This window comes from Niastella sp. (assembly GCF_045805085.1).
Classification (GTDB): domain Bacteria; phylum Bacteroidota; class Bacteroidia; order Chitinophagales; family Chitinophagaceae; genus Niastella.
On record NZ_JBJMLX010000387.1, the window covers coordinates 1 to 115,343 of the forward strand.

At 45.4% G+C, this 115,343-nt stretch carries 72 protein-coding genes and 1 pseudogene (1 of these 73 running past the window's edge); 54 read left to right on the forward strand and 19 right to left on the reverse strand.

Features of this window, described 5'->3' with window-relative positions:
• From ACJ751_RS19755 to ACJ751_RS19765, 3 genes are all read left to right on the forward strand, one after another.
• Positions 1 to 2,711: SusC/RagA family TonB-linked outer membrane protein (locus tag ACJ751_RS19755; protein WP_407747243.1), on the forward strand; the 2,711-nt coding region annotated here is incomplete at its 5' end.
• A 29-nt stretch (positions 2,712 to 2,740) separates the two neighbouring features.
• Positions 2,741 to 4,363, forward strand: a complete 1,623-nt coding sequence (locus ACJ751_RS19760) for a SusD/RagB family nutrient-binding outer membrane lipoprotein (protein ID WP_407747244.1) — start codon at positions 2,741 to 2,743, stop codon at positions 4,361 to 4,363.
• Between the two features lie 104 nt (positions 4,364 to 4,467).
• On the forward strand, positions 4,468 to 5,832 hold the full coding sequence (locus ACJ751_RS19765; RefSeq protein ID WP_407747245.1) for a DNA recombination protein RmuC: 1,365 nt from the start codon (positions 4,468 to 4,470) through the stop codon (positions 5,830 to 5,832).
• A gap of 255 nt (positions 5,833 to 6,087) precedes the next feature.
• On the opposite strand, the gene ACJ751_RS19770 is transcribed toward ACJ751_RS19765, so the two are convergent.
• Complete coding sequence (locus ACJ751_RS19770) at positions 6,088 to 6,870, reverse strand: DeoR/GlpR family DNA-binding transcription regulator (protein ID WP_407747246.1); 783 nt, start codon at positions 6,868 to 6,870, stop codon at positions 6,088 to 6,090.
• 433 nt (positions 6,871 to 7,303) lie between these two features.
• Here ACJ751_RS19770 and ACJ751_RS19775 point away from each other — a divergent pair, with 433 nt between their 5' ends.
• The 10 genes from ACJ751_RS19775 (at position 7,304) to ACJ751_RS19820 (ending at position 22,310) form a co-directional block, all read left to right on the forward strand.
• Positions 7,304 to 10,453, forward strand: a complete 3,150-nt coding sequence (locus tag ACJ751_RS19775) for a SusC/RagA family TonB-linked outer membrane protein (RefSeq protein WP_407747247.1) — start codon at positions 7,304 to 7,306, stop codon at positions 10,451 to 10,453.
• Positions 10,454 to 10,473: 20 nt separating this feature from the next.
• Entirely contained in the window at positions 10,474 to 12,006 is a 1,533-nt protein-coding gene (locus ACJ751_RS19780) for a SusD/RagB family nutrient-binding outer membrane lipoprotein (protein WP_407747248.1), read from the forward strand.
• A 98-nt stretch (positions 12,007 to 12,104) separates the two neighbouring features.
• Entirely contained in the window at positions 12,105 to 13,742 is a 1,638-nt protein-coding gene (locus ACJ751_RS19785) for an alpha-L-fucosidase (RefSeq protein WP_407747249.1), read from the forward strand.
• 1 nt (position 13,743) lies between these two features.
• On the forward strand, positions 13,744 to 16,041 hold the full coding sequence (locus ACJ751_RS19790) for a family 20 glycosylhydrolase (protein ID WP_407747250.1): 2,298 nt from the start codon (positions 13,744 to 13,746) through the stop codon (positions 16,039 to 16,041).
• A 16-nt stretch (positions 16,042 to 16,057) separates the two neighbouring features.
• A complete protein-coding gene (locus tag ACJ751_RS19795; RefSeq protein ID WP_407747251.1) occupies positions 16,058 to 17,374 on the forward strand; it encodes a gluconate:H+ symporter in 1,317 nt (438 codons plus the stop codon).
• 23 nt (positions 17,375 to 17,397) lie between these two features.
• Positions 17,398 to 17,862 (forward strand): RidA family protein, encoded by a 465-nt coding sequence (locus tag ACJ751_RS19800; protein ID WP_407747252.1) that lies wholly within the window; start codon positions 17,398 to 17,400, stop codon positions 17,860 to 17,862.
• Positions 17,863 to 18,148: 286 nt separating this feature from the next.
• Entirely contained in the window at positions 18,149 to 19,180 is a 1,032-nt protein-coding gene (locus ACJ751_RS19805) for a PfkB family carbohydrate kinase (protein WP_407747253.1), read from the forward strand.
• Between the two features lie 87 nt (positions 19,181 to 19,267).
• Positions 19,268 to 20,341: a dipeptidase gene (locus ACJ751_RS19810; protein ID WP_407747254.1), complete on the forward strand. Its 1,074-nt coding sequence runs from the start codon at positions 19,268 to 19,270 to the stop codon at positions 20,339 to 20,341.
• A 442-nt stretch (positions 20,342 to 20,783) separates the two neighbouring features.
• Positions 20,784 to 21,872: a glycosyltransferase gene (locus ACJ751_RS19815; RefSeq protein WP_407747255.1), complete on the forward strand. Its 1,089-nt coding sequence runs from the start codon at positions 20,784 to 20,786 to the stop codon at positions 21,870 to 21,872.
• Between the two features lie 33 nt (positions 21,873 to 21,905).
• Positions 21,906 to 22,310: a hypothetical protein gene (locus ACJ751_RS19820; RefSeq protein ID WP_407747256.1), complete on the forward strand. Its 405-nt coding sequence runs from the start codon at positions 21,906 to 21,908 to the stop codon at positions 22,308 to 22,310.
• Here the strand turns inward: ACJ751_RS19820 and ACJ751_RS19825 are convergent, their stop codons facing one another.
• On the reverse strand, positions 22,311 to 22,805 hold the full coding sequence (locus ACJ751_RS19825) for an RNA polymerase sigma factor (protein WP_407747257.1): 495 nt from the start codon (positions 22,803 to 22,805) through the stop codon (positions 22,311 to 22,313).
• Between the two features lie 214 nt (positions 22,806 to 23,019).
• Here ACJ751_RS19825 and ACJ751_RS19830 point away from each other — a divergent pair, with 214 nt between their 5' ends.
• The 13 genes from ACJ751_RS19830 to ACJ751_RS19890 all read left to right on the forward strand — a co-directional run bounded on the left by ACJ751_RS19830 (position 23,020) and on the right by ACJ751_RS19890 (position 51,724).
• Positions 23,020 to 24,012, forward strand: coding sequence for a FecR family protein (locus ACJ751_RS19830; protein ID WP_407747258.1), 993 nt, complete (start codon positions 23,020 to 23,022; stop codon positions 24,010 to 24,012).
• Positions 24,013 to 24,100: 88 nt separating this feature from the next.
• Positions 24,101 to 27,778, forward strand: a complete 3,678-nt coding sequence (locus ACJ751_RS19835; RefSeq protein ID WP_407747259.1) for a SusC/RagA family TonB-linked outer membrane protein — start codon at positions 24,101 to 24,103, stop codon at positions 27,776 to 27,778.
• Positions 27,779 to 29,392: a SusD/RagB family nutrient-binding outer membrane lipoprotein gene (locus tag ACJ751_RS19840; protein ID WP_407747260.1), complete on the forward strand. Its 1,614-nt coding sequence runs from the start codon at positions 27,779 to 27,781 to the stop codon at positions 29,390 to 29,392.
• Between the two features lie 161 nt (positions 29,393 to 29,553).
• Entirely contained in the window at positions 29,554 to 30,990 is a 1,437-nt protein-coding gene (locus ACJ751_RS19845; protein ID WP_407747261.1) for an alpha-L-fucosidase, read from the forward strand.
• A gap of 77 nt (positions 30,991 to 31,067) precedes the next feature.
• Positions 31,068 to 32,531, forward strand: a complete 1,464-nt coding sequence (locus ACJ751_RS19850; RefSeq protein ID WP_407747262.1) for an alpha-L-fucosidase — start codon at positions 31,068 to 31,070, stop codon at positions 32,529 to 32,531.
• A gap of 28 nt (positions 32,532 to 32,559) precedes the next feature.
• Positions 32,560 to 34,428 carry a beta-galactosidase gene (locus tag ACJ751_RS19855; RefSeq protein WP_407747263.1) on the forward strand — a complete coding sequence of 623 codons (1,869 nt, stop codon included), beginning with the start codon at positions 32,560 to 32,562 and terminating at the stop codon, positions 34,426 to 34,428.
• A gap of 40 nt (positions 34,429 to 34,468) precedes the next feature.
• Entirely contained in the window at positions 34,469 to 36,631 is a 2,163-nt protein-coding gene (locus tag ACJ751_RS19860; protein WP_407747264.1) for a glycoside hydrolase family 3 N-terminal domain-containing protein, read from the forward strand.
• 149 nt (positions 36,632 to 36,780) lie between these two features.
• Positions 36,781 to 39,399 carry a glycosyl hydrolase 2 galactose-binding domain-containing protein gene (locus ACJ751_RS19865; protein ID WP_407747265.1) on the forward strand — a complete coding sequence of 873 codons (2,619 nt, stop codon included), beginning with the start codon at positions 36,781 to 36,783 and terminating at the stop codon, positions 39,397 to 39,399.
• 293 nt (positions 39,400 to 39,692) lie between these two features.
• Entirely contained in the window at positions 39,693 to 41,690 is a 1,998-nt protein-coding gene (locus ACJ751_RS19870) for an SUMF1/EgtB/PvdO family nonheme iron enzyme (protein WP_407747266.1), read from the forward strand.
• A gap of 456 nt (positions 41,691 to 42,146) precedes the next feature.
• Entirely contained in the window at positions 42,147 to 45,224 is a 3,078-nt protein-coding gene (locus ACJ751_RS19875) for a SusC/RagA family TonB-linked outer membrane protein (RefSeq protein WP_407747267.1), read from the forward strand.
• Positions 45,225 to 45,235: 11 nt separating this feature from the next.
• Entirely contained in the window at positions 45,236 to 46,852 is a 1,617-nt protein-coding gene (locus ACJ751_RS19880; protein ID WP_407747268.1) for a SusD/RagB family nutrient-binding outer membrane lipoprotein, read from the forward strand.
• A gap of 200 nt (positions 46,853 to 47,052) precedes the next feature.
• Complete coding sequence (locus ACJ751_RS19885) at positions 47,053 to 50,313, forward strand: VCBS repeat-containing protein (protein ID WP_407747269.1); 3,261 nt, start codon at positions 47,053 to 47,055, stop codon at positions 50,311 to 50,313.
• 1 nt (position 50,314) lies between these two features.
• Complete coding sequence (locus ACJ751_RS19890; RefSeq protein ID WP_407747270.1) at positions 50,315 to 51,724, forward strand: vanadium-dependent haloperoxidase; 1,410 nt, start codon at positions 50,315 to 50,317, stop codon at positions 51,722 to 51,724.
• Positions 51,725 to 51,938: 214 nt separating this feature from the next.
• Here ACJ751_RS19890 and ACJ751_RS19895 read toward each other — a convergent pair whose 3' ends face one another.
• From ACJ751_RS19895 to ACJ751_RS19905, 3 genes are all read right to left on the reverse strand, one after another.
• On the reverse strand, positions 51,939 to 52,118 hold the full coding sequence (locus tag ACJ751_RS19895; RefSeq protein WP_407747271.1) for a hypothetical protein: 180 nt from the start codon (positions 52,116 to 52,118) through the stop codon (positions 51,939 to 51,941).
• 15 nt (positions 52,119 to 52,133) lie between these two features.
• Positions 52,134 to 53,795 (reverse strand): sodium:solute symporter family protein, encoded by a 1,662-nt coding sequence (locus ACJ751_RS19900; RefSeq protein ID WP_407747272.1) that lies wholly within the window; start codon positions 53,793 to 53,795, stop codon positions 52,134 to 52,136.
• Positions 53,796 to 53,925: 130 nt separating this feature from the next.
• A complete protein-coding gene (locus ACJ751_RS19905) occupies positions 53,926 to 54,933 on the reverse strand; it encodes a LacI family DNA-binding transcriptional regulator (protein ID WP_407747273.1) in 1,008 nt (335 codons plus the stop codon).
• A gap of 178 nt (positions 54,934 to 55,111) precedes the next feature.
• Here ACJ751_RS19905 and ACJ751_RS19910 point away from each other — a divergent pair, with 178 nt between their 5' ends.
• The 6 genes from ACJ751_RS19910 to ACJ751_RS19935 all read left to right on the forward strand — a co-directional run bounded on the left by ACJ751_RS19910 (position 55,112) and on the right by ACJ751_RS19935 (position 65,911).
• Positions 55,112 to 55,999: an inositol oxygenase family protein gene (locus tag ACJ751_RS19910; RefSeq protein WP_407747274.1), complete on the forward strand. Its 888-nt coding sequence runs from the start codon at positions 55,112 to 55,114 to the stop codon at positions 55,997 to 55,999.
• Between the two features lie 225 nt (positions 56,000 to 56,224).
• Positions 56,225 to 59,248 carry a SusC/RagA family TonB-linked outer membrane protein gene (locus ACJ751_RS19915; protein ID WP_407747275.1) on the forward strand — a complete coding sequence of 1,008 codons (3,024 nt, stop codon included), beginning with the start codon at positions 56,225 to 56,227 and terminating at the stop codon, positions 59,246 to 59,248.
• 23 nt (positions 59,249 to 59,271) lie between these two features.
• Positions 59,272 to 60,921, forward strand: coding sequence for a RagB/SusD family nutrient uptake outer membrane protein (locus ACJ751_RS19920; RefSeq protein WP_407747276.1), 1,650 nt, complete (start codon positions 59,272 to 59,274; stop codon positions 60,919 to 60,921).
• 469 nt (positions 60,922 to 61,390) lie between these two features.
• Positions 61,391 to 63,661: a GH92 family glycosyl hydrolase gene (locus tag ACJ751_RS19925; RefSeq protein ID WP_407747277.1), complete on the forward strand. Its 2,271-nt coding sequence runs from the start codon at positions 61,391 to 61,393 to the stop codon at positions 63,659 to 63,661.
• A 272-nt stretch (positions 63,662 to 63,933) separates the two neighbouring features.
• Positions 63,934 to 64,575, forward strand: a complete 642-nt coding sequence (locus ACJ751_RS19930; RefSeq protein WP_407747278.1) for a hypothetical protein — start codon at positions 63,934 to 63,936, stop codon at positions 64,573 to 64,575.
• A gap of 382 nt (positions 64,576 to 64,957) precedes the next feature.
• On the forward strand, positions 64,958 to 65,911 hold the full coding sequence (locus ACJ751_RS19935; RefSeq protein ID WP_407747279.1) for a CvpA family protein: 954 nt from the start codon (positions 64,958 to 64,960) through the stop codon (positions 65,909 to 65,911).
• Positions 65,912 to 65,995: 84 nt separating this feature from the next.
• Here the strand turns inward: ACJ751_RS19935 and ACJ751_RS19940 are convergent, their stop codons facing one another.
• On the reverse strand, positions 65,996 to 66,166 hold the full coding sequence (locus ACJ751_RS19940; protein ID WP_407747280.1) for a hypothetical protein: 171 nt from the start codon (positions 66,164 to 66,166) through the stop codon (positions 65,996 to 65,998).
• 216 nt (positions 66,167 to 66,382) lie between these two features.
• On the opposite strand from ACJ751_RS19940, the gene proB reads away from it, so the two are divergent.
• Positions 66,383 to 67,417, forward strand: coding sequence for a glutamate 5-kinase (gene proB, locus ACJ751_RS19945; protein ID WP_407747281.1), 1,035 nt, complete (start codon positions 66,383 to 66,385; stop codon positions 67,415 to 67,417).
• Between the two features lie 10 nt (positions 67,418 to 67,427).
• Complete coding sequence (locus ACJ751_RS19950; RefSeq protein WP_407747282.1) at positions 67,428 to 68,672, forward strand: glutamate-5-semialdehyde dehydrogenase; 1,245 nt, start codon at positions 67,428 to 67,430, stop codon at positions 68,670 to 68,672.
• A 12-nt stretch (positions 68,673 to 68,684) separates the two neighbouring features.
• On the opposite strand, the gene ACJ751_RS19955 is transcribed toward ACJ751_RS19950, so the two are convergent.
• Complete coding sequence (locus tag ACJ751_RS19955; RefSeq protein WP_407747283.1) at positions 68,685 to 69,005, reverse strand: hypothetical protein; 321 nt, start codon at positions 69,003 to 69,005, stop codon at positions 68,685 to 68,687.
• 704 nt (positions 69,006 to 69,709) lie between these two features.
• On the opposite strand from ACJ751_RS19955, the gene mgrA reads away from it, so the two are divergent.
• From mgrA to ACJ751_RS19970, 3 genes are all read left to right on the forward strand, one after another.
• The gene (gene mgrA, locus ACJ751_RS19960) at positions 69,710 to 70,705 is read left to right on the forward strand and encodes an L-glyceraldehyde 3-phosphate reductase (RefSeq protein ID WP_407747284.1); all 996 of its coding nucleotides are present in this window, start codon (positions 69,710 to 69,712) and stop codon (positions 70,703 to 70,705) included.
• Positions 70,706 to 70,963: 258 nt separating this feature from the next.
• Positions 70,964 to 73,297: a glycoside hydrolase family 2 TIM barrel-domain containing protein gene (locus ACJ751_RS19965; protein ID WP_407747285.1), complete on the forward strand. Its 2,334-nt coding sequence runs from the start codon at positions 70,964 to 70,966 to the stop codon at positions 73,295 to 73,297.
• 87 nt (positions 73,298 to 73,384) lie between these two features.
• Positions 73,385 to 74,281 (forward strand): aldo/keto reductase, encoded by an 897-nt coding sequence (locus tag ACJ751_RS19970; RefSeq protein ID WP_407747286.1) that lies wholly within the window; start codon positions 73,385 to 73,387, stop codon positions 74,279 to 74,281.
• A 189-nt stretch (positions 74,282 to 74,470) separates the two neighbouring features.
• Here the strand turns inward: ACJ751_RS19970 and ACJ751_RS19975 are convergent, their stop codons facing one another.
• The 4 genes from ACJ751_RS19975 to recG form a co-directional block, all read right to left on the reverse strand.
• Positions 74,471 to 78,100 (reverse strand): PKD domain-containing protein, encoded by a 3,630-nt coding sequence (locus tag ACJ751_RS19975; protein WP_407747287.1) that lies wholly within the window; start codon positions 78,098 to 78,100, stop codon positions 74,471 to 74,473.
• 67 nt (positions 78,101 to 78,167) lie between these two features.
• Complete coding sequence (locus tag ACJ751_RS19980; protein WP_407747288.1) at positions 78,168 to 79,271, reverse strand: PorP/SprF family type IX secretion system membrane protein; 1,104 nt, start codon at positions 79,269 to 79,271, stop codon at positions 78,168 to 78,170.
• A gap of 130 nt (positions 79,272 to 79,401) precedes the next feature.
• Positions 79,402 to 83,085 (reverse strand): PKD domain-containing protein, encoded by a 3,684-nt coding sequence (locus ACJ751_RS19985; RefSeq protein ID WP_407747289.1) that lies wholly within the window; start codon positions 83,083 to 83,085, stop codon positions 79,402 to 79,404.
• Between the two features lie 240 nt (positions 83,086 to 83,325).
• On the reverse strand, positions 83,326 to 85,446 hold the full coding sequence (gene recG / locus ACJ751_RS19990; protein WP_407747313.1) for an ATP-dependent DNA helicase RecG: 2,121 nt from the start codon (positions 85,444 to 85,446) through the stop codon (positions 83,326 to 83,328).
• A 339-nt stretch (positions 85,447 to 85,785) separates the two neighbouring features.
• On the opposite strand from recG, the gene ACJ751_RS19995 reads away from it, so the two are divergent.
• Together ACJ751_RS19995 and ACJ751_RS20000 are read left to right on the forward strand one after the other, a co-directional pair.
• The gene (locus ACJ751_RS19995) at positions 85,786 to 86,424 is read left to right on the forward strand and encodes a DUF4136 domain-containing protein (protein ID WP_407747290.1); all 639 of its coding nucleotides are present in this window, start codon (positions 85,786 to 85,788) and stop codon (positions 86,422 to 86,424) included.
• 36 nt (positions 86,425 to 86,460) lie between these two features.
• On the forward strand, positions 86,461 to 87,099 hold the full coding sequence (locus tag ACJ751_RS20000; protein ID WP_407747291.1) for an outer membrane beta-barrel protein: 639 nt from the start codon (positions 86,461 to 86,463) through the stop codon (positions 87,097 to 87,099).
• Between the two features lie 135 nt (positions 87,100 to 87,234).
• Here the strand turns inward: ACJ751_RS20000 and ACJ751_RS20005 are convergent, their stop codons facing one another.
• Entirely contained in the window at positions 87,235 to 87,786 is a 552-nt protein-coding gene (locus tag ACJ751_RS20005) for a YqgE/AlgH family protein (RefSeq protein WP_014223435.1), read from the reverse strand.
• A gap of 344 nt (positions 87,787 to 88,130) precedes the next feature.
• Between ACJ751_RS20005 and ACJ751_RS20010 the strand changes: the two genes are divergently transcribed.
• The gene (locus ACJ751_RS20010) at positions 88,131 to 89,495 is read left to right on the forward strand and encodes a sensor histidine kinase (RefSeq protein WP_407747292.1); all 1,365 of its coding nucleotides are present in this window, start codon (positions 88,131 to 88,133) and stop codon (positions 89,493 to 89,495) included.
• Here ACJ751_RS20010 and ACJ751_RS20015 read toward each other — a convergent pair.
• Both ACJ751_RS20015 and ACJ751_RS20020 read right to left on the reverse strand, forming a co-directional pair.
• Positions 89,458 to 90,756, reverse strand: a complete 1,299-nt coding sequence (locus tag ACJ751_RS20015; RefSeq protein WP_407747293.1) for an S-adenosylmethionine:tRNA ribosyltransferase-isomerase — start codon at positions 90,754 to 90,756, stop codon at positions 89,458 to 89,460. The genes ACJ751_RS20010 and ACJ751_RS20015 overlap by 38 nt on opposite strands.
• Before the next feature lie 752 nt (positions 90,757 to 91,508).
• On the reverse strand, positions 91,509 to 91,925 hold the full coding sequence (locus ACJ751_RS20020) for a hypothetical protein (RefSeq protein WP_407747294.1): 417 nt from the start codon (positions 91,923 to 91,925) through the stop codon (positions 91,509 to 91,511).
• Positions 91,926 to 92,510: 585 nt separating this feature from the next.
• Here ACJ751_RS20020 and mraZ point away from each other — a divergent pair.
• The 14 genes from mraZ to ACJ751_RS20090 all read left to right on the forward strand — a co-directional run bounded on the left by mraZ (position 92,511) and on the right by ACJ751_RS20090 (position 110,623).
• The gene (gene mraZ, locus ACJ751_RS20025; RefSeq protein ID WP_407747295.1) at positions 92,511 to 92,972 is read left to right on the forward strand and encodes a division/cell wall cluster transcriptional repressor MraZ; all 462 of its coding nucleotides are present in this window, start codon (positions 92,511 to 92,513) and stop codon (positions 92,970 to 92,972) included.
• Between the two features lie 3 nt (positions 92,973 to 92,975).
• On the forward strand, positions 92,976 to 93,902 hold the full coding sequence (gene rsmH / locus ACJ751_RS20030; protein WP_407747296.1) for a 16S rRNA (cytosine(1402)-N(4))-methyltransferase RsmH: 927 nt from the start codon (positions 92,976 to 92,978) through the stop codon (positions 93,900 to 93,902).
• Positions 93,903 to 94,168: 266 nt separating this feature from the next.
• The gene (locus ACJ751_RS20035; protein WP_407747297.1) at positions 94,169 to 94,507 is read left to right on the forward strand and encodes an FtsL-like putative cell division protein; all 339 of its coding nucleotides are present in this window, start codon (positions 94,169 to 94,171) and stop codon (positions 94,505 to 94,507) included.
• 9 nt (positions 94,508 to 94,516) lie between these two features.
• The gene (locus ACJ751_RS20040) at positions 94,517 to 96,640 is read left to right on the forward strand and encodes a penicillin-binding protein (RefSeq protein WP_407747298.1); all 2,124 of its coding nucleotides are present in this window, start codon (positions 94,517 to 94,519) and stop codon (positions 96,638 to 96,640) included.
• Between the two features lie 13 nt (positions 96,641 to 96,653).
• A complete protein-coding gene (locus ACJ751_RS20045; RefSeq protein ID WP_407747299.1) occupies positions 96,654 to 98,117 on the forward strand; it encodes a UDP-N-acetylmuramoyl-L-alanyl-D-glutamate--2,6-diaminopimelate ligase in 1,464 nt (487 codons plus the stop codon).
• 33 nt (positions 98,118 to 98,150) lie between these two features.
• Positions 98,151 to 99,437, forward strand: a complete 1,287-nt coding sequence (gene mraY, locus ACJ751_RS20050; protein WP_407747300.1) for a phospho-N-acetylmuramoyl-pentapeptide-transferase — start codon at positions 98,151 to 98,153, stop codon at positions 99,435 to 99,437.
• 208 nt (positions 99,438 to 99,645) lie between these two features.
• On the forward strand, positions 99,646 to 101,004 hold the full coding sequence (gene murD, locus ACJ751_RS20055) for a UDP-N-acetylmuramoyl-L-alanine--D-glutamate ligase (protein ID WP_407747301.1): 1,359 nt from the start codon (positions 99,646 to 99,648) through the stop codon (positions 101,002 to 101,004).
• A gap of 75 nt (positions 101,005 to 101,079) precedes the next feature.
• A complete protein-coding gene (locus tag ACJ751_RS20060) occupies positions 101,080 to 102,552 on the forward strand; it encodes an FtsW/RodA/SpoVE family cell cycle protein (protein WP_407747302.1) in 1,473 nt (490 codons plus the stop codon).
• Between the two features lie 8 nt (positions 102,553 to 102,560).
• Positions 102,561 to 103,718, forward strand: a complete 1,158-nt coding sequence (gene murG, locus ACJ751_RS20065; protein WP_407747303.1) for an undecaprenyldiphospho-muramoylpentapeptide beta-N-acetylglucosaminyltransferase — start codon at positions 102,561 to 102,563, stop codon at positions 103,716 to 103,718.
• A 146-nt stretch (positions 103,719 to 103,864) separates the two neighbouring features.
• Positions 103,865 to 105,253 (forward strand): UDP-N-acetylmuramate--L-alanine ligase, encoded by a 1,389-nt coding sequence (murC, locus tag ACJ751_RS20070; RefSeq protein WP_407747304.1) that lies wholly within the window; start codon positions 103,865 to 103,867, stop codon positions 105,251 to 105,253.
• A gap of 9 nt (positions 105,254 to 105,262) precedes the next feature.
• Positions 105,263 to 106,036, forward strand: coding sequence for a cell division protein FtsQ/DivIB (locus ACJ751_RS20075; RefSeq protein ID WP_407747305.1), 774 nt, complete (start codon positions 105,263 to 105,265; stop codon positions 106,034 to 106,036).
• 82 nt (positions 106,037 to 106,118) lie between these two features.
• Positions 106,119 to 107,498, forward strand: coding sequence for a cell division protein FtsA (gene ftsA, locus ACJ751_RS20080; protein ID WP_407747306.1), 1,380 nt, complete (start codon positions 106,119 to 106,121; stop codon positions 107,496 to 107,498).
• A 191-nt stretch (positions 107,499 to 107,689) separates the two neighbouring features.
• Positions 107,690 to 109,522, forward strand: coding sequence for a cell division protein FtsZ (ftsZ, locus tag ACJ751_RS20085; RefSeq protein WP_407747307.1), 1,833 nt, complete (start codon positions 107,690 to 107,692; stop codon positions 109,520 to 109,522).
• A 174-nt stretch (positions 109,523 to 109,696) separates the two neighbouring features.
• On the forward strand, positions 109,697 to 110,623 hold the full coding sequence (locus tag ACJ751_RS20090) for a TIGR01777 family oxidoreductase (protein WP_407747308.1): 927 nt from the start codon (positions 109,697 to 109,699) through the stop codon (positions 110,621 to 110,623).
• A 2-nt stretch (positions 110,624 to 110,625) separates the two neighbouring features.
• On the opposite strand, the gene ACJ751_RS20095 is transcribed toward ACJ751_RS20090, so the two are convergent.
• From ACJ751_RS20095 to ACJ751_RS20115, 5 genes and pseudogenes are all read right to left on the reverse strand, one after another.
• The gene (locus ACJ751_RS20095; RefSeq protein WP_407747309.1) at positions 110,626 to 111,429 is read right to left on the reverse strand and encodes an ABC transporter permease; all 804 of its coding nucleotides are present in this window, start codon (positions 111,427 to 111,429) and stop codon (positions 110,626 to 110,628) included.
• A gap of 1 nt (position 111,430) precedes the next feature.
• Positions 111,431 to 112,327: an ABC transporter ATP-binding protein gene (locus ACJ751_RS20100; protein ID WP_407747310.1), complete on the reverse strand. Its 897-nt coding sequence runs from the start codon at positions 112,325 to 112,327 to the stop codon at positions 111,431 to 111,433.
• A gap of 82 nt (positions 112,328 to 112,409) precedes the next feature.
• Entirely contained in the window at positions 112,410 to 113,075 is a 666-nt protein-coding gene (locus tag ACJ751_RS20105) for a peptidase M10 (protein WP_407747311.1), read from the reverse strand.
• Between the two features lie 516 nt (positions 113,076 to 113,591).
• The gene (locus tag ACJ751_RS20110; RefSeq protein ID WP_407747314.1) at positions 113,592 to 113,645 is read right to left on the reverse strand and encodes a tetracycline resistance efflux system leader peptide; all 54 of its coding nucleotides are present in this window, start codon (positions 113,643 to 113,645) and stop codon (positions 113,592 to 113,594) included.
• Positions 113,646 to 113,676: 31 nt separating this feature from the next.
• A pseudogene (locus ACJ751_RS20115) lies at positions 113,677 to 115,343 on the reverse strand (3-hydroxyacyl-CoA dehydrogenase/enoyl-CoA hydratase family protein) (its annotated part continues 187 nt past the right edge of the window); the annotation flags it as partial.

Consider the following 115,343-nt stretch of genomic DNA (forward strand, 5'->3'; position numbering starts at 1 on the left):
ACATTGATAACATCTCCATATTAAAAGGCGCTTCGGCGGCTGCGTTGTATGGTTCAGATGCTGTTAACGGTGTAGTGCTCATTACCACCAAAAGCGGAAAAGGTAAAAAGGGATTCAGAGTTGATTTTGCTGCCAATTACAGTGTGGATAAGGTAGCCTACTTACCCCAATTGCAGGATGTAAGAGGGCCCGGCGCCCCCTGGCATGTAAGTAAAGGAAATCAGGATTCTACTACCGGGTTCGTTTGGTATGATCTGGATGGTGATGGTGTAAAAGAAACCAGGGGTAATACCAGCCATACCATCAACTTCGGACGAAAATTCGACGGCCAGCCTACCATGGGTTGGGATGGTATTATAAGACCCTATGTAGCACAGAAAGATAACTACAAAAATTTGTTCCAAACCGGGCATAATTCAAGTGTGAGTGTTTCTATGTCGCATTCTGATGAAAATTCGAATGTGCGTTTTTCTTTAACCCGTCAAACCAATGAAGGTATTAGTCTTGGTGCAAAAAATGCCAAAAACATAGCGAATTTTAATAGCAGTTTCAGGTTAAACAAGCGGTTCTCTACCGATGTAATGGTGAATTATATCAACCAGAAAACCAATAACCGCCCTTACAGCATCGACCGTTTAATGAACAATTTTACCGGTATGATGAGCCGGTTCGATAATGGCGACTGGTATCTGAACAAATATAAAACAAGCCGGGGATATAAGGCTGTACAAGGTGCTGCTACACAAAGTGTAACGCCTTCGGAAAATATCATTTACCCTGGTTATAAACCTGACATAGCAGATTATCTTTGGCGGGTTAAGGAATTTAATGAAGAAGAATTAAACAACCGCGTAATAGCCAGCCTTACCAATAACTGGCAGATCATCGATGATCTAAAGTTACGTGCAAGAATTGCTACCGACTTTACTTCGCAAAGATCAGAGACAAAAAAAACCACTGAAATACCATTGGTTTACCAGCAACCGATAAATGATGGAACCCAGGGGGGAAGTTTTGGCCTCTCTACTTATTTAAATACCATAGTGTATGGCGATCTGCTGTTGACCTATACCAAAAAAATAACGCACGATGTAGAAGTGAACGTGATGGGCGGTTATACAGCCCAGAAAGAGAACACGACTGCAACGCAGCGGGAAACCAATGGCGGTTTATCTGTTGAAAACTGGTTCGATCTGGCTGCATCTGTTACTAATATGAACTACAGTCCTGATTGGAACTACAGGAGAAGACTTGTAAAGGATGCGTTTATTGGAACCCTTAATGCTAATTACAAAGGTTATCTGTTCCTGGAAGGTACTTTGCGCCGTGACCGCACTTCTACAATGAATCCTAATAACAACAGCTTTGTTTACCCTTCTGTAAACTCAAGTTTTGTAATATCAGAGGCATTTAATTTGCCTTCTTTCATCAGCTTTAGCAAGCTACGTGGTTCGTGGGGCATAGTAGGTAACTATCCGGAAACTTACCTGGCCAATATCGCGTATAACCAAACTTCATTGGGGGTACAGCAAGCGAATGGTACACCGGTTATATACACTTATCTTCCTACAGCCTTTGGTAATGATGCCATCAAACCCGAACAAAAGCATGAAATTGAATTCGGTCTTGAAAGTAAGTTCTTCCATAACCGGTTAGGGCTCGATGTTTCCTATTATAATGGTCAAATCGTAGATCAGATATTACCTATCACAGTTGCCAACAGCACTGGTTACAATTCAGTGCTTACCAATGTGGGTACCTTAAGAAATAAGGGTATTGAAATTGGCCTTACCGGAACACCTGTATCTAAAAAAGATTTCAGATGGGATGCAGGTATCAATTTCTCCTTCAACAAAAACCTGGTTGAAAAACTGACCAATGGATCTAACCAGCTGATCCACCAGGATTACGACGGTAACGCAGCCCAGTTGATTTCGAAAGTAGGGCAGCCAATGGGTGATTTTTATGCGCACCCCGTTGCTACCGATAGCAAAGGCGCAAAGATGGTTGGTCCCGATGGATTGTATTTGCTGAGCGACAGTTTAACAAAAGTGGGAAATGCCATGCCTAAAGTGGTGGGTGGTATTTTCAGCAGCTTTAGCTACAAGTCATTTACTTTGGATGTACTGGCCGATTTCCGGTTTGGCGGTTACGTAATGCCTACCGGTATTAACTGGATGACCAGCCGTGGATTGACGAAAGAAAGTTTGGGGCATATGGATAAAGATCATGGCGGTCTTACCTACTATTACGATGAGTCAAAGCAAATGGGTATTCCAACGAATGCAGCTACAGGACCTAAGGGAGAAAGAGTATACGATGATGGAATGTTGATGGAAGGGGTAACTGCAGATGGCAAACCAAATACCAACATTATATCCCAGGCTTATTACTACTGGAATACATATAACTGGGGTGGCCCTCAATACAGTTCTTCACGGTATGAATTGTATATAAAGAAAAATTCGTACATAAAAATGCGGGAAGTAAGTTTAAGTTATAGCATTCCTGTAAAACTGGCGAATAAAATAGGCGCTAATAAATTGCAGTTATCGGTATTCGGACGCAACCTGTTCTATTTCTACCGCACTTTGAAGAATATGGATGCAGAACAAACGACTGCAGGTTCAAGATGGTTTCAATCGCTTACCAATGTTGGTACCAATCCATCGACAAGAACCTATGGTGTAATGTTAAGAGCAGGTTTCTAAATCGTATTAACAATTATAAAGATCACTAAATGAAAAAGATATTGCTTATTACGGTAGTGGTAGCGATTGGTTTTACCGCCTGTAAAAAGAAAGACTTCGAAGACAGTTATGCGGATCCCGGAAAAATATCAACTTCTACGGTTGATAAACAATTTGCAGGTACCCTGGTTAGCCGTATGTGGACCAATACTGATAAAGGTAACCATGGATATGTTGTTCCTCAATACTGGAATTATTTTGTAGTACTAAGAACAACTTTGTTGCACTATACCCAGGCTGTTGGTTGGGAAAACAGCGATAACCAGTATGTTCCGGGGTCAGCTTCGATTAGCGACAATTGGAAAGATTATTATTATTTCCTTGGGCAGTATCGCGAGTTGGAAAAGATCTATTCAAAATTGTCGGCCTCTGATCAGGCTGATAATCGTATATATATGATCGCAGCCGCTATCTTTCTATACGATCAAACGCAAAAAATGGTAGATCTGCACGGTGATATTCCCTGGTCTGAGGCAGGAAAGTTAAGTATCAATGGTGGCAATTATTCAGCCTCTTCAGCCAAATATGATGATGGAGCAAGTATCTATACCACAATGCTCGATGACCTGAAGGGTTTTGCTGATGAGTTGAATTCTATAAATGTCCCGGCTTATATTCAGAAAAAGTTCAGCACGCAGGACCTGATCAATCTTGGGAATATTACACTTTGGAAAAAGTATTGCAATTCACTGCGCCTGCGAATATTAACAAGGGCATCTGGCTCATCGGCCTTTTCATCACGCGCAAGCAGCGAAATAGCAACCATTCTTTCCTCTCCGGCCAAATACCCGGTTGTTGCTTCAAACAGTGATAACATTAAGGTGGCTGTATTTGACCTGAGTTCGGATATCACTGCTAAAAGTTTCAAGGATGGATTAGAAGGTGATGCAGGAAGGATCAGTAATACTGCCGGTAAAGTGATGATCGATCATATGAAGGCCAATGGTGATCCGCGGTTAAGGGTTATGTTCCAACCCGGCGATAGCGCCAAAGGCGTGTATACGGGTGTAGATGCTGTGGGCGACAGGAGCGCTCAGGATGCAGCAATAAACAGGGACTCCAAAATAGCTCTTTATAACCGGTCTACTGTAAGCCGTAACCCATACTTCCCCGGTATATTGATCAATGCCGCTGAAGTAAGCTTTCTGGCTGCTGAATACTATTTAAAAACAGCTAATCTTTCAGCCGCTAAAACCGCCTATGAAACCGGTATCAGACAGTCTGTTGAATATTATTACTGGATCAGGACATTAAGTAATGACGCCTCATCGGGACCGCTTACCCCAACAAATGCTGCCGAGGTCAATGCATACATTGCTTCTACAGGAGTGAATTGGGATCTGGCGCTCACTACCGCCGATAAATTAACATTGATAGCTACCCAGAAATGGATACACTACAGTGTTGTGCAGCCGCACGAAAGCTGGGCCGAGCTCAGAAGACTGGATGCCCCCGCATTAAGTTTTGAAGTTGACAACGCCAACAATATTATAAAACAACCACCGGTAAGATGGTTTTATCCTACATCTGAAAGCATATACAATAAAACCAATTATGATGTTGTAAGTTCAAAAGATAATCTTACCACCAGAATTTTCTGGGACGTAAAATAAGTTTATTATTAAGTGTTGAGAGTTCCCGCCCCGATATTCTTATCGGGGCTTTTTTATTTATATTAAGTTTCAATTGCTTAAATTGACCCATCAATACCATTAACATGGAGATCATTATTGTAACACTACTGGTTGCCTTGCTGCTGGTAGCCATCATTACCATGGTATTTGCCTGGCGCGCTATGGCTGCCAAAAACAATACCGACTGGATGGCCATAAAATATAAAATGGAAAACCTGTTGGGAGAAATTGCTCGCATTGAAACGGCCGTAAAGCAGGAGATGGTGACCAACCGGCAGGAAACCAGTGATAATACGCAACGGATACGATCAGAATTAGCTGCCTCCTTAAAGAACTTTGGCGAGCTCATTAACCAAACGATGGCCAGCGCCACTACGGTTCAAAAAGATAATTTCTTTGCTTTATTAAGTAAGCAGAGTGAACAAAATAATGCTACCTCCCTTCGGTTAGATCAAATGCGGGAAACGCTGGAAAAGAAAATGGCCGAGCTGCAAACCGGTAATGAGCGCAAACTCGATGAAATGCGTGCAACCGTTGATGAAAAATTGCAAAAGACGTTGGAGACCCGCCTGGGCGAATCGTTTAAACTCGTAAGCGAAAGACTGGAAGCGGTACATAAAGGATTGGGCGATATGCAGCAACTGGCCACCGGGGTGGGCGATTTAAAACGCGTGCTCTCGAACGTAAAAACAAGAGGCGTGTTGGGCGAGTACCAGTTGGAAAGCATCCTGGATCAAATACTTACCATTGACCAATATGGGCGCAACGTAAAAACAAAAGAGGGTTCCAATGCATTGGTGGAATTTGCCATAAAAATGCCCGGCCGTGGTGATAAAGATAAATCCCTGTGGTTACCTATTGATTCAAAATTCCCAAAAGAAGATTTTGAAGCATTGATGGATGCCTATGATAAAGCATTGCCTGAGTTAGTGGAAGAATATAGGAAGAGTTTTATAAAAGGCATCCGAAAATGTGCGCTGGATATCAGCAGCAAATATGTTGATCCGCCCAACACAACCGACTTTGCGATCCTGTTCTTACCATTCGAAAGTTTGTATGCCGAAGTGTTGCGCACACCCGGTTTGTTTGAAAGCATTCAACGGGAATATAAGATCATCATTACTGGCCCTACAACGTTATCGGCATTGCTGAATAGTTTGCAAATGGGTTTCAGAACACTGGCTATTGAAAAACGGTCAGGAGAAGTATGGCAATTGCTGGGCGCCGTAAAAACCGAGTTTGGCAATTTTGGCGGTATTCTGGAGAAAACGCAGAAGAAGTTACAGGAAGCCAGTAATGTAATTGAACAGGCTGGTGTAAGATCGAGAGCGATTGAAAAGAAACTGCGGGCGGTGCAGGAGCTGCCAAAGGAAGACGCTGTTGCCTTAATTGGAAGATCGAACCCATTGGATGTAGAAGACGATCGCGAGTCGGAAAATGAGGAGTAAGAAAAAGTAAAGCCGGATTTTGCGATTTCTCCGGCCTTACGTTTAGAAAATCTTAACAACTGTTGCTCCTCGATGCATGTAGGGTTACTACACTAGATTATTAACAGCTTGCAATATACGCGAAAATGGAGGTGGCCTACTACTTACCGGTAGTAAGGTCAGGTAAATATTTATCCACTCTTACATTTACTAATGTAATGATCGTTATTTTAAGATAGTGCGCTCGTAAAAGCCCTATAGTGTACTTGCCGGTAACTATAAAAGGGTGAGATTTTTGGCTTTATAAGCCTGCAACTCATTGCTATCGGGCGGCAGTTCGGTAATTAAATAATCGATCTCGTTTACATCGGCGATCTTCATTTGCATTACCGAATTCATTTTTTCCGAAATGGTCAGCACGGCAACTTTATCAGCTGCATTGATCATGGCTTTTTTAACCTGGATGGTTTCCCAGTCAGAATCGGTTAAACCGCTGTTGGTGTCAATTGCATTAATGCCCAGTACACACAGATCAGCTTTAATATTACTGAGGTATTGAAATACTTCGCCGCTTACGGTCATTTGGCTATAGGTAGAGATTTGCCCGCCGATCATAATGGTTTTTATCATCGGTTTATCAAGCAGTTCAACGGCTGTGAGCACATTCACCGTAATGAATGTGGCGCGTAAACCAGGAGGGATCTTTTTAATAAACTCTCTGATGGTAGTACCACCGCCGATCAGTACGATCATATCTTCCTTTAATAACTGCAGGGTTTTATCGGCAATGATCTCTTTCTTTTGTTGCGAATAAGTTTGCGATTCATGCCCAATATGGTAGGCCGCAGACATTACCCCGCCTTTTATTCTTATCACCTGGCCTTCCTCGGCCAATTCATTCACATCCCGCCGGATGGTATCCTCCGATACGTCTATCAGTTTTACCAGGTCGGTAAACATTAAACGGGTATGGATGTTCACCTGTTTAATGATCAGTTTTTTCCTTTCCTTTTTTTGCAAGGCTACCGGCGCCGGCGTATTTGGGTTATTGTTTGCCATAATCTATTAACACATTAATGAGATTGGTACGTCTTCAATTGACAAAATTCAAACTTTTAACACGAAATAAGTAAGCTTATTCAAGGGATGCAACATTTATTTTTCAAAAAGTGATTGCAGCCGCCAAAATTAAGATACCCTCTATTCTGCAATCTTTGCAATAATACAAAGATTGCAAATATTTTGCAAAGATAATTCCGCCTTTCCGCAACTTCAAATAATTTACAGAATTGCTCTACTATAAATTGATTATAAACAGTTTATAAAACATTATGTGTTTAATGTCTCGATGTCATTATAAAATGCCTTTATTTAAGTATTTGCAGAAATAATTCTAGTAATTGCAAATTATTTGCAGTTCGTATTCTTTTTGTTATTAAATTGTATCAGAAATCGCAACGTAACCAAACATTTCTACTCAACTCAAATGCTTATGAAACGAGTCAAAACTCTTGCTTCGGGCAGTCTGCTGCTATGTTTTCATCTCTTTTTCTCACTCACCGGCCTGGCGCAATCTGCCCTGTTAAGAGGGGTGGTAAAAAATGAAGCTGATCAAACAGGCATCCCTAATGTCACCGTAACCCTCACATCCGGTAAAAGTTCCTCCTCCACTACCACTGATCTGAAGGGTAATTTCGCTATGAACATACCGGCCAGCCTCCAGTCTTCCACTTTTCAATTATCTGTTAGTTCTGTAGGCTATGAAAAAAAGCTAATTACCATTGACCCGGGTCAGGCGTCAGTCACCATTACTTTAAAAGCAGGCAGTAGCGATATGCTCGATAATGTGGTGGTAACCGCGTTAGGCGTGAAAAAAGATCGCAAAGCGGTTGCCTATGCAGTAACTGAAGTAAAAGGAAGCGAATTCACCCAGGCTCGTGAAAACAATATTGCGAATGCATTGTCTGGTAAAATTGCCGGGGTAAATGCGGCGGGTCTGTCAACGGGTCCGGGCGGTTCAAGCCGGGTTACCATTCGCGGTAATGGCTCCATGATCGGTGACAACCAACCCTTATATGTAATCAATGGTATGCCGCTCGATAATACCGTACCTGGCGGCGCGCCAACGGTAAATGGCATCACCAGCAACGTTGATAAAGGCGATGGCATTGCAGGCATCAATCCAGACGATATTGAATCTATCACGGTGTTGAAAGGCGGTACGGCCGCAGCCCTGTATGGTTCACGCGCCAGTAACGGGGTAATTCTTATCACTACTAAAAAGGGCCGGGCGCAACACGGTATTGGGGTTGAATATAATTCCACCCTCACCATGGAGAATGTAGCCGTAATCCCCGATTATCAATATGAATATGGCCAGGGGCTCGATGGTGTTATGCCCACCACTTTGTCAGATGCACAGGCATCGGGAAGAAAATCATGGGGTGCACCCATCGACGGTTCTACCAATTATATGGGCGTAGATGGAAAGACCCACCCTTATGTAGCCCAGAAAAAGAATTTGCAGAATTTTTATCAAACCGGTACCACTTATACGAATAGCCTGGCATTTGCTGGTGGCAGCGATAATTTCAACTACCGCTTCTCCATGGCAGACCTCAACAGCAGAGGTATTTTACCAAGCACAACCTATAAACGAAAAACCTTCAATGTGGCCCTCAATGGCAAGGTGGGCTCCAAAATAAATATCGAAGCGCTGGCGCAGTACAACCTGGAACAGGGACATAACCGCACCGGTGCGGGCGATGCATTGGGTAATCCTAACTGGACGCCCCTTGAAATTGCCAATACCGCCGATGTACGCTGGATAAAACCCGGTTACGATTCTGCCGGTAATGAAACCATTTGGAACGATGCCGCCATTGCTTCCAACGGTTATTTTGTGATTAATAAATGGAAAGAAGATGATGTGAAGAACCGCTTTATTGGCCAGGCGTCTATTTCTTATGAGCTCATTAAAAACCTGATTGTAAAAGGGACCGTAAGCCGTGATTTTTATAATTACAATTACACAAACGTGCTGCCAAGCGGCGCCCTGTATACCCCGCTGGGCGAATATGTGGGGTTGAAATCAGACCTGTCTGAAACAAACAGCATGTTGAATGTTACTTATAGAACCGAGTTCGCGCAGAATTTTGGCCTGAGCGCCATGGTAGGGGCCAACTCGCGTAAGTTTGAAAATAAGGAACAGAATATTACCGGTAAACAATTTATTATTCCATACTTCTATAGTGTTTCAAACTTAGCTTCTTCTACTATCAGGCCGGTGACGCAGCGCTCCACTACCAATTCGGTGTTTGGTTCAGCCGATCTGGATTTCAAAAACCTGTTTTTTGTAACCTTCACGGCGCGTGAAGACTGGTTCTCTACTTTAAGTCCAAAGAACAATCATATCTTTTATCCCAGCGTAGGTAGCAGCCTTATTCTGTCCGATGCATTTGAAATGCCAACCTGGATCACCCTGGCTAAATTACGCGGTAGCTGGGCGCAGGTAGGTGGTGGCGCACCTGATCCCTATGCCATCAATCTTTCTTATAGCAATGTGGCCAGCGCAGGCCAGCCCCTGCTGAACGTAACGCAGGATGTAAATTCACAAAACTATATCCCTAATCCCAATCTGAAACCTTATACCTCTACTACCTATGAAGGCGGTCTTGAATTGCAAACATTCAACAACCGGTTAGGCCTCGACTTTACTTATTACAACCGTCAAACCACCAACGACATTGTAAAAACAACTATCTCTGGTACTTCGGGCTATAATTCCGTGATCATGAACGTTGGCGAGTTAAGGAACAGGGGTATTGAAATACTGTTGACCGGTAAACCGGTCAGTACCGCCAATTTCAGCTGGAATGTAAGCTACAACTTTGCCTATAACGAAAGCAAGGTAGTGGACCTGGCGCCTGGATTAACTTCTGTACAAATAGCCAACTCCGTTGGTAACTGGGCCTTTTTACAACACATAAAAGGACAGCCGTATGGAACCATAGTGGGCACCACCATGAAAAAAGATGCCCAGGGCAATGTGATCTATAACAGGGGCAATCACCTGCCGGTAATGAGCGACCTGAAGCCACTGGGTAATAGCGTGGCGCCTTATACTATGGGCATTACCAACGAATTCCATTATCATAATTGGGGGTTGAACGTTTTACTCGATGGAAAATTCGGTAACAAGATCTTCTCCGTTTTCGAAGTGTACGCCACCCGTATGGGTAAGTTGAAAAGCACCCTGCCTGGCCGTGATAAAGGCCTGGAGTTGAAAGGTGTTGATCAAAACGGGGCGTCGTATGATACCACCATTACGCAGGCCGGTGGGGTATTGCGCAACTACTATGATAATTACAAGGTGTATTCTGATCTGTTCCTGCATGATGGTAGTTTCATCAAACTGCGTCAGGTAATATTATCTTATAACATCCCGGTAAGCAAAATAAAATTGGCGAAGATCCAGGCAGCCAGCATTTCATTTGTGGCCCGCAACCTGTTCATCCTGTACAGGGATACCAAGAACTTCGATCCTGAGCAAAGCTTTACCAATAGCAATGCACAGGGCTTTGAATCGATCGGATTGCCGCGTACCCGTTCATATGGCATGAACCTTACCATTAAATTATAATTACCCAAACGAAGAACAATATGAAAAATATAATTAAATATGCAGGTGGTTTATTGGGGTTGATGGGCATGGTGTCACTGCAATCGTGCGACAAGAACTTTGAGAGCATCAATACCAATCCCGAAGCTACTGCTAAAGTATATCCCCAATACATGTTTACAAAAGCTGAATATGATGGTACCAGCAATATGTTGAATTTTCTGTTGGGCACTATGCAATATACCACCAGTTATAACGATGTGGCGGGTTTTGGTTCAAAGTATAATGCAGCCCAGATCTCACAAACATACCAGGCATTCAATGATGCCTATCCGAAAGAACTCAACGAATTGGGCATGGTGATCAAGAGCGTTAAAAATGAGCCTTCTCAGGTGAATCTGTATGCAGAAGCCAGGATCTGGCGGGTATATTGTTACAGCCGTCTCACCGATCTGTATGGCGACATCCCATACTTTCAGGCCGCGTTGGGCAATGATTCTTTTGTCTTTAAACCAGCATACGATCCGCAAAGCGCTATTTATGCCGATCTGTTAGCAGAACTGGATGCAGCAGCGAAAAGCCTCGATGCATCTAATAAAACAACTTTTGGCGCATCCGACCTGATCTATAGCGGTGCTCCTGATAAGTGGAGGAAGTTCGCCTACTCCTTAATGTTGCGGCTGGGTATGCGCATGACAAAAGTAGATGCCAATGCCGCCAAAAACTGGGTCACCAGGGCCATTGCCGGTGGCGTGATCACAGATGATGCCGACATTGCCAAAATGAGTTATTTGGCCACTGGTCAGGACATCAATAAAAACCCGTTGGCGTTGAACCTGTGGAACAGCGATTACATTGCCCAGGATGGTAATAAGAATACGGAAGGTGGCAAGTATCAGGATGTATTTATTTCTTATTTGAAAAGCACCAACGATCCCCGGTTACCGATCATGGCTGTTGTATGGAATAACAAGGTACCCGATACCTCGGTAACGCTGGCGAAAGGCATGCCGGCCACCCTGGCCAATGCCAAGCCTGCTAATTTTATTACGTATTCCGAACCTAACCCTAAAACGCTGTTGTTATTGAATTCGCCGCGCCTGTTGTTTACCGCTGCAGAATCATATTACCTGTTAACTGAAGCTGCTTTGAGAGGCTGGTACAGTGGCGCTACTGCCAGCTCCCTGTATCAAAACGGTATTCAGGCTGCTATGCGGCAATGGGCTATTATTGGTGGTAAGGATGGGACTGTTGCTCAAACTTCTATCGACAATTATGTAGCGGCGAATCCGCTTAACACGGGCGGTACGCTCGACGATCAAATGAAACAGATCTATACCCAATTCTGGGTGAGCATTTTTCCTGATGCGCAGGAAGTGTTTGCCAGCTTCCGCCGTACCGGTTACCCCGCACTGGTACCCAATAATTATGCGGGCAATGCAACCGGGGGTAAGTTCTTTAGAAGGATGTTGTATCCGACTACAGAGCAAACCCTCAATGCCGACTCATACCAGGCTGCTATAACCCGGCAGGGAGCAAACGATCTGTTAACCCATATCTGGTGGGATAAATAATTAAAGAGTTCTCGTACATTACAAGTAGGTTTTAAGTGTAACAAAGAGGGCATGTCTATGCCCTCTTTTACTAAGTATTCAAAAAAGAAAGAAGTTGCATGAAAAGATTGATCGTTGTTTTGATCTGTATCGTTCAATATATAATAGCCTGGGCGCAGCATGATGTAGTGAAAGATGGGGAAGCCAGTGATTACAACCTTAATAAACCGGAGCGCGAAGAATGGTTGCGCCATGCAGCAGGCGGTTTGTTTATTCATTTTAGTGTAGATGCGCAGTTGGGTATTGTTATCAGTCATTCGCTGGTAGGCGCTTCAGCTGATTATGTGAATCGTTATTTTAACGAGCTGCCAGCAACATTCAATCCAGCCAGCTTCAATCCCAAAGAGATTGCTACCCTGGCCAAACTGGCCGGCATGAAATACATCATGTTCACTACCAAACACCATTCGGGGTTTTGTATGTGGGATACGAAGACAACCGGTTTCAACATCATGAATACGCCGTACCATAAAGATCTGTTGAAAGAATTTGTAGAAGCTACGCGCAAGGTGGGTTTGCAGGTAGGTTTTTATTTTTCACCGGAGGATTTTCATTTTCTGCATTCTCATAACATGCTTATCAGTCGGGATAATGTGGTAATGAGCAATGCGGTAAAAAAAGAGTTTGACAAATTCACCCGGGCGCAATGCGAGGAGCTGATGACCAACTATGGAAAGATAGATCTGCTGTTTATTGATGGGGAGCCGAAAGAAGTAGTAAAGGCCACTTGCTGGAAATTGCAGCCAGACATCCTGATAACCAGAGGCGCATTAAAAACAACCGAGCAAATGTTGCCGGGTGTAACTATTCAAAAACCCTGGTTGTCGTGCATTACCATTGGTACAGCCTGGCAGTTTCAACCAACCAATGAAAGATACAAGTCAGGCACCACGCTAATTGAATTACTGATTGAAGCGAGAAGCAAAGGCGGCTCATTATTATTGAATACCGGACCCAAACCGAATGGTGAGATGGTTGCCGATCAGGAAGACAGGTTGCGGGAACTGGCAGCCTGGTATTTTATAAACAGGGAAGCGGTTGACAGTGTGCACCCCTGGGTCATTAGCCGCGAAAAGAATATCTGGTTCACTACAACGGCCAACAAGCAAACCCTGTATGCCATTGTTACCGGTTTGCCGGGCTGGGTTGAAGGGGAACAAAAAAACTTTACGCTCCATTCAGTAAAAGCAACGGCGAATTCGAAAATCAGTGTGCTGGGACAAAACGGCATTATCCAGGAATACAAACCTGGTAAAAACGTGAGCCCATCTTTTAAGCAAACAGATACCGGTTTAGTAGTAACAGTGTTCCGTACCCAACGTATTTACGATGATCACAAATGGCCCAACCCGATAGTTATTAAAATAGAAAATATACAACCTGCCATTGAATCCGTACAGGTGGTAACGTTAGACGCCCGTTCATCCTCAACAGGCATGGTATTGTTAGGCAAAGTGCTAAACTTTAAACCCCTGACGCCCATGAAGGCGCTATTTTATTACCGGCCCTACCACGGACAGATCGAAGACCTGTATACGGGACCCTGGATAAGATCGGCAACCGTACTCATTGATAAAAATGGAGATTTCACCGGCACGATCAATGGTTTGAAAAAAGGACAGCAGTATGAGTACAAGGCGGTAGCGGAGTATAGCGGGATTGAATTGGAAGGAGATAAAAAATTATGGCATCCCTAAAATGACAAGCATACGTACATACCTGGTGGTGATAGTATCATTGATCGCCCTGCCCTTATCAATACGGGCACAGGCAGGCAGCCCTGCATTGCCCGCCCTGATCCCTTTACCAGTAACAATAACCCCATCAACCGAAGCTTTCTTCATTACACCTGCAACCAAAATTGTAGTGGGGAATAGTACATTAAACAAAATAGCCGGATTGCTAAAGGGCTATGTGCTGGCTTATGGCGGTAAGTCGTTGGCGAAAACTACTACTGCTCCCGGCAATAACTTTATTTCATTGACCATCGATTCTACCGCCGTCCCGCATAAAGAAGGGTATTTGCTTCATATAGATAAAAAAGCGATCCGTTGTATTGGCCACGATGCCAGCGGGGTGCTGTATGGTTTGCAAACCTTGCGGCAGTTATGGAGCGCCGGCACAAATAAGATAAAAGTGTCCGGTTATACCATCGACGACCATCCACGTTTTGCGTATAGAGGAATGGCGCTGGATGTAAGCCGGCATTTGTTCCCCGTCTCATTTATAAAAAAGTATCTCGACCTGCTGGCGTTGTACAAGTTCAATACTTTTCACTGGCACCTCACTGATGACCAGGGCTGGCGGATAGAAATAAAGAAATATCCCCAGTTGCAATCGGTAGCGGCCTGGCGAAATGAAACCCTGATCGGTCATAAAAAAGAATTACCGCATCGCTTCGATGGCAAACGATATGGGGGATATTATACGCAACAACAAATAAAAGAGGTGGTGCGGTATGCGGCAGACCGGCAAATAACCATCATTCCTGAAATTGAAATGCCGGGCCACGCATCCGCCGCACTGGCGGCATATCCTGCATTGGGTTGCACCGGCGGACCGTATAACACCGCTACTTTCTGGGGCGTGTTTGATGATGTGTATTGCGCGGGCAATGATAGCACCTTTGTGTTTTTGCAAAACGTGCTGGATGAGGTAATGGCGCTGTTCCCATCAACCTATATCCATATTGGCGGTGATGAATGCCCCAAAACAAGATGGAAGGTTTGTACAAAATGTCAGCAGCGGAAACAAACCCTGCACCTGCCCGACGAACATGCGTTGCAGAGTTATTTCATTCAACGCATAGAGCAATACGTGAACAGCAAAGGCCGGCATATCATTGGTTGGGATGAGATACTTGAAGGTGGTTTGGCGCCCAATGCTACTGTTATGAGCTGGCGCGGTGAAGAAGGCGGAAAGGCAGCTATTGCACAACATCACCAGGTAATTATGACCCCCGAAACCAATTGCTATTTTGATTACTACCAATCATTATATGCCGAAGAACCTTTAGCAGCAGGCGGCTTTACGCCTTTGCAAAAAGTATATGGGTATGAACCCCTGGCCGGAAACACAGATGATGCAACAACAACTTATTTGGCAGGCGTAGAAGGACAGGCCTGGAGTGAATATTATACCAGCGAAGCGCAGGCAGCCTATATGATCTTTCCCCGGGCGCTTGCCCTGGCAGAACTGGCATGGACGCCAGCCAAACAGCGCAATTATGATAATTTCCTGAACCGGTTACGCGGCGAAGCGCGGTTATTGAAACAGGAGAAAATTAATTATGATGCGCATTTCGATGACATCACCTGCACCGCGGTACCCGTGCAAAACAATGTTTTGCAAATACATTTGCAATCTGCTGCACCTGGTGGCGAGATCAGGTATACAACGGATAATACGGTGCCTACTATACAAAGTACATTATATACCAGTACAGTAGAAATTAAAAATACTTGTACAGTAAAGGCATTGCTCTTTAACAGGCAACATCTACCTACGGGTAGATTGTTCCAGCAATCATTTCGGGTACATAAAGCAGTGGGCGCTGCCGTAACTTTGCAGAATAAACCCATTGACCGGTTCAACCCCGGTAATACAACCCTCGTAAATGGCTTGTTTGGCAGCAACCGGTATAACGATAATCAATGGCTGGGTTTTAGTGGCAATGATCTGCAGGCTGTGATCGATCTGGGAAAGGAGCAAACCGTGCAGCACCTGGCATTGGAAGTGTTGAATTATCACTGGCAACGAATGTGGGCCCCGGTTACCTTGCAGTTGCTGGCATCAAAAGATGGAGAACATTATACAGAACTATACCGGCAGGATTCATTTCCTGTTAATGGCATTAATAAACTGGAGGTGCCGGTTACACCGGTACGGGCGCAATACATAAAAGTGATCGGCATCAACAAAGGCACGATACCTGCGGGCGAATACGGCGCAGGAGGTAATGCCCTGTTGCTGATCGATGAAATTGTGGTTGAATAAAAAATTATAGAAAGAAATGTCCATACTAATCGTATTGCTTTGCATTGTTATACTGATCCTGCTGATCACCTGGGGAAAGCTGAATGCGTTTCTGGCGTTTTTAATTATCTCCCTGTTGGCAGGTTTGTTATTGAAACTGCCGCCGGAGAAAATTATGTCGGCAGTGCAGCAGGGCATGGGCGATACATTAGGTTCCCTGGTAAGCATCATTTGCTTGGGCGCCATGCTGGGTAAACTGGTAGCAGAAAGCGGCGCGGCACAAAAGATAGCGACTGTGTTGATGGATGCATTTGGCGCCCGTTATCTGCAATGGGCATTAATGATCACAGGATTTATTATTGGCATTCCTTTGTTTTATGGGGTAGGATTTGTGTTGATGGTGCCACTGATCTTTTCCGTTGTATACCAGTATAAAGTACCTGCGGTGTATATTGGTCTGCCGATGCTGGCGGCCTTGTCGGTAACACATGGCTTTCTGCCCCCGCATCCATCACCCACCGCGCTGGTAACACAATTCGGGGCCAGCATGGGCATTACTTTATTATACGGATTGCTCATTGCTATTCCGGCTATTATCATTGCCGGTCCATTGTTTTCAAGAGTTGTCAGGAATATAAAGTCTGAACCTTTAGAGTTATTCAAACCACAGGCCATTGATAAAACCCAAATGCCCGGAAGCGCCAATAGCTTTATCACTTCTTTGTTACCGGTGTTTCTGCTTACGGCTACTACGGTATTGAATTATATCTTAAGTGACAACAGATCGGTAAAGGGGGTATTAACCCTGGTCAGCGAACCCGGACTCATTATGCTGGTATCGGTGTTAGTAGCTGCTTTTACGCTAGGCACCAGTTGTGGCAGGTCTATGAGATCGGTAATGGCCATCTATGGCGAAGCGGTTAAGGATGTTGGTATGATCCTGTTGATCATTGCCGGCTCCGGCGCCCTGAAGCAGGTGTTAACAGAGAGTGGGGTAAGCAAACAAATTGCAGCCGCATTGCAAACCTGGCCCGTACACCCATTAGTACTGGCCTGGTGTATGGCGGGCATCATTCGCATTTGTGTGGGTTCGGCTACCGTGGCGGGGTTAACAACAGCCGGCATCATTGCGCCCTTGTTAGCCAAAACATCGGTGAACGCCAACCTGATGGTATTATCTGTAGGCGCCGGCAGCTTGTTGTTTTCGCATGTGAACGATGCAGGGTTCTGGCTTTTTAAGGAATATTTCAATTTGAGCATAAAAGACACTTTAAAGACCTGGTCGGTAATGGAAACAATTGTGGCTGTAACCGGACTGGTTGGTGTAATGATCCTGAATTCAACAATAGGTTAATATAAATATCAAATTCTGAACACATGAACGCTGAAGAAAGATTCAAAGCACTGGGATTGAGATTACCTCCTGCTCCCTCACCATTGGGAGTGTACAAACCTTATCTTATCGATGGTAAATATCTGTATTTATCTGGCCATGGACCTGTGCGGGAAGATAAGACCCTTATTATCGGGCGTATAGGAAGCGACCTGAATATTGAAGAGGGTAAGCTGGCAGCCAGACAAGTAGGCCTTACTATGTTGTCAACGATCTGCACACATATTGGCAGTCTCAATAAAATAAAACGCGTGATCAAAGTGTTGGGTATGGTGAATTGTACAGCTGATTTTGAGCGCCATCCTTATATCATTAATGGATGCAGTGAATTGTTTGCCGCAATATGGGGCGAAGAAAATGGCATTGGCGTTCGCAGCGCCGTAGGCTTCGGTTCTTTACCTGATAATATCCCGGTGGAGATAGAGGCGATGTTTGAGTTGACGAGTTGACCAGTTGACGAGTTGACCAGTTGACGAGTTGACCAGGAAAAATGGGAGAAAGAAGTGGGGAGGTGGGAAAGTTGATAGGGTTGACAAGGTTGATAGAGTTGACGAGTTAACAAGTTGACAAGTTAACAAGTTGAACAGGTTGAATAAAGGCGCGAGGCGAAATTGCCGATTGCCGATTCACGATTGCCGATAAAAGTCGGAGTTCAGCAATAAGGTCTTTTGCCGTTTCACGTTTGCCGTTTCACGTTCTCACGAAATTGGGTTATACTTGTTGAAAATGCAATGAATGATGATGACACCCAGTCCTGTTCAGGTAACCGCATTTGGCGAATTTATGATGCGGTTGCACAGCGCCGGATCGCAACGTTTTTTACAGACCCAGGAGTACAAAGCATACTATGCAGGAGCAGAAGCCAATGCCTGTGTGTTGTTGTCGCGCCTGGGTGTTACTACCAGGTATGTTACCCGTGTTCCGCAAAATGACATTGCACTGGCTGGCATTCAGCAATTGCAAGGTCATGGCGTAGCTACCGACCATGTTGTATATGGTGGTGAAAAGCTGGGACTTTATTTTACCGAGCCGGGTAATCATATCCGCCCAACAAGGGTGATCTACGACCGGGCTGGTTCTTCTTATGCAGAACTGCAACCCGGGATGATCGATTGGACAAAGTCACTCCATGATTCACAATATTTTCATTGGTCAGGGGTGGCGCCTGCAGTTTCACAAAGTGCAGCCGATGTATGCGCCGAAGCGCTGGCTGTAGCAAAGCAGCAAGGTGTCATCATTTCAGCCGATTTCAATTATCGCAGTACTTTATGGAAATATGGAAAGAAGGCAGCCGACATAATGCCGGCCTTATTGCAATCAAGTGAGATAGTAGTGGCCGATCTGGATTCAGCTGCTGTATATTATGGAATCAACACAGATGCAAATGCTCCTTTGGAAGAACGGTTCAAACAATGCAGTGAAGCATTGAAAAAGCAATTGCCTGATATGAAAACGTTGGGCATGAGTTTTCGAAAAACTGATGGATCGGTGCATATTTATTCAGGCGCTTTTATGCACAAGGGACAGTATTATTTTTCTGCCGGTTATAAGTTGCCCTATATTACTGACCAGATCGGTACGGGCGATGCCTTCACCGCCGGAATGTTATATGGATTGATGAATGGCTTAGAACCACCCGTCATTATTGAATTTGCCACCGCCTGCGGCGCCTTAAAACAAAGCATCCATGGCGATTGGGCCATTATCTCTAAATTAGAAGTAGAACAATTTATTCTAACTGGTTCATCAGGAAGAATAATTAGATAAGTGCTCCGCGCAGTGAACTTACGAACCTGCGAACTGGTAATGACAAACATACTTTTTACCACAAAAAAACTCAGGGACCGAATAGCAATGTTTATAATTGATGCACATCTCGATCTAAGCATGAATGCCATGGAATGGAACCGCGATCTGCGGCAATCGGTTATGGACATTCGCAAACGGGAAACAGGATTGACCGATAAACCTGATAGAGCCAAAGGCACAGTGGCATTACCTGAATTACGTAAGGGGAATATCGGGTTGGTAGTAGCTACGCAAATTGCCCGCTATGTAGCGCCCGATAATCCATTGCCCGGCTGGCATTCGCCCGAACAGGCCTGGGCGCAAACCCAGGCGCAGCTGGCCTGGTACAAAGCCATGGAAGCCGACGGTGAAATGGTGATGATAAAAAACAATACCGATCTCGAAAGCCATCTGGCGTTGTGGCTAAATGGCCAACCCAATGATAACAAACCCATCGGTTATATCCTAAGCCTGGAAGGCGCCGATTCTATTGTTACATTAAAACATCTCGAAATAGCCCATGGATCAGGATTGCGCGCCATTGGTCCGGCCCATTATGGCCCCGGCCGCTATGCCAATGGCACCGATGCAACGGGTGGATTAAATGCCATGGGCAAAGAACTGGTAAGAGAAATGGACCGGTTAAACATGATCCTCGATGCCACGCATTTGTGTGATGATGCCTTTTGGGATGCCCTCAGCATTTTCAAAGGGCCGGTATGGGCCAGTCATAACAATTGCCGGGCGCTGGTTAATCACAACCGCCAGTTCAGTGATGACATGATAAAGGCATTGATAGAAAGAGATGTCGTAATTGGCGGCGCGCTCGATGCCTGGATGATGGTGCCCAACTGGGTAAGGCAGCAATCTACCCCCGAAGGCATGCACTGCAATCTCGAAAAAATGCTCGATCACCTGGATCATATCTGTCAGCTGGCCGGTAATACCCGGCATGTGGGTATTGGTACCGATCTCGATGGGGCCTTTGGTAAAGAACAATCTCCCTATGACCTGGAAACCATTTCCGATCTGCAAAAGATCCCTGCTTTGTTAACCAAACGCGGGTATGCACCAGCAGATATTGAAGCCATCATGCATGGCAACTGGCTGCGGTTCCTGCGAAAGGCATGGAGCAATTAATGTTTAAAGGTTGTTTAGCAGGCCCCCGATTTTGTCAAACAATTATGCATGCCATGCCCCAAACAAACCGGGCAAAAACAGTCATTTTATCAGTAAAATCATAATTTGTATAAATTAATAACTGCCTAATTATAAGGGCCTTATTTAAAGTTTTTCCACTATCTACGCTTTTAAGGGAAGTTTTATGAACAATAGGCACAAAAATGGCTTATAGCAGCATGACTGCCATTGCTGCGGTCATTGCAAGCAACCTCGATACCCTTCCGTCCAACCTTTCGCCCCTGGTCTGTAGCAGATATAATGTTAGCTCAATACATCTAGGCTTTTTAAAAATATTTTAATAACCCAACGGTTGTGTGGAAAGCAGCCGTACTATAAAAAACTTTACACAACCATAGGCAAATTATACTATACAGTAATTTATTGATATATAGATTCAGTTATGAAGATCGTACATGTAGTAGAACCTTTTGCTTCTGGTATAGCAGCGTTTGTTCAGTCGATCGTACAAAACCTACGGGATGATTATCATATTATCATCCATGGTGAGCGGGAATATGTGATGCGTTCAACAGAGATCATAAAATATTTCCCGGAAGACAATGTGCAGTTTATCAGGTGGCGATCGGCGCAACGTAATATAAGTGTGGTAAAAGATACGGTAGCTTTAGTAGAGCTTTGCAAGCTGTTGCAGAAACTGAAAGCGCAAAAAATGGTGGATGCCGTTCACCTGCATTCCTCCAAAAGTGGTTTCCTGGGCCGGCTTGCCTGCAGGCTCATGAATATTACCAATGTGATCTATACGCCCAATGGCGCGCCGTTTTTGTTAAGTAATATAAATGCAGTTAACTTATTTTATAAACTCTTCGAAAAACTGGGGTCCTCATTTGGCGGAAAAGTCGTTTGCAGTTCCCAGTCTGAACAGGATGCCTATCGAAAACTGGGTATCAAAGCGCTGAATATTAATAATGGCATTGCCGTTGATTCCAGCCATTACACGCCGGGCGAAGCGCCGGCAGTCTCTGATAAATTCCGCATTGTTACCTGTGCGCGTATTGTACAGCAAAAGAATCCCCTGTTGTTTAATGCCATTGCCACCCATTTAAGGGATTTTGAGCAGTTTGAATTTATCTGGGTGGGCGATGGGGAATACCGTCATCAGCTTACCTCGCCCAATATTACTATAACCGGCTGGTTACCTCAATCGCAGGCATTGGACCTCATCAACAGCGCTCATTTATATTTATCCACTTCTCAATACGAAGGACTGTCATTTTCCGTTCTCGAAGCCCTGTCGCTCCGTAAAACGGTTTTGTTAAAGAATTGCATCGGCAACCGGGATATTGTGAAGAAGGGCTTGAACGGGGACCTGTTTTCCAATGCGCAGGAGGCCATCATAAAGATCTTTCAATACTACAATAATCCGGCTATGTTACGGGTTATGGGTGAGTATTCCGGCTGGCTTTGCCATAAAGAGTTTAATGTGGATACCACTTGTTCAGGGTATCGGAATTTGTATAAGCGCATTTAAATAATAAAGTCTAATCAGCATAAATAAAAAACTATGGATATTTCTGTAAACGGGTTGAAAGAAAGGAGTGAGGGCGCGAAGAATGGAACTAACGGGCATGCAATAAGCGATCCGGCATATAACAAGATCAATGAAAAACTGGAGCAGATCACCAGGCACCTGCTACAGGAGAATGACTATAAACAACAGGTAATAGAAGAACAACGTCTTGAAATTGAAAAACTGCATAAAGAGATCAACCAGAAAACAGCGGTGATGGCGGGGTTGAGAGAACAGCTGAACCAAAGTGCGCAACATACAGAAGGCCATCGTCAGCTGATTAACAAATTATTGAACGACATTGAACATTTTCAAAATGATATCGAGTGGTATAAACGCACTTATGAACGCAGAAGCATTTGGGGTGTGCTGAAAGATAAATTAACTAAAAAGAAATGATCAAAAGCAAAGTAAAAGCGTTAACGTGGTCAGCAGTTTTTTTAATGATTTAATAGATTGATACAACAGGTTACGGGCAACCTGGTAATTAATGTTCATGATCTCACTCACTTCTTCATAACTCAGCTCCTGATAAAACTTCAGGTAAATAATTTCCTTTTGCCGGTTCGATAACTGGCCAAGCGCCTGCAACACCCGCGCGGTTTTCTCGGCATCGTGTTCCCGCCCAACCAGCAGGGTTTCATGGCTTATTTCAAACAACACATCGCTGTGATTTTCGTTAAAAGGACTGGTCGTCTTTCGTTGATGCGCGCGGAATAGCTTGTATTTAAGCGATTTGAACAAATAGGCTTTTACCGATTGTACCTGTGTCTGGCTCTTGTTCTGCCATAATTCTGTGAATAGCTCCTGGATACAATCTTCCAGTACCTCGTTGTTGCCGGTGAGTTTACTGCCATATTGAACCAGCGGTTCATAATAGCGTCGGAACAACATTGCAAAAGAATGGTGATCGCCTTGTTGATAGGCCTCCCACAATGCTATATCAGGCTGATTAGAAATCAATTTGTTAAGCTACTGCTAGTTTTGAGAATGAAACGGAAACAAATGTGAATTTAAGATATGTTTTAGATGAAAATCACAAAAAGGGATAAAAATATAGTTACAAAAAATGATTTTGCAGTACTAAATTAGAAGTGAAACCTACTATATGGACGCACCGATCAATACTATTGAAGACCTTATACGTGATGATACCTTTTTGGCGTGGTATTTTAAAACCGATCCGCAAGCTGTAGACAATTGGAACAATCGCATGGCTAATGATCCTATGCAAAGGAAATTGGTTGATGAGGCGGTTCAATTACTCCAATATATCACCATTAAAGAGGAACCTGTTGATGCACAGCGGTTAAGAATCGCTCAGGAAAAATTAGCAAAAGCTATAAACCTTACCAATGATTCCCCACAGGCAACACCGGTTGTTTCCATGCGTTTACGCCGGACAAAATGGTGGGCTGCAGCTGCGATTATTTTCTTAACTTCATTGGGTACTTGGCAATACATCCGCACTACTGGTAAACTTGTTATGCAAACCGCCTTCGGGGAAACCCGGCAGGAAGTTTTACCCGATGGATCCCAGGTTATGTTGAATGCCAATACCACTCTCAACTACCGCAAATGGAAATCAGGGGCGGATAGAGAAGTCTGGGTAAACGGGGAAGCCTTTTTCCATGTAAAGAAAACAGCTCAGAAAACACGGTTCATTGTCCATACCAGCCATTTTGATGTGGTGGTAACCGGAACGCAATTCAATGTTTTCAACCGGAATAGTAAGAACAATGTATTGTTAACAGAAGGAAGTGTAACAATACAGGGTAAAGATCAGGAAGTACACATGAAACCGGGCGAATTTGTTGAGTTCAATAAAACCGGAATTCAAAAGAAGGACGTTAAAAACGCGCCCGTGCTGGCCTGGACACAACACAGATTTATTTTTGAGAAAACTCCTATGAAAGAGGTCGCTGAACAGGTAGCGGATCTGTATGGAATTAAAGTTAACCTGGCTTATAATGCCTGGGCAACTGATTCTCTCTCTGGCATTATACCCAATGACAACCTGGATGAGTTTGTACAACTATTAACTTACTCGGGGTATGATGTAGAAAAAACAGGGAAAGAATTTCTGATTAGGAAAAGATAAAAGAACCAGAAAACCAGGCAGGTTTATTTTTTAAGATCTGCGTATGAGGAAAAGAGGCTTTGAAAGAGGCTGCCGGAGGTGTTTTTTCATGGTTTCGCTATTGCTTGTTGGCTGTGTTTTTGCGCAGGATGCAGTATCGTATAATCGTAAAAAGCCTCCCCGTCAGACTTTACATGCAGGCGTAGCAACTCCGGCAACAGATACTACTATTGCCCGCCAACCCCTTTTTTCCATACTAAAGCAATTGAATCAATCAAAAGACATCTTCTTCCTCTTTTCCGAAAAATCATTTGGCGATATACTTGTTAAACCGGTTGCCAATAAGGACCTGCCGGTTGAACAAATACTCGAAGACCTGCTGCAGTTTACCGGGTTGAATTTTAAAAAGGTAAATGATAAAACCTTTGTCATTATCGCCGCTCCCGAAAATGTTCCTGCTCACAGATCAAAATCAACTACAGAAGAATCAAAGAACGTCGCTGAAAAGAAAGCACAGCTGGTAAAAGGCCGTGTTACCAATGAAGAAGGAAAGCCATTGGCCAATGTAAGCGTTTCAGTAAGAGGTGCCTGCATTGGCACCACTACCAATGCCGAAGGGGAGTTTAATATAGAAGGCGCAAAAGGGGAAGTGTTGGAATTGACAAGCGTAGGGTATGAGAAAAAAGAAATTCAATTGAGTGGTTCCGGCGCCATCATCTATCTCAATGCGCAATTGTCGGTTTTGGATAATATGATGAATGAAGTAGTGGTAACTGCCCTTGGTGTAAATAAAAATTCGCGGTCGTTGGGATATTCGTTTAGCACGGTATCAGCAGAGAATCTTTCTGCAGCCGGTAACACCAATTTCGCTTCTGCCTTGTATGGCCGTTCACCCGGGGTGATGATTAAAACAGCGCCCGGCGGCGCTACCAGCGCGGTTCAGGTACAGATACGTGGCGTGAACTCTCTTAATTTTAATGCACAGCCATTGTATGTAGTGGATGGCATAATCGTTCGTAATACCAACGAAAAAGGCATTACCGGTATTAACAACGATGGTTATTGGGCCGATCCCCGCATACGGGGAAATGGCATCCTTGATATCAACATAGCCGATATTGATAATCTTTCTATTTTAAAAGGCGCCAGCGCAACCGCCTTATATGGCTCAGAGGCAGCTGCGGGCGTGGTAGTGATCACTACCAAAAAAGGAACACCCAAAAAGCGGTTGGGCGTTGCTGTCAATTATACGAATACCATAGAGCAGGCAGCCTTTTTGCCAAAATACCAGAATGAATATGGTCCCGGCTCCGACAGGGCCACCAACCTCTCCGAAGGCGCTACAGAAGACGGCTGGGTACCGGTTGATACCGATGGCGACGGCATCAATGATGCCATGCGACCCAACTTTACAGCTTATGCGCAATTCGGTCCTAAATTCGATGGCAGCCTGGTGCCCTGGTGGGATGGACAATTGCGACCCTATGTGGCGCATGAAAAGAATTATAAACAATTGTATCGCCTCGGGTTTAATTCTATCATCAATACTTCTATAGCCAATGCAACCGATAAATTTTCTTACCGGTTATCATACACCCGCAATGATTATAAAGGCATACAACAGGGCGGTGATCTGCAACGCAACACCGTACACCTGAACACTAATTATAAGATCACCGATAAACTGAATATAGATGTAATTGCCAATTATTTAGGCAGCAAGGTGCATAACCGCCCTTACCAGTTAGCAAGGATCATTGCAGCCTATGCCGGATTTTTCAGCCGTTCCGAGGATCTGTCGGTGGTATTTGACAAATACAAAACCAGCGAAGGATACAAATGGGTGCCTTTCAATCAGCCGCAACGGAATCCCGCAGAAGCATTGCGTTATAATGTAAAGAACGAATTGCTTGATTTTTTATGGATGCAATTAAAGAATAGCGAAGATGAGTACGAAGACCGTTTGCTGAATAGCGTAACGCTGAATTATGATTTGAACAGGGAACTGAAGTTCAGGGCCCGCTTTGGTAACGATTTCACCAGTTTGAATACCGAAACGCGGCTGTACAGCGAATACCCTTCCGTTTTCAATACGGCTGCGGCAAGTACCGGAGGCTATAAAATTGCCAGTGGGCGATACTCCATCCTGTATGGCGATGGGTTGCTGACCTGGTCAAAAAAACTGCCCAAAAAATGGAACCTCTCCCTGACCGGCGGTTTTCAGTCGCGCAAAGAAACGTACAATGATCAGTCTTCTGAAACCACAGATGGCTTGTTGCTGGAGAACTGGTTCAGCCTGGAAAATTCTTACCATCCCATTAAAACAGGTACCGACAGAAGCGCCATTCTTAAATATGCTGTCCTTGGCTTCTTTAACCTTTCGTATAAAAACTATTTGTATTTCGAAGGAACGGCCCGCAAGGAATATTCTTCTACTTTGCCACCAGGCAACAACAGTTATTTTTATCCATCGTTCAATACGGCATTTATTTTTAATGAAGCGCTGCACCTGCCCGCGTGGGTCTCGTTCGGTAAAGTACGTTCTTCCATTGGCGTGGTAGGAAATGCACCCCCGCCTTATACTTCGCCAGTTAACTATACCCAGCAGAATCTAGCCACGGTACAGGGAACAGTGGCAGCCCTCAATTCGCAAATGAATGCAGGCAACAACAACATCAGACCTGAGAATAAATATGAATTGGAAATGGGGTTGGAAACCATGCTTTTCAGAAACCGTTTGGGGTTCGATGTTACCTGGTACAAAAGCCGCACCGTTAACCAGATCGTACAACTGAGCGTACCTGCCAGTTCAGGCGCCATGACCAAACTGGTAAATGCAGGAGAACTGCAAAGCAATGGATTGGAAGCAAGAATTCAGGCAACGCCATTTCTTGGCCGGAAATTTAAATGGACAACCCAGGTTAATATGTCAGTATCCCGGTCAAAGGTGAGCAAACTCGCTGCAGGGGTAAATAATATTACATTTTATGAAGCCGAACAAAATGGGCTTAGAATAGTAGCCGAAGAACATGAAACAATTGGTAACATCTATGTCTATCCACGATTAAAAGATAATAACGGCAATTATATTATCGGATCGAATGGGTTGTATACCATCGATAACAACCGGTATGAGAAAGTGGGCAATGTAATGCCAAAGCTAACCGGCGGTTGGTTTAACAATTTGACCTGGAAGCATTTTTCGCTCGATTGCGCTCTTGATTATCGGGTGGGCGGTAAACTGGTGTCGCCGCCATTGAAATATAATATCGGCGCCGGCATGTATACAAGCACGCTGCAGTACCGCGATGAAGAACATGGCGGGTTACCTTATTATATCGACCCTGGTGGTCAAAAAATATTGTTACCCAGCCATAGTGCAAAAGCCTCCAACGCAGGCAGGGTATTTCACGATGGCGTTATACTGCCGGGCGTAACGGTGACGGGGCAGGAAAATACCCAGATCATCGATGCCGCCTATTATTATATGAACACGTTTATCTGGGGCGCTTCCTCGATAAATGAAAGTGCTGTTGTTGATAACAGTTATGTAAAATTGCGCGAACTGGTGGTGGGCTATTCATTGCCGGCCAAATTTGCAGGCAAGATGCATTTTAATAATATCCGCATTTCGCTGATCGGTAGAAACCTGTTCTATTTCTACCGTACGTTAAAGAACATCGATCCCGAGGCAACCATTGGTTCCAACTGGATCAGGCAAAGTGTGGATGAAGGGTCTATGGCTGCAACGCGAAGCATGGGTTTTTCAGTAAACCTTGATTTTTAAATGTCCAGACAGGTAAAATATATTATCTCTTTATTGTTGTTCCTGGCAGTGGCTGCAGGCAGTTGCCGGAAAAAACTGGCTGAGCTGTATAATGATCCCGATCAAACGGTGCAGCCCTCTATAGAGAAGTTTTTTACCGAAATGCTGAACAATGACCGGGTGCGGCCTTCTTACTGGAATGTGCGTACGTTTATTGCCATGCAAACTGGCATCTATACACAATCATTAGGCTATTTAAATTATACCACGGCCTATCAACAAAATGCCGGTTATACTCAGGACCGTTGGAATGATTTCTACCAGCCGAGTAATTCAATTGATGGCGGCAAAGGCGGCATTATGGCGCATTACCGGTTAATAGAATCGTTATACGAGTCAATACAGGATGACAACCAAAAGAACGCTGCCGCAGTGTTTTACATGGCGGCCAAAGTGGTGATGTACGACCAGGCTTCCCAAATAGTTGATATGTGGGGCGATATTCCTTTTTCAGAAGCAGGTAATGTAAATACTACCGGCAGTGTGACGCCCCCAAAGTTCGACAATGCAGCCAGTATATACGATGCCATGCTGGATGGATTGAAAAATGCCGCCTTGTATTTTTCCAGCGCCCAGCTTTTACCCGCTACCCAAACATTGTTTGCCAAACAGGATATATTATTAAATGGCCAGTTGGGCAAATGGCAGCAATATGCCAATTCCATCCGGTTGCGTTTGCTGATGCGGATCTCTTTTGTTAGTGAAGAAAAAGCAAAGACCGAAGTGCTGAACATAATCAATAATCCATCGGTATATCCCCTGGTTGATGGCGCCACGAATTACGCGCCGCCGCAAACCGATGTATTGTTACAACCGTTGACCAATTATGTAGGTGATCTGCACAATGCCCTCACCGAAGTATTCAATTATATGGCGCCGGATTATATGTTGAACACGGTGATGAATCCCTGCAGTGATCCGCGCATTCCGGTACTATTTGATAAGTATGGCCGTTCGGATGGTGACCAGTTCATCCGCAATACCGGTTACCGGGCCATGCCGGTGAGTGATAATGCCGAAACGCAGCAGGTGAACATGGGGCGCTATGCCATATTGGATTCCGCCACATTTTTATTCAACAGCAAATTGCCCGGTATTGTGATCACCGCCTCGGAAGTGAATTTCCTGAAAGCAGAAGCCTGGGAACGATGGGGTGGTGGCGATGCAAAGGCTGCGTATGAAACGGCCGTTCGGCAATCCATTACCTTTTACTATTACCTGAACAGCCTGAATACCGTTACCCGTATGCCGTTGACGCCACCTGCCTCAACTGAAATTGCCGGTTTTTTACAAAGCGACCAAATGAAATATGAAGGCACTACCAACGAAAAGCTGGCGAAGATCTGGGTTCAGAAATGGCTGCATTTCGGCTTTCTGCAATCGGTACAGGGTTGGGCAGAATACCGCAGGACCAAGCAACCTGTATTACAATTTTATCCGTCTACACTACCAGGGTATGAAGTACCACCATCCCGGCTGATATATCCTGCCAGCGAAACTTCATATAATACAAACTATGCATCCGTGCGGGATAAGGACGTTCGCACCGGTAAAATTTTCTGGGACGTAAAATAATTGTCCTGCGAACTTTTTAAAATCCGGTAAGTATCGTTGAAAATTTGTTATCAGTACTTAGATTTGAGCGCTGCCCTTGTACGATATGGTTACAGATTAGTAAAATTTAAACCAGCACCCCCATTATGTTCATCAGTACGTTAACTACAAAACAGTTGAGTATGCGGTCACTTATCATTTCTTTTTTTGTACTCCTGACCATAACAACACAGGCACAGGAGCAGGGCATACATCCGCAATCGACAACATATGAGTGGCCTGCGGATCCGGCTGTAAAAGAAAAGCTGGAACACTGGCGCGACCAGAAGTTTGGAATGATCATTCACTGGGGTTTGTATGCGGTGCCCGGCATGATTGAATCATGGGCCTTGTGTTCGGAAGACTGGATCAGCCGCGACACCAACAGCGACTATGGTGAGTTTAAAAAATGGTACTGGGGCTTGAAGAAAGATTTCAATCCCACGCAATTTAATCCTGATCAGTGGGCGCAGGCTGCAAAAGATGCAGGCATGCGCTATTTGGTTTTCACTACCAAACACCATGATGGCTTTTGTATGTTCGATACAAAACAAACCGATTTCAAGATCACCAACGGGCCGTTTGCCGATAACCCCAAAGCCAATGTGGCCAAATATGTGTTTGATGCCTTTCGCCGGAAAGGATTGATGATCGGGGCGTATTTTTCAAAACCCGACTGGCATTGTCCATATTACTGGTGGCCCATGTATGCCACACCCGATCGCAATAACAATTACGACATCCGTAAACATCCCGGTCGCTGGAACCAGTTTAAACAATATACGTATAACCAGATCAGCGAGCTGATGCATGACTATGGTTCCATGGACATACTGTGGCTCGATGGAGGTTGGGTACGTCCGCTGGAAACAGTAACCGAAGAAGTAAAAGGTTGGGGTGCTGCCATTCCGGCATGGAGCCAGGATATTGATATGCCTGGCATTGCTACAATGGCACGTCAGGCGCAACCGGGTTTATTGATCGTTGACAGAACCGTGCATGGCCCGTATGAAAATTACCAAACGCCTGAGCAACGTGTGCCCGATAAACAACTCGATCATCCCTGGGAAAGTTGTATTACGCTGGGCAATGCCTGGGGTTATGTACCCAATGATGAATTAAAAACGTCAACCAAGGTCATTCACCAGTTAATAGAAGTAGTGGCCAAAGGCGGCAGTTTGTTATTGGGCGTTGGTCCTACGCCGCAAGGCACGCTGCCGGAACCGGTAGTGCAACGCCTTACAGAGATCGGCAGCTGGCTGAAAGTAAATGGCGAGGCTATTTATAACACCCGTCCTATTCAGGGGTATCAAAGCGGCAAGGTGTATTTCACGCAATCGAACCATTCAAAATCGGTGTATGCATTGGCGTTGCTGGATGAAAATGCGCCCGTACCCGCTACCATTGAATGGACGGTCAACGTACCGGCAAAAGGTTCCAAAATAAAATTGTTGTCAACCGGTGCACCGGTTAAATACACGGTGAAGGAGGAGAAGGTAATAATTTCGGTGCCGCCTGCCATACAAAAAGCAAAAGGCAATCCGGCCCTGGCATTTGAGTTTATCGTAGCGGCTGATTGATTGTACGAAGATGGGTCTCCGCCGGCTGGCGGAGACCCACCTTGAGACATAATTACATTAAATATAATCAGGAGAATATGACATTCAGGAAAGGTTTTATCACGATCGCTATAGGAGCAACGGTTTCTCTTGGCTTTTTAGCACCGCAGCTGAAAAAAGTAGATCCACCTGCGCCTGTAGGGCCTTTGCCTACCGCCAGTCAGCTGGCCTGGCAACAGATGGAGACCAATGCCTTTGTACATTTCACCATCAATACATTTACAGACCGTGAATGGGGCCTGGGCAACGAGAGCGAAAAATTATTTAATCCTGCTGGCACCGATGCCATGCAATGGGCGCGCGTGCTGAAAGAAACCGGCTTCAAACAAATGATCCTTACCTGTAAACACCACGATGGGTTTTGTTTGTGGCCAACCAAATACACCGAACATTCTATAAAGAACAGTCCGTATAAAAACGGCAAAGGCGACATCGTAAAAGAGGCCTCCGATGCCTGTAAAAAATATGGGTTGAAGTTTGGGGTCTATTTGTCGCCCTGGGACAGGAACCGGGCCGATTATGGTAAGCCCGAATACGTTACTTACTATCGCAACCAGTTAAAGGAATTGTTCACCAATTACGGACCCATTACTGAAATGTGGTTCGATGGCGCCAATGGCGGCGATGGCTATTATGGTGGCGCCAATGAAAAACGTAAAATTGATGGCAGAATTTATTACGACTGGCCAACCACATTAGCGATGGTTCGGCAAATACAACCTAATGTTATTTTCTTTAGCGATGCCGGTCCGGGTGTGCGTTGGGTAGGCAATGAAAGAGGCGAAGCGGGAGAAACCAACTGGAATACGATAACACCGGATACCTTATACGCCGGAAAGCCTGAGATAGAAAAACTATTGAACGAAGGATCTGAAGATGGTACCACATGGATCCCGGCAGAAGTGGATGTGTCCATCAGGCCCGGCTGGTTCTACCATAAAAAAGAAGATTCATTGGTAAAAACGCCCGAACAGCTTTTTAATATCTACCTCACATCGGTGGGCCGTGGCTCAGTGTTGTTGTTGAATGTACCGCCCGATCAACGCGGTATTTTTAATGAAAGAGACGTAAAATCTCTTTATGGATTCCGAAACCTGCTGAACCGCGAGTTTGGTAAAAACAAGGCGCTGGGCGCAACTGCAATTGCCTCCAATTACCGGGGTAAAGAAGGCGCCTATGCACCGTCAAATGCAATAGATAACAATCCGGATACTTACTGGGCAACAGATGATGGGGTAACCACTGCATCGCTGGAAATAAATACCGGTAAGCTGCAAACCATCAAATACGTGATGCTGCAGGAATATATCAAACTGGGACAACGTGTAAAATCATTTACGGTAGAAGTGGAGGATAATGGCGGCTGGCAACAGGTAGCTACCGGAACCACCATTGGGTATAAACGCATTTTAAAACTTTCGCCGGTAAAAGCCGGTAAGGTGCGGATAAACATCACGGCATCAAAAGCCTGTCCGGTAATTTCCAATGTGGCAATCTATTAATAACAATTACAATCAGTAGTAGCATAGTATGGGCATAAGAAAAAGATGGGTGAGTGGTTTACTGGGCGTCTTGTTTACCGGCACTGTCATAGCGCAGGGCCATCATTCGTTCGAAATAAAGGATGGGCAATTCATCTACGATAGCAAACCGGTTCAAATACATTCAGGTGAAATGCATTATGCCCGCATCCCGGCGCCTTACTGGCGGCACCGGTTACAAATGATAAAAGCAATGGGGCTGAACACGGTGGCCACCTATGTGTTCTGGAATTATCACAACCCTTCACCGGGGGTATGGGATTTCACAACCGGTAGCCACAACCTCAGGGAGTTCCTGCGCATTGCCAAAGAAGAAGGCATATTTGTGATTCTGCGACCCGGTCCTTACGCCTGCGCCGAATGGGAATTTGGCGGATACCCCTGGTGGTTGTTGAAAGACACCAGCCTGGTGATTAGAGCGTACAACCAGCCTTTTTTAGATTCCTGCAAAACATACATCAACAAACTGGCCGAACAGGTAAAAGACCAGCTGGTAAGCAAAGGCGGGCCCATCATTATGGTACAGGTGGAAAATGAATTTGGGTCTTACGTGTCGCAACGAAAAGATATACCGCTGGCCGAACACCGCCGGTATAATGAAGCCATCCATCAATTACTGATCAATTCCGGGTTAACAGGTCCCTTCTTTACATCAGACGGAAGCTGGTTGTTTGATGGCGGTTCTTTACCCAATGTATTACCCGCTGCCAATGGTGAAGGCGATGTAGAGAACCTGAAAAAGCAGGTGAACAAATACCATAACAACCAGGGGCCGTATATGGTGGCGGAGTATTATCCTGGCTGGTTACACCATTGGGCGGAACCTTTCCCGAATATACCCACCAAACAGGTTACTGAGCAGATAGAAAAATACCTGAAGAATGACGTCAGCTTCAACGTATACATGGTGCATGGCGGCACCAACTTTGCCTTTACTTCCGGCGCCAATTACGACAAAGACCACGGCATTCAACCCGACCTCACCTCGTACGATTACGATGCGCCCATTACCGAACCAGGTTGGGCATCACCCAAATACCTGGCTGTGCGGGAGCTGATGAAACAATATGTAAAATATCCGGTGCCGGAGATTCCCGCTCAAATGCCGGTGATCACCCTGCCACCCATTCAATTAAGCCAATCAATGGATGTGTTTGACTGGAAGAAAACCATCAAACCGGTAATGGCAGATACACCATTGACCTTTGAGGCATTGAACCAGGGACATGGGTATGTGTTGTACAGCAAAAAGTTCACACAACCGGTACAGGGCAATTTACAGGTAAATGGATTGCGTGATTATGCCGTGGTGTATATAGATGGAAAGAAAGTGGCGGTATTGAATCGAATGAATAAACAATATACGGCCACTGTAAATATTCCTGCAAACGGTACACTTGACATCCTGGTAGAGAATATGGGTCGTATTAATTATGGCAGTGAGATCGTACATAATAACAAAGGCATCATATCACCGGTGCTGATAAATGATAAAGCCATCACGGGCAACTGGAATATGTACAAACTGCCATTTACCCAACAGCCTGTTGTACGTTCAGGAAAACAAATAGAAGGAAAAGCAGCGCTGTACAGCGGTACATTCACTGTAACAAAACCCGGTGATGTATTTTTAGATCTGCACAGCTGGGGCAAAGGGATCATCTTTGTAAACGGCCACAACCTGGGCCGCTACTGGCAGATAGGCCCGCAACAAACCTTATACTTACCCGGGTGCTGGCTTAAAACCGGAACGAATAGAATGGTGGTGTTTGAGCAGCTGAATGAGCATATTAAGCCGGAGATCCCAACTGTACAGAAGCCTGTGTTGACTGAATTGAAAAAGGCAGTGGACAACTAACGAACTCAATAACCTACGAATCTAATAACAGGAACTTAACATGAATAAAAGCATTTCATTTCTACTAAGCTGCTTTATAGTAACAAACCTGCACGCACAAAACAGTACAGCTGTATTCCGCAACTCCCAACAACCAATGGAGGCCCGGGTAAACGACTTACTGCATCAGTTGACCCTGCAGGAAAAGATATCGTTGCTGGGCTATCGCAGCAAAGAGGTAGAACGGTTGGGCATACCTGCTTACAACTGGTGGAACGAAGCCCTGCATGGCGTGGCAAGAGCCGGCGTAGCAACGGTATTTCCACAAGCCATTGGGATGGCGGCCACTTTTAACGATGGTTTACTGAAGGAAGCCGCTACTGTTATCTCCACAGAAGCCCGCGCCAAATACAATTTATCACTGGCGCAGGGGCGGCACCTGCAATATATGGGATTGACCTTTTGGTCGCCCAATATCAACATCTTTCGCGATCCACGCTGGGGGCGCGGACAGGAAACCTATGGCGAAGATCCTTTTCTTACCGCACACATGGGAACGGCCTTTGTAAAAGGTTTGCAGGGTAACGACCCCCGCTATTTAAAAACATCGGCCTGCGCCAAACACTTTGCCGTGCACAGCGGACCAGAGAACGGCCGACATACCTTTAACGCCATCGTAGATGAAAAAGACCTGCGCGAAACTTATCTCTATGCTTTTCATGCCCTGGTTGATGCCGGGGTGGAATCAGTGATGTGCGGTTACAATCGCCTGAATGACCAGCCCTGTTGCACTGGCAATTTTTTATTGAACAGCATTCTGCGCAATGAATGGAAATTCAAAGGCCATGTAGTAACAGACTGCGGTGCGCTGGATGATATTTTTATGCGGCACAAAGTAATGCCCTCCGGGGTGGAAGTGGCAGCCGCCGCTATCAAAGCCGGGGTGAACCTTGATTGTTCAAACGTGTTACAAAAAGATGTAGAGAAAGCAATAGAACAAAAACTGCTGACCGAAAAAGATATCGACAGCTCACTGGCGCATTTGCTGCGCACGCAGATCAAGCTGGGTTTTTATGATGATCCCACTGCCAATCCATTTTATAAATATGGCGCAGATAGCGTAGCCAATGCTGCCCATGCAGCGCTTGCCCGGGCCATGGCGCAGCAAAGCATGGTGTTGTTAAAGAACAGCAACCAGTTATTGCCGTTGGATAAAAAGAAATATCCTGCTATTATGGTGCTGGGTAGCAACTCCGCTTCTATGGATGCTTTACTGGGTAACTATCACGGCGTAAGTAATCGTGCGGTAAGTTTTGTAGAAGGCATAACCAATGCAGTAGATGCCGGTACCCGCGTAGAATATGACCAGGGCAGCGATTACAACGATACTACCCATTTCGGGGGCATCTGGGCAGCGGGCAATGCCGATATTACAGTAGCGGTGATAGGATTGACACCGGTGTATGAAGGCGAGGAAGGCGATGCCTTTCTGGCTGCCAAAGGAGGCGACAAACCCGACATGAGTTTACCGGCTGCGCATATTGCTTTTATGAAAGCGCTGCGCAAAGGCAATAAGAAACCCATCATCGCTGTAATTACTGCCGGCAGTGCAGTGGATCTTTCTGCCATAGAACCTTATGCCGATGCCATCATCCTGGCCTGGTATCCCGGGGAGCAGGGCGGCAATGCCCTGGCAGATATCCTGTTTGGAAACGTATCACCTGCCGGTCGCTTACCCGTAACTTTTTACCAGTCATTTGCCGATGTGCCGGCTTACGACAATTACGCCATGAAGGGAAGAACGTACCGATATTTCAATGGTAAAGTGCAATATCCTTTCGGTTATGGATTAAGTTATACCTCCTTTGCTTATGAATGGCAACAAATGCCCGCGAACATCCGTACGGTCAAAGACAGTGTTTCTTTCTCTATAAAAGTTAAGAACACCGGCAGCATGGATGGCGATGAAGTGGTGCAGGTATATGTTGAATATCCGCCCGTAGACCGGATGCCATTGAAAGAACTGAAAGCATTCAAACGGGTGCATGTAAAAGCCGGTGGCGAAGAAATTGTGCAATTGACCATTCCGGCAGCCGATCTGCAGAAATGGGACCTGGCTACCAATAGCTGGAAGTTATACCCCGGCTCGTATAATGTATTTGCCGGTGGTAATTCAACTGATAAAAAGATTGTAGCTACTATTAAAGCAGGGGGAAAGAAGTAGGGCAAAGGGCAAAGGGCAAAGAATTTCGGGCGGACCAAGTTCGTTTATACTGCTCAAATAATCGCGAGCCCTTTCACGTTTGACGTTTCACGATTATCGCGAGCTATTGACCATTCACCATTGACCATTCACGAATAAGAAACTGCAATATGAGAATACTTAGCTGGTTAATATTATTAGTGTGTGTAGTAAATCAGATAACTCTGAGCCAAACCCGTTACGAATTAAACAACGGTTGGGTATGTTCCCCCATTGGCTCAGTAAAAGCCACCGGCGAAAAGATCTCTGCGCCATCGTATTCTATAAAAGGCTGGATGCCGGCCACAGTGCCCGGCACGGTGCTAACTACTTTACTGAATAACAAAAAAGTGCCTGATCCTTTTTATGGCCTGAACAATGAAAAGATCCCTGACATATATAAAACCGGTCGCGACCATTACACCTATTGGTTTGTAAAGGAGTTTACAGAAAAGGCGCCGGGTAACGACCAGGTATGGTTGCAATTCAGAGGTGTTAATTACAGCTGTGATGTTTTTCTAAATGGCAAACAATTGAACAGCGCCCGCCATTACGGAATGTTCCTTCGCCAATCCTACAACATAACCAAATTGCTGAATGGCAACGGACCTAATCGCTTAGCGGTGATTGTATATCCCATCGATCCTGTTGGTAATCCCAATGGCGGACAAGGTGGGGATGGGACTATTGCCCGCAACGTATCGCACCAATATGTAGCGGGGTGGGACTGGATACAACCTATGCGTGATCGCAATACCGGCATCTGGGATAAAGTGTATATTGAAAGAACCGGTGGCGTGAATATTAAAAACCCGCATGTGGTTACCCTGGTGCCGGGTGTGCGTAACGTGGAAGGCCCACAGGCGCCGGCCCAGATCATGGCCAGCGCAGAACTTGAGAACCCGACTACTTCAAAGAAAGAAGGAGTGCTGCAATATCAAATAGATGGACAGGTAGTAAAACAAACCGTGAGTATTGAACCTGGTTCAGTGAAAGAAGTGACCCTGCCCATGTATCAGCTCAGCAATCCGAAATTATGGTGGCCTAATGGCTATGGCCCACAGAATTTATATACCCTGCGTTTTCAATTCCTGGAAGCCGGACAAACCGTTACTGATGAAGAAACCATAACAACCGGTGTACGAGAAATTCAAGCCAGCTGGAATACCAACACCCGAAGCAAACAGATAGCAGTAAACGGACAAAAGATCTTCATCAAAGGCGGCAACTGGATCATTTCCGACGCCATGCTGCGTTTCACCGATCAACGCTATGATGCCGAAGTGCGTTATCATCGCGATATGAATCTGAACCTCATCCGCGTATGGGGTGGGGCGCTTATTGAGCGGCCAGAGTTCTTCAACGCCTGCGATAAATATGGCATGCTTGTAATGCAGGATTTCGGGATGTCGGGCGATTGCAATGGCCGTTGGGTTGACCCCATGAAATCAGAAGACCAATGGACACGCAGAAAATACCCCGACGATCATACGCTGTTCCTGCAATCGGTGGCCGACCAGGTAAAACTGGTGCGTAATCATCCATCCCTCGCTATCTGGTGCGGTGGCAACGAGATCACGCCGCCCGAAGATATTTTACGTCCCATGAAGGATTCCATTTTGCCGGCGCTGGATGGCACCCGCTGGTTTGTTGATTATTCCAACAGCGATGAGATGTCGTTAAATACGCTGGGTGGTAATGGCGACGGACCCTATGGTATACAGGATCCCGTGACTTTCTGGGAGCACCGCACTTTTCCTTTCAATTCAGAAGTAGGATCGGTAGGCGTAGGTGATTATGAATCCCTGAAGCGTTTTATGCCAGCAGAAAATATGCAGGTGCCGCAATATCCTTCCAACAAAGTAGACCCCGTTTGGGACTATCATAAATACATTGGTTACGACCAGTACATCGACCCCTATGGCCCCGCCAAAGACGTGGCCGATTTTGCCAAAAAAGCGCAACTGGTAAATTACGATCAGTACCGCGCCCTCGCCGAAGGATTTAGTAACCACATGTGGGACTGGTATACCGGGTTCATCATCTGGAAAACCCAAAACCCCTGGACAGCCTTACGCGGACAGATGTATGATTATTACCTCGATCCCAACGCCTGTTTGTTTGGTTTGCGCAATGGCAGCGAACCGGTGCATGTGATGTGTAACCCTATGGATGGCATGGTTACTATAGTGAACAACAGTTTTTCAGAACAAAGGAACCTGATGCTGACAGTGCATTTTTATGAGCTGAACGGCAAAGACAGTTTTGTTACCCAGGTATTCACGTATATAGAACCTACATCGGTAAAACGGATACTATCTGTAAAAGACCTGGCAGGCAAGCTCGCAAAAGACAAAGGCGCGTTCCTTTCCCTGCAATTACTCAATGAAAAAAAGCAGGTAGTCAGTGATAATTGTTACTGGCTGCCCGATGCAGGCGGTCATTATTCCGGTTTGCAATCAATGGCGTCTGCAGCATTAAAAGTAAAAGCAAGTCAAACGGGCAAAGGAAAAATAGCCGTAACGCTCACCAATGCGGTGAACGATCCCGTTGCCTTCTTTAACCGGGTTACCCTGCTCGATGCAAAAACCAAAACCCGGGTGTTACCCGTGTTCTATAGTGATAACTATTTCTCCGTATTACCGGGCGCCGAAAAGACGATCACAATAGAATATGAAAATTCTAATCCACTTCTAATTCAGGTGGAGGGTTGGAATGTAGCGGCTCAATACATAGTTCCGGGTCCTTAGTTTTAAGTGCTGAGTGCTGTGTTCTAAGTCGCAGTTATTAGGTTCATAAGTTATTAAGTTCGTAGATTATGTTCTTGGGCGGGAAACCGGAAACCGGCGAGTGGCGACCAGTTCTCGGGAGCCTATGAACTTAATAACCTACGAACTAAATAACTAACAAACTTGAACCACTGTCTGGTACGTTAGTGCTTCGCTTTAATCCCCTGCAACCTACTGCCCCCCACGCCCGTCTTTAACATTAGCAGATATTTACTATTTTACAAACCAATCTGCAAATAAACCCCATATATAATATGTTCTGTCGGTGGCTTGTTTTGTTTTGTTTATTCCTGTTCCAATCCGGTTTGCAAAGTATTGCCCAGCAAAAAAACTCCATTGGGATACAACTGGTCGATATAAAGCCAGGTACTTTCAACATGGGATCGGAACGTGGAAAAGAAGATGCCGACGAAAGCCCCGTACATGCGGTGACCATCTCCAAAGGTTTCAAAATGTCGGCCACGGAGATCACCAACAAACAATACGAAGCATTTGATCCTGAGCATAGCAAGCTGCGTGGTAAATATGGGTTCTCCATAAAAGATGAGGAAGCAGTGGTTTTTGTGAGTTATGAAGAAGCTGTCGCTTTTTGCGCCTGGTTATCGCGCAGGGAAGGCAAACCCTATCGCCTGCCAACGGAAGCAGAATGGGAATATGCCTGTCGGGCAGGCACTACCACCGATTATTTTACAGGCAATGAACTGCCTGCCGAATACCAGAAACTACAACACACCAATCGCACCCCCGTGCCGGTATCCCTGGAGGTAGCGCAAACGCCGCCCAACGAATGGGGATTGTATGATATGCATGGCAATGTAGAAGAATGGTGCAGCGACTGGTATGGCGCTTATGTCGCCAATCCACAAACAGATCCTGTAGGCAGGCAAACCGGCATGAGCCGGGTTACCCGGGGCGGCAGCCACAATACCCCCGTGCGTTACCTGCGTTCGGCTAACCGACAGGGTATGCTGCCCGATGATAAACACTGGCTCACCGGTTTCAGAATAGTGCAGGGCGCTCTGCCCCGAACAAAGGCGTTACCGGCTGAACCAATGCCTGCCAATAGCGCCCAGGTAAATCAGCAAAAATATGTTTGGCAAAAAGAAACCCAGCCGATCTTTGAAACACCCATTGCATTTGTAATAAAACCCGACAGCAGCACCGGTATCCCCTTCTATAAACACAATCATTGCCCTGCTATAACGTGGTGCCCCAATGGCGATCTGCTGGCAGCCTGGTTCACCACTAATGCAGAGTCCGGCCGCGAAATGACGATCCTGGCCAGCCGCTTACGGGCCGGCAAAAAAACATGGGATACCGCCTCCCTGTTTTTCATGGTGCCCGACAGAAACACCACCGGCACTTCTCTTGTATACGATCAAAAGGGAACGTTATACCATATTAATGGATTAGAGGCCGCAGGCGACTGGCAAAACCTGGCCATGGTTATGCGCACCAGCACCAATAACGGTGCCAGCTGGTCGAAACCGGTATTGATAGAACCTGAGCATGTAAAACGTCACCAGGTGATCGCAGGTTCACAGGTTACCCGCGAAGGCTGGCTGGTGCAGCTTTGTGATGCTGATCCCAGCTCACGCGGCGGTACCGCTATGTACATCAGTAAAGACAAAGGTACGCATTGGACAACGCCCTATACATTGCCCAATACACCACAGTATAAAGATGGAGCCACTGGTGGACTGATTGCGGGTATCCATGGCAGTGCTGTACAATTAAAAGACGGCCGCTGGCTGGCATTCGGCCGTAATGATAATATTAAGGTAGATAGTGTGGTAGGGGAAAGAATGACCATGAGTATCTCCGGCGATGGCGGCGCCAACTGGCAATACAGCCCTTCTATATTTCCGCCCATTAGCAGCGGACAGCGCCTGGTGCTGCGCCGCCTGAATGAAGGTCCCTTATTGATGATCTCCTTTACCCACTGTCCCGGTAAATCAACCGTGGAAGGCATGGACTTCACCAAACCCAATGGCGAAGTATATAAAGGCTATGGCATGTATGCCGCCCTTTCTTATGATGAAGGCAAAACCTGGCCGGTAATAAAACTGTTGACCGACGGACACATGCGTCAACTCAATGGCGGCGCCTGGACCGGCATGTTCAGAATGGACAGCACCCATGCAGAACCAAAAGGGTACCTGGCCGCCACACAAACCCCCGATAATGTAATACACCTCATCAGCAGTAACCTCTATTATCGATTTACATTGGCGTGGTTGCAGCAACCTTAATACCAACTTCAGTAAGGTACAATAAATTCCCACCCATTAATTTAACTAACGGTGACACTATGAAGTGTCAATGATTGTGCTGATTGTAATCAGCTTTTTGTAATTTTTTTAAAAGTGTGCAACAGATCATTGAAAATTGTTGCCTGATATAAAAGAATTGTTATTTCTTAATTACAAAAAATGGATTCACGCACACTTATAGTATGTCATCATGTTTAGCTTTTGCTATGCATGATTGAGAAGTATAGCCATCAGTATAGCCATCCGTGTTCATCAATAAGGAATAACCAAAACGCTCAACACTTCACCGTTCCTTAACTGAAAAGGGTTTTAACACCGTCAGGGAGTTTCTTAAAATGATTTTGCAGTCTGAAAAATGACGGCCGGGTATCGCTATGTCATTTTGTTCTCAACCTTTTCCTGGGAGCTATTTAATCATTATAAAACACACTGCTAATGAGACACGTTCACTTGCTAATTGCATTCATTTTGCTGCATGCTGCGGTACTGGCGCAAAACCGGCAAATATCCGGTGCTGTCAAAGACAAGGCTGGTACTGGTATTCCCTCCGTTTCAGTTAAAGTAAAAGGAAAAAATAATCAGACAATCACCGATATAAACGGTGTATTCAGTTTGCAGGTACCAGCTGGTAATATTCAACTGGTAGCCAGTTCAGTTGGCTATGGCGAAACTACTATTGATGTACCTGCCAGTCAAAGCACTGTCGCTATCACCCTCCAGGAATCAGGAGAACAACTGGGTGAAGTGATTGTAACAGCATTGGGTATTTCGAAAGAATCCAGGAAAGTAGGGTATTCTGTGTCAACCGTTGCTGGTGACCAGTTAACTCAGGCAAGGGAAACCAATGTAGCTAATTCATTAAGCGGCCGCGTGGCTGGCTTAAAAGTATCAGGCACCAATGGCGGTCCTGGTGGAACAGTAAAATTATTATTGCGGGGTTTGCCAAGTATGAATAATCCCGGCTCACCGCTGTTTGTAATTAATGGCGTGCCGATGGACAACACACAAAGGGGCGCTTCCAGCGAATGGGGTGGGGCCGATAACGGCGATGGTATCGGTAACATCAACCCCGATGATATTGAAACCATGACGGTGCTGAAAGGCCAGGCTGCTTCTGCCCTCTATGGCTCAAGAGCTTCCAACGGCGTAATTATTATTACTACCAAATCTGGCAAGCGCAATGATTTTTCAGTAGACTATAACCTGAACGCGATGGTAGACAAAGCCATCGACTATACCGATTTTCAGTATGAATACGGACAGGGTGTAGGTGGGCTTAAACCCGCTACAGCGGCGGCTGCGCAGGCATCGGGCCGGTTAAGCTGGGGCGCCAAACTGGATGGCTCACAGGTGATTCAGTTCGATGGTAAAATGTATCCCTATTCTGCACAAAAAGACAATGTCAAAAATTTTTACCGCAGCGGTCCTTCTGTAACCAACACAGTAGCGGTTTCAAGAGGCGGCGAGAACGGTTCATTCCGCTTATCATTATCAAACCTGAACAACTCTTCCATTGTAAGGGGCAGTGGTCTCACAAGAAAGACCGCTAACCTGAATATTGATCAGAACATTACTGATAAGCTCTCTATAAAAATGGTGGCCAATTATATTGATGAGCAATCACAGAACAGGGCACAGCTGAGCGATGGTCCTATGAACCCCAACAACGGCTTTTTCCTTGCAACTAATATTGATGAGAACATCCTGAAGCCGGGCTATGACCCTGCCACAGGTTATGAAACCCAATTCAGCGACGATGAATATGTTACCAATCCCTGGTTTGTAGTGAACCAGTACCACAATGACCTGGGCCGTAAACGGTTGATTACATCAACAGCGGCAAAATACCAGTTCTCAAAATGGTTGTACGCCCAGGCACGCGTTGGCTATGATGTAGCTCATGACCGGCTGTTCAGGGTAGAACCCTGGGGAACTGCATACACTACCAACAGAGCTGGTAGTTTACAGGACCTTTCTTCAACAGAACGCTTTGAGTTGAATGTGGATGGATTGATCGGCGCTACGCACAAAATAACAGAAGACTTATCTTTTGATGCAGCCATTGGCGCCAACCTGCGTAAGAACCAGGAAGAAAGAATAAAGATCGGCGGTGGTCCGTTCATCATCCCATATCAATATAGCTGGAATAATGTACAAAACTTTAACCGCGATTATTCTTTCTATAAAACAGAAGTTCACTCTGCTTACTATACACTCGATCTGGCCTATAAAAACTTTTTAACGGTTGGAACAACCGGCCGGTATGATGCTTATTCTACCTTGCCGAAAGACAACAACAACATCTTCGTTCCATCGGTATCTGCCAGTTTGATCTTTTCTGAATTAACCCATATCAAGAGCCTTGACTTTGGTAAACTCAGGGCTTCTTATGCGGTAACAAGTAATGAGTTATCAAAAGCCTACCAAACCCAGGTGTATTATTCGCTGGGTAATAATTTCAATACCGTGCCTATTGGCCAGTTCAATACCTCATTGCCAAGTGGTTTGTTGAAACCCTTTACCGTTGCTGAGTTTGAAGTGGGAACCGAACTGCGTTTTTTAGCTAACCGATTGAATATCGATGTAGCCTGGTATACCAAGAAAACAAAGAACGAGATCATGGGGGCTACCTACAGCATTGCAACCGGCTATACCAGCGGTTACATTGCCAATGGCCAAACCCAGAACAGGGGATTGGAATTGCAGGTCAGCGCTACACCGATCAAAAGCAAAGACTTCAGCTGGACGGCCACCGTCAACTTCACTACCATTGCCAACAAAGTGCTTAAAACAGATGCAGCCGGCAACAACGTAAATCTGGGACAGAACCGGGCTACGTTGGGCAATGCTGTAACAGCTTATGTGAAAGGCTTCTCAGGTCCGCAGATCCTGGCGTATGATTATAAATACAATTCAAAAGGAGAGATGATCGTAGATGCATCGGGCTATCCCATCCGGCGCGATACGTTGCTGGCCCAGGGTAGTGTATTGCCAAAAGAATATGGTGGTATAAATAATGAATTTATTTATAAGGGTATTTCGCTTTCATTCCTCATCGATTATAACTATGGGAATAAAATACTCAGCGCTACCAATTTTTATTCCATTTACCGTGGCCTGAACAAGTTGACGCTCGATGGACGCGATGGTATTACTAAAGGTGTGCTCGAAAACGGCAATACCAATACCACAAAAGCCGATGCCCAGGGTTATTACACCGCTGTAGCGCAACGAATAACCAAAAGCAGCGTACTGAACGGCGACTTCATCAAACTGCGTCAGGTTACAATAGGGTATAGTATACCAACAGAAATAGTTAGCAAATCGGTGATCTTCAGATCGGCCACCATTTCACTGGTGGGCCGCAACCTGTGGACTATCATGAAGCGGAGCGATAACATTGATCCGGAATCAAATTTTGGTTCCACCATTAATTACATTGGTATTGAAGGTACCAGTTTGCCTTCTACCCGCACATATGGCGTTAACCTGAATTTGAAATTTAAAAAGTAAAAATTGTAAAGATGAAACGAATACTTCAATATATAAGTTTGGGGGTAGTGCTGTTGGCAACGGGTTGTACCAAAGACTTTGAACAAATAAATACTGACCCAACCCAAGCCCCGCCTTCAAATTTTAACTCCGATTACTTTTTATCAGGCAGTCAGTACAATTATATAAATGGGATAACAGGCTATAATGGTTCCATCCTGTTCCAGAGCGGTTGGGCCCAGATCTTTGCCTCTACCTCCTCAGGCGCTGCCAACTATTACAGCAATATGGATAAATATGTAGCATCTGGGAATACCAATGATTACTCAGGCCGCGGTTGGGACCTGGGTTATAAAGGAGCCCGGCTGGCGCAGGAAATTATAAAGAACTACGGCGCCAATCCCGACAAGGTAAATGTGGTCAGCGCTGCTACGGTAATGAAGGTATTGTGCATGCAATATATTACCGACATCTATGGGGATATTCCTTATTCCCAGGCATTGCAGGCTTCTACCAATGTAACAACGCCTGTATATGATAAACAACAGGATGTATATAATTCCATGTTGACCGACCTGGATGCCGCTTTGTCGAAGTTTGATGCGACAAAAGGGAAACTGGGCGCCGACCTGTTCCCCTACGCAGGCGATATAGCCAAATGGAAAAAATTTGGTTATTCGCTCATGCTGCGCATGGCCATGCGACTGACAAAAGCGGATATTGCAACCGCGCAAAAGTATGCCGAGAAAGCTGCTGCGGGCGGAACACTGTCATCCGTTTCGGAAGATGCTTACATAAAAGGAGACAATACCAATGGCTACCGAAGTGAAAACTCCCGGGCGCTGGTTACCCCGGCCGATTTCTACCAGGTAAGGTGGAGCAAATTGCTGATAGATTATTTGAAAGCTACCAATGATCCCCGCGTAAGCGTCATAGCAGAAATACCACCAGCCGGACTGAACGCAGGTCAGGACCCAACAAAATCTGGTGATAATACATTTTCCAAACAAATGGGCCTGCCCAATGGCTGGGACCTCAATGGCGGGGCAACTGATATCAGCAAAGCGCCCGGTTATCCCGGTGGTTCAGGCTCGGGCGGCGATTTCACACCTATAGGTCTGTATAGCCGGCCACGTACTATCATCTATACTGATTTGAATAGTCCGCAGTTTGTATTAACGTATGCCGAATCGGAGCTCCTGTTGGCAGAAGCAAAAGCACGAGGCTGGAATGTTGGCGCCACCACTGCTTCAATGCATTACCAAAATGGCGTTTCTGCTGGTTTGCAGTCATTGGCTGCCTTTGGCAGCAGCGCTGCAATTAGTCCTGGAGATGCCGATGCATATGCAATAGCTCATCCGTTGGATGTAAGTTCCCTGAACGCCTCCTTAAAGATGATCAATGAACAGTACTGGGCAACCACCGGCATTCTCATGAATTTCGTGGAAGCCTGGAACAACTGGAAAAGATCAGGCTATCCTGCCTTAAGCCCGGTTGTATACGTAGGTAATTTTTCGAAAGGACAAATTCCAAGGAGACAATTGTACCCCACAACCGAATCAACCGCCAACCCGGCTAATTACAAAGTTGGTGTGAGTGATTTGAATGGAGGGGATGATTGGATTTCGAGGGTTTGGTGGGATAAGTAATAGTTGACCAGTTAACTAGTTGACGAGTTGACGAGTTAAATGCAAGTTGATATAGTTGATAATGTAAGAAGTGGGAAGTTGGTAGTTGATAGAGTTGATAAAGGAGCCCTTTCACGTTTCACGACCTACTTTCTACTTCTTACTTCATTCTCTTTATGCTTATGTTACGATTGGCTATCCATACCACATTGATATTCCTTGTGACAACAAAAGCCATAGGGCAATCTCCTCTTTTCGAACTCCTAAACCCCAAACAAACCAACATAAAATTCGAAAACCACATCAGCGAAACAGAGAACCTGAATGTACTGGCCTATGAATATTTTTATAATGGCGGTGGTGTGGCCGTGGGGGATATCAATAACGATGGACTGGAAGATATTTTCCTGACATCGAACATGGGGGAGAACAAGTTATTTCAGAATATGGGCAACCTGCAATTCAAAGATATTACCAAAGAAGCAGGAAAGGATTTATCAGGAAGGCCCGGTGGCTGGAAAACAGGTGTTACCATGGCCGATGTAAATGGAGATGGCTGGCTGGATATTTATATTTGTTATTCCGGCAAGGTATCCGATGATATGCGCAGGAACCAGTTATTCATCAACCAGGGCAACGGTACCTTTAAAGAAGAAGCGGCCGCTTATGGCCTCGATGATAAAAGCTACAGCACCCAGGCTGCTTTTTTTGATTACGACAATGATGGCGATCTCGATCTGTTCCTGTTAAATCACAGCGTAAAGAAGATCGATAACATGGAGTTTGCCCGGTATCGCGATGAAGTAGATGAACTGGCCGGCGACAAATTATACGAAAATCAGAACAACCATTTTGTAGATGTTTCCAAAAAAGCAGGCCTCAGACAAAACCCATTGACGTTTGGCCTGGGTATAGCTATAGCCGATATCAATAAAGATGGCTGGCCGGATGTATATGTGACCAATGATTATAACGAACCCGATTACATGTACATCAACAATGGCAACGGTACCTTTACCAATAAGGCCGATAAATGCCTGCGTTACCTGTCGCAATTTTCCATGGGTGTTGATATTGCCGATTTTAACAATGATGCCCTGCCAGATATCATTACGCTCGATATGTTGCCCGAAGACAACCGGCGACAGAAATTGTTGCAGTTGCAGGAAAACTATGAATCCTTTGCCCTAATGGTAAATCAGGGTTTAAACCCGCAGTATATGCGTAATATGCTGCAGTTGAATAATGGGCAGGGTAAAACCGGCGAGCAAACCTTTTCTGAAATCGGTCAACTGGCCGGCGTATCTAACACCGACTGGAGCTGGTGCCCCTTGATGGCCGATTATGACAACGACGGTTACAAAGACCTGTTCATTACCAATGGCTATTTCCGCGACTATACCAACAAAGACTTTTTACGATACTGGGGCGATTACAAGGTGAAAAAAGCAGTAGACCGCGAACCGGTTTTACTGATGGACCTTATTCGCGCCATGCCCTCAACATCTGTTATAAATTATATTTTCAGGAACAACCACAATTGCACATTTTCGAACCAGCAGAAACAATGGGGGATGGATAAGCCGTCCGTTTCATCAGGAGCGGTATATGCAGACCTGGATAACGATGGCGATCTTGATCTGGTGGTCAATAACATTAATGACAATGCGTTCGTATACAGGAATACCGCGCGGGAGAACTCGAAGGCTGGTTACCTTTCCCTTATTTTACATTATAAAAAGCCAAACTGGTTTGCTATTGGCGCCAAAGTGTATGTGTACGATCGCCATGGCGTGCAATATGAAGAATTGAACCCCACCCGCGGGTATTTGTCATGCGTTACTACCCGTTTGCATTTTGGGCTCGACAGCACCACTACTGTTGACTCCATAAAGATCATTTGGCCCGATCGTACGGTGCAACTGTTAACCAATGTAACAGCCAACCAACAACTCACCATCAATTACGACCCACCCAAACCTGTTATAGACGATGATCCCGTGTATGCCGGTAAAACCATTTTCACACCCGCTAATAAATTATTTACTTACACTCATACCGACGCCAGCGAAAATGATTTTAAACGCCAGTTGCTGATGTTGTTCATGTATTCAAAATGTGGTCCGGTAATGGCAAAAGGCGATGTAAATAAAGACGGGCTGGAAGACCTGTTTGTAAGCGGTGATAAAAATAAACCCGGCAGGATCTATATTCAAAATGCAAAAGGATCATTTTACGAAGCGCCTGATTGCAGCATCGGGGACGAGAATTCATCCACCATTTCGGCAGCGGCATTTGTTGATGTGGATGGCGATGGCGATCAGGACCTGTATATTGCCAAAGGAGGATATGGGTTGTATGAACCCGGCTCTGGGGCGTTGCAGGATGAATTGTATATAAACGATGGTCACGGGCAGTTCAAAACCGCAATGGGCGGATTGCCCAATGTAAACGCAAACAGTAAATCGTGTGTGCGGCCTTGTGATTTTGATGGCGATGGCGATATGGACCTGTTTGTGGGCGGCCGGATAATCCCGGGCCGTTATCCATTGGCGCCTACTTCTTATTTATTGGTGAATAACGGCAAGGGACAGTTTACTGCCGCCACAGTTCCATTCTCGAATATTGGCATGGTCACCGATGCGCAATGGGTGGACCTGGATAAAGACGGCCGGAAAGACCTGGTGCTTTGTGGCGAGTTTATGCCGATAACCGTGTTTATGAATACGCCAACAGGGTTTGTAGATAAAACCAGTACGTATTTTGATAAACCAGCGAATGGTTTCTGGTTTACGCTGCAGGTCGCCGATCTGGACCAGGATGGCTACGATGATATTATCGCCGGTAACCTGGGATTGAATTCCTGTTTACACGTATCGGAAAAAGAACCCGGTGTGCTTTATTATGCCGATTTCGATAACAATGGATCCATCGATCCCTTCTTTACCTATTATATTCAGGGGGAAAGTTATCCATTTGTAAGCCGGGATGAACTGAATGAACAGATCTATCCCATGCGAAAAGTATTCACTTCTTATGCGGCGTATTCAACAGCTACCATCAACGATATTTTTACAAAGGAAGAACTGGCAAAAGCCAATCGCCTGCAGGTAACGGATACCCGGAGCCAGGTGTTCTTAAATAAGAATGGTAAAATGATACCCATTGAATTGCCCATGCAGGCGCAGTTCTCCGTAGTGACCAGCATCATCGCCGATGATTTTAATGGCGATGGTAAAAAAGACCTCTTGTTATTCGGTAATCATTCCGACAACCGGTTAAAGCTCGGTTGCATCGATGCCAGTTATGGCTGCCTGCTAACCGGCGATGGCAAGGGGAATTTCAATTATATCAATCAACCCCTATCGGGGCTCGATATAAAAGGCGATGTAAAAGCCGCCGTGGAATTAAAAGCAAATAATACAAAATTTATAATAGCAGGGGTGTGTAACAGCGCCATGCAATTTTATAAAGTACAGTAACATGCCCTTAAGCAATTTTCGTTTGTTTGGTATATTGTCAGGCCGGCGTCTGGAGACAGGCGTCGGTTTAATTTCTTTTTTTGTTTGCTTCCTGTTTCAACAGGCGCCCGCACAAACCATGGCCGTTAAAACAAAAGAGTGGAAGGCAGAAAACACCCTTACCCGCTATTTGCAGCCAGCAGTATTTTCATTATCAAAAGTAATGATGCACGATGTGGTGAACCCGCCGGCGGCTGCGCGCTATTATGCTTATTGTATACTGGGCGCTTATGAGCTCATTTCCCAACATGACCCCTCAGTGATACCGCTCAATAATTTCCTGAAGCAATACAAGCGCCCTGCTATTACCATGCAACCAAAACAGTACGATCATCGCATTGCAGCCATTTATTGTATTATGGAAACCGGCCGGCTGATGCTGCCTTCGGGTTATCAACTGCAGGAAGATGAAGAGCGGTTCATTGCCGAACAGCAAAAAGCAAAAGTTTCCCGATCTGTTATTGATAGTTCGGTTGCTGTGGCCAGTTACCTGGCAGCCCGCATAGTAGAGTATGCCAAAGCTGACCGGTATGGAAAGCTAAGCGCCCAATTACGCTATACGCCGGTAAAAGGCGATGCGTATTGGTATCCAACGCCGCCTGCTTATATGGAAGCCGTTGAACCCAACTGGAAATCCATTCGGCCATTGATAATTGATTCCTGTAACCAGTTTGTGCCCTTGCCGCCTGTTCCCTTCAGTAAAGACAGCACCAGCGATTTTTATCGCCTGGCAAAAGAAGTATATGACGTTTCTGTAAAACCCACGCCCGAACAACTGAACATCGCTTCTTTCTGGGATTGCAATCCCTTTGTAGTGGCCACCTCGGGACATATGTCAATCGGGTTTAAAAAGATCAGTCCGGGCGGGCACTGGATGAACATTGCCGCCATTGCCGCACAAAAAGCGAATTTAAATTTCACCGAAACCATCACCGTGCAAATGCTTACAGGCATCACCATCATGGATGCCTTTATCAGTTGCTGGGATGAAAAATACCGTTCGAACCGCATTCGTCCGGAAACCTATATCAACCGTTACATCAATATAAAATGGCAGCCCTTGCTGCAAACGCCACCATTCCCTGAATACACCAGCGGGCATAGTGTGGTGTCAACCGCTGCTGCAGAAGTACTCACGTACCTGCTCGGCGATCAGTTGATGTTTACTGACAACTCAGAAGCATTGTTTGAAATTCCCGCGCGTTCATTCAACTCCTTCAGACAAGCTGCCGCCGAAGCCGCTATCTCCCGCATGTACGGCGGCATCCATTACCGTGATGCCATTGAGAATGGGCAACAACAGGGCAAACAACTGGCTGCGTTTATCGTGGGCAAACTAAAATCGGCGGGCGTTCAACCATTGAAACCTTGATGGTACTTCATTGATACCACAATGGTAACTCAATGGCACCTCTTTGCTTCCCCGGCCCCGAATTACCAAACGTCCCACCGTTTTCCTCGAACCGTCACATCATTCCGGGAACAGCGTCCCATATTTAACAAATGAGATTGGTTCTGATTTACCTTTGTGTTATCAGTACTGAACAAGTTCTTTGACAATTCTATGAACCACCGGAGTATACTTATTAGTTTCCTTTTCCCCTGATCAACATCATAGCCAAACCAAATACAAGGAAACAAGAGCCTGTATAAATATTTAAATTGCTGCTATGATCATCCAACAGCACATTCAACAACAGGATCACCGATACAACGGAAAAGAACAGGCCTATGACAAATTGCAGATCGTTTAATTTTTTTAACATGGCAACAATGTTTTGTTAGAAGAAAATAAAGTTCAGCAGTAGTGTGATGACCAGCAGTAATATACCCAATGGCACCACCCGCAAATACCATTTTTGCTGGTGGTATTTGGGCTTTTCTGTTAAAGAATACACCAACCCTTTTAATTGTTCATCGGGTTTGGGTTTGGTAACCAGGCTTACCAGGATGGTTGTAAAGAAATTGAAGGTCCAGGAAACGCCGGCAACAATAAATGCCTGTCCCATGCCGCTTTTGATGGGATACAACGGCGCTATCCAACCGCCTTTTCCTTCGGCAACCGTAACACCATGTGTAATAGCGGCGGCAATAGTACCGGCAACCAATCCCGAGAAAGCGCCATGCCCGGTAGTCCGTTTCCAGAACATGCCTAATAAGAAAGTGGCAAACAACGGACCATTCACAAACCCGAATACCAGTTGCAGAAAATCGTTGATGTTATTAAAGCTCTTGGCAATATAAGCAGTGACAATGGAAATAAGAATGCCAACCACTGTAACACATTTTCCTACCAGCAGGTAATGCCGGTCGCTTTTATTCTTTACAAAATACGATTGATAAATATCGAAAGTGAATACCGAGTTAAAAGCAGTTACATTACCAGCCATGCCGCTCATAAATGAAGCGATCAGGGCGGTGATACCCACACCCAAAATACCGGTGGGGTAGTAGTGCGCAATCAACGAAGGCAGGGTCATGGTATAATCCAGCTCCCCATTGGCAGCCGTGGGAATGCGATACCCTTTTGACTCCAGGGCGGGTTGCATTAACGTAATGGCAATAACACCAGGTAACACTACAATTAAAGGCATCATCATTTTGGGGATGGCGGCAATAATAGGCGTGCGTTGTGCATCACCCATATTCCTTGCAATCATGGCCCGTTGTACTACGAGGAAGTCGGTACACCAGTAACCAAATGACATTACAAAACCCAATCCAAAGATCAGCGACATAAAATGCAAACCCATTGGGTTATCATTGGCGTTACCCATGTATTTCCAGGCATGGGTCATTTCAGGTTGTAACAGGTGTTTTATGTTATCCCAGCCACCTGCATCCTGTAACGCGATTATAACCAGTGGGGATAAACCCAGCACTATTAAGAAGAACTGTAACACTTCATTATAAACAGCGCTGGTGAGTCCGCCAAGGAAAGTATAGATCATTACAATGCCGGCCGATACCCAAATGGAAATATCGAAATCCCAATGCAGGATGGATTCCATTAATTTGGCCAGTGCGTATAAAGAGATCCCCGACGAAAAAACCGTCATAACCGCAAAAGAGATGGCGTTCAATCCTCTTGTTTTTTCATCGAAGCGAAGGGAAAGATATTCAGGCACGCTACGGGCGCGGCTTCCATAATAAAAGGGCATCATAAAAACACCCAGGAAAACCATGGCGAAAATGGCACCCACCCAATAGAAGTGTACGGTCATAATGCCGTATTTGGCGCCGGAAGCAACCATACCGATCACTTCCTGTGCACCCAGGTTGGCGGAGATAAAAGCAAGACTGGTGATCCAAAGGGGGATGCTACGGTTGCTGGTAAGGAAGTCGTTACTTGATTTTATTTTCTTTTTAATAAGGAATCCAACACCTATAACAAAGATGAAATAGACCAATATAATCAGGTAGTCGGCAAAATGTAGGCTCATGCGCAATCGTTAACTGTGTGATAGTTAGTTTCTTTGCACAATATATTTCTTTCATTTCATTATTATGATCCCAATCATGGTTTAGCGAAAATATTTACGAATACGATTGCGAGGGCTTTTTGCCCTTTGCCTATAAAGTGGACTCCCGTTCAATCAGTACACTGGGAATAACAACCTTTTCCTTACGAAGATCAAAGCTACTCTTTTCTATTCCCTTGAAAAGCAGCGTGGCAGCGGCTTTGCCGATCTCAAAAGCGGGTTGAGTAATAGTAGTGAGGGGGGGATTCAAAATAGGTGCTGTATCCAATGTGGCAAATGCAATCACTTTAATATCATGGGGAATGCGGATGTTCAACTCATGACAGGCGAGATAAACCGGGGTAACGATCTTCTCCACAGAAGCGATCAGTCCATCGGGGCGATGTTCACTTTGCAGTATTGATTTTATTTGTTTGTACATGCTATCATTATCAGTGCAGTAAACGATCTGCTGGTCAGTTTCGGGAATGCCGGCCTTATTCAGGGCAGCTTTAAAACCTTCCATTCTGTTCAGAAGAAGCGGCAGGCTTTCTGAAATGGAAACGAAAGCAGGTTTATGGCAACCTTTCTGCAGTAAAAGATTGGCAGCCATGAAACCACAGTCAAAATCGTTGGTAGTTACCCGGGCCGTTTCAATGCCTTCCTGTTCACGATCGAAAAAAACAACGGGGATATTATTGCCCTGCAATCTATTTATATGGTCGGCCGAATTTGTTTCGCTGGAAATTGAGATCAATACCCCATCCACACGGCCGCTCGCGCAATCTTCGAGAATGGTTTTCTCATTCGCGAATTTTTCGTGCGATAAATATATAAGTACGTGATAGCCTTTGGTTTCAGCTACCGATTGAATCCCATTAATGGCAAGGGAGAAAAAATTATCGGCCACTTCAGGCAGCACTACCGCAATGGTTTTGCTTTTCTTCCGGCGCAAGCTGCTGGCGTAAGGATTGGGTACGTAATTTAACCGCGTAGCCAGCTCCAGTACTTTCTTTTTTGTTTCATCACTGATCTCATAACTATCGCGCAAGGCCTTTGAAATAGTGGAAACCGATAGCTGCAACTGGTCTGCTAAAACCTTTATGTTTACTTTGCTCATTGAAGAATTATCGCCTTAATTGTTTGTTTTACAGACTGTTTTACCATGCAAAATGCTGCAATGGCTCGCAACCGTTTTCGTAAATAAAGTTAAATGAACGCTAACAATCTTTAGCAAAAAAGTTGAACTTAGTTCCGGAAACTAACACAAGTCATAAAATATTTCTAAAACGATTGCTATGGCGACTTCTGGAAAATTCTCCGAAAAAGAAATCAATCCGCTAGGTAGTTTGGACGAATGGGAAGATGATGTACTGCAACGTTATCCGGACCCTGATACGATAGTTAAAGACAAATCAAAAGAAGAATACCGTAATTACGACGATCCCGCCCGGGATACCGTTAAGGAATTTTACCGGTTAAACCATACACATCAAACGTATTCATTTGTACAGGAAAAAAGGAAGGAATTCTTACAGTTCAACCGTAAGGAAATGAGTGTTTGGGATGCGTTTAATTTCCTGAACCAGCTGGTTGATGATTCTGACCCTGATACGGATCTGGATCAGTTCCAACACCTGTTACAGGCATCGGAAGCCATTCGCGCTGACGGTCATCCTGATTGGATGGTGCTTACCGGTTTAATGCACGATATGGGCAAGGTGCTTTGCCTGTTTGGCGAACCGCAATGGGCTGTAGTGGGCGATACGTTCCCCGTTGGTTGCGCTTACTCCGATAAAGTTGTTTATCCTGAATTTTTCAAGAACAATACCGATTATACTGATCCCGTTTTTAGCACTAAACTGGGTGTATATACGCAAAATTGCGGTTTACGCAGTGTGAACATGTCATGGGGGCATGATGAGTATGTATACCAGATGTTAAAGGATTATTTACCCGAGCCTGGCCTGTATATGTTACGCTATCACTCATTTTATGCCTGGCACCGGGAAGGCGCTTATGATCACCTGTTAGATGACCATGACCGCGAAATGCTGAAATGGGTTAAGTTGTTCAATCCATATGATTTGTATTCAAAAAATCCTACACCACCAGACTGGAAGCAACTACGGCCTTATTATGAAGATTTGATAGCTAAATACCTACCATCTACCATCAGGTTTTAACATTACTTCACGGAACCTTTATCCATTCCTTGTTTTATCAGCAATGATCAAATAAGCTGGCCCTTCGTGCAGCTTACTGATCAGCGCGCATGTATCAATATGTAAACACAATATTCAGGTAAGTTGTGTTTTTTTATCACTATGTAGATAAATGTACCAAGTACATTTAAATGACAGTTTATGAAACTGAATGGAAGATTATTCACTTAACCTAAAACTTTTGTTATGAGATTGCTTTGTCAGTCGCTCCCGAAAGGTGCGGGCATTCACCTGTTGCTGCTGCTTTTGTTATCGCCACTGTATATGCTGGCGCAATCCCAAATTTCCGGAACTGTAAGAGATTCCTCGGGCCATCCTATGGCAGGTATCTCGGTATCTGTGAGGGGAAAGAATATGGTAACCAGTACAAAATCGAATGGCTCCTTCGCCATCCCCGCACAAAAAGGGGATGTACTGGTATTTAGTGGTGTATCTCTCGACGAACAGGAAGTTACCCTGTCAGGTACAGAACCTGTTAATGTAACCATGCACAGTGCTGCATCGATGTTGACCGATATCGTGGTAGTTGGTTATGGTAAATCATCACGCAAGTCATTGACCAGCGCTATTACCACTATTAAACCGGAAGAAATGAATAAAGGCTCCATTGCCGATGTAGGACAGTTACTGCAAGGCAAGGTGCCCGGGTTGAATATTACTGCCAGCGGCGACCCTAACCGGCCAGCTGCCGTAGTGTTGCGTGGCGCTTCTACTATTAATAGTCCTGGCGGACCTTTCTATGTGATCGATGGTGTGCCTGGCGTTGATATTTCGCTGATTGCCCCGGCCGACATCGCCTCCATTGATGTGCTGAAAGATGCGGCGGCTACCGCTATTTATGGTAACCGCGCTTCTAATGGCGTTATCATTGTTACAACCAGAAGAGGTAAAAAGGGACAGGCCCAGGTATCATACGACGGCTTTGTTGCCCTTGAAAAAGTATCCCGCAGGCTCGATGTGATGGATGCCGGTCAACTCAGGGATTTCCTGTCAAAGAACAACGTGGCATTTACGCCTGCGGATGACAAAGGCGCCAATACCGACTGGCAAAAAGAAACCCAACGCAGTTCAGCGGTGTCACAAAGCCACAATATTTACCTCGGTGGTGGTGGCGATCATGGGTCTTACAGCGCCAGCCTGAACTATTTCAACAAGCCGGGTATCTTAATGAACAGTAACCTGCAACGCATTATTGCACGCCTGTCTATTGAGCAGTATCTGATTAACGATAAATTGAAATTAGGGCTGAATGTTACCAATTCAAGTAACACGGCCGATGATATTCCTTACCGCAATACCGTGCTGTTGCAATCAGCTACCTATTTGCCAGTATCGCCGGTAAAGAATGCTGATGGCTCATACTTCGAAAACTTTAAAAACTCAGGTTATTACAATCCGGTGGCCATGATGAACCATAGCCAGCAGAGCAACAAGTACAATAACCTGATGGCTCAAATGACCGCGCAGGCAAAACTGCCCTTCGGCCTTACGTACGACCTGAACGTGGATTATCTCAACAACTCAAACGTATACGGTTCTTACCTCGACAAATATTTCACCAAGAACTATAATGGTATGTACGATAATCCTGATCCCACTACCTATGGTCATGGACTACAGGCATTTGGTACAAACGGACAGGCTAACCGGCAGGCTTACAAAAATACCAGCAAGATCCTGGAAACATACTTTACCTGGGATAAGACCTTTGGAAGTTCTAATGTGAATGCCGTTTTAGGTTACTCCTGGCAGGAAAACGAGTCAGGCGATGGTTTCCAGGTAACAACGTATAATTTCCCTGTAGACAATATCGGTTACCAAAACCTGGCCTTAAGCAATCCGTATGCTTTTACAACCCGCATTGGTTTGGGAGCAGATGGTATTTATCAAAAAACACGCCTGGTCTCGGATTTTGCCCGGTTAAAATATACGCTCAACGACCGGTATATTTTACAGGCATCGGTTAGAAGAGATGGTAGCTCAGTGTTTGGCGTAAACAAGCAGTGGGGTTATTTCCCTGCCGTGGCTGTTGCCTGGCGCATCAGCGAGGAAGATTTCATGAAATCGCAGAACCTGGTTAGCGATCTGAAATTGCGGGCAAGCTATGGCGTTACCGGTAATGCCTTCGGTTTTAACGCTTATACCGCACAGTTCCTGATGGGTAGCCAGGGCACCTGGTATTACAATGGAGGCCAGGCCGCAGCCTATGGCCCGTTGAACGCCTATAACCCCGATCTGCAATGGGAAGAAGTGGCTACTACCAATTTAGGAGTTGATTTCACGCTGCTGAAAGGTAAACTGGGTGGTTCAATTGATGTGTATAAGAAAAAGACGACCGACATGATCTTCCCTTATAAAGTTGATCCGCTGCTCGTGCCTAATGGCGTTATCACTGCCAATGGCGGAAGCATGGAAAATAAAGGGATCGAACTGGCGCTTACTGCAAACATTGTATCGAACAGTAAATTCACGTGGACAAGTAACCTGAACCTGGCCCACAATGATAACAAGATCACCCAGTTGAAGAATCCGTTATTCGCTGGCGGCGACTCTACAGCAGTAGGTTTCCCTGAAGGCGCCGGTCAGTCGGGCAACTCACTGGAATTATTAAAAGAAGGACATCCGCTGGGACAATTTTATTCCCTGCAGTTTATGGGCAAGGACGCTAATGGCGTATCGCAATTTTTATCAGGGGATGGGAAAACACCCACTACCAGCCCTTTGCGCGGAACCGATTACCATTACCTCGGAAATGCGCAGCCTAAACTGTTGCTGGGTTGGACGAATACATTCAGATATGAAGATTGGGATTTAAGGGTTGCGATCCGTGGTGTATTCGGTAACAAGATCTTCAATGCCACCCGTGCCGATCTGTTCCGCCCAAACACTGCGCAATACACGAATATCCTGGTTGATGCGGCCAATGAATCAACTGCCGACTATAATGCTTATAAGTATTCTTCCCGCTTTATTGAAAGTGGCAGCTATGTGCGCTTCGATAATGCTACGCTGGGGTATAACTTCAAGCACATAAGTAACTATATCAAATCACTCAGATTATATGCAACAGCAAACAATCTTTTCGTAATTACAAAATTCAAAGGTATAGATCCTGAAGTGAACCAGGGCGGTATGGCCCCCGGTATAGATTACAATAACTTCTATCCAAAAACGCGTACGTTCTTATTTGGAGCATCCGTAAACTTCTAATTTAACCAGCAAAATTGCGAATTATGAAAAATAGATTGATATATATAGCTGCTTCTCTGATGGCTGCTGGCGCAATGATCTCATGTCATAAAATAACCGTAAAGGCAACCTCAGAATTAACGCCCGATATATTTCCGCAGGATTCATCTTCTTTCATCACTGCTACAGGCCCTGTGTATGTAGCACTAAGAGGTAATGTGGCTGCAGAATATTTCTTTCAGCAAACCTACAGTACCGATGAAGGCATTATGCCTGCCCGGGGCGGTAACTGGTACGATGGTGGCCAGAATTTGGAAATGCACTACCACACCTGGACAAAAGACAATGGTTATGTGAATGGTAACTGGACCTGGCTTAGTACCATCATTGGTACCGTGAACCAGCAGATCTCCATCCTCACCAGAACGCAACCGGCAGGAGCGGCAAGAGATCAGAGTTTTGCCGAGTTGAAAATGGTGCGCGCCCTTGCTTATTATTTTATGATGGACAACTGGGGTAATGTGCCCATCGATACTTTATATGGTGATTTTACCCCGCGCGATAAATCACCCCGGGCGGATGTATTCAATTTCATTGAGAGTGAAATAAAGGCAGCCATTCCTAATCTGAGCACTACAGTTAGTAAGGCTACGTATGGCCGGTTCACGCAATGGGGCGCGTATGCCCTGCTGGCCAAAATGTACCTGAATGCAGAATATTATACCGGTACCAAGAGATATGACGATTGTATTGCAGCCTGTGATAAAATTGTCGGTTCCAGTAAATTCAGCATTGCGCCCATGGCCAATTATTTGAAGGCGTTCTATCCATCAAATGGTCCGGATGCGGCGGGCAGTAAGGAAGAATTTATTTTCGCCATTCCATACGACCCAACATTCTCTAACACCTTCCCTTTCCGCAGCGCCAACTACCATGCCCGGTATGATGTGCCGCGTTCAATGGGGAGCGTATCTAAAGGAGCAGGCTATAATTACTTTAATATTCCCTATACGCCGGGTGGCCCCGCCAGCACCCTGCCTGAGTTCTATGCTAACTTTAACGATGCCGGCGATATTCGCAACAAACAGTGGCTGGTTGGCAAACAAACATTGCCCGATGGCGTAACGCCGCTTACGATCACCACTACTAAAGCCGGGTATGATGCCATTGCTTTTAAAGGAGACACAACTCCTTATACATATCAGTTGGAGCTGACCCCGAATATCGTGCTGCGCCAAAGCTCCACTTCATTCGATTGCGGTAACGACGAAGTGGCTTGGAACATGGGATACCGTAACATCAAGTTCTATCCTGATGCTACTTCAGCTACCAGGGACCAGAACAATGACATTCCCATTTTCCGGTATTCAGATATTGTGTTGATGAAGGCAGAAGCCATATTGCGTGGCGGCACCGCTACGCTGGGACAAACCGCTTTGTCGCTGGCTAATGATCTGCGGGCAAACCGCACTACATCACCAGCCTGGGTAACTATTACGCTGGATAGCATTTATAATGAACGCAGCCGCGAATTTGCCTGGGAAGCCTGGCACCGGAATGATATGATCAGGTTCGGAAAGTACGAAGGCAAATGGGGTTTCAAAACCAACGCAGATGCGTATCGCAGAGTTTTCCCGATACCAACCAATGCGCTTGCAGTTAATCCCAAGCTTACACAAAACACAGGTTATTAAAAAAAATAGTTTTAGGAAAGGCGATGACAGAGTGCCGGGCCCTGTCTATAGGGGTCCGGCTATTTTAAAAGAAACCGTTTTTAAAATCCAATAGATCAAGATCAAATTCTTTTTCATAATTATGTAGCAGTAATTATTACCTCCGGGCTTTCTAGCCTGGAGTTTCTTTTTAAGGCAGAGGGCAGAAGGCAGAGGGCCAAAGAAAAATACTGTAGCAGTTTACAAGATGCAGGTTATTTAGTTTTTGAGTTATTAAGTTCGTAAGTTCGGGGTTGCCGGTTGCCAGTTCCCGGAGTCTACATTCGTGGCTCGCTCTTATGTTCACAGCCTCTTTAAGAACTCAAGAACCTAATAACTTACGAACCTGCCACTTTGAAAACCTAAGCCAAAACTTTAAACGGTATGCTCCCAACTAAAAAACTAACGAACTAAAAAACTAACAAACTTAATAACTTTAGCACTTTAAACGTTGAACTTAAAACTAACCATACTATTCCTGGCCTGTTTGCCCGTAACTATTCATAGCCAGGATGTAACCCGATATGTACAACCTCTCTCCGGAACAGCCTCTTCAACCACAACCGCTGCCCAAAAACACAGCGAAGCGGGTTCAGAAAAAAACGCCAATACCATCCCTGCAGTAGGTTTGCCATTCGGCATGACGCAATGGACGCCACAAACCCGGGCTACAGAAACCAAATGCATTCCCCCTTATTTTTATAAAGACAGTCTCATAAACGGTTTTCGGGGCACCCACTGGATCAGCGGCTCCTGTATGCAGGACTATGGCAGTGTAACCATAATGCCCATTACCGGGCAATTAAAAACAAAAGATTTTGCCACACCATTTTCGCATGACAAAGAAATTTCCGCGCCCGATTATTATAAAGTAGAATTACCAACCTATGACTGCATCACCGAAATGACGGCCACTGCCCGTTGCGGCATGATGCAGTTCACCCTGCAACACGATGATAGTTTATACCTGCTGGTTATACCCAACAGCGACCGGGGCGAAAGTGTGGTGCATATTGATGCGGCAAAAGGCGAAGTGTGGGGTTATAACCCGGCCCACCGTATTTACCAGGGCTGGGGTAACAAAACAGGGTTTAGTGGATATTTCTTTATACAATTTGAAAAAGCACCCGTACGTACCGGCGCCTTTCAGGAAGAAAACATGATGGCGATCGACAGTATCCACGATCAAAAGAACAGTGGGGTATTTGCCGGGTTCAAACTAAAAAAAGGCGAACAGCTCCGCATTCGCATTGGCACCTCTTTCAGCAGTGTGGCCGAAGCCAGAAAGAATTTACAGGCAGAAATCATCACCTGGAATTTTACCTCGGTTCAAACCAATGCAAAACAAGCCTGGCAGCGAGCCTTGTCACAAATACAGGTGCAGGGCGATAATGAAAAAAACAAACGAATCTTTTATACCGCCTTGTATCATGCCTTTCAGCATCCGCGGCTGTACAGCGATGTAAGCGGAACGTATCCTTCCTTTGCCGGTGGATCGCCCATTCGCAAGTTGGCCAATGGACAGTACTACGATGATTTTTCCATGTGGGACATCTACCGCGCCCAGTTACCCTTGTTACAGATCTTACAACCGGAAAGGATAGATCAATTGGTATCTTCCCTGATCTTAAAAGGCGAACAGGGGCGATGGTTGCCAATTTTCCCCTGCTGGAACAGCTATACTGCCGCGATGGTCGGCGATCATGCAACTGCCTTTATAGCATCGAGCTTCACAAAAGGCATTCGAAATTATGATGTGGCTGCAGCATACAAACTAATGCGGCAAAACGCATTTGATATACCCAATAACGAAGATTATACAAATGGAAAGGGCCGCCGTGCCCTGTCATCGTATCTGCAATACGGTTATATTCCCATGGAGGACAGCGTGCCTGAAGCCTTTCATAAAAAGGAACAGGTGAGTCGTACCCTGGAATACGCCTACGATGATTATGCCCTTTCAATGGTAGCCAAAGGACTGAATAAAACAGCCGATTATACGGCCCTGCATAAACGGGCGCTTAATTACCGCAATGTGTTTGATAGCAGGTCAGGGCTGGTGCGCGGCAAATACGCCGATGGGCATTGGTACGAACCCTTTAATGCCGACAAACGCGAACCCTATATTACAGAAGGAACGCCGCGCCAGTATACTTTTTATGTTCCGCAGGATGTGGCCGGGCTGGCCAGCCTGATGGGTGGCGACAAAGCACTGGAAAACGCACTGGACACTTTGTTTGCCAAAAACGAATACTGGCATGGCAATGAACCCGGACACCAGATCCCGTTTATGTATAACTTCACAACGGCACCCTGGAAAACGCAACAGGTAGTACGCCAAATTCTATATGAAGAATACAGCGATGGTCCCGGCGGATTAAGCGGTAACGACGATGCCGGTCAAATGAGCGCCTGGTATATATTCGCCGCTATTGGACTCTATCCCGTTGATCCCGTTTCGGGTGAGCATATTGTTTGTTCACCCCTCTTTGATAAAATAATCCTGCAATTACCAGGAAATAAAAAACTGCAGATCGTCTGTCACAAACAAACAGCAGGCGATAGCTATATTCAACAAGTAAAATTGAACGGCACACCCTATAAAAAGAATTTTATCACCTATCCCAACATCATGAAAGGCGGAGTGCTGGATATTTATTTACAGGCAAAACCAGGAAATTGGGGCAGTAGTCTTAATGCCCGGCCAGCTTCTATGTTTTAGTTTGTTAGTTTGAATACCCTGGAGCGCAGCGATTAAAGTTGTTGCTTCGGTGTTTTCCATCAACTCAATCAACTTCCTACATAATCTACTTAACATTCTTCTAACTCGTTAACATGTCAACTTGTTAACTCGTCAACTGGTCAACTCGTCAACTGGTCAACTCGTCAACTCGTCAACTGGTCAACTGGTCAACTCCCCATGTTAACATTAATTTAGCTCAATTTCCTCCAAATGTCCCTATTTTCGCTACCATAACTCAATACCATACTTCTATGCGTTCCTTTTTATGCTTGTGCCTGCTGGTTGCATTTGCAGGCGCCCAGGCCCAGGATGAATCCTTACCCGATCTTCGAAACAAAAGAGAAAGCTTTACAAAATATCCCAAAGGCGAGATCCGGGACGACCTGGCCACCTTTACCATAGGCGGTATCGACGAACGCCTGGGTAAAGAACCCTTACAGAAATTACCCGCCACCGACTACAACATGCATTCAATAACCTTTGAAGGCGACAAACAGAAAGTGGTTATCACCAGCGGTACTTTTGAGGCTTCCAAACACAAGTTATTCTATTATTACGATAAGAAATACCTGGTAAAAATAGATGGTAAGCCTTACTATGGCGACTATGGTTCTATTCCAACCACTACCATTTCTTCGGTTATTGTTATCCTTAATAATAAAGATACCGTTGCCATACCACCTGTTGCCTATGCAGATCTGTATCATCCCGAATTCACCTATTCAGAAGGCGGCACCATTAAAACCCATAATGCGGTGTACCTTTCGAAAGACAAACACCGGATGTACATTTATATGGTGAACAACGAAGCCATCGGTAAATACGAGGTAACCTGGATTTTGCAGGATAATAAATATGTAGGACGTGTTGTTGATTCCGGCATTATGCGATAAAACAGCTTTTTTGCTGGTGTGATTATGTGAATTTACGGCGGTTGACCATACCGGCTGTTGCGATATTTTAATAGGTATAAACAACACATTGTCAGGTTGGAAGGGTAGTAAAATTCCCCCTGAAAAAATAATTTTCTACCCGGAACAATTTACGAACCACGAACACCGTTAGTATATCGGTTTTTCATAGGATATTGGATTTTTAACGGGCCTGGATTTCTATCCGGGCCTTCTTCTTTTTTTAACAGTTCCCTTCCACTAAAAATGTAGAAATTTAGCAACAATACGATCCTTCCTGATGTAAATCTCCCGGCCCCGAACCAGTAAAACACAATCCGTACAGGTAGCATGGTTTTTTAGTGTAAATAACAAAGCTGCAAGCATGAATTGGATCGATTTTCTGCTACTATTAATAGTAGCCTATGGCATGTGGGATGGTTGGCAAAAAGGATTTATCCTGGAACTATTGTATCTGATGGGGCTCCTCATAAGTATTGCGGCTACCTTTTTATTATATCCTTACCCTACTATTTTTATCAACAAGTATATTCCCTCACTTGGCGCCTGGGCATTGCCCCTTGCTTTTATAGTTACTTATGTATTAATGCGGGTTTTTACAAATGCGCTCACCAATAGAACATTGCATAAGGTCCCCGTTGATGCACATGGGCGTTGGGATAATAAATTCTTCGGTATACTACCCGGTTTTGTAAATGGCGTTACCCATGCAGTGATCGGAGCAGCCCTGTTGCTGGCGCTGCCCATCAGTAATAGTATTTCCAACACAACCCGACAAAGCCGCTTTGTGGTTATGTTGTCGGTACCGGCCGAGTTGATAGAAACAAAATTATCGCTGGTATTTACAGAGGTAGAAAGAACGATGAACCGGTTAACAGTAAAGCCCGGTTCCAATGAAACAGTCATTCTTCCCTTTAAAGTGATGGCGCCCCCCTCGCGGTCCGATCTGGAAACCCTGATGTTGAGTTGGGTTAATGCCGAGCGCATAAAAGCAGGCTTGAATACCCTTAAACTTGATCCGGAATTAACCCAGGTTGGCCGCAAACATTCGATAGATATGTTTCAGCGGGGTTATTTCTCCCACGTGTCGCCTAATGGAGAAGGACCCTTTGACCGCATGAAAGACGATGGCGTACAATTCACCAATGCCGGAGAGAACATTGCGCTGGCGCCCACGTTGGATATTGCACATAATGGATTGATGCATTCGCCGGGGCACCGCGCTAATATCCTTCGACCTGAGTTTGGCCGTTTAGGTATTGGAATAGTAGATGGCGGTAAATATGGGCTCATGATCTCGCAGGAGTTCAGGAATTAGTTAATAGTTCACAGTTTTAGGTTTAAAATTGTAAGTGTAAGGTTCAAGAACTGAAACTTTGAACTTTCCACCTTGAACTATAAACTATCTTCTGCCAAAAAGCTTACTAATAATCCAGAATATCAATCCTATCACAAGCACCACTAAGAATATTCCCCACCACATGCCGGCTTTAAAAATGCCTTCAACAGCGGCGCAACCTGAGTAAAACAGGGTCATCAGCAGCAAACATAATCCGTAATATTTCTTAATCATAACACGAGATTTCCTTTATTATCTAAAACTACGTGCCTTGTTGTAATCTACTGGTTGTCATATGGTTTGAAGGGGTGTTTGTGGAGTTATTTGCTCAATATGCTAACGAATGGAAGCTAAATGACTAAAACTGAAAGCAGCAAGTGTTAGCACAAAGTGAGGTTGCGAAGAAAGCTTTTGCCTTTAGCCTTTGAGCTTTAAGCTTTAAATTTGCGCATGCAAAAACCGGTTATTGTAATAAAGCTTGGCACGGCGGTCATAACCAATGAGGAAGGCGTAATCAGTCATACTATTATTAAAAAGGTGGCGTCAGAAATTGCGGAGCTGTTTCATACCCATCGGGTGGTGTTGGTATCGAGTGGGGCAGTGGGCAGCGGAAAAGTATATATACAGCATTACAAAGGCAGTATTACTGAACGCAAGGCGGCGGCGGCCGTGGGAAACCCTTTGCTGATCCAATTATACCAGAAACATTTTTCGAAGTTTGATATTCCCGTGGCTCAGGCGCTGTGCGAACGACACCATTTCAGCAACCGGTTTCAGTTTGTGCAGTTAAAAGAAACCTTTGAAGCCTTTTGGCAGAACGGCATATTGCCCATTGTTAATGAAAACGACCTGGTGAGCAATGTGGAGCTGAAGTTCAGTGACAACGACGAACTCGCCACCCTTATTGCCGTGGGTTTTGATGCAGAGACCCTGGTGATCTGTACCTCGGTGGGTGGTTTTATGGATGATACCAAAAGCATCATTCGCCGGGTAGAAAAGATCGACAGTAAAGTGCTGGGCTATGTGCAAACCGGTAAAAGCAGTCTTGGTTTGGGTGGCATGACCTCCAAACTCACTTTTACCCGCCTGGCTACATCCCTGGGCATACAGGTAATTATCTGCGGCTTGAACGGGTCAGCACCCTTTGCCGATGCGCTTGCCGGTAAAAACGGTACTACCTTTGTATCGCAGGAATCGAATTTAAAAGCCCGGCAAAAATGGCTGGCCAGCGGTTCCATTACCCTTGGTACGCTGTTGGTTGACAAAGGCGCGGTTAAAGCTTTGCAACAACGCCGGAGTTTGTTAACGGTAGGCATTACCAATGTGCAGGGAAAATTTGCAGCGGGGGAAGTAGTGCAAATAAAAGATGAAGAAGAAAGCATCATTGGCGTTGCCAAGGTAAAACTGGACGCCAGCGCCATCCGCGATGGCATTTCACAAAAAAATGTACTGGCAGCACATGCCGATGATATTGTAATATTTTAATTGAGACCTGATGAGCAGTAGTGTACAATCATTGATAATGAAGACCTGGAAAGCCGCTATCAACCTGCGGCAGGCGACCGATAAACAACTGAAAGCTGTTTTATTACAACTGGCCGATGAACTGGAGAAGAACAGCACATCCATCATCAAAGCCAATCAGCTCGATGTAGAAAAGCAGGACCCCAACAATCCCAGGACAGACAGGCTGTTATTGAACAAAGAACGCATCACTGGCATTGCCAACGCCATTCGTACAATAAGCAAACTACCTAACCCTGCCGGCAAAACGCTTGAAAAGCGCAAGCTGGATAATGGTTTGTTGCTGCATAAAATTGCGGTACCATTAGGAGTGGTAGGCGCTATTTATGAATCAAGACCCAATGTTACGTATGATATTGCGGCGCTTTGCCTCCGCAGCCAGAACGGTTGTGTGCTCAAAGGCAGTAGCGAAGCGGAGAATTCCAACCTGGCAGCCATCCGCCTGATAAAAAAAGTACTGAAGGCAAATGACATCGATCCCGATTGTGTGACCCTGCTGCCCTCAGAACGTGAAACCGTACAGGAATTATTTACGGCTACCAAATATGTAGATGTACTGATACCCCGTGGTTCCGAATCACTGATACAATTTGTAAGAAAGAACAGCCTGGTGCCGGTGATAGAAACAGGCGCAGGGGTATGTCATGTGTATGTAGAAAAAGAGGCATCTATTAAGAAAGCAGTAGACATTGTAGTGAATGCCAAAGTTTCGCGTCCATCGGTATGTAATGCCATGGATACGGTGATAGTTGATGAAGCAGTAGCAGCCGCCTTTCTGAAACAATTGCAGCCAAAGTTCAATGAGCACCAGGTAGAAATATTTGCCGATGCCAAATCGCATAAATTATTAAAAGGTTATCCGCATTTACAAAAGGCCACACCCGGGGATTTTGACCGGGAGTTTCAGAGCCTGAAATGTGCGGTAAAGGTGGTCAGGAATATCGATGAAGCGCTGGACCACATCCGCGAACATTCTACCAAACACAGCGAAGCTATTGTAAGCAATAATAAAAAGAATTGCGCCCGCTTTTTACAGGAAGTGGATGCGGCCGCTGTATACACCAATGCCAGTACCCGGTTTACCGATGGGGAAGAAATGGGTCTCGGCGCCGAGATCGGCATCTCCACCCAAAAACTCCACGCCCGCGGGCCTTTTGCATTAGAGAAATTAGTTACTGAGAAGTGGTTGTTGCAAGGCAATGGGCAAGTTAGGTAGCCAAACTTTGAACTATCTATCTCCTTTCCTATGTCCGGGCGCATAGTTCCTGGCAGATTGTTCCCCGTGCAATTTCTTTTCCTGCCCTGGCGGAAGCCGGTGATGTTTCTTTCCATGATGGTGCCTGTCATGGTCATCGTCATCATCATCGTGTTCGTGCTCATGATGGCGCCCTTCATGATCGTCATCATCATCCCCATGGTGATTAGGAGTTTGCGGTTGAGGGATGGTAGGCTGCGGAGTCTCCTGGGGGTTATTTTCCGTTGCTGTTTTGTGTTTACAGCTACTTCCAATCAGTACAAGCAAAGCCAGCACAAAAACTTTACAGTTCATTTCTTAGGGTATTGAATTTTAAGAAGGCAATTATAATATTAATTATTTTATGATACAACAGGCGGTTCCAGATTCACGATTCCCTCACATAGATAGTCTTTACCTATAAAGTAAACATTTTAGTACCCAGAAAAACACATTTTACTACCCTCATATTATATAGCAACAGGTACTTTAGCGGCCTGATACTATTTTAAAAGGGGCGCCTGATAACTCCCCGGTTGCTGACGATTGCCAGCCATAGCCTTTTCCTTTTCCAGGTTGTTCGGGAGTACCGGGCAACCTGGAGTTTTTATGGCCATCCAGGAAAATATACGATCTTATTGACCTGAAAACCCCGTATTTCCCGAAAATCACTTTATGCCTTGCAATGCAGGCAGTTATCGCCAGATAATACCCGCCGGATACAATAAAATGTTAAAAGAACAGTTGTTAGTTTGGTGGTTCGACATAATTAAATAATGCTTGTTGCGTTTAAGCATAAGTACAGGTTAAAACCAGGGGCGATCTTGTAGGGCCGAATACTGACTAAACCCGGGAACTAAGTATTATTCTTACTTATATGTACTTAAATATTAGTAACACGCGTTATATATTTTACGCATTGAATAACTTAGAAAATGTGCAAAGCGACAGTCAATGCCCCGTGGCGTCCGGAACCAGCGAGTGTTCATCATTTTCAATTACATTAATCAATAACTGAGATGGCATATACCCCGTCTTCAACCCGTTATGATTCCATGACGTACAATCGTTGCGGCAACAGCGGTTTATTGTTGCCAGCTTTGTCGCTTGGGTTGTGGCATAATTTCGGGGGAGTAGACGATTTCAAAAAAGCACGCCATATTGTTCGGCATGCTTTTGACAAAGGCATCACCCATTTCGACCTGGCGAATAATTACGGGCCACCACCCGGTTCAGCCGAGGAGAATTTTGGTAGCATGTTGAAGAAAGACTTTTCAGGTTATCTGCGCGATGAGTTGATTATTTCATCAAAGGCGGGATACCTGATGTGGCCGGGACCTTACGGTAATTGGGGATCGAGAAAGTACCTGATGGCAAGCCTCGATCAGAGTTTGCAACGGATGCGGTTGAAGTATGTAGACATCTTTTATTCGCACCGGCCAGACCCCGATACGCCGCTGGAAGAAACAATGATGGCCCTGCATGATATAGTAAAAAGTGGCAAGGCCTTATATGCAGGGATCTCTAACTATCCGGCAGCAGAAGCAAAAAGAGCATTTGAGATGTTGAAACAGGCAGGTACGCCCTGTCTTATTCATCAGCCAAAATATTCGATGTTTGAAAGATGGGTAGAAGGCGGTTTGCTCGATGTGCTGGAAGAATATGGTGTAGGTTGTATTCCGTTTTCACCACTGGCGCAGGGCATGTTAACCGACAGGTATTTAAAAGGTATTCCTGAAGATTCAAGAGCATCAAAAGAACATGGTTTTTTAAAGGCCAATGAAATTACGCCCGAGAAGATCGAGAAGATAAAGAAGCTGAACGAGATAGCGAGACGCCGTAACCAGTCGCTGGCGCAAATGGCCCTTAGCTGGTTGCTGAAAGACAAACGGATAACAACCGTATTGATCGGCGTAAGCTCAACAGATCAACTGGATAATAACCTGGCCTGTCTTTCCAACAGGCAGTTCTCATCTGCAGAACTTAGTGAGATTGAATTGATATTGAAGGGATAAACGCAGGCATGAATGCAAAACATTTTGCTAAAACGGTAGGCAACATATAACAATAGTAAAAGGTTTTAGAACGCTTAGACAAAACAAAATTTAGTATTATATTGCACCGTTCGTAAAAGCTACCCCACCAACCTAACAACCGCATGGAATAACCGCTGAGGTATTCTTTTGCTGCTGGCTGGTTATATAAATGATCTGGTCAGTAGTTTTTACACGGGTCTGATATCTTATTTAGTAGCTACTTATCCAACACCTGAAATGAAAAAGACTATCCTGCATTTGTTGATCATGCATGGGATTTTAACCCAGGCGCTTGCACAGGGAAGTGCAACCTCCCAACACTTAGGGGCCGCGAATGACCATTCCACGCTGTGGGGGTCTTATTCAGCGAATGAGCGTGTTAATAATATTAAGACCAAGATCCCGCTGCCAGGTTTACTGGGTCAACAGGGGCTTGGAAATAATACTGCCAGCACCGCCGCCCATGTTAATGCATTCGAATCTTATATAGAACGGGTAACGATTGATGCCAAAGCCTCTGGTGATTTCACCATGCAGGTGTTTAGTAAAGGTATTCAAGCCAATGAAACCATCGAGATGCAGGTATTCGATCCTACCGGCAAAGCGTTGGGCGATCCTGCTAAGGTAACTGCTTCAGATAATGCTGAAATAAAAAAGCAGTTCTCCCTGATCAGAACATGGAACCCCGAGAACCCGCACATGTATCAGATTGTATTAACATTAAAGGACGCCTCTGGACAAGTAATTTACACTTTTTATAAAAAATTCGGTTTCAGATCAGTTGAATCAAAACCTGATGGTATATATGTAAATGGTACGAAGGTTATCTTTAAAGGAATGAACTGTCGCAGTGCCAACCTGGGCAACTACAGAACATCTGAAGAAGCTTACCTGGCCGACATCAATATCATGAAGGATCTGAACATGAACGCTGTCCGGTTATCATACTATCCTGTTGACCCCTTGTACTTCGACCTGTGCGATTCTCTTGGTTTGTTTGTAATCAGTGAATTGCCTGGTTCTGATAAGAAAATGGTGAAAGATATCGTATACAGCGGTCTGAACCACCCCTCAGTGATCTGTTGGTCAACCGGCCCGGAATTGGCCGCTAACAAAGAACTGGATAAGGAATTTGATACTTATGACGTACAAAACCGGTATGTTATACATCCGGTAAATAAAGATAAAAAGAGCTCTGACTTCAATACAGTCGCTAACTCTATCTTATATGGTACAGAAGCATTCACTCCTGTAGAGATCGGTAACGGTATCTTCAATGGCGGTCGTGCTGCCGGGTTAGATGAGTTCTGGACTGAAATGAGCAAATCGAATAAATTCTCTGGTAGCTTCCTGGCCACTTACCGCGACGACAACGGTATAGAATCAGCCAGCGGCTTCGATCCCAAATCAAAAGATAAATGGGCAAGCTATTATGCTATCAAGGAGATCTGGTCACCACTGGCTTTCAACATCAGTCAGCTCCCCACTACCTGGAATGGTGTTATCAATATTGAGAACAAATTCCTGTATACCAACCTGAGCAGATTGAAGTTCAACTGGAAGCTGGTATTGTTCCCCAAGGCAACCCAAAAAACACTGGAACCGCTGGTGGTTGAACAAGGTACGCTGCCATCACCTTATACCGGTCCTGGCGAAAAAGCTGATCTGAAATTCACCTTCCAGAACCAGTTCACTGTATGTGATGCCCTGATGCTGACTGTGCTCGATTCACGCGATAAAGAAGTATACACCTATACTTTCCAGATCCGCAAACCTGTGGATGTGGTAGCAACCAGCCCTGAAGTAGCTTCCATCTCTACCATCATGCGTACAGAAGAAGCCGACTTCCTGTCACTGGTGTGCGACGGTATCAACTATATCTTCGATAAAAAGACTGGTAACCTTACCAAAGTATATGTAGGTAAACGTGACCTTTCTTTTACCGGTCCTTTCCTGGCAGGTATCCACAGTGGTTATGCCATGGCCGACTTCAAACACCTGGTAAAGGATAATACCCACATCGTGGAGGTTTCATATAAAGGCGAGAGTTCTTTATGGGTTAAATGGACGTTCCATACCGGTGAATTGCCTAAAATGGAATACTCATACTCCATGAAGCCCGCTGGCGAATATGTAGGTATCACCTTCAAATATCCTGAAGAGAAGATAACAGGTGTGAAGTGGATGGGCCGTGGTCCTTTCCAGGTTTGGAAAAACCGTCAGAAAGGACAACAATTAGGTGTGTGGGAAAAAACGAACAAACCTAATACCAATGCCGAATTCAAAGGATGGCATGCCGATGTATACTGGGTACAGTACCAGACAAACATGGGTAACTTCACAGTCTATACCGATCAACCGAACATGTACCTCCAATTGTTCAGCCCATTGAAACAGGGCGCGCTGTTGAACGAGTTTGCCTCAGTTCCATTCCCGGATAATGGTAACATCGGGTTTATGCACCAGATCAGTGGTTTGAGCACCAAACCTGCTGATCCTGTAGCCAACAAGAGCCTGAAAAGCGCTAATGACCAGTTGGGCGGTTCGCTCTATTTCGATTTCAGATGGTAATGTAGCACTACTAAAGAATATACCCCAAGAGTGGCCCTGATAGCATCGGGGCCATTTTTATTTTGCCTGGAATAGTACCTTTATAGCATGGAATACGTACAATTGGGAAAATCAGACATGCGCATCAGCCGCATTGCTTTTGGTTGTATGTCACTGGGTGATGAGGATACTGCCAATGAAAAAATATTACACCAGGCACTTGACCTCGGTATTAACTTCTTCGATACGGCCGATCTGTATGCAAAGGGAATGAATGAGCTGTCGGTAGGCAAAGCGCTTAAACACCACCGGGATAAGGTATACATCGCTACCAAGGTGGGCAATCAATGGCGGGCCGATGGCAGCGGGTGGGACTGGAACCCGCGTAAAGGGTATATTCTGACCCAGGTAGAAAAGAGTTTGCAACGGTTGAATATTGATTATATCGATCTGTACCAGTTGCATGGCGGCACTATCGATGACCCCATAGATAATACCATTGAAGCATTTGAGCTGCTGCAACAACAGGGCAAGATCAGGTATTATGGCATTTCATCCATTCGCCCCAATGTTATCAGGGAATATATAAAACGCTCGAACATCGTAAGCGTAATGATGCAATACAGTTTGCTGGATCGCCGCCCTGAGGAAGCCTGTTTATCATTGTTACAGGAAAACAATATTGGTGTACTGGCCCGTGGCGCCGTGGCGCAGGGATTACTGATAAATAAACCACCGAAAGCATATCTGAATTATTCGCCGCAGGAAGTTGAAAAGGCCGCTGCTGCCGTGCAGGCCCTGTCGAACAACCAGCGCAATACTGCTCAAACGGCCCTTAGGTTTGTATTACATCACCCGGCTATTACCACTGCCGTAGCAGGTATAAGAACTATACAACAATTGGAAGAAGCTGTAGGGGTGTTTAAAACGCCTTTGCTAACCGAAAACGATCTTTCTACCTTACAACAAGCTGTTGTGGCTAATAAATACGAACAGCATAGATAGTTTAAAGTTAAAAGTTTAAGGTTGAAAGTTTAAGATTTTTAAGTCAGCGTATGTGGCTCGCAGTGGCAGGTTTGTAGGTTATTAAGTTATTAGGTTCATATATGAAAAGAGCCCAGGCAGTTTAAAACCGCTGGGCTCTCTTTATATTGTATTCCTTGTTAACTCGTCAACTGGTCAACTCGTCAACTATTACCTAATCAACGTAATATCCCCCGTCTTCCGCAACTTATTCCCATCAAAAAACTCCACATCCAGCGTGTACGCATACACATCCATCGGTTGCACTTGACCATTATACGTGCCATCCCAGGCGGCACGGCGGTCACGCGTCTCAAACACCAGCTTGCCCCAACGGTTGTAGATCCTCCAGGTCATTTTAGCAATGCCAAAACCGGTAACGGAAATAAAGCCATTACGGCCAAAGCGACCGGGTGTAAAGGCATTGGGCACATCCAGCAGGGGATCGATCAATGCGTCCACCTGTTTACAGGTCGTATCCGTACACCCGCTTTCAGATGTTGCAATCAGGCAGGCCTCAAAGGTGCCGGTAGCATTATACTGATGGCTTACGGTATCGGCCGAATTTTTAGTAACGGTCTCATCGTCCCCAAATTCCCATTTGTATTGAACGGCGCCTGACGACAGGTTGGTAAAGATGATAGGTTTGTTCACCGATGGTGGCACCGGTGCAAAAGAGAAATCGGCTACAGGTTTGGGATATACCTTTATATCGAGATAGGTAGAATCTTCTTTGTTACAGGTACTGGTATCAACAACCTTCAGCGTTATATGATAGGTGCCCACATTCTGATATACATGCACCGGGTTTACCTCGTTTGATTGAGTGCCATCGCCAAAATCCCAATAGAAATCCGTACCGGCCAGCGATGTGTTATTGAATATGGCGGTATAAGGTGCACAACCATACGTAGGTGTTTCAAATTTGGCTTTTACCAGCGGCGATACGCGCAACTCCTTCACAAGCGAATCAGGCGCATTACAATACGCCGTATCGGTTAAAATAAGTCTTGTTTGATAGGTACCGGCTGAGCCAAAGGAGTGTTGTATAATGGAATCGCCGGGCGTTATACGCGTACCATCGCCAAAATCCCAGGTAAAGCTGCTCGGCTTAAAAGGTTTCCTGGGCGGAAAGGTGGACGTGTTCACAAACTCATAGAGCAGCGATTGGCAGGGCGGCAACTTTCTGGCGGTAAAATTAATATCGGCCGGGTCATCGCGTACATGAATAGTAAGGAAGGCCGTATCGCTGATGTTACAGCTTGAAGAGTCTATTGCGATGAGGCTTATTCGGTAAACGCCCACATTTTCAAATTTGTGGGTGATATTATAATCCGCAGTTGTTTGGTCGGGTGTACCGTCGCTAAAACTCCAGATGTATTGCCGGGCATCCCGGATGGTATCTTTAAAGGTGACGGTGAAAGGCACACAGCCTACTGTATCGAATACTCCTTTGAAATAGGCTTTGGGACCGGAAGCCACACCGGAAAAGTTCAGCAGGATCTTCAGCGCACCCAGGTTGCAACCACCCGTTCCTGCGCCGTTCTTTGGCGCCCATACGCCACTGGTAGTAACATAGGGTTTGGTAATGGGCAGATCGGGCATGCTGCCATAACAGTTGGCGCAAATGGCCTGATAAATGGCGCCTTGTTTATCAAAACGGCTGGTGCCGCCATCAACGTGTTCCCCCAAACCGCCATCCTGTCCAAAAAAGGAACCATAGAGCAATGACTGCGCATCTCTTTTCAGTACTATGAAATAGAAGTCACGGTTGTCAGTAGTGTTTTTCAGTGCATCCGGAGTAATAGGCATGCCTCTGGTGCCGGCCAGATCATACGGATCGGCCTGGCTGGAAGCAGGCAAATACCAGCCGCCCCAGCCTGATACATATACGTTCTCACAGCGGTCAACCAGGAAGGCCACCGGTGAAATGTTTGGCTTTCCGCCCGAACCAAACGTAGTGGAATAGGCTATATTGGTAAGATCATTACTTAATTTTACAATGAACTGTTTGGCGCCGGCATTACTATAGGCGGCGTTTATCACCGGCCAGTCGCCACGGGTAACACCCAGTACATAGGGATAGTTATTTCTGTCGAATTGAATGCCATAGAGAATATCCGATTGGGGGGTACCCAGGTAAACACTTTTCTTCTGCGTGGTGCCATCGTTTGAAATAATGGTCACAAACCCATCGATATATCCCGCATTCTTACCACTTAAAACTGTGGAGCTTGCTGCACCGGAGGCGCCGGGAAAATCTGTGCTTTCAGTTCCACCCGCTACATAAATATCATTGTTAACCGGATTCAATGCCAGTACAAAAGCGGCGTCATTGGCCGAGCCACCTAAATAAGAGCTCCATATAATGTTATTACAGGTGGGATCTATTTTCATCACCACGCCATCCTGGGCGCCCTTTCTGGTTTTTTGAAAAGCATTGGGGGTGATGTAAAAATCGCTTGATTGTGATTGTCCGGCCACGTAGATATAACCAGCATCATCGATGATCACTTCACTGTGCGAATCGTCGCCATAGTTCCTGAGCAGCGAGTTTATTTTATGGCCGCCTGTCAGCATCTGGTCTTCAATATTCACCCCATCATTACCACTGCCGCCAATGCGCATGGAGCCAATTAACCCCGAACCGGTGGCATTCAACTTGGTCACGAACATTTTGCAACCCGTAGCACCCGTGGGACCAATTAAGGGACCGGGAAAATCGGTGGAATAGGTTCTGCCCATAACCACCAGCTCACCCTGTGCATCGCAAAACAAACTATGAGGAAATTCATCGTTGGTGCCACCGAGATAAGTAGCGTATACGCGATTGGCGCCATTGGCGCTGAATTTAAAAATGCCGATATCGATCCCGCGTTTGCCACCACGCGTCCAGTTGGTTTTATAAGCGCCCGGGGAAGTTGGAAAACCAGGATTAAATGAAATGCTGCCTGAGAAAAAAGACCCATCAGGACCGGGGGTAGCTGTAAAGCCCCATTCATCGGAAGTGCTGCCGGTAAAAGAAGAAAAGATGATGGTAGGGTCAATCACCAACGTGCTGGCCTTATCATAAGAATTTGTTTTAAAGCGTACTGTTTTTCCATCGATCTTATAGGCGCAGGGTGTTTCCTGTTTGCCCCGCACTTTATCAAACAGGTAGGAGTAAGGGTACAGTTCTTTTACTTCACCCAGACTTGTTTTAATAACCAGTTCGCTTTTTTTGATAGACAGTTTATCAGCCCCGTCGTATTGCATGGCAATGTTGTTCACATCGCCACCGGGGTTTACGATGATATCATATTTTAACCGGCCGCTTTCTGAGTAATAGCGGACGTCAATATTGGGATAAACATTTTTATAGATCACCGCCTGGCAGCTTCTTACATTGGTGCGCCATTTGGTGGGGTCGTTGCCAATAAGATAATTACTGTAACCGGGTAATATTTTATCAGGAACAATTTCAGGATTGGCTGCTCCGCCAATGAATTGCACTTTGTATGCATGGGAGCGTACGGTAAGGGGCGCCTCAGCAGGGTTCGTTTGCTGGCGGGCATTGCTGGTTGGCGAGGGCGGTGCTTCGTGACCATGCAGCTGCTCCAGGTCGGCTACATTGTGTTGCACCACCGTAAAGCCATTTTTTTGCAAGTAGAAATTACCCGCAGGCAACAAGCCTTTAAAGGTGATCTCTTTTTCCCACTGTCCGTTATTTTCAACAAATTCAAAAGTAGCAGTTGATTGCGCGGCCACTCGTATAACGCCGGTAATAAGCAACGCTATAACCATCAGACTATTCCTAACCAAAATTTGTGTTTTCAAGGTATTAATAAGAGGAAGGTTGGTGCAATGATATTGGTTAATACTTTACAATTTAATATTTAAAAGATGGACACATTGACTGTCTTCTGTCCCCGTTGTATTCATTATAGAACCCGTTCTGCATCAACGCAAATTCAAAAGCACCGCGGGAATGATTATACTGATCCAGCGAAGAAGTGGTAGCATCATAGGTGAACATCAGTTTCAGGCTTTTCCATACATATCCCACCATGGGAATAACCGCATCGCCTGACCGGTAATACAACCCGCCGATCAGTTGGCTTTCGCCATCGCCCGATAAATTGTATTGAACATTTCCCCCACCTACCAGTTCGCTTGTTTTTGCGGTAAAGCTGTAATAGGCCATGGGGTTTATGATAACCTGGTCGTTCAACTTGATACTGGCATTGCCAAAAGCATTATAACGTTTAGCAATTCGGCCGTCGGCGCCGGCTGCGGGATCATCGTTCTTAAAGAACGATTCCCGGGGCGAGTTGAGATGCCACACAGAAAAACCGCCATTGACGTACAATTTATCGGTAGGGAAGTAGGCATAATTAACACCTACCTGCATATCGAAATAATTTATATTCGGCTGATCGAGCACCACGCTGGTGGGCAGGTTGCTGTCGAAGAATTTGCCATCGAACTGATCGGGAAATTTGAGATTGGAAGTATTGATGCGTTTGTTGGCCCAGCCTACATTCATCCCGAATGATAACAGGTGCGCAACCCCCAGCATCTGGTGATAGGCGGCAGAACCAAATATCTTGGTTGAGGTTAAACCGCCGGAACCTGCTACATCGCGTAATATGAGACCGCCCAATCCCAGCCAGCCGCTTTCAATACGGTCCCTGAACACCTGTGCATCGCCCCAGATACTCATGGTTTTGTAAGGCACACTCATGATCGTTGACCATTGATTGCGGTAATTAACGCCCAAGCGATAGTCGGCATCGGGAATAAAGCCGGTATTTGCCGGATTTGTTGAGAGCGGGGAATTGAACCATTGTGAAAAATGCATGTCTTGCGCTGTAGCCTGATAACAAAAGCTCATTACACAGGATAGAGGCAACAACAACGTCTTCAGAAACAGGTTTTTTGTTTCTCGGTTCACAGGAGACCAGGCTCTCTTTTTAGTTATAATTTTCTTCATAAACCACCCGTCTAAAATTACAATTTGTTAAATGACGTTAAAGCTTTTCCCCGGCTTTAACGTATTATTACCAAAGGGTGTTTCATAGGTAATGCTTGTTCGTATTTTTTCATGTTTGTTGTTTCGTTTTTTACCTAATCAACGTAATATCCCCCGTCTTCCTCAGTTTCTTACCATCCGAGAACTCCACATCCAACGTATAAGCATACACATCCATCGGTTGTGGTGTTCCCTTATAGGTACCATCCCAGCCTGTCTTCCGGTTGCTGGTCTCAAATATTAACTGTCCCCACCGGTTATAAATGCGCCAGGTCATTTTCGCAATGCCAAAACCCATAACGTTGATGTAGGCATTGCGGCCAAACCGGCCCGGTGTAAAGGCATTCGGCACATCCAGCAACGGGTCAATTATCGCGTCCACCGCTTTACAGGCCGTATCACTACATTCATATTCGTTGAAGGTAATGAGACAGGCATTAAAGGTACCTGTGGCATTGTATTGATGCGATACCGTATCCATAGTGGTTTTCACGGTCGAATCTCCATCGCCAAACAACCACATATACCGCGCACCACCGCTCGATAAGTTCGTAAAGATGGTCGGTTTATTCGTTACCGGCGGTATTGGCGCTACCGAAAAGTTAGCGGTTGGCAACGGATGCACGCCGATATCCATATATGTTGAATCAATTATGTTACAGGTACTGCTGTCAATCGCGATCAATGAAACCCGATAAGTACCTATGTTATTGTATACGTGTACCGGATTAATTTCGTTGGATTTAGGACTGCCATCGCCAAAATCCCAGATGAATTGTGCCCCTGCCAGCGACGTATTGTTGAAAATAGCCGTATAGGGCGCACAACCCGACGACGGGGTCTCAAACCGGGCATCCACCAGCGGCGATACGCGCAGTTCTTTCTCCACCGAATCGGGCGAATTGCAATAACTGGTATCCTCCAGGATCAATTTGGTTTTATAAGTGCCTGCCGAGGCAAACGCATGTTGTATGGAATCGGGGGCAGGTGTTATTCGGGTGCCATCGCCAAAATCCCAGGTAAAGCTGTTGGGATTATAGGGTTTATTTGGCGGGAAGGTGCTTGTACTGACAAACTTATAATTCAATGACTCGCAGGGCGGTAATTTGGTGGCCAGGAAGTCGATATTGGCTTTGTCTGAACGCACATGAATGGTCACATAAGCCGTGTCCCTGATGTTGCAGGTGGTTGAATCGATGCCGATCAAACGAACCCGGTAATCGCCCACTGCTTTGAACGTATGCGATACCTCTGAATTGGTGGTGGTTTCGTCGGACGAACCATCGGCAAATGACCACTCATAACTTTTGGCGTTGAGAACGGTATCTTTAAGCGTAACAGTAAAAGGCACGCAACCAAGCGTGTCAACCACCCCGTTGTAATAAGACCTTGCACCGGCGGCAACCCCTGCAAAGTTAAAGGCGATCTTGGCCGCAGCCAGGTTACAGTTACTGGTACCGGTACCGTTTACCGGTCCCCATACACCCGGCGTAATAGGGAAAGGTACCGAAATGTTGCCCACCGCACTGCCAAAGCAATTGGCGCAAATGGCCTGGTAAATCACCCCTTGTGCATCGTACCTGCTGGTACCGCCATCAACGTGTTCACCCTCACCACCGCTTTGGCCAAAAAAACTGCCATACAAAAGGGAGGCAGCATCTTTTTTAATAACTATAAAATAGAAATCGTGATTATCGGTAATCGTTTTCAGCGCATCGGGCGTGGTGGGCATACCGGCCACACCAGCCATATTGAAGGGGTCGCGTCCGCTCGAAGAGATCCAGCCACCCCAGCCGGAAATGTACACGTTCTCGCAACGGTCTACCAGGAAGGCAACAGGCGAAATATTCGCCCTGCCGGTGCCGGCGCCAAATGTGGTTGAATACTGAAAGCCCGAAAGATCGGTTTTCAGCTTGGCTACAAACTGCTTGGTATTATCGATGCCATAAGCCGCATTCACCCTGGGCCAGTTACCTTCTGAGATGCCCATGATATAGGGAATGGAAAACTTGTCGAACTTGATGCCATATACGGCATCAAACCCATTGGTGCCCATATAACTGCTGCGGACAATGGATGAACCGTCATTGGTTATCTCCGCCACAAAACCATCAACGGAGGGCCCATTGGCATTGGGATTATTGGTGGGCTGGTAAACCCCGTTCTTATTGCCTGGTAAATTGATGCTGTTGGTGGCGCCGCCAACAAAAATATTATTAGTGACAGGGTTAACGGCAATTACAAAAGCGCCATCGTCTCCATCACCACCTAAATAACTACTCCAGATTACATTGTTACAAGAGGGATCTATTTTCATCACCACACCATCCTGTCTGCCGCCGGGGCTAGGGCCAAAAACCGAACCGGTGATCTTGAAATCATCGGAACGCGATTGTGCAGCCACGTAAATATTATTAGCGCCATCAAGCGTTACTTCGCTGCGGGAGTCGTCGCCATAAAAACGCAGGGTAGAAGATAAATTGATGGAACCGCCTTCCTGCATATCGCTGATATTAACGCCATCGGCGCCTTTGCCGCCAATGCGCAACGAACCAATAAGGGCGGTACCATTCGCATTGAATTTGGTAATGCAAATATCGGCGCCCCCACCGGGGCCTATCACGGTACCTGGATATTTTGAAGAATAGGTTCTGCCCATAACTACCAGGTTACCCTGTGGGTCACAGATAAGACTATGCGGGTAATCATTTCCTTCGCCGCCAAGATAGGTAGCGTACATGCGTTGCGAACCATCGGGACTGAATTTAAAGATGCCCATATCAACACCGCCATTGGAACCCCCTCCCTGGAAGGTTGTTTGATAGGCGCCCGGCGATACCGGGAACCCATTGCCGAATACAATACCCCCGGAATATAAAGAACCATCAGGGCCTGGCGTAGCAGTAAAACCATACTGTCCGGCTTTACTGCCCGTGAAGGACGAAAAGATCAGCGTGGGGTCAATAATAAGGGTGCTTGCTTTTGAGTAGTTGCCTACACTAAAACGCACAATGTTTTTATCAAGCACATAGGAGCAGCTTGTTTCCTGTTTGCCTTTTAACTGATCGAACTGGTAAGAGTAAGGGTATAATTCCTTTACATCACCTACCGATGTTTTTATAATCAGTTCTTTGTTTTTGATCTGCAGTTTATCGGCCCCGTCGTACCGCATTTGTATTTTGCTTACATCGCCGCCGGGATTTACAATAAGGTCGTATTTTAATTGCCCGTTCTCGGAATAATAACGGACATCGATATTGGGATAAACATTTTTATACAGTACTGCTCCGTATATCTTCACATTGGTGGCCCATTTGGAGCGGTCGTTGCCAATAAAATAATTGCTGTAGGTTGATACCGGTTTATCGGCCACTATTTCCGGATTGGCAGAAGCGCCTATAAATTGAACCTGGTAAGCGTGGGAGTGAATAACGTAGGCGGGATAGTTGGGGTTGGGTACACCGCCATCATTGCCCGGTTTATCGGGGGCGTAGGTGGCTATCCGGGCGGCGCCTTGTGAAGCGTCGGCATTGCCTTCAACCGCGCCGTGCTGCCGTTGAAAATAACGCTGAAGGTCGGCGGTATTGTGTAGTGCAACGGTAAAGCCATTCGGGTGCAGGTAAAATTCACCTGCAGGCAATTCGCCCTTAAATTTTATTTTACTTTCCCACTGGCCTTTGTTCTCGGTAAACTCAAAGGTAGAGGGTCCACCCTGAGCGAACGTTTCAAAAGCTTTAATGGTAAGAAAAAGTATAAGTAAACTAATTCTGCCCAATGCCTGTCGTTTTCGTTATTAGTAATATAGAAAGTAAACCACTACGCTGCGCAGCATAATATTAAAAGCATATTAAACCTTGCAGTGTATATCGCAATAGATGGAATTAACAATGTTACGGTACTATCAATATGTACAAACCTTAACTCAAGTAAAGCAGTTGGACGTTTACAATTTCCCTTGGCAGGGCGAATTATAAACTGCGTGAAATAGCAGTGTTGGTTTATGTTGCTCACATACCTACGAAATCTTGCTCCAGGCGGTTTTCCCCTGAAGCGATTGCAGGTAATTTTTTAGCTGCAAATTTGTTGCCGAAGCCAGGTCAGGATCTGCATCAAGTACACGTTCGGCTGTTTCGCGGGCAATCTCGAGCCACTTTCTGTCCTGAACGATACTTGCCAGTTTAAAATTCAAGGCCCCGCTTTGACGGGTGCCTTCAATATCGCCGGGACCACGTAATTCAAGATCTTTCTCTGCTATCCTGAAACCGTCGTTCGTAGCACACATAGTGTTTAACCGTTCCCGGGCATCATTGTTCAGTTTTGAACCGGATAATAATATGCAGAAACTTTTTTCGCTTCCCCGGCCTACGCGGCCACGTAACTGATGCAATTGCGAAAGACCAAATTTTTCCGCATTTTCTATCACCATTACGCTGGCATTGGGTACATCAACGCCTACTTCAATAACCGTTGTACCCACCATGATCTGCGTGTCGCCGGTTTTAAAGCGATGCATATTGGTATTACGAACTTCCTGCGTTTGCTGGCCGTGCACCATACTGATCCAGTACTTTGGTTCAGGGAAGTATGCCTGCACATTTTCATAACCCTTCATCAGGTTTTCGTAATCCAGTTTCTCCGATTCTTCAATGAGCGGAAATACAATATAAGCCTGCCGTCCTTTCGTTATTTCAGCCTTTATAAAATCCATTACCTGGCTGCGAACCGTCTCATAACGATGTACGGTTAAAATAGGCTTACGGTTGGGTGGCAGCTCATCTATGATACTCGTATCCAGGTCGCCATAGGCCGTCATGGCCAGCGTGCGCGGAATAGGCGTTGCCGTCATTACCAGCACGTGTGGCGGTATGGCTCCCTTGCTCCACAATTTGGCGCGCTGCGCTACGCCAAACCGGTGCTGTTCATCAATAATGGCCAGCCCCAGGTTTTTAAATTTCACGGTATCTTCCAGGATGGCATGGGTTCCCACCACAAAATTAATGGTGCCTTCTTCCAAACCTTTATATATCTCTTTGCGTTCTTTGGTCTTTGTTGAACCCGTTAGCATGCGCACATTAACCGGCAGTTCTTTCAACAGTTTGCTGATGCTGTTGAAATGTTGCTGGGTCAGTATTTCGGTAGGGGCCAACAGGCAACCCTGGTAACCGTTATCGATGGCCAGCAGTAATACCAGTAAGGCTACAATGGTTTTGCCACTCCCTACATCACCTTGCAGCAGGCGGTTCATTTGTTTGCCACTGCCTGTATCACGCCTGATCTCTTTTATTACTCTTTTTTGTGCGCCTGTTAGTTCAAACGGCAGATATTTTTCATAGAAAGTATTGAAGATCTCGCCCACCTGGCCAAACACAATACCCTTTGAATACCGGTGCCGTTGCTGCCGCAACAGACCCATCCGGATCTGGGCTATAAAAAATTCTTCAAACTTCAACCGGTTTATTGCCTGCTGCCACGTTTCCAGGTCGGGCGGAAAATGCATGTTCACAAAAGCCCTGAAGCGGGGCATCAGTTGCAGGGGTTGCAGCACCGATTCCGGTAGTATTTCAGGAATATTATTTTCCTGTAGTAATTTAATCAAAGTTTCTGTAAAATGGCCTAACTGCCGGCCACCCATTCCCCGGGATTTTAATTTTTCTGTGCTGGGGTAAACAGGTTCCAATGTGCTTTTCCCTTCCAGCTTCTCTTTGCTAAAGGTTTCCAGCTCGGGATGGGTAATTTGGGGTGTGCCCTGAAAAAAACTCACTTTACCATAAACCAGGTAGGTTTGGCCAATGGTGAGGCTTTTCTGGATCCAGTTAATGCCCTGAAACCATACCAGCTCAATGGTGCCTGTGCTATCCCGTAATTCCGCCACCAGGCGTTTGCCTCTTTTTTCCCCCATTAAACCGGTGCTTTTGAGAACACCGGCAATTTGAATAAAGTCGGTTTGCGGAGTAATGTCCCGAATGAGATTCACCTTGGTTTTATCGAGGTGGCGATAGGGCACCAGCTCAAGCAGGTCTTTAAAGGAGAAAACATTCAGCTCTTTTTTGAGCAGGTCGGCCCGTTGCGGCCCCACACCCTTCAGGTACTCAATGGGACTGGCTAATATGTCGGTTGTTCGGCTGATGCCGCAAATTTAATGGAAAAGGCTTAAGTCAACGAAGTTGGAAATAGGGTCAAGTAGCAGGTTGACCAGTTAACCAGTTGACCAGTTGACCAGGAAAAGACCCTTAGCGAAGTCGAGGGCTCCGGTGCTGTCTGCCGTTTGCCGTCTGCCGTCTGCCTTTCATCTCTGCCCTCTGCCCTTTGCTCTCTGCCTTGTCACTCTACCTCTTCCTCGCCCCATTTTTACCATCCCCGGCATTAATAATATTTTAATCCCTTGTTACAGAGGTGTTAAGGAATGCAAATTGCAAACATTGAGCAATAAACCTTGTTTCAATTATACATTCACAATGTTAAAATAATGTAGGTTATGAAGAAAATAGTGATTCCCGTGCTAATGGCAGCAGGTATACTCGCTATGACCAGCTGCAAGAAAGACCCTGTCAAGAATCTTGAAGGTGATGAAGGACAGATCTACATCACCAAACATGCCGACTCCGTTAGTTTCTCTTCTTTTAAAACGTTCAGCATCGCCGATTCGGTGGCCGTTATCCAAAACAATAAGTTACTGGGTAAAGAGCTGTCCGCTTCAGACGCTGCTTACATTCAGGCGGTGAAAGACCAGCTTACCCAACGCGGGTATACGCTGGTAAACAAAAACCAGAATCCCGACCTGGGTATTACCGTCAGCCAGATCTACAATACGAGCACCGGGGTATTTGATTATGGCTCGTACTGGGATCCTTATTATGGTTCCTACTGGGGGCCCGATTACTGGGGTTACGGCGGTTATGGTTACTCCTTCCCCTCGTATTATTATGGAACCTATTCCATTACCGAAGGGGCTATGTCGATCGACATCTTCGATCTAAAAGATGCCAAAGAGTCCAACAAGATCAGCGGTATCTGGAACGGCCTGCTCAGGGGCTCAGGCGTTTTTAGCGTTTCTGCCGCTAACACCGGGGTAAAGGCGCTGTTTGACCAAAGCAGCTACTTTAAAGCCTCCTGATCTCTATTTCAATTATGAATTTAAAAAATTACAGATATGAAAACGCAGTTTAGAACGGCTATGCTTTTGATTACCAGTCTGTTCTTTTTGGCCTTGATCCCGTTTAACAGCAAGGCCCAGGAAAAGCGGTTGCAGCTCGATCTGAATTATGCCGTAGGTATTCCCGGCAACTCTTTTAAGAACGATGCCATTGAAAAAACTTCCGCCCGTGGCTGGACGGCCAACCTGTTATATAACATTACACCCAATATTTCGGTAGGGGTGGGAACCGGTTTCCAGGATTTCTACCAGAAGTATCCCCGCGCCGTATATAAGTTGAACGAAGGCGGCGAGGTATCGGCGGTGGTAACCAATTCTATTCAAACCGTACCCATCCTGGCTCAGTTTCAATACCGGCTGTTGCCCGGTAAAACGGTTCAACCCTATGTTGGGGTAGGCGTTGGCGGCAATATGATCATATACGATCAGTACCTGGGTGAGTTTGAAAATTCAAAGTCGAGCTTCAAATTCGCCGCCCGGCCCGAAGTAGGTTTGTTTGTACCGTTCCGGAAAGAAGGGCCTGCCGGCATTCACCTGTTCGGCGCATACAACTACATGCCGTATAAAATGAATGGCGTTGAAAACCTGAATAACTGGGGAGCGGGAGTGGGTATTAAGTTCCCGATAGGTTCGTAATCCCGTCCCCCTAAAGAGGGTGATAGCAATTAAATTTAAGGGTACACATTGCAAGTTAGATGCAACATGTACCCTTGTTTTATTTTAAGCGTTCTTTATCTATGGTATTGGCTCCCCCTTTAGGGGGCAGGGGGGTTAATTAAGCTGCGGATCAACCGGGAAATTAGCCATCATTTCATAATCGCCACCAAGATGTTTGAGGGATTCCTTCCAGATCTCATCGGCTTTGCGATGGAATACCAGCTTACGGGTGGCCTGGGCGGTAAGCCATGATTTTTCTTTCAGTTCATCATTCAGCTGACCGCTGCCCCAGCCGGAATAGCCTATAAAAAACCGGATCTTTGTAGTGTCAATAGAGCCGGCTTTTATGAGGGTGATAGCTGTTTCAAAATCGCCCCCCCAGTAAATACCGTCCAACACTTCGTAACTTCCGGGTATCAGGTCGGGATATTGATGTAAAAAGTGAATAGTATCCATTTGAACCGGACCACCATAAAAAACAGGAAGCTTTAATTCATCCAGGTCGTTCATCAGCTCATTCAGGGTATGGCCAAACACACGGTTTATTACAAAACCAAAACTGCCTTCATCCTGATGATCACATAAAAAAACAACAGTGCGGCTAAAATTCGGGTCCTTCAAAAAAGGCTCTGCAATAAGTAATATACCTGGTCCTGGGTTTACCATATCCTGAAATTAATATTTAAAACGGGTACAGAAAATGATTGTTCAAAAATTTTAGCGATTCAATAAAACTTTTATAAGTTAGTGGCTTGCTAAAGTTTCCCGGCTTGTCGGGAGGCTAACTTGGTAAATCTAAGTTAAACCATAGGCTACGAAATCCGTGCCATGGGAGCTACTAAATACGTTTATTAAATTTGCCGGTTACTAAAATTATCTGCGTGGGATGTTGGAATTTCCCATAAACAAGGAGATGTTAAGTAGAAAAGGATAACCGGTAGATAATGACAACAGCGGCGTTATTAAAACCTAAGACATTGCAGTTAAGGAAAATTTTTCCTGTCATCATTGTGTTAATCAGCTTATCGCTGATTGGAACCATTTACGTACAGTATAGCTGGTTACGTACCATGCTGGTTGACAAGCATGAGGAGTTCAGGTACAAATTGATCCGTGGTATTAACGAGGTTGGTATGAACCTGATGGAGCAAAAGAACTCCCTGCCATCGCTTAAAAATTACCGCGTACGACCTGATTTCAGCCTGCAGTCAGAGCAGTTCAGGTCAGAACTGATGCGGCCTCCCACCATAGCCCAGAAATTTACTGAACAGGAAGTGGCCGACAAATTACACAAAGCCTTTTCCACCCAGGGGTTAAAAGACGTGAAGTTTGAATTTGCCATCACCAGCAATGTAAACCTGCTTTCATACGAAATAAAATCGCGGGCCTTCTTAAACCAGGTAGAAGATACGGCCAGCGACCGCAACCTGGTGTTGTATTATATTTTTCAGCCGCCCAGTGGCAGCGACCTCGAAAACCTGGTGCCCGAGGAAATAATGACCGTTATAGTTCCCAACGTTAAAAAAGTAGTACTGAACGATATGCGGTGGATGATCGTGGGTGCGGTATTCTTCACCCTGATGATCATCACGGCTTTTTATATTACGGTAAATGCCTTGTTGCGTCAGAAAAAGCTCAGTGAAATAAAGAACGACTTTATTAATAATATGACGCATGAGTTCAAAACGCCGTTGGCCACCATTTCGCTGGCGGTTGATGCGTTGCGCAATGAAAAAGTGGTGCAGGACCGGGAGAAAATGAACTACTTCAGCAGTATTATTAAGGAAGAGAATAAACGCATGAACAAGCATGTGGAAACCATTCTGCAGGCAGCTGTTATGGACCGCCAGGAATTAACGCTGAACAAGGTGCCCCTGCATGTACATGACCTTATTCACGAGATCATGGATAACTATATCCTGCAACTGGAAGAAAAAGGCGCCCATGCCGAACTGAGCCTCGATGCCCGTTTCGATTTTGTGGAGGCCGACCAGGTGCATTTCCGTAACCTGATCTCGAACCTGGTTGACAATGCAGTTAAATATTCAAAGGACAATCTCATAATAAAGATCGCTACCTACAATACCAATAAATTCATTGGCATACGAATAGAAGACAATGGTATTGGTATGAGCAAAGAAACCGTGAGGCGGATATTTGAAAAATTCTATCGCGCCCACACGGGTAATCTTCATAATGTAAAAGGCTTCGGTTTGGGCTTAAGCTATGTAAAGACCGTGGTTGATGCCCATGATGGAAAGATCAAGGTCGACAGCGTGTTGGGCAAAGGCTCTGCTTTCACCCTCGAAATTCCGCTGATTAAGGATAAGGACATCGCTACTGCCGAAACAACAAACAACCATCGCCATAGCTAAGAAAGCGAAACTCATTCTCTAACGCATACGTATATATTTTTCGCCAGTCGTTACCCACAAAAGCTGCTACCAATAGCAGCAACGTGGATTGCGGCTGGTGAAAATTAGTGACCAGCGCCCGCGGTATTTGAAAGGTATAACCCGGGGCGATCAGCAAAGAAGTTTTGGTGATGATGCGGTCCATTTTATGCGCATGCATATACTGCAACAGGCTTTTCAGGGCTGTTTTTGCCGCAATAGGCTTTCCATCCAATTCATACGGGTCCCACTGATGCACTACCAGATCCTCCAACAGCAGATTAGGTTGGCGCGCCGTTTTCACGCCCAGCCAGTACAGGCTTTCAATGGTGCGCAGGGAAGTAGTGCCAACAACGGTGATGTGTTTATCGAGGTACTGTAAAATACGTTCGATAGTACTGGTGCTTACATCAATGAACTCAGCATGCATGGGGTGCTCGCCCATGGTCTCGCTCTTCACCGGTTTAAAGGTGCCGGCGCCCACATGCAGGGTAACGTACTCCCGCAGGATCTGTTTGCGGTCAAGCTGTTCAAACACCGCATCAGTAAAATGCAAACCGGCTGTAGGAGCGGCTACCGAACCTTCGGTATTGGCATAAATAGTTTGATACCGGTCGCTGTCTGCCTGTTCCACTTCGCGTTTTATATACGGGGGCAGGGGAATGTTGCCGGCAACATGTAATACCTCCGCAAAGGTGAGCGATTCCGGTGTCCAGGATAATTCAATCGCAAAGCTGTCTTTTTCCTTGCCCAGGTAGCGGGCATGCAGGATTATTTCCTGGTTGTTCCAGCTCATTTTCTTTTCCAGGATCTGACCAGGTTTCCATTTGCTGGCGCCGCCGATAAGACAGATCCAGGTAACCTGGCCCTTTTGGGTCATGGCGGTGGTCATGTCGGCATACCGGGGCGGCGGTTCCAGGCAAAAGATCTCCACTACGGCGCCGGTTGGTTTTTGAAACAACAGGCGGGCTGCCACCACTTTGGTGTTATTGAAGATCAGCAGGGAATCGGAGGGAAAATACTGGTAAATGTCCCGGTAAATGGCTTCGTGAATGGCTCCTTCTTTATAGATGAGGAGGCGGGAACTGTCTCTTTCGGGGAGCGGGTACCGGGCAATCTTTTGCTCCGGCAGCTCATAGGTAAAATAGTGAACTGATAGCTCTTTTGGATGCATCGTATTAGGCGGCCAACTGCCGCGGTTTTGATGAGGTGCAAAGATAGTGAGTGACGCGTAAAATTGCAATGGGGTGATGATTAACGCGTGTTGAAGAGTGGGAGGCTTGCAAATACCGGCGGAGAAGGTTGAAAGGCCCTGTTTACAAGTGTTTTATCAGTACAAACGACAATTTAGTATGACTAAAAAAAAGTATAAAAACTATCAACTATTAGTAAGAAGTTGACTTCGATTTAGTTTTTATTTAATTCAAAAATAATATTGACGCGTATTTAAATCTTTAGTAACTTAGTGGCATAGGATAAGGTTTAATGGTTAATGGTATTTGATTAGTGCAGCCTCCCCTCCGGGAGGCTTTTTTTATTTTTTCCTTCACAGCATACATATATTAGCCACAAGCTTCGAGCCACATCCTGCAAGGAGTCTATAAATCATCATAACTTAATAGTTGAACAGTTTAATTACCCAGTTACCATTAATACCAGTTCTCAAGATTGGCCGAAAGTTGGGAACTTTTGCGAAAAGTTGCCAACTTTGAAACAGATGTTGCTTTGGATGACTCATCCATAGCAAACATTGACACACAAGTAGCTTACTTTGAAGCTCATGTTCCTAACTTTAGCGTATATCTCTGGAATTTTAAATCAATAGTTGGTTACTTTGCCACACAAGTAGCCAACTTCAGGTCATAAGTAAGGAACATTTGATAGTAAGTAGCCAACCTGTACACCAAAGTTGGCAACTTACCTCCTAAAGTTGGCTACTTACGAGTCATCCAAAGCAAACCATACAACCCCTGGTTTATTGAAGCTGGTTTAATATCAGCAGTTCCTTAATTCTTTTCTAACAACCAGTTTCAGCCCGCTCCATTGGTCTGAAACGGCGCAAACCTTTACATCAACCAGGTCGTGTTGCAGGGCGTAATGGCGAATGGTATCTTCGGTAACATCGGTGATGATGCGGGCGCTTTTCTTGTACCAGCTTACCCAGATTATTACAGTAGGGTTTGCTTTGTAAATAGCAATGAGATCTTTAAAAATGGCCATGAATTGAGCAGTAGAAGTAACAAAGGCATGAACAAAATGAGGTGTTTCATTGTCCGGTTGGCGTACCAGTTGAGGGCGAATGTCGGTATGCAACCAGTCAAAATATTCCGCCGGGGCATTTATCAATTGCACTTTCATGGCAGAAGTAATGCCCAGTTTTTTAATCAGCGGTGTGCCGGAGTAACCAGGCATTGGGAAGTCTTGAAATTATGAATATCGAATGTAGAATATTAAAAGTTCAAATCAAACACGCCAATTTAGAACTCGCTGGCCAACGTTTACAACCATAAACTAAAAATTTTGAATTGGCAAACCGATACCCGGTAACTGGCAAACCGGTAACTAAATAATTCCTCCTATTTTCTCCCACCAACCCGGTTTTCCGATTCGGAATTGACACTTTTCCCCACCAGCCAAACCAACGGAATAGCCATTTCCCCCTTTTTCCCACCGCCATAGACAGCCATTTGGAAGCCATTACCGGTCATTTTTAGGCTACTTACGGTTCGTTTGTGGCCTTCCCGGACCAAAAATAGCACCGAAATCACACTTTCCCAGCAAATTCACAGCTTATGCACAGTTATGCACACGTATCCACATGCTTATGCACATGTTTTTAGCGGGAGAATAGGTGAAAACCCCCAGAAATCACTGGTGTTCATCTGTATACAAATAAAATTCCTTGTGGAAAAAATAATTTTTCACAATCTGGGTAAGAAAGTGGGAAAAAGTGTTATTTTGTGTAGGTATTAGACAAAAAGGTGCAACTCATTGTAAATGATACAATTTCTCGGAGAATACGAAGCAACCCTCGACGCAAAAGGGCGTTTTCTCCTACCGGCAGGCATTAAAAAGCAAATGCCGGAGGATGCAGGAGACCAATTTGTCATAGCTCGTGGTTTTGAAAAATGTTTGACTTTATATCCCAAAAAAAACTGGGATCCCATACTGGCCGAACTGAGTAAAGTTAGCGAATACAAAGCCGAAAATAGAGAGTTCTTAAGATATTTCACAATGGGCGCTTCACTGTGCGATCTGGATTCAGCAGGAAGAATGTTAGTGCCGCCCAATTTAAAAGCCCACGCAGGGCTCGAGAAAGATATAGTACTGGTTTCTGTTATAAACAAAATTGAAATCTGGGATAAAGGTAAGTACCAACAGTTCTTTGAGTCTTTTACACCGGAAAAGTACAGCGATCTGGCAGAGCGGGTAATGGGTGGTCAAAATACACAAATGTAATTTATGAGTGAGCCTGTTTACCATGTACCGGTTTTATTGCAGGAGGTGATCGACGGTTTAAGCATTCGCCCCAATGGGGTATATGTTGATTGTACCTTTGGTGGTGGCGGACATTCACTGGAGATTCTCAAACAACTCAATGCCGATGGGCGAATGGTTGTTTTTGACCAGGATGCAGATGCCCGGAAAAATGTGCCAGCTGATGATCGTGTCATTTTCGTTCCACACAATTTCAGGCATTTGCAGCGTTTTTGCCGGCTGCACAAAATTACCCAGGTAGATGGCATTCTGGCAGATCTGGGGGTTAGCAGCCACCAGTTCGATACTGCCGACCGCGGGTTCAGCACCCGGTTTGAAGGCGACCTGGATATGCGAATGGACCAACGCCAGGAACGCACCGCTTTTGAAGTGGTGAACACCTACACCGAACAGCAATTGCACAAATTGTTTGAACAGTATGGCGAGGTCACCAATTCAAAAACACTGGCCAAAACCATTGTTCAGGTTCGAAAAACCGTTTCGCTTAAAACCATCTCTAACTTTAAGCAGGCGCTTCATTCCGTAGTAAAAGGAAATCCTAATAAGTACTTTGCCCAGGTATTTCAGGCTTTGCGCATTGAAGTGAATGATGAACTAGGCGCGTTGAAAGACATGCTGCAACAGGTTCCCCCCCTTTTAAAACCCGCCGGACGTGTAGCAATTATAACGTTTCACTCACTGGAAGACCGGATAGTAAAGAACTTCTTTCGCAAAGGGAATTTTGAAGATGAAGAGGTGGAAACCGATGCGTTTGGCCGGGCAACAACCACACCACCACTCAAAGCAGTAACAAAAAAGCCAATCGTTCCTACTGATGCAGAAATGAAGAGAAACCCCAGAGCACGGAGTGCCAGATTAAGGGTAGCTGAGAAGGTAGAGGAAGGAGAATAGTTGATAGTGTTGACAAGTTAACAAGTTAAAAAGGAAGATCGGAATTGAAGAAGAAGTAGAAGGAATGTAGGCATTGGAAATTCAACTGGTGTAGGTCTTGGTGCATTAAAACAATCACCATTGACCATTCACCACTCACCGACAGAGTTCTTGTTCTCATTATAAAGGGTATTAGAAATTGCAATTATTTTAATTACGCCTCGTGAATTAAGCTTTCATTAGCGGTTAGACGGATAGCACCTGTCTGACCGCTATTTGATTAAAAAATGAGTGAAGAAAAAGAAATATCACGTAGAAGAAGACAACGGAAACGGTTGTTTGGGTACAGGTGGATAGTGAAGAATTTGCCTTACTTCCTCTTCCTGGCAGTGCTGGCCATTGTGTACATCGCGAACGGGCACTATGCCGATAACACCGTACGCAACATCAACAAAGTGAACCATGAACTGAAGGAATTCCAATACGAATACAATTATTTGAAAGGCCAGGTGATGTTCCGCAGCAAACAAAGTGAAATGGCGAAGGCTGTAGAACCATTGGGGTTGAAAGAGTTGAGAGTGCCACCAGCCATGTTGGTTGATTCGACAGGAGAGAATGAAAAATGAAGAATAAAATTGGAAGTTAAAAAGGACATATTATGGCGGGTGTACGTGGCCTTTCTGGGCATCGTGGTATTCAGTTTGTTAATACTGGGCCGCGCAGTGTACATTCAGCAGGTGCAAGGGGCGTACTGGCGTGAACAGGCAAAAGAACAACAACAGAAATTTGTAGAGATAGATGCACAACGCGGTACCATTTACAGTGAAGACGGCCGCATGCTTAGTACCTCTACACCATATTTCGATATCTATATTGACTTTGCAGCAGAAGGGTTGCGTGATAAAAATGGAAAACGGTTCGAAGATAATCTGGATTCACTGTCATACGGACTGTCACAGCTGTTTCCAGAAAAAAGCAAAGCGAGCTGGCGTCGTGAATTAAAAACCGGTTACCAGAGGAAGAACCGGTATTATTTGTTAAAAAAGAATCTGACATTTCAGGAATATAAACAGTTACGTAGTTTGCCATTAGTGCGCGAAGGAAAAAACAAAAGCGGTTTCATTGCGGATGTAAAAGATAAAAGATTGAACCCGTTTGGCCTGCTGGCAAACAGAACCATCGGGTTATCACGCGAATACATGGATAGTGGCGGCGTAATGCGTAGTATGAATGTGGGTTTGGAAAAAACATACGACGATCAACTGCGCGGTGAAAGTGGAAAACGTTTGATGAGAAAAATTGCCGCCGGCGTATTTGCTCCCGTAGATGGCTCGGAAATTGAACCACAGAACGGAAAAGATATCATCACCACCCTGGATGTAAACATTCAGGACATTGCGGAAAATGCTTTAGAGAATGTACTGGTTGCAAATGAATGTGAATATGGCACTTGTGTAGTAATGGAAGTGGCAACCGGAAAAATAAAGGCGATTGCTAACCTGAGCCGGAGAGACGATGGCAGTTATTGGGAAAACTTTAATTACGCCATTCAGGCATCGGAGCCAGGTTCAACATTTAAACTGGCAACCATGTTGTCGCTGCTCGAAGATCAATTAATAACTTTGCAGCAACACATCGATCTCGAAGGCGGAAGCTGGAATGTGAACGGAAGAACGGTATACGATACAGAAGATCATGGAACAGACGCCACCGTAAAACACGCATTTGAACTGAGCTCGAATGTGGGCATGGCGAAACTGGCAATGACCTACTACGGAAAAAATCCGACCCGGTTTGTAAATCACATTAAGAAACTGCGATTCGATCAACAAACAGGTATTGACCTGATGGGTGAATCAAGACCTGTAGTAAAAACGCCCAAATCAAAAACATGGAGCTCGACATCGTTACCATGGATGAGTTTTGGGTACGAAGTGCTGGTGAGCCCATTGCAAACATTGATGTTATATAATGCAGTAGCGAATGATGGCAAAATGATGAAGCCTTACCTGGTAAATGCAGTATTGGAAAATGGGGCGAAGGTGAAGGAAAATCAGCCGGAAGTGTTGGAGGAAGCTATTTGCAGCAACAAAACATTAAAGCTCTTAAAAGAATGCCTGGAAGGTGTTTGTACTGATGGTACCGCCGCCGAATTGATGAGAGGTGCGCCTTATAAAGCAGCCTGCAAAACCGGAACCGCTTTAATGGCCAACGGTCCCAACGGATACGCCGATAAAATTTATCAGTCATCGTTCGCAGGTTATTTTCCGGCCAACAATCCGCAATACAGTTGTATTGTAGTGATTAGGAACAAACCACATGCACCGGTTTATTATGGCGCTAAAATAGCCGGACCGGTATTTAAAGAGATCGCTGATAAATTGTATGCACAACATGCAGACCAGAACATAAGACAGATAGCATTGAAAAAAGACAGCAGCAATTATCAATACGCCGGTGCAACAGAAGATATAAAAGCGGTGATGGAAAAGCTGAAGATGAAATATCGCGATTCGGCAAAAGCAGATGAATGGTCACGGCTGGCAGTGGCGAACGATCAATCGGTGTTGAACAAAAGAACGGTGACCAATAATATAATGCCCGATATGAAGGGAATGGGTTTAAAAGATGCCCTGTTCCTGTTGGAGAACAGAAAATTGAAAGTAGCGTTCCATGGCCGGGGAAAAGTAATAAGTCAAAGTATAGAGCCGGGGACCTATGTAAACAGTCATCAAACAGTAATGCTGGAATTGAATTAATAAAATCGATAACGTGACACTGCAGGATATATTATATAAAGTAAGCATTCGCTCGGTACAGGGTAACACCGGTATACCCGTGCGTGACCTGCAGCTGGATTCACGAAAGGTAAGCGAGGGATCGATCTTTATTGCAGTGAAGGGATCCGCAACAGATGGTCATCAGTATATCGATCAGGTGATAATGCAGGGTGCAACAGGTATTATCTGCGAAACCATGCCGGCTGAATTGAAAGAGGGGGTAACCTATGTGCAGGTAGAGAACAGTGGGGCGGCAGCCGGTTATATGGCGCATAACTTTTACGGGCAGCCATCCGAAAAGATCCAGCTCGTAGGCGTAACCGGCACCAACGGTAAAACCACCATTGCTACCTTATTATTCAAGCTCTTTACATCATTGGGGTATAAGTGTGGATTGTTAAGCACGGTTCAAAACCATATAGGGAATGAAGTGGTGCCAGCCACCCATACCACGCCGGATGCCATCTCGCTGAATGCATTGCTGCAACAAATGGTGAACAGCGGCTGCTCCCATGTATTCATGGAAACCAGCTCGCACGCCATTCATCAGCATCGCATTTCCGGGTTAAAGTATGCAGGCGGTTTGTTCAGTAACATCACCCACGATCACCTGGATTATCATAAAACATTTGATGAATACATCCGGGTAAAGAAATCGTTCTTCGACTTGCTGCCTTCCGACGCATTTGCGATCTCAAATGCCGACGATAAACGCGGTCAGGTGATGCTGCAAAACACCCATGCGCACAAATACCTGTACAGTTTGCGCACGATGGCCGAGTTCAAAGGAAAAATTCTGGAGAACAGGCTCACCGGTTTGGTAATGACCATTAACGAGCAGGAAGTACATTTCCGCCTCATAGGTGAGTTCAATGCCTACAACCTGCTGGCAGTATACGGCGCCGCCGTTTGTTTGGGTGAAGATAAACAGGAAGTATTGCGGTGTTTGAGTGAGATCACCGGGGCAGAAGGCCGCTTTGACTATATCATTTCGCCCAATCAGCATATAATCGGGATTGTAGATTATGCCCACACCCCCGATGCATTGCTGAATGTGTTGCAAACAATAAAAAAATTGCGCGAAGGGAACGAGCAGATCATCACGGTAGTAGGATGTGGTGGCGATCGCGACAAAACCAAACGGCCGGTGATGGCAGAAGTGACCTGCGAACACAGCGATAAAGTAGTGTTCACCAGTGATAACCCACGCAGCGAAGATCCGATGCAGATCCTGGCTGATATGGAAACCGGGTTGAACACCGCAGCAAAAAGAAAATATGTATCAGTGGTTGATCGCAAGGAAGCCATTAAACTGGCGGTGAGCATGGCAAAACCAGGTGATATAGTGTTGATAGCAGGCAAGGGCCACGAAAAATACCAGGAGATAAAAGGAGTAAAACATCCTTTCGACGATAAGCAGGTGATGCGGGAAATGTTTGAGCTGTATGAAAAATAGCGAGGACGAAAGCGTTCACCTAAAAATACCAATATGCTGTACCATTTAATTAATTGGTTAAAGGAATTGGGGGTTAAGATACCGGGAAATGCACTGTTCCAGTTCATTACATCCCGGGTATTACTGGCGGTTATTTTCTCGCTGGTGATATCAGCGGTGTTTGGAAAAAAGTTCATCAACTACCTGCGTAAAAAGCAGGTGGGCGAAACAGTGCGCGATCTGGGGCTGGCGGGTGAGCAACAAAAAAAGGGAACGCCAACAATGGGTGGTTTCATCATCATCACCGCCATTCTGGTACCCACCCTGTTACTGGCCGATCTGAGTAAAGCATATATCCGGCTCATGCTTTTTGCAACCTTATGGTTGGGCCTGATAGGATTTATAGATGATTACCTGAAACTGCGCGCCAAAAAGCTGGCGCAGCAACAAGGTATAGCATATAAAAAAGGCGATAAAGACGGGTTGGCCGGTTGGTTTAAGATCCTTGGTCAGGTAGTGCTGGGTTTTGTAGTAGCCATGACGCTGTTGTTTAATAACAATACAAAAGCATGGCGCGAGTTCACCGGTGATAATTTACCCGCCGATACAAGTACGGTGAAGATCCACCGGGTGCCCATCGATAACCGGGAGAGAGTATTTGTGGAAGCGAATGAACCCATTACCACCATTCCGTTTGTAAAAACACACGAGTTCAACTATTCAAAGTTGTTACCAGCCGGGTTACGCTCATTAACATGGGTATTGTATGTGATCGTTGTGATCTTTATTGTAACCGCTGTATCGAACGGCGCCAATATAACAGATGGGATCGATGGGTTGGCGACAGGGACGAGCGCCATCATCGGGGCGTGTTTGGGCATCTTTGCGTATGCCAGTGGGAACATCAGGTTTGCAGAATATCTGAACATAATGTATATCCCCAACCTGGGTGAGCTGAGTATATTCATTGGTGCGTTGATTGGGGCTTGCGTAGGGTTCCTGTGGTATAATGCCTATCCCGCGCAGGTGTTTATGGGTGACACTGGTAGCTTAACATTAGGCGGTATCATTGCAGCGCTGGCCATCATTGTGCGGAAAGAATTGTTGATACCCATTTTTTGCGGCGTGTTCCTGGTGGAAGTGTTGAGCGTAAGTTTGCAGGTTTCCTATTTCAAATACACAAAACGGAAATATGGTGAGGGCAAACGGATCTTCCTGATGAGCCCGCTACATCACCACTATCAAAAACTGGGGTATCATGAGTCGAAGATCGTAACAAGGTTCTGGATTGTAACCATTCTGTGCATTGTGTTCGCAATAGTGACTTTAAAAGTAAGATAATAAAAAGAGCGTGATCGGTTAGCCGGTACCTTAAAAAACATAAAGTGTATTGCTGAAAAACCACCACTCTGAATTTCCACATAAGGAAAACCAATCATAGTAGTAGGTAGAGTGTGGTAGAGCAGTAAAGATTCAAACTAACGAAGAACCCCCTTTAATCCGGTTTATCCCTGATTAATAATAAAGCTTCCCGATGCAATCGGGAGTAATGGAGTTAGTAATTACAATGAGTAAGCGTTTGGTTATACTTGGGGCCGGCGAAAGCGGCGTAGGCACTGCCATCCTTGGCAGGAAGCAAGGGTATGATGTATTTGTATCAGACGGTGGACCAGTTAAAGAGAAGTACCAGGATGAGCTGAATAAGTATGAAATAGAGTGGGAAGCAAATCAACATACCGAGGAAAAGATCCTGAATGCAGATGAAGTGATGAAGAGTCCGGGCATTCCTGAAAAGAATGAGTTGGTAAAGAAGATCAGGAAAAAAGGAATACCGGTTATCAGTGAAATTGAATTTGCATATCGCTACAAAGGCAACAGTAAGATCATTGGCATTACCGGTAGTAACGGAAAAACTACTACGACGTCGCTGATGTACCACATTTGCAAAACAGCAGGTTTGGATTGTGCGCTCGTAGGGAACATCGGGTATTCATTTGCGAAACAGGTAGCAGAAGATCCCAAGCCATTATATGTGGCGGAGATCAGCAGCTTTCAGTTAGATGATATCCAAACGTTCAGACCGGATGTAGCTATACTCACCAATATCTCGGAAGATCATTTGGATCGCTATGATTACCGGTTCGAGAATTATATACACAGTAAGTTCAGGATTGCGGAGAACCAAACAGCGCAGGACTATTTCATTTACTGTGCCGACGATCAGGTGACCATGCAATACTTAGAGAAATATTCCATCAAATCTAACCCATTACCATTCAGTATGAGTAAAGAATTACCCCAGGGCGGCTTTATCAGGAACGGACAGATGACTGTTACAGTTGACGACGAGAAGATGCAGATGAATGTGAGCGATTTTACTTTAAAGGGCAAACACAACCAGAATAATACAATGGCAGCAGCATTAGGTGGTGTAACGATGGGGATCCGGAAGGAGAAGATCCGCGTAGCCGTTCAAACATTCGAGTCGCTGGCGCACAGAATGGAGCCGGTGTCAACAGTGCGTGGTGTTGAATTTATCAACGACAGCAAAGCCACCAATGTGAACAGCACCTGGTTTGCATTGGAAAGCATGGAACGCCCTACTATTCTTATACTGGGTGGTGTAGATAAAGGAAATGATTATTCAATTCTGTTAGAACTCGTTCGCGAAAAAGTAAAAGCGATCGTTTGTCTGGGAACTGATAATCGCAAAATACACGAAGCATTTAAAAACGATGTACAGTTGTTGGTGAACACCAACAGTGCAGACGAAGCAGTAAAAGCGGCATTTCATTTTGCCAGTCCCGGTGATACCGTGTTGTTGAGTCCGGCCTGCGCCAGCTTCGACCTGTTCAAGAACTATGAAGATCGGGGCGATCAGTTCAAACAGGCAGTTCGCGAATTATGAATTGCAAGTAATGAAGGAGAGGGGTGAGTAGTAAGTAGTAAGTACACTGGAAAAGACATTTCTATTATATAGATAATGACGGGCGCAAATGACATATCGTTAAAAGGAGCTAATCTGCCTAACGGTAGAGGCGGCTTGCTAAGCAAGACCAGGGGAGACAAAGTGATCTGGGCAATAGTGGTAGTATTGGCCCTGGTATCTATGCTGGCCGTATACAGTTCTACCGGCTTGCTGGCATACAAGTATAACCGTGGCACGGAAGTATACCTGTTTAAACAGGTAATGTTTACCGCCATTGGCCTGGGCATCATTTATTTTTCGCACCGGGTGAATTATACACTGTGGAGCAGGGTAGCGCGTATATTATTCATGGTGTCTATACCATTATTAGTATATACATTATTTTTTGGGTTGAAACTCAATGAAGGTAGCCGTTGGATACGGTTACCTATCATCAATTTAACCTTTCAGACTTCCGACCTGGCCAAGCTGGCGCTGTTCATGTTCCTGAGCCGGCTGCTGAGCAAGAAGCAGGAAGTGATCAAGGATTTCAAAAAAGGATACATTCCGGTGATTATACCGGTGGGCATCGTTTGTGTGTTGATTGCGCCCGCCAACCTGTCTACTGCATTGCTGACAGGCGCTACCAGCATGTTGCTGTTATTTATAGGCCGCGTAAGCACCAAACACCTGTTGATGACCATTGGCGTGGCCTTGATACCGGTTGCTTTTCTGGTATTGCTGGCCGTTGGGTTCTACGACAAAAAAGAAGAGAAATGCTCAGAGCTGCCCTTCTTTTTACACATTGCCCGTGTGCCCACCTGGATCAGCCGCGTGCAGAACTTTATCTATGATAGCAAACAGGTTGACAAAGATGAAAACTACCAGATAAACCAGTCGAAGATCGCCATTGCAAAAGGCGGACTGCTGGGACTGGGCCCCGGCAATAGCCAGACGCGGAACTTTTTACCGCATCCGTATTCGGATTTCATTTTTGCCATCATCATTGAAGAGTATGGACTGGCGGGAGGCGGTTTTCTGATATTTATTTACCTGCTATTCCTGTTAAGGAGTATAAAAATATTTAAAAAATGCCCTTATGCTTTTGGGGCATTTCTGGCGTTGGGGTTAAGCTTCACGCTGGTTATCCAGGCGCTGATCAATATGGCAGTGACCGTGAACCTGTTCCCCGTAACCGGGGTAACCTTACCGCTGGTAAGTATGGGCGGAAGCTCATTTCTGTTCACCTGTTTGGCCATCGGCATCATTTTGAGTGTGGCCCGCAATGCGGAACAACTGGAGGCCCCCTCTAACTCCCCCGGTGGGGGAGGAAAAGGGACACCTTCTACCAAAAAGCAGAAGAATGATATTGCAGAAGAGGCAGAAGTGGAAGAAGAAGCGCCAGAGGTAGTCAAAAAGCCGAAAGCAACAAAGAAAAAAGAGAAGGTAGAAACAACTGAAGAGAAAGCGGCGAAGTTAGCGGCATTGAAACCTCTAACGGATGTAGCAATGAGTGATTTTGCGAAAGAAAGTGAGCCTAAAAAATAAATTGTGTAATGAGCGAAGTACAAAAACAATCAGTTGGTTCACATTTCCCCCCCACCGGGGGGGCCAGGGGGGGCCGGGTTATTATAGCAGGCGGCGGAACGGGCGGACACATTTTTCCAGCAGTGGCAATAGCACATGCATTGCGTAAACTGCAACCCGGCATCGACATCTTGTTTGTTGGCGCCAAAGGAAAAATGGAAATGGAAAAAGTGCCGCAGGCGGGGTATGCGATAAAGGGGCTGGATATAGCCGGTTTTAACAGAAGTTCTTTGATTAAAAATATCGGACTGCCATATAAACTGATAAAAAGTTTCTGGCAGGTACGAAGCATCATCAAAACGTTTCAACCCGATGCCGTGATTGGCGTGGGTGGCTATTCAAGTTTCCCGGTATTGCGGTATGCGCAGGCACAGGGAATTGCCACCTTTATTCATGAAGCCAACTCCTTCGCCGGTAAATCGAACATTTTGCTGGGTAAAAACGCCAGTAAGATATTTGTGGCTACCGATGGAATGGGAAAGTTCTTTCCGGCAGCAAAGATCATGATAACGGGTAACCCGGTACGGCAGAACATTGTAAACAACATCATCAGCCGCAGCGAGGGGATCCAGTTCTTTGGGTTGGAACCGGCGAAGAAAACTGTTCTTGTTACGGGTGGCAGTTTGGGCGCCAAAGGCATTAATGAAGCGATAGATGCCGGCATTTCAGCCTTCGTACAAAACAATGTGCAGCTGATATGGCAAACCGGAAAACCGTATGCCGAAAAAGCCAGTGCCATTGCGGTAGAAAACAAAAACATCTGGGCCAATAGTTTTATTACCCAAATGGAATATGCCTATGCCGCCGCGGATATAGTGGTATCAAGAGCAGGCGCCATGTCGGTAGCGGAATTATGTGTGGCCAAAAAGCCGGTGATATTTGTGCCGTTTCCGTTTGCAGCAGAAGACCATCAAACCGCCAATGCGCAAAACCTGGTTAACAAACAGGCCGGTCTGATGATAAAGGACAGTGAAGCAAAGGAAAAACTGGTGCCGATGGTGATCGCGTTAGCAAAAGATGAAGATCAGCAACAAATGCTGAGAGAAAATATAGGTGAGTTGGCTGTTACAAATGCAGATGAGGTAGTTGCTCAGGAGATCTTAAGGTTGATACGGTTGACCAGTTAACAAGTTGACCAGTTGACCAGGAAGAAGTTGATAGAGTTGATAATGGGATTGTGTAATAAGAAAATAACTTTCAGTTCAGATTTTGCTTTTGCCGCGTCGCGGATTGCCGATTCACGATTGCCGAATTCACGTTTCACGATTATAACATGGTTGATATAAAAGACATAAATAAAGTTTACTTCCTAGGCATCGGTGGAATAGGAATGAGCGCATTAGCCCGCTATTTCAAATTTCATGGTAAAGAAGTAAGTGGGTACGATAAAACGGAGACCCCGCTTACAAAGCAGCTGGTGAGTGAAGGCATTCCGGTGCATTATGACGATAACCTGGAGCTGGCGCAAAAAGATGCACAATTAGTAGTGTATACACCGGCAATACCAAAGGGGCATACCGAATTTATGTATTACCAGCAAAACAACTATCCGCTGTTAAAGCGAAGTGAAGTGCTGGGCGCTATAACAAGAAGTTCTTTTAATATCTGTGTGGCAGGCACGCATGGCAAAACAACCATCACTACCATGGTGGCGCATATCCTGCGGCACAGCGAATATGGTTGCAATGCATTTTTAGGTGGCATCGCCGTGAATTACAACAGCAACTACTGGAGTAATGAACGCGATACCTGTGTGGTGGAAGCCGATGAGTATGATCGCAGCTTTTTACGGTTAACACCCGATGTGGCTGTTATCAGCGCCATGGACCCCGATCACCTGGACATTTACGGCACTACGGCCGCCATGGAAGAAGCGTTCATTGAATTTGCCGGTAAAATAAAACCAGGTGGTGTGCTCATCAGTAAATATGGTTTGCCAAGAGGGAAGGACCTGAAAGCCCCGAACCAGCTTACCTATCATTTGAACAATACACAAGCCGATATATATGCCTGTAACATTCAAATGCAACACGGTACTTATGTATTTGATGTGCAGGTAAAAGACTGGAAGCTGACAAACGTGGTGTTGAACATGGGCGGGTTACACAACATAGAGAATGTGATAGCGGCTATAGCCATTGCCCACCGTTTAGGAATAGCGGATGAAAAGATCAAAGCGGCTGTGGAAGCATTCCGGGGAGTAAGACGCAGATTCGAATATGTGATCAAAGACCGGAACGTAACATTTGTAGACGATTATGCCCATCACCCTGAGGAATTACGGGCATTGATAACCGGCGCAAAGGGATTGTTTGGGAACATGAAATGTACGGTGTTGTTTCAACCACATTTGTTCACCCGGACAAGAGACCTGGCCGCCGAGTTTGCCGAAGTGCTGGATATGGCCGATGAAGTAGTGCTGTTGCCCATTTACCCGGCAAGAGAATTACCAATACCAGGTGTAACCAGCAATATGATATTAGACAAAATGCAAAATGATCATAAACAGGTGTTGAACAAAGAGCAGTTGTTGCAGTGGGTGAAAGAGAATTCGGGCGGTTCATCAACCAAAACCGGGGACGGTTGGTTATTGATAACTGCGGGCGCCGGCGATATCGATACACTGGTGCAACCCATTAAGCAGATCATTGAAACGAAATAATAAACAAAAGTGAAAAAGAAGCGCTCCATCAGGAAACCCTTACTGGCAATCTTCTGGCTGTGTATAGCAGCCGGTACTATGGTATTGCTGGTGGCGGCCATGAAAGCGCAGAGCAATAAAACCTGTAAAGGACAGGAGATCCGCATCAGTGGCAAAGCCGATGAATGGTTCCTCGATAAAAAAGACATCGCCACCTTGCTGGCAAACCAGGGTGGCATCAAGGGCCGGCCGATAAAAAATTTTGACCTGCGCCGGATGGAGAATCAGTTGAAGAGTAATGTGTGGGTGAAAGATGCAGAATTGTTTTTTGATAACAGCCGGGTATTGCAGGTGCGTGTAGAAGAACGCGTCCCCGTTGCCAGGGTATTTACAGTGGCGGGCAATAGCTTTTATATTGATAGCAGTGGCGAAAAGCTGCCGCTGTCAGACAAGTTCTCGGCCCGTTTGCCCGTGGTGACCGGCTTCCCATCAGAAAAAGATAAACTAACCGGAGACGATAGTGTGATGATGCGGGATATCATTAATATCAGCAACTACCTGTTGCACGACGAATTTTGGATGGCACAGGTTTCGCAGATAGACATCCAACCTGATCGCACATTCGATATGATCCCCGTGGTAGGCAACCATATCATTGAATTTGGAGATGGTACCGATTACGACAAAAAGTTTAAAAGGTTGCTGTTGTTTTACCAGCAGGTGTTGAGCAAAACAGGCATGGATGTGTACCAAAAGGTGAACGTACAATACGCACGACAGGTAATTGGAGTGAAGGGAACATAAGAAGAAAGAGGTTACAATTAATTACGAGGATTGAAGAATTATTTATAGGCACTCCCTATACAACAACTAAAAACAGGATATTATGTACAATGAACAACAACCCATCATCGTCGGACTGGATATCGGTACGACAAAAATTGCCGCGATTGCCGGTCGAAAGAACGAGTTCGGCAAACTGGAGATCCTCGGCTTTGGCCGGGCCAACTCCAACGGTGTTAAACACGGACAGGTGCTTAATATCGACGAAACCATCAAGGCCATTACTATGGCCCTTGAGAACTGTTATGCATCAAATCCCGGTTTGGAAATATCTGAAGTATATGTTGGTATTGCAGGTCATCATATAAAAAGCCTGCAAACCCGTGGTGATATAGTGCGTCAGAATAACGACGATGAAATTTCGCAACGTGAGATCGATCAGTTGATCAATGACCAATATAAAACATACATTCCTGCCGGTGATCAGATCATCGATGTGATCCCCCAGGAGTTCACAGTTGATAATTTTCAAAATATTCCTAACCCAATTGGCTATGGTGGCGTGAAAATTGGAGCTAACTTCCACATCATCACCGGCGACAAAAATGCCATCCGCAATATTACCCGTGCAGTTGATAAAAGTGGATTGAAAACAAAGGACCTGGTATTGCAACCACTGGCATCTGCCGCAGCCGTTATGGGAATAGAAGACCTGGAAGCAGGTGTGGCCATCGTTGACATTGGTGGTGGTACAACCGACCTGGCTGTATTCTATGAAGGAATATTAAAACATACTGCTGTTATTCCATTCGGTGGTGAGAACATTACCAACGATATTAAAACCGGTTTGGGTGTGCTGAAAACACAGGCTGAACAAATGAAAGTTCAGTTTGGCAGCGCCCTGGCCAATGAAGCCCGCAGCAATGCCTTCATTACTATTCCCGGTTTGCGTGGAATGCCCGCCAAAGAGATCAGTGTAAAGAACCTGGCAAACATTATACAGGCGCGGATGAGTGAGATCATGGATTTTGTTACCTATCACTTAAAGCAGGTTGGCCTGGATAACCGCATGCTGAATGGTGGTATCGTATTAACCGGTGGCGGTTCACAATTAAAACACCTGATCCAGTTAACAGAATATGTAACCGGTTTGAATGCCCGCATCGGTTACCCAACAGAACACCTGGCTGCCGGACATATTGAAGAACTGGCCCGCCCAACTTATTCAACCTGTATCGGTCTTATTATGAAAGGCTACAGCGATTATGAAAATCATCGCAAGCAGTTCGAAAGCCAGTTCAGGAAAATGGAGATCCCCGAAAACCTGCGCAAGACAGAACTGGTAGAAGAAGATGCTTTTGAAGAAGAAGATGAATTCCGGACAGAAAAATTAAGGAACCGCAAGGGCCTTAAAGACTTCTGGGGCAAGTTCAAAGATGGTATCATTGAACTGTTCAAGGAAGAAGAAGATCACGCGTTATAATTAATAGATATAACAGTTCCGGCCCGCGTTACGATCAACCTATTGAAAAAGAAAATCCGGGGAATATGAAAAATGCCAGCATTACAATGGGTAAACCATTACAATGCAAATTTGTTAAACTAACCCGTTATTCTTAATCTGGTCTCAGCAGCGAGTGAGGGTAGGCTGGTGGGGCTGTTAAACAGTAAGCTATGATTCATTTTGATTTACCGAAGGAAAAATCATCCATCATCAAGGTGATTGGTGTAGGTGGAGGCGGTAGCAATGCGGTTAACCACATGTACAGCCAGAACATCGAAGGCGTAAATTTTATTATTTGTAATACCGACGCGCAGGCTATCTCAAAAAGCCAGGTACCTAATAAAGTGCAGTTGGGGCCTCATCTTACCCAGGGATTGGGAGCAGGGGCCAATCCGGAGATTGGCCGTCAGGCTACAGAAGAAAGCCTGGAAGAGCTGAAACGTATTTTGGAAGTAAATACCAAAATGGCGTTTATTACTGCAGGTATGGGTGGTGGAACCGGTACCGGTGGCGCGCCTATTATTGCCAAGATCTGTAAAGATCTAAATATTCTTACTGTAGGTATTGTAACTACCCCATTTTCATATGAAGGCCCAAAACGTCAGGCGCAGGCCGAGAATGGCATCAGGCAACTGAAACAGTCGGTTGATACTTTGCTGGTGATCAGCAACGACAAACTGCGTCACCAGTTCGGTAATCTGAAAATGAAAGATGCGTTCTCAAGAGCGGATAATGTATTGTCAACCGCTGCGAAATGCATTACAGATGTAATTAACAGCACTGGTCAGATCAACGTTGACTTTGCCGACGTATGTACCATCATGCGTAATGGTGGAGTGGCTATACTTGGTAGTGCAGCCTGCCGCGGTGAAGACCGCGCTATTCGTTGCATTGAAGAAGCGCTGAACTCGCCATTGCTGAACGATAACGATATCCGTGGTGCTAAATGGATCCTGATCAATATCAATTCTTGTGAAGGTGATCATGAGTTCACCATGGATGAGGTAGAGATCATTCAAAACTATTTATTAAGCCAGGCCGGTGACGATACAGATGTGATCCTGGGTATGGGTTACGATAGTGCCCTGGGTGATAAAATAGGTATTACCCTGATTGCCACTGGTTTTGAACATAAAGATCCTTTCAAGAAAGCTACGGTTAAAGTAGAACCAAAGAAGGATGAGAAGATCCTGCTTTCTTTGAACCAACAACCGGAAAAACCTAAAAAGGAGCAACCGGTTGTTGAACAACAGGGAGAGAAGGGTGAGATCGATATCAAACCTGAGTTGGCGCCCCGGTTGGTTGACGGTGATTCTACCGTTAGCGAACCTACGATAGAGCTTTATACGCAGGAGGAAGTTGGTAAAAATACTGTGGATAAAAATGAAGCATCCGAAAGGATCGAATGGGTACTTTCGCAACCATCCGACCCTGTGCCTACTACACAACAACAAGCACAAAAAAATCAAAATAATTCTTCGGTGTCTGCAGCATCCGGAGGATACTTGGCCAAGCCTTCCAATATTTATGCAGAACCGAAAACAAACGAATCCAAACCAGAACAGTTACCTGTGAAGGAACCTGTCAGAAACACCAGTGCAAAACCGGTCCAGGAAGATGATGATTCCAATGACCTGCATCTGGTTATCAAAGATGATATTTCAGCGACGGATGTGCCTGGGGCCTACCATTCTCAACCCCCTGTTAGTGGCGGCAATATTTCTGCAGAGGACCTGGCGATGCTAGACGAAGCAGAAGAACAAAAACGCCGTGCTGCGGAACGAATTCAAAAATTGCGCAATCTTTCGTTCAACATTAACGGAGCAGACCCTAACAACGAGTTTGAAACTGTGCCGGCATACATCCGCCGCAATTTGGAACTGTATAATACCTTTTCAAGCGTAGAAAACTTCTACAGTAAGTATGAAGTAAAAACCGACGAAAATAATAATACACAGATCTCCACGCTGAACACGTTCTTAGATGGAAAGAAACCGGATTAATAATAGTTGTTTACTATCCTGTCCCGCCCAATGTGCTACCTGTTTGTATTGAGCGTAAAGGTTCATTGAACAGGGGTACCGGGTATAAATCGAATGTTTTAACACAGCGATTGTTGTTTTTAGTTGTAGTCCCCCCGACTAATCGGGGGGATTTTTTTTATATAACTTTGTACTATGGCAACAATATTAATCACTGGTGGTACCGGCACCATAGGCAAAAGCCTGAGTAAATTCTTAGTGGAAAAACAACACGAAGTAATTATTCTTACCCGTCATCCCAGACAGGGAACAGGTGCTGTTTCCTACGCCGCCTGGAACCCTACCGATCAAACCATTGATATTGCTGCATTGCAAAAAGCCGATTATATCATCAACCTCGCCGGCGCCGGAGTGGCTGATAAACGTTGGTCAAAGAAACGGAAACAGGAAATTGTTGACAGCCGCGTACAAAGCGGACAGGTGTTGGTAAAAGTCATGCAGCAAAATACCAACAAAGTTCAGGCTGTTATCAGCATGAGTGGCATTGGCTGGTATGGCGATGATAACAAAAGAAACCCCTCGCAAAAATTCTTTAGTGAAGGCGATCCTGCCGATCCAGGCTTCCTGGGCGATACCTGTGTAAAATGGGAAAATGCCATTAAACCGGTAACCGCCATGAATAAACGTCTGGTTATCTTCCGCACGGGTATTGTATTGAGCAATGAAGGCGGCGCCCTGGCAGAATTTCAAAAGCCCATAAAGGCCGGTATTGCTCCCTTCTTTGGCAGCGGTGAGCAGGTGACCAGTTGGATCCACATCGATGATGTATGCCGGTTATTCTTACATGCCATAGAAAAAGACAGGGTACGCGGTGAATACAATATAGTGGCGCCCGAACCGGTGACCAATAAACACCTGATGCTGACCCTGGCTAAAAAAATGAAAGGGAAGTTTTTTATTCCTGTCTATGTGCCTTCGTTTGTATTGAAACTGATCCTGGGTGAATTAAGCATAGAAGTACTAAAGAGCGCCCGGGTAAGTTGTGAAAAGATAAAAAGCAGCGGCTTCCAGTTTTTATTTCCAACCCTGGAAGTGGCGCTTGATGATCTGCTGAAAAAATAACTTTACATATCGTCTGTCTGAAATTTTTTGAGCGTAACAAACAGATACGCTCCTAAGTATACAAGCGAAGCAATGAATATGGCCGTATAATTGGGTTCTGTAAACATAAGTTTGTTGACTATCCGCTGAATATACGGGAATGGCACCATGATATCGGTTGTTTCCAAGGGTAAATACCGACCGGCATAGTTGGCATACTTGTTCAATAGCAACACAGCGATCTGCTCCAGCACCGTGGAATAGGCGAAGAAAACGCCAATGGCAAGCCCGCCCCTTTTAAATAATACCGCCATCAGCAAGGCTACCATGATATAACTCATTGCCTGCAACAGGAAATACCAAACGTAGGAGAACCCTTCAAAGCTGAAACTGGCCTCGCCCGACATAAAACCAAATATCACGGCCGTAATGGCTACCATAAGGGTTGAGATCAAAGCAAGCACCGCTGCAAACAATATTTTTGATGTGATGAATTGCTGGCGCGTCCAGCCATCGATGATATTTTGCCGGTGGGTTTTAAAGCTGTATTCGTTGGTAACGGTAAGGATCATGATTAAACCGGGAATAAACAACAGCCAGCTGCTCACGTGGGCCACTGCCTGCCAAACGGTAGGAAAGGCGTAAGGCGGGTTGCCCAGCACCATGGTCGCAAAACCCTTTGACTGGCGTTCAGAATAGATGATCAGTTGAATGCGATATACAATATAATTAGCGCCAAAGATGGTGGCCAGGTAAATGCAAAACAGGATCCAGAAAGCGCGATAATTCTTCAGCTTCATCCATTCCAAAGCTAATAATTGCCCCATGTTATTTAGTGTTTTGCGTAAGTTCAAAGAATTTGGTTTCCAGGCTTTTTTTGCGAAGCCGCAGGTGGTGAAGCGTTACGCCCTGTTCAAAACAATACCGGTTCAACGCTTCCAGCGAGGCGGCGCCTGGAGGAAAGGTCAATTCAACATAAAGATCGTTTACAACCACTTTTTTGGCGCCCGGGTATTGTTGTAATATGCTTTGTAATTGCTGCATATTGGCGGCGGCGATTTCTACAATTTCATCGGTAATAAGTATTTCATCAACATGCCCATGGGTAAGCAGGGTGCCTTTTTGCAGAATGGCTACATGGGTGCAAACTTTCTCTACCTCATCGAGCAGGTGACTGGCCATGATAATGGTTTTGCCAGCCTTGTGTAATTTCTTGATCAATTCCCGGGTTTCTGCAATGCCTACGGGGTCAAGACCATTGGTGGGTTCATCAAAGATAAGCACATCGGGGTTGCCGAGCAGACTACTGGCAATGGCCAGTCGTTGTTTCATCCCCAATGAATAGGTGCTGAATTTCGAGAACTTGCGTTGTTCCAGGTTCACCAGTTCCAGCACCCGGTCAATGTCTGCCAGGCCCTGTTGTTTTATAGTAGCTGCTATTTTTAAATTCTGTACGGCGTTCAGATAATGATAAAAATTGGGCGTTTCCAGCAGGGTGCCAATCTGTTGCCGGTGCACATGCGTGGGAGCCGAGTCAAAAAGCTTAAATGAACCGGAGGTGGCTTTTAATACATTCAGGATAATGCCCAGCAGGGTCGTTTTACCACTCCCGTTAGGGCCCAGGATACCAAAGACCGATCCCTGGGGAACGGTAAAAGAAACCCCTTTTAATGCCTGGATAGGACCGTAATTTTTATGTAGATCCTCAACGGTAAGAATTGCCATGATAACCTGTTTAACGGATGTTACAAGTATGTCGCGATAGCCAGTTAAATATTACCGGCGACAACCAGGAAAAATCAAATAATTATGAAGCTGACTGTGTATGCTTTTCATGATACAAACTGGTAAAATCACCTACTACCGCTTTCCCATTATTAAAAAAGAGTTTATGCAGTTTTAAGTCATCAATATCGTTAGGCAGCACTTTTCGGTGTACGGGATTCATGGTGCCGCCGTTGGTATTATCGCCGGCCCTGGCTTCAGGATTATATTGAAAGGCCGGGTCAACAATGGTGCCCCGGGGATACATAATGCCGGGTATGCCCTTTCCCCTGATGTCGAGCAGGGTAGGATGAACCAGCCCTAAGGTATGCCCATATTCATGAGGAGCCGTGGTGGAAGTTTGTAACAGATTGTCCAGTTTAAAATAACCGGTATTGCTGCCAATGCCATCTACAAAGGAAATGTTGCCATTGGCAAATTCTTCAATGCGAAAAAAATTAAAACGGGGATTATCGTTGTACCAAACCTTTTCGGGGTTAAGATCGGGCTCGTAAATGCCTTCAATTTCAAATTGAACCGTATACAGATCGCCATTGATCTTTATCCGGGCTTTGGGTTCGTTCCAGTGTTTGCCAATGTCGTTGGCTATTTGCCAGGAAAGGTCCTTGCTGGCCGCATCTCCATAAAAGAAGATCACAGAATGGATGCTGAGTTGGTTGGTGATGCTATTAAGTTCGGCTTCGCCCATACCCCAATTTAGTAAAAAAGGCGCCCCGATTGAACGGAACGCCTAATTTTCTCATGTGACGCCTAAATTGTTATCAATTGCGGATTGGCTTTCCGCCTTTTAAAACGCTTTGAATTCTTTCCAGGGTTTTCTTCTCTCCACAAAGTGAAAGAAAGGCTTCCCTTTCAAGATCCAGTAAATATTTTTCAGATACTAAAGTTGGTTCGCTTAAATCGCCCCCGCACATAACGTACGCCAGCTTTTTGGCCACCGTTACATCGTGATCGGTGGCATAGTTTGCCCGCCACATGCCATTGATGCCGGCATATAAAGCGCCAAGCGCCGAACGGCCCAGTACTTTTACATCGGTACGTTGTACAGGGGTAACATAACCGCTGTCGAACAGTTCGATCACGCTTTTCCTGGCTTCGGCTATGCGCCGGCCCTGGTTCAATACTATTTCGTCTTTTCCTTTGCGTAAAATACCCAGTTCAAATCCTTCCGCGGCTGAGGTAGCTACTTTTGCCGTAGCTATGGTTAGAAATCTGTTCTTGAGGGTAATGGTATCCGGTTCATCTTCGTGCATTTCATCAGCAGCGCGTAACACAAATTCTTTGGTACCGCCACCGCCGGGGATCAGGCCAACGCCTAATTCAACCAACCCAATATAGGTTTCCGCGGCAGCACAAACTTTATCAGCATGCAAACTCATTTCACAAGCACCGCCCAATGCCAGGGCATGAGGCGCCACTACTACCGGAACTGAGGAATAACGTACCCGCATCATGGTATTCTGGAACATCCGAATAGCCATATCCAACTCATCATACTCCTGCTCTATTGCAAACATAAAAATCATACCTACATTGGCGCCCGCACTAAAGTTGGGGCCTTCGTTGGCAATAACCAGTCCTTTATATTTCTCTTCAGCAATGGAGATCGATTTTTGAATGGCTTCTATCACCTCGCCGCCCATACTTCCCATTTTGGTGTACCATTCCAGTCCTAACACATCATCGCCCAAATGGTAGAGCCGGCAATTGCTGTTTTTCCATACGGTCTGGTTCTCAAAATTTTTCATCACTATAAATGCATCGCCACCGGGCAGTGATTTATACGATTTTGAGGCTACATCGTAATATAGCCGCTTGCCATTTTCAACTTTATAAAAGCTTTTTATTCCGGCTGCCAGCATCTCGTTCACCCAGGGGGCAACCGTGTAACCGGCTTCCTTCATTTTCTTTATGGTGCCTTCAACACCCAGCACATCCCAGCTTTCAAAGGCGCCGATCTCCCAGCCAAAACCAGCCATCATGGCGTCATCCACGCGATAGATCTCGTCAGAGATCTCCGGAATACGGTGCGAGATATACGAAAACAGCCCGTAATGAAAATGACGATAGAATTCACCTGCCTTATCGGTTCCGGCACACAGCGCCTTCAACCTTGTGTTAAGGTCATCGATGGGCCTGGCCGCTTCAACCGTTGCAAATTTTGCTTTGGCGCGGGGTTTATATTCGAATGTTTTTAGATCGAGGGTAAATATTTCTTTTTCGCCTTTCTCACCTTTCTTTTTGGCAAAGAAACCTTGTCCGGTTTTATCGCCCAGCTGATTGCTGGTTACCATTTTCTCCAACCAGGCAGGAATGATAAAGGCATCCCGGTGCTCATCGTTGGGACAATTATCATACACGCCTTTGGCAACCTTTACCAGGGTATCAATACCCACTACATCGGCGGTTCTGAAAGTGGCCGATTTGGGGCGGCCAATGATGGGGCCGGTCAGCGCATCGATCTCGTCGATGGTCAATCCCATTTTATCAACCAGGCCAAAGATGGCCATAATGCCATACACCCCTATGCGGTTGGCAATAAATGCAGGCGTATCCTTACACAGTACGGTGGTTTTACCTAAGTACAGGTCGCCATATTGCATCAGGAAATCAACTACGGCTGCATCCGTATGTGGTGTTGGAATTATTTCGAGTAACCGTAAATACCGGGGGGGATTGAAAAAGTGCGTTCCGCAGAAGTGTTTTTTGAAATCATCACTCCGGCCTTCGGCCATCAGGTGAATAGGAATACCGGAGGTGTTGGAAGTAATGAGCGTGCCCGGCGTGCGGAATTTTTCTACTTCTGCAAAAATTTGTTGTTTAATATCAAGCCGTTCTACTACTACCTCTATTATCCAGTCGCACCCGGTAATAGCTGACATATTATCGGTGAAATTACCGGTGGTGATCTTCTTCACCACATCCTTTGTGTAAACCGGAGAAGGGTTACTTTTTA

What these genes read in the sequence shown, in the direction of transcription:
- ACJ751_RS19760 (WP_407747244.1), top strand. Translation starts at nt 2,741, where the DNA reads ATGAAAAAGATATTGCTTATTACGGTAGTGGTAGCGATTGGTTTTACC.
- ACJ751_RS19765 (WP_407747245.1), top strand. Translation starts at nt 4,468, where the DNA reads ATGGAGATCATTATTGTAACACTACTGGTTGCCTTGCTGCTGGTAGCC.
- ACJ751_RS19770 (WP_407747246.1), bottom strand. Translation starts at nt 6,870, where the DNA reads ATGGCAAACAATAACCCAAATACGCCGGCGCCGGTAGCCTTGCAAAAA.
- ACJ751_RS19775 (WP_407747247.1), top strand. Translation starts at nt 7,304, where the DNA reads ATGAAACGAGTCAAAACTCTTGCTTCGGGCAGTCTGCTGCTATGTTTT.
- ACJ751_RS19780 (WP_407747248.1), top strand. Translation starts at nt 10,474, where the DNA reads ATGAAAAATATAATTAAATATGCAGGTGGTTTATTGGGGTTGATGGGC.
- ACJ751_RS19785 (WP_407747249.1), top strand. Translation starts at nt 12,105, where the DNA reads ATGAAAAGATTGATCGTTGTTTTGATCTGTATCGTTCAATATATAATA.
- ACJ751_RS19790 (WP_407747250.1), top strand. Translation starts at nt 13,744, where the DNA reads ATGACAAGCATACGTACATACCTGGTGGTGATAGTATCATTGATCGCC.
- ACJ751_RS19795 (WP_407747251.1), top strand. Translation starts at nt 16,058, where the DNA reads ATGTCCATACTAATCGTATTGCTTTGCATTGTTATACTGATCCTGCTG.
- ACJ751_RS19800 (WP_407747252.1), top strand. Translation starts at nt 17,398, where the DNA reads ATGAACGCTGAAGAAAGATTCAAAGCACTGGGATTGAGATTACCTCCT.
- ACJ751_RS19805 (WP_407747253.1), top strand. Translation starts at nt 18,149, where the DNA reads ATGATGATGACACCCAGTCCTGTTCAGGTAACCGCATTTGGCGAATTT.
- ACJ751_RS19810 (WP_407747254.1), top strand. Translation starts at nt 19,268, where the DNA reads ATGTTTATAATTGATGCACATCTCGATCTAAGCATGAATGCCATGGAA.
- ACJ751_RS19815 (WP_407747255.1), top strand. Translation starts at nt 20,784, where the DNA reads ATGAAGATCGTACATGTAGTAGAACCTTTTGCTTCTGGTATAGCAGCG.
- ACJ751_RS19820 (WP_407747256.1), top strand. Translation starts at nt 21,906, where the DNA reads ATGGATATTTCTGTAAACGGGTTGAAAGAAAGGAGTGAGGGCGCGAAG.
- ACJ751_RS19825 (WP_407747257.1), bottom strand. Translation starts at nt 22,805, where the DNA reads ATGTTGTTCCGACGCTATTATGAACCGCTGGTTCAATATGGCAGTAAA.
- ACJ751_RS19830 (WP_407747258.1), top strand. Translation starts at nt 23,020, where the DNA reads ATGGACGCACCGATCAATACTATTGAAGACCTTATACGTGATGATACC.
- ACJ751_RS19835 (WP_407747259.1), top strand. Translation starts at nt 24,101, where the DNA reads ATGGTTTCGCTATTGCTTGTTGGCTGTGTTTTTGCGCAGGATGCAGTA.
- ACJ751_RS19840 (WP_407747260.1), top strand. Translation starts at nt 27,779, where the DNA reads ATGTCCAGACAGGTAAAATATATTATCTCTTTATTGTTGTTCCTGGCA.
- ACJ751_RS19845 (WP_407747261.1), top strand. Translation starts at nt 29,554, where the DNA reads ATGCGGTCACTTATCATTTCTTTTTTTGTACTCCTGACCATAACAACA.
- ACJ751_RS19850 (WP_407747262.1), top strand. Translation starts at nt 31,068, where the DNA reads ATGACATTCAGGAAAGGTTTTATCACGATCGCTATAGGAGCAACGGTT.
- ACJ751_RS19855 (WP_407747263.1), top strand. Translation starts at nt 32,560, where the DNA reads ATGGGCATAAGAAAAAGATGGGTGAGTGGTTTACTGGGCGTCTTGTTT.
- ACJ751_RS19860 (WP_407747264.1), top strand. Translation starts at nt 34,469, where the DNA reads ATGAATAAAAGCATTTCATTTCTACTAAGCTGCTTTATAGTAACAAAC.
- ACJ751_RS19865 (WP_407747265.1), top strand. Translation starts at nt 36,781, where the DNA reads ATGAGAATACTTAGCTGGTTAATATTATTAGTGTGTGTAGTAAATCAG.
- ACJ751_RS19870 (WP_407747266.1), top strand. Translation starts at nt 39,693, where the DNA reads ATGTTCTGTCGGTGGCTTGTTTTGTTTTGTTTATTCCTGTTCCAATCC.
- ACJ751_RS19875 (WP_407747267.1), top strand. Translation starts at nt 42,147, where the DNA reads ATGAGACACGTTCACTTGCTAATTGCATTCATTTTGCTGCATGCTGCG.
- ACJ751_RS19880 (WP_407747268.1), top strand. Translation starts at nt 45,236, where the DNA reads ATGAAACGAATACTTCAATATATAAGTTTGGGGGTAGTGCTGTTGGCA.
- ACJ751_RS19890 (WP_407747270.1), top strand. Translation starts at nt 50,315, where the DNA reads ATGCCCTTAAGCAATTTTCGTTTGTTTGGTATATTGTCAGGCCGGCGT.
- ACJ751_RS19895 (WP_407747271.1), bottom strand. Translation starts at nt 52,118, where the DNA reads ATGTTAAAAAAATTAAACGATCTGCAATTTGTCATAGGCCTGTTCTTT.
- ACJ751_RS19900 (WP_407747272.1), bottom strand. Translation starts at nt 53,795, where the DNA reads ATGAGCCTACATTTTGCCGACTACCTGATTATATTGGTCTATTTCATC.
- ACJ751_RS19905 (WP_407747273.1), bottom strand. Translation starts at nt 54,933, where the DNA reads ATGAGCAAAGTAAACATAAAGGTTTTAGCAGACCAGTTGCAGCTATCG.
- ACJ751_RS19910 (WP_407747274.1), top strand. Translation starts at nt 55,112, where the DNA reads ATGGCGACTTCTGGAAAATTCTCCGAAAAAGAAATCAATCCGCTAGGT.
- ACJ751_RS19915 (WP_407747275.1), top strand. Translation starts at nt 56,225, where the DNA reads ATGAGATTGCTTTGTCAGTCGCTCCCGAAAGGTGCGGGCATTCACCTG.
- ACJ751_RS19920 (WP_407747276.1), top strand. Translation starts at nt 59,272, where the DNA reads ATGAAAAATAGATTGATATATATAGCTGCTTCTCTGATGGCTGCTGGC.
- ACJ751_RS19930 (WP_407747278.1), top strand. Translation starts at nt 63,934, where the DNA reads ATGCGTTCCTTTTTATGCTTGTGCCTGCTGGTTGCATTTGCAGGCGCC.
- ACJ751_RS19935 (WP_407747279.1), top strand. Translation starts at nt 64,958, where the DNA reads ATGAATTGGATCGATTTTCTGCTACTATTAATAGTAGCCTATGGCATG.
- ACJ751_RS19940 (WP_407747280.1), bottom strand. Translation starts at nt 66,166, where the DNA reads ATGATTAAGAAATATTACGGATTATGTTTGCTGCTGATGACCCTGTTT.
- proB (WP_407747281.1), top strand. Translation starts at nt 66,383, where the DNA reads ATGCAAAAACCGGTTATTGTAATAAAGCTTGGCACGGCGGTCATAACC.
- ACJ751_RS19950 (WP_407747282.1), top strand. Translation starts at nt 67,428, where the DNA reads ATGAGCAGTAGTGTACAATCATTGATAATGAAGACCTGGAAAGCCGCT.
- ACJ751_RS19955 (WP_407747283.1), bottom strand. Translation starts at nt 69,005, where the DNA reads ATGAACTGTAAAGTTTTTGTGCTGGCTTTGCTTGTACTGATTGGAAGT.
- mgrA (WP_407747284.1), top strand. Translation starts at nt 69,710, where the DNA reads ATGGCATATACCCCGTCTTCAACCCGTTATGATTCCATGACGTACAAT.
- ACJ751_RS19965 (WP_407747285.1), top strand. Translation starts at nt 70,964, where the DNA reads ATGAAAAAGACTATCCTGCATTTGTTGATCATGCATGGGATTTTAACC.
- ACJ751_RS19970 (WP_407747286.1), top strand. Translation starts at nt 73,385, where the DNA reads ATGGAATACGTACAATTGGGAAAATCAGACATGCGCATCAGCCGCATT.
- ACJ751_RS19980 (WP_407747288.1), bottom strand. Translation starts at nt 79,271, where the DNA reads ATGAAGAAAATTATAACTAAAAAGAGAGCCTGGTCTCCTGTGAACCGA.
- ACJ751_RS19995 (WP_407747290.1), top strand. Translation starts at nt 85,786, where the DNA reads ATGAAGAAAATAGTGATTCCCGTGCTAATGGCAGCAGGTATACTCGCT.
- ACJ751_RS20000 (WP_407747291.1), top strand. Translation starts at nt 86,461, where the DNA reads ATGAAAACGCAGTTTAGAACGGCTATGCTTTTGATTACCAGTCTGTTC.
- ACJ751_RS20005 (WP_014223435.1), bottom strand. Translation starts at nt 87,786, where the DNA reads ATGGTAAACCCAGGACCAGGTATATTACTTATTGCAGAGCCTTTTTTG.
- ACJ751_RS20020 (WP_407747294.1), bottom strand. Translation starts at nt 91,925, where the DNA reads ATGCCTGGTTACTCCGGCACACCGCTGATTAAAAAACTGGGCATTACT.
- mraZ (WP_407747295.1), top strand. Translation starts at nt 92,511, where the DNA reads ATGATACAATTTCTCGGAGAATACGAAGCAACCCTCGACGCAAAAGGG.
- rsmH (WP_407747296.1), top strand. Translation starts at nt 92,976, where the DNA reads ATGAGTGAGCCTGTTTACCATGTACCGGTTTTATTGCAGGAGGTGATC.
- ACJ751_RS20035 (WP_407747297.1), top strand. Translation starts at nt 94,169, where the DNA reads ATGAGTGAAGAAAAAGAAATATCACGTAGAAGAAGACAACGGAAACGG.
- mraY (WP_407747300.1), top strand. Translation starts at nt 98,151, where the DNA reads ATGCTGTACCATTTAATTAATTGGTTAAAGGAATTGGGGGTTAAGATA.
- murD (WP_407747301.1), top strand. Translation starts at nt 99,646, where the DNA reads ATGGAGTTAGTAATTACAATGAGTAAGCGTTTGGTTATACTTGGGGCC.
- ACJ751_RS20060 (WP_407747302.1), top strand. Translation starts at nt 101,080, where the DNA reads ATGACGGGCGCAAATGACATATCGTTAAAAGGAGCTAATCTGCCTAAC.
- murG (WP_407747303.1), top strand. Translation starts at nt 102,561, where the DNA reads ATGAGCGAAGTACAAAAACAATCAGTTGGTTCACATTTCCCCCCCACC.
- murC (WP_407747304.1), top strand. Translation starts at nt 103,865, where the DNA reads ATGGTTGATATAAAAGACATAAATAAAGTTTACTTCCTAGGCATCGGT.
- ftsA (WP_407747306.1), top strand. Translation starts at nt 106,119, where the DNA reads ATGTACAATGAACAACAACCCATCATCGTCGGACTGGATATCGGTACG.
- ftsZ (WP_407747307.1), top strand. Translation starts at nt 107,690, where the DNA reads ATGATTCATTTTGATTTACCGAAGGAAAAATCATCCATCATCAAGGTG.
- ACJ751_RS20090 (WP_407747308.1), top strand. Translation starts at nt 109,697, where the DNA reads ATGGCAACAATATTAATCACTGGTGGTACCGGCACCATAGGCAAAAGC.
- ACJ751_RS20095 (WP_407747309.1), bottom strand. Translation starts at nt 111,429, where the DNA reads ATGGGGCAATTATTAGCTTTGGAATGGATGAAGCTGAAGAATTATCGC.
- ACJ751_RS20100 (WP_407747310.1), bottom strand. Translation starts at nt 112,327, where the DNA reads ATGGCAATTCTTACCGTTGAGGATCTACATAAAAATTACGGTCCTATC.
- ACJ751_RS20105 (WP_407747311.1), bottom strand. Translation starts at nt 113,075, where the DNA reads ATGGGCGAAGCCGAACTTAATAGCATCACCAACCAACTCAGCATCCAT.